Source organism: Akkermansia muciniphila (assembly GCF_018709685.1).
GTDB lineage: Bacteria > Verrucomicrobiota > Verrucomicrobiia > Verrucomicrobiales > Akkermansiaceae > Akkermansia > Akkermansia muciniphila_E.
Genome location: NZ_JABDHQ010000003.1, coordinates 1 through 115,343 on the forward strand (window position 1 = coordinate 1; position 115,343 = coordinate 115,343).

104 protein-coding genes, 1 tRNA gene and 1 pseudogene (1 of these 106 running past the window's edge) are annotated in these 115,343 nt (G+C 56.0%); 62 read left to right on the plus strand and 44 right to left on the minus strand.

What is annotated here, in order from left to right; translation table 11 throughout:
• Positions 1-126 precede the first annotated feature (126 nt).
• Both HHJ06_RS02725 and aroB read left to right on the plus strand, forming a co-directional pair.
• A complete protein-coding gene (locus tag HHJ06_RS02725; protein ID WP_215427364.1) occupies positions 127-690 on the plus strand; it encodes a hypothetical protein in 564 nt (187 codons plus the stop codon).
• Between the two features lie 74 nt (positions 691-764).
• The gene (gene aroB / locus HHJ06_RS02730) at positions 765-1,877 is read left to right on the plus strand and encodes a 3-dehydroquinate synthase (protein WP_215427366.1); all 1,113 of its coding nucleotides are present in this window, start codon (positions 765-767) and stop codon (positions 1,875-1,877) included.
• Between the two features lie 186 nt (positions 1,878-2,063).
• Here the strand turns inward: aroB and HHJ06_RS02735 are convergent, their stop codons facing one another.
• Complete coding sequence (locus HHJ06_RS02735; RefSeq protein WP_215427368.1) at positions 2,064-2,477, minus strand: hypothetical protein; 414 nt, start codon at positions 2,475-2,477, stop codon at positions 2,064-2,066.
• A gap of 304 nt (positions 2,478-2,781) precedes the next feature.
• On the opposite strand from HHJ06_RS02735, the gene HHJ06_RS02740 reads away from it, so the two are divergent.
• The 3 genes from HHJ06_RS02740 (at position 2,782) to HHJ06_RS02750 (ending at position 7,833) form a co-directional block, all read left to right on the plus strand.
• Positions 2,782-4,065, plus strand: a complete 1,284-nt coding sequence (locus HHJ06_RS02740; RefSeq protein WP_215427369.1) for a Gfo/Idh/MocA family protein — start codon at positions 2,782-2,784, stop codon at positions 4,063-4,065.
• A 32-nt stretch (positions 4,066-4,097) separates the two neighbouring features.
• The gene (locus HHJ06_RS02745) at positions 4,098-4,802 is read left to right on the plus strand and encodes a cytochrome c3 family protein (protein ID WP_215427371.1); all 705 of its coding nucleotides are present in this window, start codon (positions 4,098-4,100) and stop codon (positions 4,800-4,802) included.
• Between the two features lie 166 nt (positions 4,803-4,968).
• The gene (locus HHJ06_RS02750) at positions 4,969-7,833 is read left to right on the plus strand and encodes a 4Fe-4S dicluster domain-containing protein (protein WP_215427373.1); all 2,865 of its coding nucleotides are present in this window, start codon (positions 4,969-4,971) and stop codon (positions 7,831-7,833) included.
• A 103-nt stretch (positions 7,834-7,936) separates the two neighbouring features.
• On the opposite strand, the gene HHJ06_RS02755 is transcribed toward HHJ06_RS02750, so the two are convergent.
• The 3 genes from HHJ06_RS02755 to HHJ06_RS02765 all read right to left on the minus strand — a co-directional run bounded on the left by HHJ06_RS02755 (position 7,937) and on the right by HHJ06_RS02765 (position 11,306).
• Positions 7,937-8,380: a hypothetical protein gene (locus tag HHJ06_RS02755; protein WP_215427375.1), complete on the minus strand. Its 444-nt coding sequence runs from the start codon at positions 8,378-8,380 to the stop codon at positions 7,937-7,939.
• A gap of 138 nt (positions 8,381-8,518) precedes the next feature.
• Positions 8,519-10,585, minus strand: coding sequence for an ATP-dependent DNA helicase RecG (gene recG / locus HHJ06_RS02760; protein WP_215427376.1), 2,067 nt, complete (start codon positions 10,583-10,585; stop codon positions 8,519-8,521).
• 49 nt (positions 10,586-10,634) lie between these two features.
• Entirely contained in the window at positions 10,635-11,306 is a 672-nt protein-coding gene (locus tag HHJ06_RS02765; RefSeq protein WP_215427378.1) for a peptidoglycan recognition protein family protein, read from the minus strand.
• A 252-nt stretch (positions 11,307-11,558) separates the two neighbouring features.
• Here HHJ06_RS02765 and HHJ06_RS02770 point away from each other — a divergent pair, with 252 nt between their 5' ends.
• Positions 11,559-13,385: a phosphoenolpyruvate carboxykinase (GTP) gene (locus HHJ06_RS02770; RefSeq protein WP_215427380.1), complete on the plus strand. Its 1,827-nt coding sequence runs from the start codon at positions 11,559-11,561 to the stop codon at positions 13,383-13,385.
• 151 nt (positions 13,386-13,536) lie between these two features.
• On the opposite strand, the gene HHJ06_RS02775 is transcribed toward HHJ06_RS02770, so the two are convergent.
• Complete coding sequence (locus HHJ06_RS02775) at positions 13,537-13,788, minus strand: hypothetical protein (protein WP_215427382.1); 252 nt, start codon at positions 13,786-13,788, stop codon at positions 13,537-13,539.
• A gap of 321 nt (positions 13,789-14,109) precedes the next feature.
• Between HHJ06_RS02775 and HHJ06_RS02780 the strand changes: the two genes are divergently transcribed.
• Together HHJ06_RS02780 and HHJ06_RS02785 are read left to right on the plus strand one after the other, a co-directional pair.
• The gene (locus HHJ06_RS02780; RefSeq protein WP_215427384.1) at positions 14,110-17,517 is read left to right on the plus strand and encodes an alpha-amylase family protein; all 3,408 of its coding nucleotides are present in this window, start codon (positions 14,110-14,112) and stop codon (positions 17,515-17,517) included.
• Between the two features lie 2 nt (positions 17,518-17,519).
• On the plus strand, positions 17,520-18,590 hold the full coding sequence (locus tag HHJ06_RS02785) for a hypothetical protein (protein ID WP_215427386.1): 1,071 nt from the start codon (positions 17,520-17,522) through the stop codon (positions 18,588-18,590).
• Between the two features lie 137 nt (positions 18,591-18,727).
• Here the strand turns inward: HHJ06_RS02785 and acpS are convergent, their stop codons facing one another.
• The 3 genes from acpS to purH are packed head-to-tail and all read right to left on the minus strand — an operon-like array spanning position 18,728 to position 21,493.
• Positions 18,728-19,129: a holo-ACP synthase gene (acpS, locus tag HHJ06_RS02790; protein WP_215427388.1), complete on the minus strand. Its 402-nt coding sequence runs from the start codon at positions 19,127-19,129 to the stop codon at positions 18,728-18,730.
• Between the two features lie 36 nt (positions 19,130-19,165).
• Positions 19,166-19,906 (minus strand): pyridoxine 5'-phosphate synthase, encoded by a 741-nt coding sequence (locus HHJ06_RS02795; RefSeq protein WP_215427390.1) that lies wholly within the window; start codon positions 19,904-19,906, stop codon positions 19,166-19,168.
• A gap of 39 nt (positions 19,907-19,945) precedes the next feature.
• The gene (gene purH, locus HHJ06_RS02800; protein ID WP_215427392.1) at positions 19,946-21,493 is read right to left on the minus strand and encodes a bifunctional phosphoribosylaminoimidazolecarboxamide formyltransferase/IMP cyclohydrolase; all 1,548 of its coding nucleotides are present in this window, start codon (positions 21,491-21,493) and stop codon (positions 19,946-19,948) included.
• Positions 21,494-21,738: 245 nt separating this feature from the next.
• On the opposite strand from purH, the gene rplI reads away from it, so the two are divergent.
• From rplI to HHJ06_RS02820, 4 genes are all read left to right on the plus strand, one after another.
• A complete protein-coding gene (gene rplI, locus HHJ06_RS02805; RefSeq protein WP_215427394.1) occupies positions 21,739-22,194 on the plus strand; it encodes a 50S ribosomal protein L9 in 456 nt (151 codons plus the stop codon).
• A gap of 172 nt (positions 22,195-22,366) precedes the next feature.
• Positions 22,367-23,359, plus strand: a complete 993-nt coding sequence (locus HHJ06_RS02810) for a magnesium transporter CorA family protein (protein ID WP_215427396.1) — start codon at positions 22,367-22,369, stop codon at positions 23,357-23,359.
• A gap of 64 nt (positions 23,360-23,423) precedes the next feature.
• Positions 23,424-24,317: an acetylglutamate kinase gene (gene argB, locus HHJ06_RS02815; RefSeq protein ID WP_215427398.1), complete on the plus strand. Its 894-nt coding sequence runs from the start codon at positions 23,424-23,426 to the stop codon at positions 24,315-24,317.
• A gap of 10 nt (positions 24,318-24,327) precedes the next feature.
• Positions 24,328-24,693 (plus strand): lipocalin family protein, encoded by a 366-nt coding sequence (locus HHJ06_RS02820; RefSeq protein WP_215427400.1) that lies wholly within the window; start codon positions 24,328-24,330, stop codon positions 24,691-24,693.
• A gap of 14 nt (positions 24,694-24,707) precedes the next feature.
• Here HHJ06_RS02820 and HHJ06_RS02825 read toward each other — a convergent pair whose 3' ends face one another.
• Complete coding sequence (locus HHJ06_RS02825; protein WP_215427402.1) at positions 24,708-24,992, minus strand: hypothetical protein; 285 nt, start codon at positions 24,990-24,992, stop codon at positions 24,708-24,710.
• 290 nt (positions 24,993-25,282) lie between these two features.
• On the opposite strand from HHJ06_RS02825, the gene HHJ06_RS02830 reads away from it, so the two are divergent.
• Genes HHJ06_RS02830 through HHJ06_RS02840 form a run of 3 tightly spaced genes read left to right on the plus strand, consistent with a single transcriptional unit; the run spans position 25,283 to position 27,917 of the window.
• Positions 25,283-26,329, plus strand: a complete 1,047-nt coding sequence (locus tag HHJ06_RS02830; protein ID WP_215427404.1) for an energy-coupling factor ABC transporter permease — start codon at positions 25,283-25,285, stop codon at positions 26,327-26,329.
• 8 nt (positions 26,330-26,337) lie between these two features.
• Positions 26,338-27,150, plus strand: a complete 813-nt coding sequence (gene cbiQ, locus HHJ06_RS02835; protein WP_215427406.1) for a cobalt ECF transporter T component CbiQ — start codon at positions 26,338-26,340, stop codon at positions 27,148-27,150.
• Positions 27,147-27,917, plus strand: a complete 771-nt coding sequence (locus tag HHJ06_RS02840) for an energy-coupling factor ABC transporter ATP-binding protein (RefSeq protein WP_215427408.1) — start codon at positions 27,147-27,149, stop codon at positions 27,915-27,917. The genes cbiQ and HHJ06_RS02840 overlap by 4 nt, the downstream gene beginning before the upstream one ends.
• Positions 27,918-27,926: 9 nt before the next feature.
• Here the strand turns inward: HHJ06_RS02840 and HHJ06_RS02845 are convergent, their stop codons facing one another.
• The 3 genes from HHJ06_RS02845 to ispE all read right to left on the minus strand — a co-directional run bounded on the left by HHJ06_RS02845 (position 27,927) and on the right by ispE (position 31,406).
• Positions 27,927-29,912, minus strand: coding sequence for an ATP-dependent DNA helicase (locus tag HHJ06_RS02845; RefSeq protein WP_215427410.1), 1,986 nt, complete (start codon positions 29,910-29,912; stop codon positions 27,927-27,929).
• Between the two features lie 15 nt (positions 29,913-29,927).
• A complete protein-coding gene (locus HHJ06_RS02850) occupies positions 29,928-30,494 on the minus strand; it encodes a hypothetical protein (protein WP_215427411.1) in 567 nt (188 codons plus the stop codon).
• Between the two features lie 63 nt (positions 30,495-30,557).
• On the minus strand, positions 30,558-31,406 hold the full coding sequence (gene ispE / locus HHJ06_RS02855; protein WP_215427413.1) for a 4-(cytidine 5'-diphospho)-2-C-methyl-D-erythritol kinase: 849 nt from the start codon (positions 31,404-31,406) through the stop codon (positions 30,558-30,560).
• A 125-nt stretch (positions 31,407-31,531) separates the two neighbouring features.
• On the opposite strand from ispE, the gene HHJ06_RS02860 reads away from it, so the two are divergent.
• From HHJ06_RS02860 to ruvX, 4 genes are read left to right on the plus strand one after another with little or no spacing between them, the layout of a single operon-like run.
• On the plus strand, positions 31,532-33,373 hold the full coding sequence (locus HHJ06_RS02860) for a DNA topoisomerase IV subunit B (protein ID WP_215427415.1): 1,842 nt from the start codon (positions 31,532-31,534) through the stop codon (positions 33,371-33,373).
• A 22-nt stretch (positions 33,374-33,395) separates the two neighbouring features.
• The gene (locus tag HHJ06_RS02865; RefSeq protein WP_215427417.1) at positions 33,396-34,112 is read left to right on the plus strand and encodes an isoprenyl transferase; all 717 of its coding nucleotides are present in this window, start codon (positions 33,396-33,398) and stop codon (positions 34,110-34,112) included.
• A gap of 30 nt (positions 34,113-34,142) precedes the next feature.
• Positions 34,143-35,201 carry a mannose-1-phosphate guanylyltransferase gene (locus HHJ06_RS02870; RefSeq protein WP_215427419.1) on the plus strand — a complete coding sequence of 353 codons (1,059 nt, stop codon included), beginning with the start codon at positions 34,143-34,145 and terminating at the stop codon, positions 35,199-35,201.
• Positions 35,198-35,623 carry a Holliday junction resolvase RuvX gene (gene ruvX, locus HHJ06_RS02875; RefSeq protein WP_215427421.1) on the plus strand — a complete coding sequence of 142 codons (426 nt, stop codon included), beginning with the start codon at positions 35,198-35,200 and terminating at the stop codon, positions 35,621-35,623. Before HHJ06_RS02870 ends, ruvX begins: the two co-directional genes overlap by 4 nt.
• A gap of 39 nt (positions 35,624-35,662) precedes the next feature.
• On the opposite strand, the gene HHJ06_RS02880 is transcribed toward ruvX, so the two are convergent.
• Together HHJ06_RS02880 and HHJ06_RS02885 are read right to left on the minus strand one after the other, a co-directional pair.
• Positions 35,663-36,202, minus strand: a complete 540-nt coding sequence (locus HHJ06_RS02880; RefSeq protein ID WP_215427423.1) for a DUF3592 domain-containing protein — start codon at positions 36,200-36,202, stop codon at positions 35,663-35,665.
• Positions 36,202-37,203: an MDR family NADPH-dependent oxidoreductase gene (locus tag HHJ06_RS02885; protein ID WP_215427425.1), complete on the minus strand. Its 1,002-nt coding sequence runs from the start codon at positions 37,201-37,203 to the stop codon at positions 36,202-36,204. The genes HHJ06_RS02880 and HHJ06_RS02885 overlap by 1 nt, the downstream gene beginning before the upstream one ends.
• 365 nt (positions 37,204-37,568) lie before the next feature.
• On the opposite strand from HHJ06_RS02885, the gene rpmB reads away from it, so the two are divergent.
• A complete protein-coding gene (gene rpmB / locus HHJ06_RS02890; protein ID WP_012420229.1) occupies positions 37,569-37,832 on the plus strand; it encodes a 50S ribosomal protein L28 in 264 nt (87 codons plus the stop codon).
• Positions 37,833-38,029: 197 nt separating this feature from the next.
• On the plus strand, positions 38,030-38,254 hold the full coding sequence (locus tag HHJ06_RS02895; protein WP_012420228.1) for a hypothetical protein: 225 nt from the start codon (positions 38,030-38,032) through the stop codon (positions 38,252-38,254).
• 94 nt (positions 38,255-38,348) lie between these two features.
• On the opposite strand, the gene HHJ06_RS02900 is transcribed toward HHJ06_RS02895, so the two are convergent.
• A complete protein-coding gene (locus tag HHJ06_RS02900; protein ID WP_215427427.1) occupies positions 38,349-39,944 on the minus strand; it encodes a glycoside hydrolase family 27 protein in 1,596 nt (531 codons plus the stop codon).
• Positions 39,945-40,055: 111 nt separating this feature from the next.
• Positions 40,056-41,084 carry an FAD:protein FMN transferase gene (locus HHJ06_RS02905; RefSeq protein WP_215427429.1) on the minus strand — a complete coding sequence of 343 codons (1,029 nt, stop codon included), beginning with the start codon at positions 41,082-41,084 and terminating at the stop codon, positions 40,056-40,058.
• Between the two features lie 172 nt (positions 41,085-41,256).
• Between HHJ06_RS02905 and HHJ06_RS02910 the strand changes: the two genes are divergently transcribed.
• Entirely contained in the window at positions 41,257-44,631 is a 3,375-nt protein-coding gene (locus HHJ06_RS02910) for a DUF3472 domain-containing protein (RefSeq protein WP_215427431.1), read from the plus strand.
• Positions 44,632-45,032: 401 nt separating this feature from the next.
• Positions 45,033-47,462 (plus strand): autotransporter outer membrane beta-barrel domain-containing protein, encoded by a 2,430-nt coding sequence (locus HHJ06_RS11900; RefSeq protein ID WP_215427433.1) that lies wholly within the window; start codon positions 45,033-45,035, stop codon positions 47,460-47,462.
• 78 nt (positions 47,463-47,540) lie between these two features.
• Here HHJ06_RS11900 and HHJ06_RS02920 read toward each other — a convergent pair whose 3' ends face one another.
• Positions 47,541-48,782 (minus strand): LL-diaminopimelate aminotransferase, encoded by a 1,242-nt coding sequence (locus HHJ06_RS02920; RefSeq protein ID WP_215427435.1) that lies wholly within the window; start codon positions 48,780-48,782, stop codon positions 47,541-47,543.
• 139 nt (positions 48,783-48,921) lie between these two features.
• Positions 48,922-49,617 (minus strand): DNA alkylation repair protein, encoded by a 696-nt coding sequence (locus HHJ06_RS02925; RefSeq protein ID WP_215427437.1) that lies wholly within the window; start codon positions 49,615-49,617, stop codon positions 48,922-48,924.
• 184 nt (positions 49,618-49,801) lie between these two features.
• On the opposite strand from HHJ06_RS02925, the gene HHJ06_RS02930 reads away from it, so the two are divergent.
• From HHJ06_RS02930 to HHJ06_RS02940, 3 genes are all read left to right on the plus strand, one after another.
• Positions 49,802-50,458 carry a hypothetical protein gene (locus HHJ06_RS02930; protein WP_215427438.1) on the plus strand — a complete coding sequence of 219 codons (657 nt, stop codon included), beginning with the start codon at positions 49,802-49,804 and terminating at the stop codon, positions 50,456-50,458.
• 98 nt (positions 50,459-50,556) lie between these two features.
• The gene (gene eno / locus HHJ06_RS02935; protein WP_343206590.1) at positions 50,557-51,837 is read left to right on the plus strand and encodes a phosphopyruvate hydratase; all 1,281 of its coding nucleotides are present in this window, start codon (positions 50,557-50,559) and stop codon (positions 51,835-51,837) included.
• Between the two features lie 28 nt (positions 51,838-51,865).
• A complete protein-coding gene (locus HHJ06_RS02940) occupies positions 51,866-52,234 on the plus strand; it encodes a septum formation initiator family protein (RefSeq protein WP_215427441.1) in 369 nt (122 codons plus the stop codon).
• 111 nt (positions 52,235-52,345) lie between these two features.
• Here HHJ06_RS02940 and HHJ06_RS02945 read toward each other — a convergent pair whose 3' ends face one another.
• From HHJ06_RS02945 to HHJ06_RS02995, 11 genes are all read right to left on the minus strand, one after another.
• On the minus strand, positions 52,346-53,740 hold the full coding sequence (locus tag HHJ06_RS02945; protein ID WP_215427443.1) for a sulfatase-like hydrolase/transferase: 1,395 nt from the start codon (positions 53,738-53,740) through the stop codon (positions 52,346-52,348).
• Positions 53,741-53,907: 167 nt separating this feature from the next.
• The gene (locus HHJ06_RS02950; protein ID WP_215427445.1) at positions 53,908-54,570 is read right to left on the minus strand and encodes a hypothetical protein; all 663 of its coding nucleotides are present in this window, start codon (positions 54,568-54,570) and stop codon (positions 53,908-53,910) included.
• Positions 54,571-54,835: 265 nt separating this feature from the next.
• On the minus strand, positions 54,836-55,717 hold the full coding sequence (locus HHJ06_RS02955; protein ID WP_215427447.1) for a hypothetical protein: 882 nt from the start codon (positions 55,715-55,717) through the stop codon (positions 54,836-54,838).
• Positions 55,704-56,711, minus strand: coding sequence for a hypothetical protein (locus HHJ06_RS02960; RefSeq protein ID WP_215427449.1), 1,008 nt, complete (start codon positions 56,709-56,711; stop codon positions 55,704-55,706). Before HHJ06_RS02960 ends, HHJ06_RS02955 begins: the two co-directional genes overlap by 14 nt.
• A gap of 229 nt (positions 56,712-56,940) precedes the next feature.
• Positions 56,941-57,636: a FadR/GntR family transcriptional regulator gene (locus HHJ06_RS02965; protein WP_215427451.1), complete on the minus strand. Its 696-nt coding sequence runs from the start codon at positions 57,634-57,636 to the stop codon at positions 56,941-56,943.
• A gap of 6 nt (positions 57,637-57,642) precedes the next feature.
• The gene (locus HHJ06_RS02970; protein WP_215427453.1) at positions 57,643-58,440 is read right to left on the minus strand and encodes an ABC transporter ATP-binding protein; all 798 of its coding nucleotides are present in this window, start codon (positions 58,438-58,440) and stop codon (positions 57,643-57,645) included.
• Between the two features lie 99 nt (positions 58,441-58,539).
• Positions 58,540-59,520, minus strand: coding sequence for a ketol-acid reductoisomerase (gene ilvC, locus HHJ06_RS02975; protein WP_215427455.1), 981 nt, complete (start codon positions 59,518-59,520; stop codon positions 58,540-58,542).
• Between the two features lie 454 nt (positions 59,521-59,974).
• Positions 59,975-60,502: a lipocalin family protein gene (locus tag HHJ06_RS02980; protein WP_215427457.1), complete on the minus strand. Its 528-nt coding sequence runs from the start codon at positions 60,500-60,502 to the stop codon at positions 59,975-59,977.
• Positions 60,499-61,365 (minus strand): TIGR01777 family oxidoreductase, encoded by an 867-nt coding sequence (locus HHJ06_RS02985; RefSeq protein WP_215427458.1) that lies wholly within the window; start codon positions 61,363-61,365, stop codon positions 60,499-60,501. The genes HHJ06_RS02980 and HHJ06_RS02985 overlap by 4 nt, the downstream gene beginning before the upstream one ends.
• Positions 61,366-61,776: 411 nt before the next feature.
• On the minus strand, positions 61,777-62,454 hold the full coding sequence (locus tag HHJ06_RS02990) for a hypothetical protein (protein WP_215427460.1): 678 nt from the start codon (positions 62,452-62,454) through the stop codon (positions 61,777-61,779).
• A gap of 76 nt (positions 62,455-62,530) precedes the next feature.
• A complete protein-coding gene (locus tag HHJ06_RS02995) occupies positions 62,531-63,517 on the minus strand; it encodes a hypothetical protein (protein ID WP_215427462.1) in 987 nt (328 codons plus the stop codon).
• A 42-nt stretch (positions 63,518-63,559) separates the two neighbouring features.
• Here HHJ06_RS02995 and HHJ06_RS03000 point away from each other — a divergent pair, with 42 nt between their 5' ends.
• Positions 63,560-63,865, plus strand: a complete 306-nt coding sequence (locus tag HHJ06_RS03000) for a hypothetical protein (protein WP_215427464.1) — start codon at positions 63,560-63,562, stop codon at positions 63,863-63,865.
• A 31-nt stretch (positions 63,866-63,896) separates the two neighbouring features.
• Positions 63,897-64,391, plus strand: coding sequence for a YbhB/YbcL family Raf kinase inhibitor-like protein (locus HHJ06_RS03005; RefSeq protein WP_215427467.1), 495 nt, complete (start codon positions 63,897-63,899; stop codon positions 64,389-64,391).
• Between the two features lie 9 nt (positions 64,392-64,400).
• Here the strand turns inward: HHJ06_RS03005 and HHJ06_RS03010 are convergent, their stop codons facing one another.
• Entirely contained in the window at positions 64,401-65,585 is a 1,185-nt protein-coding gene (locus tag HHJ06_RS03010) for a DUF418 domain-containing protein (RefSeq protein ID WP_215427469.1), read from the minus strand.
• Between the two features lie 236 nt (positions 65,586-65,821).
• Between HHJ06_RS03010 and HHJ06_RS03015 the strand changes: the two are divergent.
• Positions 65,822-66,358 (plus strand): annotated as a pseudogene (locus tag HHJ06_RS03015) (AAA family ATPase); the annotation flags it as partial.
• On the opposite strand, the gene HHJ06_RS03020 reads toward HHJ06_RS03015, so the two are convergent.
• From HHJ06_RS03020 to HHJ06_RS03030, 3 genes are all read right to left on the minus strand, one after another.
• Positions 66,243-67,469: a hypothetical protein gene (locus tag HHJ06_RS03020; protein WP_215427686.1), complete on the minus strand. Its 1,227-nt coding sequence runs from the start codon at positions 67,467-67,469 to the stop codon at positions 66,243-66,245. The pseudogene HHJ06_RS03015 and the gene HHJ06_RS03020 overlap by 116 nt on opposite strands.
• A 114-nt stretch (positions 67,470-67,583) precedes the next feature.
• Complete coding sequence (locus tag HHJ06_RS03025; protein ID WP_215427471.1) at positions 67,584-68,621, minus strand: threonine aldolase family protein; 1,038 nt, start codon at positions 68,619-68,621, stop codon at positions 67,584-67,586.
• A 110-nt stretch (positions 68,622-68,731) separates the two neighbouring features.
• The gene (locus tag HHJ06_RS03030) at positions 68,732-69,778 is read right to left on the minus strand and encodes an L-dopachrome tautomerase-related protein (RefSeq protein WP_215427473.1); all 1,047 of its coding nucleotides are present in this window, start codon (positions 69,776-69,778) and stop codon (positions 68,732-68,734) included.
• Positions 69,779-70,117: 339 nt separating this feature from the next.
• Between HHJ06_RS03030 and HHJ06_RS03035 the strand changes: the two genes are divergently transcribed.
• The 7 genes from HHJ06_RS03035 (at position 70,118) to HHJ06_RS03065 (ending at position 76,640) form a co-directional block, all read left to right on the plus strand.
• Positions 70,118-70,567, plus strand: coding sequence for a hypothetical protein (locus HHJ06_RS03035; protein WP_215427475.1), 450 nt, complete (start codon positions 70,118-70,120; stop codon positions 70,565-70,567).
• A complete protein-coding gene (locus HHJ06_RS03040; protein ID WP_215427477.1) occupies positions 70,467-71,459 on the plus strand; it encodes a tyrosine-type recombinase/integrase in 993 nt (330 codons plus the stop codon). Before HHJ06_RS03035 ends, HHJ06_RS03040 begins: the two co-directional genes overlap by 101 nt.
• Before the next feature lie 45 nt (positions 71,460-71,504).
• Entirely contained in the window at positions 71,505-72,131 is a 627-nt protein-coding gene (locus tag HHJ06_RS03045) for a DUF6088 family protein (protein WP_215427478.1), read from the plus strand.
• A 115-nt stretch (positions 72,132-72,246) separates the two neighbouring features.
• Entirely contained in the window at positions 72,247-73,131 is an 885-nt protein-coding gene (locus HHJ06_RS03050; protein ID WP_343206591.1) for a nucleotidyl transferase AbiEii/AbiGii toxin family protein, read from the plus strand.
• Positions 73,132-73,249: 118 nt separating this feature from the next.
• Entirely contained in the window at positions 73,250-74,476 is a 1,227-nt protein-coding gene (locus tag HHJ06_RS03055; protein ID WP_215427480.1) for a hypothetical protein, read from the plus strand.
• 12 nt (positions 74,477-74,488) lie between these two features.
• The gene (locus HHJ06_RS03060; RefSeq protein ID WP_215427482.1) at positions 74,489-75,283 is read left to right on the plus strand and encodes a vWA domain-containing protein; all 795 of its coding nucleotides are present in this window, start codon (positions 74,489-74,491) and stop codon (positions 75,281-75,283) included.
• Between the two features lie 292 nt (positions 75,284-75,575).
• Complete coding sequence (locus tag HHJ06_RS03065) at positions 75,576-76,640, plus strand: virulence RhuM family protein (protein ID WP_215427484.1); 1,065 nt, start codon at positions 75,576-75,578, stop codon at positions 76,638-76,640.
• Positions 76,641-76,657: 17 nt separating this feature from the next.
• Here HHJ06_RS03065 and HHJ06_RS03070 read toward each other — a convergent pair whose 3' ends face one another.
• Both HHJ06_RS03070 and HHJ06_RS03075 read right to left on the minus strand, forming a co-directional pair.
• Complete coding sequence (locus HHJ06_RS03070; protein ID WP_215427487.1) at positions 76,658-78,814, minus strand: serine/threonine-protein kinase; 2,157 nt, start codon at positions 78,812-78,814, stop codon at positions 76,658-76,660.
• Positions 78,815-78,818: 4 nt separating this feature from the next.
• The gene (locus HHJ06_RS03075) at positions 78,819-79,175 is read right to left on the minus strand and encodes a hypothetical protein (protein ID WP_102730251.1); all 357 of its coding nucleotides are present in this window, start codon (positions 79,173-79,175) and stop codon (positions 78,819-78,821) included.
• Between the two features lie 190 nt (positions 79,176-79,365).
• Between HHJ06_RS03075 and HHJ06_RS03080 the strand changes: the two genes are divergently transcribed.
• The 18 genes from HHJ06_RS03080 (at position 79,366) to HHJ06_RS03165 (ending at position 100,503) form a co-directional block, all read left to right on the plus strand.
• Positions 79,366-79,845, plus strand: a complete 480-nt coding sequence (locus HHJ06_RS03080) for a hypothetical protein (protein WP_215427489.1) — start codon at positions 79,366-79,368, stop codon at positions 79,843-79,845.
• A gap of 4 nt (positions 79,846-79,849) precedes the next feature.
• A complete protein-coding gene (locus HHJ06_RS03085) occupies positions 79,850-80,302 on the plus strand; it encodes a hypothetical protein (RefSeq protein ID WP_215427492.1) in 453 nt (150 codons plus the stop codon).
• 109 nt (positions 80,303-80,411) lie between these two features.
• Positions 80,412-81,185: a hypothetical protein gene (locus HHJ06_RS03090; RefSeq protein WP_215427494.1), complete on the plus strand. Its 774-nt coding sequence runs from the start codon at positions 80,412-80,414 to the stop codon at positions 81,183-81,185.
• Between the two features lie 45 nt (positions 81,186-81,230).
• On the plus strand, positions 81,231-82,004 hold the full coding sequence (locus tag HHJ06_RS03095; RefSeq protein ID WP_215427496.1) for a DUF4339 domain-containing protein: 774 nt from the start codon (positions 81,231-81,233) through the stop codon (positions 82,002-82,004).
• Between the two features lie 147 nt (positions 82,005-82,151).
• Positions 82,152-84,062 carry an ankyrin repeat domain-containing protein gene (locus HHJ06_RS03100; RefSeq protein WP_215427498.1) on the plus strand — a complete coding sequence of 637 codons (1,911 nt, stop codon included), beginning with the start codon at positions 82,152-82,154 and terminating at the stop codon, positions 84,060-84,062.
• A gap of 254 nt (positions 84,063-84,316) precedes the next feature.
• Positions 84,317-84,871, plus strand: a complete 555-nt coding sequence (locus tag HHJ06_RS03105) for a hypothetical protein (RefSeq protein ID WP_215427500.1) — start codon at positions 84,317-84,319, stop codon at positions 84,869-84,871.
• A 256-nt stretch (positions 84,872-85,127) separates the two neighbouring features.
• Positions 85,128-85,352 (plus strand): helix-turn-helix domain-containing protein, encoded by a 225-nt coding sequence (locus HHJ06_RS03110; protein WP_251841393.1) that lies wholly within the window; start codon positions 85,128-85,130, stop codon positions 85,350-85,352.
• Positions 85,349-85,684, plus strand: coding sequence for a HipA N-terminal domain-containing protein (locus HHJ06_RS03115; protein WP_215427506.1), 336 nt, complete (start codon positions 85,349-85,351; stop codon positions 85,682-85,684). The genes HHJ06_RS03110 and HHJ06_RS03115 overlap by 4 nt, the downstream gene beginning before the upstream one ends.
• Positions 85,674-86,639, plus strand: coding sequence for a type II toxin-antitoxin system HipA family toxin (locus tag HHJ06_RS03120; protein WP_215427508.1), 966 nt, complete (start codon positions 85,674-85,676; stop codon positions 86,637-86,639). The genes HHJ06_RS03115 and HHJ06_RS03120 overlap by 11 nt, the downstream gene beginning before the upstream one ends.
• Positions 86,636-86,818 (plus strand): hypothetical protein, encoded by a 183-nt coding sequence (locus tag HHJ06_RS03125; RefSeq protein WP_215427510.1) that lies wholly within the window; start codon positions 86,636-86,638, stop codon positions 86,816-86,818. The genes HHJ06_RS03120 and HHJ06_RS03125 overlap by 4 nt, the downstream gene beginning before the upstream one ends.
• Positions 86,819-86,950: 132 nt before the next feature.
• A complete protein-coding gene (gene mads1, locus HHJ06_RS03130) occupies positions 86,951-87,142 on the plus strand; it encodes a methylation-associated defense system helix-turn-helix domain-containing protein MAD1 (protein WP_215427512.1) in 192 nt (63 codons plus the stop codon).
• On the plus strand, positions 87,139-87,930 hold the full coding sequence (locus HHJ06_RS03135) for a hypothetical protein (RefSeq protein WP_215427514.1): 792 nt from the start codon (positions 87,139-87,141) through the stop codon (positions 87,928-87,930). Before mads1 ends, HHJ06_RS03135 begins: the two co-directional genes overlap by 4 nt.
• The gene (locus HHJ06_RS03140) at positions 87,917-88,465 is read left to right on the plus strand and encodes a BREX protein BrxB domain-containing protein (protein WP_215427516.1); all 549 of its coding nucleotides are present in this window, start codon (positions 87,917-87,919) and stop codon (positions 88,463-88,465) included. The genes HHJ06_RS03135 and HHJ06_RS03140 overlap by 14 nt, the downstream gene beginning before the upstream one ends.
• Positions 88,466-88,476: 11 nt before the next feature.
• Complete coding sequence (gene brxC / locus HHJ06_RS03145) at positions 88,477-91,902, plus strand: BREX system P-loop protein BrxC (RefSeq protein ID WP_215427518.1); 3,426 nt, start codon at positions 88,477-88,479, stop codon at positions 91,900-91,902.
• Between the two features lie 17 nt (positions 91,903-91,919).
• Positions 91,920-95,402: an Eco57I restriction-modification methylase domain-containing protein gene (locus HHJ06_RS03150; RefSeq protein WP_215427520.1), complete on the plus strand. Its 3,483-nt coding sequence runs from the start codon at positions 91,920-91,922 to the stop codon at positions 95,400-95,402.
• On the plus strand, positions 95,399-97,711 hold the full coding sequence (pglZ, locus tag HHJ06_RS03155) for a BREX-1 system phosphatase PglZ type B (RefSeq protein WP_215427522.1): 2,313 nt from the start codon (positions 95,399-95,401) through the stop codon (positions 97,709-97,711). Before HHJ06_RS03150 ends, pglZ begins: the two co-directional genes overlap by 4 nt.
• A 3-nt stretch (positions 97,712-97,714) precedes the next feature.
• Positions 97,715-99,754, plus strand: coding sequence for a protease Lon-related BREX system protein BrxL (brxL, locus tag HHJ06_RS03160; RefSeq protein WP_215427524.1), 2,040 nt, complete (start codon positions 97,715-97,717; stop codon positions 99,752-99,754).
• Positions 99,751-100,503, plus strand: a complete 753-nt coding sequence (locus tag HHJ06_RS03165; protein WP_215427526.1) for an HNH endonuclease — start codon at positions 99,751-99,753, stop codon at positions 100,501-100,503. The genes brxL and HHJ06_RS03165 overlap by 4 nt, the downstream gene beginning before the upstream one ends.
• Before the next feature lie 9 nt (positions 100,504-100,512).
• On the opposite strand, the gene HHJ06_RS03170 is transcribed toward HHJ06_RS03165, so the two are convergent.
• Positions 100,513-102,582, minus strand: a complete 2,070-nt coding sequence (locus tag HHJ06_RS03170; protein ID WP_215427528.1) for a DUF262 and DUF1524 domain-containing protein — start codon at positions 102,580-102,582, stop codon at positions 100,513-100,515.
• 895 nt (positions 102,583-103,477) lie between these two features.
• Between HHJ06_RS03170 and HHJ06_RS03175 the strand changes: the two genes are divergently transcribed.
• From HHJ06_RS03175 to HHJ06_RS11825, 5 genes are read left to right on the plus strand one after another with little or no spacing between them, the layout of a single operon-like run.
• The gene (locus HHJ06_RS03175; protein WP_215427530.1) at positions 103,478-104,329 is read left to right on the plus strand and encodes a DUF932 domain-containing protein; all 852 of its coding nucleotides are present in this window, start codon (positions 103,478-103,480) and stop codon (positions 104,327-104,329) included.
• A 45-nt stretch (positions 104,330-104,374) separates the two neighbouring features.
• The gene (locus tag HHJ06_RS03180; RefSeq protein ID WP_215427531.1) at positions 104,375-104,674 is read left to right on the plus strand and encodes a hypothetical protein; all 300 of its coding nucleotides are present in this window, start codon (positions 104,375-104,377) and stop codon (positions 104,672-104,674) included.
• A gap of 9 nt (positions 104,675-104,683) precedes the next feature.
• Positions 104,684-104,842, plus strand: a complete 159-nt coding sequence (locus HHJ06_RS03185; protein ID WP_215427532.1) for a hypothetical protein — start codon at positions 104,684-104,686, stop codon at positions 104,840-104,842.
• 28 nt (positions 104,843-104,870) lie between these two features.
• Positions 104,871-105,341: a hypothetical protein gene (locus tag HHJ06_RS03190; RefSeq protein ID WP_215427533.1), complete on the plus strand. Its 471-nt coding sequence runs from the start codon at positions 104,871-104,873 to the stop codon at positions 105,339-105,341.
• Entirely contained in the window at positions 105,341-105,472 is a 132-nt protein-coding gene (locus HHJ06_RS11825; protein WP_286010580.1) for a hypothetical protein, read from the plus strand. The genes HHJ06_RS03190 and HHJ06_RS11825 overlap by 1 nt, the downstream gene beginning before the upstream one ends.
• Before the next feature lie 73 nt (positions 105,473-105,545).
• Here the strand turns inward: HHJ06_RS11825 and HHJ06_RS03195 are convergent, their stop codons facing one another.
• The 3 genes from HHJ06_RS03195 to HHJ06_RS03205 all read right to left on the minus strand — a co-directional run bounded on the left by HHJ06_RS03195 (position 105,546) and on the right by HHJ06_RS03205 (position 108,071).
• Complete coding sequence (locus tag HHJ06_RS03195; RefSeq protein ID WP_215427534.1) at positions 105,546-106,358, minus strand: TIGR02391 family protein; 813 nt, start codon at positions 106,356-106,358, stop codon at positions 105,546-105,548.
• Positions 106,359-106,491: 133 nt separating this feature from the next.
• Positions 106,492-107,757: a type II toxin-antitoxin system HipA family toxin gene (locus HHJ06_RS03200; RefSeq protein WP_215427535.1), complete on the minus strand. Its 1,266-nt coding sequence runs from the start codon at positions 107,755-107,757 to the stop codon at positions 106,492-106,494.
• Complete coding sequence (locus HHJ06_RS03205; RefSeq protein ID WP_215427536.1) at positions 107,754-108,071, minus strand: hypothetical protein; 318 nt, start codon at positions 108,069-108,071, stop codon at positions 107,754-107,756. Before HHJ06_RS03205 ends, HHJ06_RS03200 begins: the two co-directional genes overlap by 4 nt.
• Positions 108,072-108,214: 143 nt before the next feature.
• Here HHJ06_RS03205 and HHJ06_RS03210 point away from each other — a divergent pair, with 143 nt between their 5' ends.
• Complete coding sequence (locus tag HHJ06_RS03210) at positions 108,215-108,775, plus strand: hypothetical protein (protein WP_215427537.1); 561 nt, start codon at positions 108,215-108,217, stop codon at positions 108,773-108,775.
• A 252-nt stretch (positions 108,776-109,027) separates the two neighbouring features.
• Here the strand turns inward: HHJ06_RS03210 and HHJ06_RS03215 are convergent.
• Positions 109,028-109,114 (minus strand) — tRNA-Leu (locus HHJ06_RS03215).
• A gap of 228 nt (positions 109,115-109,342) precedes the next feature.
• Between HHJ06_RS03215 and HHJ06_RS03220 the strand changes: the two genes are divergently transcribed.
• A complete protein-coding gene (locus HHJ06_RS03220) occupies positions 109,343-111,115 on the plus strand; it encodes a TrkH family potassium uptake protein (protein WP_215427538.1) in 1,773 nt (590 codons plus the stop codon).
• 140 nt (positions 111,116-111,255) lie between these two features.
• Positions 111,256-112,593: an MATE family efflux transporter gene (locus HHJ06_RS03225; RefSeq protein ID WP_215427539.1), complete on the plus strand. Its 1,338-nt coding sequence runs from the start codon at positions 111,256-111,258 to the stop codon at positions 112,591-112,593.
• Positions 112,594-112,798: 205 nt separating this feature from the next.
• On the opposite strand, the gene HHJ06_RS03230 is transcribed toward HHJ06_RS03225, so the two are convergent.
• The 4 genes in view from HHJ06_RS03230 to rsmA are tightly spaced (at most 56 nt apart) and all read right to left on the minus strand, a layout consistent with a single transcriptional unit that may run on beyond the window.
• A complete protein-coding gene (locus tag HHJ06_RS03230; protein WP_215427540.1) occupies positions 112,799-113,617 on the minus strand; it encodes a hypothetical protein in 819 nt (272 codons plus the stop codon).
• 56 nt (positions 113,618-113,673) lie between these two features.
• Positions 113,674-113,937 (minus strand): hypothetical protein, encoded by a 264-nt coding sequence (locus tag HHJ06_RS03235; protein ID WP_215427541.1) that lies wholly within the window; start codon positions 113,935-113,937, stop codon positions 113,674-113,676.
• A gap of 21 nt (positions 113,938-113,958) precedes the next feature.
• Positions 113,959-114,420 (minus strand): hypothetical protein, encoded by a 462-nt coding sequence (locus tag HHJ06_RS03240; RefSeq protein ID WP_215427542.1) that lies wholly within the window; start codon positions 114,418-114,420, stop codon positions 113,959-113,961.
• A 14-nt stretch (positions 114,421-114,434) separates the two neighbouring features.
• A protein-coding gene (gene rsmA, locus HHJ06_RS03245) for a 16S rRNA (adenine(1518)-N(6)/adenine(1519)-N(6))-dimethyltransferase RsmA (protein ID WP_215427543.1) crosses the window boundary here: on the minus strand, positions 114,435-115,343 show its 3' portion. It continues 444 nt past the right edge of the window; 909 of the gene's 1,353 nt are visible here — the last part of the coding sequence; its start codon lies off the right edge, out of view — the gene reads right to left on this strand; its stop codon occupies positions 114,435-114,437.

A 115,343-nucleotide genomic window follows, 5' to 3' on the forward strand; every position in this document is an offset into this window, starting at 1 on the left:
CCAATCCTTTTCCTTTCATGAAAGGCCCCCTGCCAAGGCTCTTTTCACCGCGTCTTTCCCCTTTTAAACCCTTTTCCCGGCGCCCCTGCCGTGAACATTCCACCTCCGGATTTTGTCTAAACGCGCATGAAGAATCAGGAAATCCATTTGCCAACGCCCGATCCCGAGCATCCTTACGGAGCGGGAAACGGGCGTTACCGTTTTCCGGATATCAACGGCATGAACCTGCTGGGGGATAATGTCTCCCTGCCTCCCATTGTGCCGAAAAGCTTTCATATCATGCTGACCGTGTTTCATCCGGAAACCCTGTACAGCATGAAGAAGTGGCTTCCGTTCTGCGAGGATGTACGCAAGCAGTACAAGCATACCCCCACCCCGGTGGAGTACACCATTTTGCTGGTTTTGCAGCCTCCGCCCATTGAAGGGGACGTTCCGGCTTTCACCCAGGCCCTGGGGGATATTCCGGATTTCTACATGAAGACCAATTCCCTGATTTCCTATTACGACCAGTCTTTCGTACGCCGCAGGCTTTCCCTTCATAAGAAGGCGGAGACCGCGATCGTCCTTCTGGACGGCAACGGCAATATTATCTGGATGGATGAGGGAGCCTTCACGCCCGCACGCGCAGAACATTTAAAGGTCATTCTGGAGACGCTTTCCCCGCTCGCGCCCAAGACAAGGACGCATTAGGAAACGGCGCGCCTTCTTCGCCTCATCCGCACTTTCCGTTTGAGCTTCCTTCCGGAATGCCTCATACTGGCCGCATGCCTACCATTTCTCTTGCTCTCGGGGAACGTTCCTACGATATCCACGTGGAAAACGGCGCGCTGGACCGCGTGGGTGAGTTTGCCTACCGCGCCGGGCTGGACGGCAAGATCGCGATTATCACGGATACCTGCGTGGCTCCCCTTTATGCGGAACGCGTGATGAAGTCCCTGGAGAGCGCGGGCTTTATGCCCAGCCTGCATGTAGTGGAAGCCGGGGAAGCGTCCAAGAATATGCTTCAGGCGCAGGAATTGTGTTCCGAACTGGTACGGGCGGGCATTGACCGCACCGGATGCATCGCCGCCCTGGGCGGAGGCGTGGTGGGGGATTTGGCGGGTTTTGTAGCCTCCGTTTATTACCGGGGCATTCCTTTCATGCAGATTCCCACGACGGTGGTAGCCCAGGTGGACAGCTCCGTGGGCGGAAAGACAGCCGTCAATATTCCGGAGGGGAAAAACCTGGTGGGCGCTTTCCACCAGCCGTCTGTCGTGGTGATTGATCCCACCACGCTGGTGACGCTGGACCGCCGGACTCTGGCGGAAGGACTGGCGGAAGCCGTCAAGCACGCCGCCATCAGGGACGCTTCCATGCTTCATGATTTGAAACGGCTGGGGCCGGAGCTTTCCATCGGCTTTTCCCTGAATACCATTTCCAGGCTTCCGGAGCTGATTGCCCGGAACGTGGCGATCAAGGCCCGCATTGTGGAGAGCGACGAGCTGGAGACGCTTGATATCCGCGCCCTGCTCAATTTCGGCCACACCATCGGCCACGGCATTGAAGCCGCCGTCCCCTACGGCACCATCCTGCATGGAGAAGCCGTGGCGCTGGGCATGCGCGCCGCCCTGTTCCTGAGCGAACGGAAGGCCGGCTTGAGCCCTTCCGATTCCCGGAAGATTCTTTGCGCTCTTGAAGCGCTGGAACTGCCCCTGGTCCTTCCGGACGATATCGACACGGAACTGGTACTCAAGAAAACGGCCTCCGACAAAAAATTCCGGGCCGGGACCATCCGCTTCGTCCTTCTCTCCAAGGCGGGGGAAGCGGGCATTTCCAAGAAAATCACGCGGGAAGACATGGCGGAAGCCATTGAAGAATTGCGCCGCCCCCTGGCCTGATTTTCTCTCCGGAGTTTTCCCAATCCTCCGGAAAGGAGAATTCCAGGCCCCCGTTTCAAAGACAGCCTTTTTCCCGTTAAAGCGGGAAAACCGCTCTCACAAAAAATTGCGCCCTCCCTTCCCTGAAAAGCGGGGAGGGAAAGACGCCGATACAGTCCGCAACTGCCGGACGGAGGCAAACGATTTCTACGGTTCCTCCGGAGTAGGTTCAAACGCATCCACATCCAGAGGCACACTGCCGGTGTATTCTCCGGTGTCCAGGTTGATCCCTTTTAAGGCGTCTTCCAGGGGCAGGGAGCCGTAACATTCCCGGCTGCCCAGGCGCATCAGTTCATTGGCGATGTTCACGCCTTCTTCATTGGAAATATCCTTGGGAAGGGAGGCTGCCAGCTCTTTCACCTCCTCCGCATGGGCGTTTGCCGTCGCCTGGTCCTGGATCAGCACCAGAACGGCCAGCATTTTTTCTCCCGGCGTTTTAGGCACCTCCTGTTCGGAGGGAAGGGGAGTCTTCCCGGTCAGGTCCGGCTTTTTGCCGCTGTCGCAGGAAACAAGGGCCAATGCCGCCAAGGCCATTGTAAAAGGAATGAGATTTTGTTTCATAAAATAATGATCTATTGGTAAGCCGGAGGCCTCAGTGGATTCATCATGAACACAGGGGAATCCGGAGTCAAATCAGTTTTTTACTCCCGTGAAATGTTTTTTCAGACAAAATTTTCCGTCGCGCACGCTTTGTTTTCTGAACAGGGGGAGTATCCCTGTTCAACTAATAGCCAGAATATAGTGCATTCATTGGTTCCCTGCAGCAGACGCAATTTCCGGCAACGGGCGTTGCGTCTGCTTTTTTGCGTCACCACCCCAATACAGCGTTTGATTCCACCGCCTGACAACGTATAATTCCACCGAGATGGGCTCCCCTATTTGGAACAGACGCAGCTTTTTAAGAACCGCCGCGGGAACGGCCGGGTTCCTGGCGGCCATGCCCTATTTGAATGTAAACGCCGCCGGAGCCGTGCCGGACGCCAGGCCGCTGAAGGTTGGCCTGGTCGGCTGCGGAGGCCGCGGCCTGGGCGCCATGAAGAACGCGCTGGACGCGGACCCCGGAACAGTGGCCTGGGCGCTGGCGGACGTGTTTCAGGAACGGATTGATTTCGGCTCCAACCTGCTGGCGGAGGAGTACGGAAGCCGCGTGCAGGTGGATAAGAACCGCATGTTCGACGGCCTGGACGGCTACAAGAAGCTGCTGCAAACGGACATTGACGTGGTGCTGCTCTGCACGCCGCCCGCTTTCCGCCCGGAACATCTGGCGGCGGCCATTGACGCCAACAAGCATATTTATGCGGAAAAACCCGTGGCGGTGGACGTTCCCGGCGTGCTTTCCGTCCTGGAATCCGCACGGCTGGCCAAGCTCCGGAATCTGGTTATCCTGGACGGTTTCTGCTGGCGTTACGACAAGGCGAACGAAGCGGCCCACCACAAACTGTCTTCCGGCCAGCTGGGCCGCGTACTTTCCTTTGACGGCCTTTATTACACCACGCCGCCCAAGTCCCCTCTGGCGCTGGATTCCCGCCCCGCGTCCGATACGGACGTGGCCTGGGCCCTCCGCAACTGGACTGCCTGGAACTGGCTGAGCGGCGGCCAGTTCGTGGAACAGATCGTTCACACGATTGACGGCATGGTGTGGTCCATGAATGAGCAGCTTCCGCTGGCGGCTTTCGGCTCCGGCGGGCGTGCCCAGCGCCGGGACGATGGAGACGTATGGGACCATTACGACGTTTATTTTGAATATGACCACAACGTGGCCGCCCACATCTCATGCAGGCAGTGGGTAGGCTGCCACGGGGAGATCGTGGACCGGACGGTTTGTGAAAAAGGCATGCTGGTCACTCCGTACCGTCCCCACATCCAGGCGGATAAACGCTGGCGTTTCCGCGGAGAACGGGGCAATATGTACGCAGACACGCACGTGGCCTTTTACCGTTTCCTCCGCTCCGGCACCTGGACGCAGACGCTGGAAAGCGCGGCCAACAAGACCCTGGCGGCCATCATGGGACGTGAGGCAGCCCATACCGGGCAGCGCATCACCTGGGAACAGATTAAAAAGAATACCACGCGGCTGGTGCCTGAAGACCTGACGATGGATACGCCGCTGCCCCCGGCCCGCATTCCGCGGCCGGGCAGGACAGCCTGACGGCGGGTCCCGCCTTTTCTCTCTACCGGACCATGGCCAACATCTTTCCACCCAATACCAACAGGCGCTTTTACGGAGGCGTCGCGCTGATTGCGCTTGCCGCCGCACTGGCGCTGGGGGGCCTGTATTACGTCAATTTCCAGGTTCCGGAGTACGAACCCGTGCAACCCGTCCGTTTTTCCCATAAACTCCACGCCGGAGACTTGAACATGAGCTGTACGGCCTGCCACAGCGCAGCCCGCCGCTCGCCCAGGGCAGGCATTCCGGATACGAAGTCCTGCCTGGGCTGCCACCAGCATATTCTTCCCAACAGCCCGCTCATCGCTCCGCTGCGCCAGGCAGCCGATCCCCAATATCCCGGCTACACGGGTGAACCGGTCCGCTGGGTGATGGTCAACCGGCTGTCCGGCCACGCCTATTTCAACCACATGGCCCATCTGAACCGCGGCATCGGCTGCACTTCATGCCATGGCGACGTAGCGGGCATGGAACGCATCAGGGCCCCGCGGGATGCCCGCATGCAGTGGTGCCTGGACTGCCACCGCAACCCGGCGCCGCACCTGCGCCCGCTGGAGGAGACGGCCGCCTCCCATTATTCCGCCGCGGATTATCTCCGCACGCATTCCGTCCGGGATGCGGAAGGAAACCGCCTCCGGACTCCCCTCCAGTTGGGAGATTTCCTGAAACGCCAGTGGAAGATCCAGCCAAAACTGGATTGCTCCACATGCCACCACTAGCAGTACGGAAAGCCTCCGCAGCGCTTGATTTTCACGTTAAATTTTTCTAAAAACCTCCAACCCTCCCACTTTGTCCAGCCAGCAGCCAGCTCCCGGGAATGACGTTCCCCAGAACCATCCCGCTTTTCTTCCGGAAGAAGAGCGGGAGATGACGCGCCGTTCCTTTATGAAATGGATGGGAGCGGGCGCCGCCCTGGTGGGGGTGGGGCTGCCCGCCTGCCGCCGCGTGGAGAAGTACCTGGTTCCCTATAACGAAGGGCCGGAGTGGTCTGTTCCCGGCGTGGAGACGGCTTACGCCACCTGCCTGACCATGGGGGGAAGCGCCCGTCCCGTCCTGGCCGCCTGCTATGAAGGGCGCCCCGTCAAGCTGCTTCCCTCCCTGCCATATCCGGACGGTCCGGGCCTGTCAGCCACGGCCCAGGCCTCCATTCTGGACCTTTACGATCCGGGCCGCAGCAAGCACATCCTGTTCCATGGCAAGCCGGCCTCCGGGGACGAGTTCCGCGGCGCCTTTTCCTCCTGGTCCCGCAATCTTCGGGACGGCGGCAACATAGGCCTTCTTCTTCCCGGAACGGATTCCCCCCTGGTGCGCTCCATGCTGGAGGAAATCACCAGGAAAAACCCCGGCGTCCGGATTTACCATGATTCCCCCGTTCCCGCTCCCGGCTCCGCCATGCAGGCAGGCCTGCCGGAGGAAGTGCGGTTCCGCGTCCGGTTCACCCGCGCCAAGCGCATTCTTGCCCTGGACTGCGATTTTTTGCATGAAAATCCTTACGGCAACACCCGTGACTTCATCGCCGCCCGTTCTCCGGAGGGCCTCCATTACAAGGAGGAGAACCGGAACCGCACGCGCCTTTACGCCGCGGAGGGCCGCGTTTCCCTGACCGGGGCCCATGCCGACCACAGGCTGCCTGTTTCTCCCGCCCGCCTGGCGGTTTTTACGGAGGAGCTGTTCCACTACGTCGCCAGCAGAAAATTCTCCCCCCAGGGCGCCCCGCGTATCCCAGCTTCCCTGACGGAACGGGAATTCACGTGGCTCCGCCACTGCGGGGATGATTTATACAGCCATCCCGGAGAAAGCCTGATCCTGCTGGGGGATAACCATCCGGAGCTGTCCGGGTGGGTCTGGAAGCTCAACCGCCTCCTGGGCGCCATCGGAACCTGCATCCAGCTTTTGAAAGCTCCGGTCTCCGTGCCCCACGGCACGCTGGGGGATTTCATCCGGGACATCCGCCAGAAAAAGGTGGACATCGTTTTCCTGCTGGATTCGGGAAATCCCGTGCTGGATTCCGGGCATGGCCCCGCACTGGCGGAAGCCCTGAACGGAACGGAAAGCATCCACCTGGGCATGTATGAGGATGAAACTTCCCGCGCCTGCCGGTGGCACCTGCCGGCGGCCCACCCCCTGGAAGCCTGGGGAGTGGAGAGGGACCGCCGCGGAAGATTCTGCTACCGCCAGCCCGTCATCCTTCCCCTGTACGGCGGAATTTCCCCGGAGGAAGTGCTTTCCGGCCTGCTTTCCACCAAGGGGCAGCTCATCACGGCGGACAATTCACCCACCCATCTTTCCCCCGTTTACCACCGGGCGCGCAAATGCTTTGAACGTGCCGTGAATCCGGAGAACAAGACCGCCGCCTGGACAGAGGCACTCCAGCGCGGCTATTCGGAGGAAACGGCATACCCCCCCCTCTCCCCGCAGGAAGAATCCGCTTTCGCAGCCATCACGCCGGATGTGTCCGTTACGGAGGTCCGCCCCCATGCGGACGCGCCGGGGAGCGAACTGCTGGAACTGCAATTTTACCCGGATTACACCATCGGGGACGGCCGCTGGAAGCGCAACGCCTGGATGCAGGAATGCCCGGACCCCGTCACGGGCGTCAGCTGGGCGGCTTCCGCACAGGTTTCCCCCGCCACCTTCCGCCGGCTGGGCGGCGCGGGGTCCGGCCCCATGCTCTGCACCATCACGGCCCCCGCAGGGCGCATGGAAGTGATCCTGTGCCCCATCCCCGGAGTGGCGGAAAATCTGCTGGTACTGCCCCTGGGGTACGGCGGCATGAACCACGTGGCGGAAGGCCAGCGGAATTCCAACGGGTATGAACTCCGCACGCAGGTGAACCAGGCGCACGGCTGCGGAATTTCACCGGACCAAGTTGTCCTGCGCGGCCTTCCGGACCGTACGGAGGCCATTCAAAGTCCGGTGGTCCGGCCCTCCCCCTTCACGGCCGGGACGGCCCCGCCTTCAGCCCCGTTCACTTCTCCCGGCGCAGATACCGTTTATCAATGGAAAATGGCGATTGACACCTCGCGCTGCATCGCCTGCAACGCCTGCATGATTGCCTGCCGGGCGGAGAATAACATTCCCGTGGTGGGCCGTGACCAGATGGCGAAGGGCCGCGCGCTGGATTGGATACGCCTTGACAGGTATTTCACGGAGGAGGGGGCCCTTACCGCCATTCCCGTGGCCTGCCAGCAGTGCGGCAAGGCCCCGTGCGAGTCCGTATGCCCCGTAAACGCCACCGTCCACACCACGGAAGGGCTGAACGCCATGGTGTACGCACGGTGCTGGGGCACCCGGTACTGCGCCACCAACTGCCCGTACAAGGCGCGCCGCTTCAACTTTTTTGACTATGCGAAGGCGTCCGAGGAAGCCACCCGCCTCCAGCGCAACCCGAACGTAACTGTCCGTTCCCGCGGCGTCATGGAAAAATGCACCTACTGCGTCCAGATGGTGGAACGCGCCAAAATCCGGCATAAATCCCGCCTGATGAAGGAGCATCCGGGGCAGCCCTCCACCTCCGTCCGGGTGACGGAGAAGGACCTGCTCCTGCCGGACGGCGCGGCGCAGACCGCCTGCCAGCTGGCGTGCCCCATGGGCGCCATCACCTTTGGAAACGTGCTGGATACGTCCTCCGCCGTCTTCCGCGCCAAATCCCTGCCGCGCCATATGGACCTGCTGCCCACCCTGGGGACGGAACCCGGCACCGGCTACCTGGCCCCGGCGCGCAACCCGAACCCCGCCATGGAAGAGTAAGCCCCCGGAGGCGGATTCATCAAAACATCCGTCCCGCCAAAGAATAAGGCCGTCCTTTTCCAAGGACGGCCTTACCAGTCAAAGGTTTTTACAAACTGATCACTTAGTCTTCCACAATTTGTTCCACGGACGTAATCGTTTCCACCACTTCAATGTTGGCGGCGTCAGCGAAGTTGTTCACGGCCTTGAGCAGAGCGGGGGTCATGAGCTTGTCCTTCTGAATGCGTTCGCAGTTTTCCAGCATGTCCACGATGGTATCCTGGGCGTCGCCGTTCATCTTGGTGATTTTAATGGCCTGTTCGGAATTGAGCTTCATCTTTTCCATGGCCTTGTCCAGCTGCTTGGCCTGCTCGGTCAGGGCATTGATCTGCTTGATGGCGATGTCAACCGCCGCATTGTCCTTCACATCGTCCAGAACCTTGTTAGCGGACGAAATGAGGTCGATATTCTGCTTAACCATCTGCACGGGATCGGCAGCGTTCTGGGCAAGAGCGGAGGCGGAGCATACGATGGCCACCACAGGGAGTATTTGGTACGTTTGAATCATTGTTTTATCGGTGTTCGGGTTAAAGAAGAGTCATCCTCTTTGCCTCTTTAGATTCATTCCAAGACAGAAACCGTTGCACGCCGTATCTGTCATACATTCCCTACACGCTGATTGTCAGCACGCCACAGGCAGACAATATTATCCCGTCACACGCCTTTCCTCCCCGTTTTCCAGTAGAAAACGGAGCGGGCGGTACTTGGCGGATTCCAGATCGGGGTCTTCCGCCAGAATGGCCTCCGCCAGCTCCCTCCCGCGGTGGATCAGGCGCGCGTCCAGCAGCCATTCCTCAAAGCGCACGCCCTTCAGGCCGCTCTGGGAGGTTCCCAGCACGTCGCCGGGGCCGCGAAGCTTCAAATCCTGTTCCGCCAGGTCAAACCCGTTGGCCGTGGTTTCCACAATGCGCAGCTTGTCCCACTGTTCATCCTCCGGCAGGGCTTCCGTCATCAGGATGCAGTAGGACTTGTGCGCCCCGCGGCCAATGCGCCCGCGGAGCTGGTGCAGCTGGGAAAGGCCGAAGCTTTCCGCATTGTTGATGATCATCACCGTGGCGTTCGGCACATCCACCCCCACTTCCACCACCGTGGTGGCCACCAGCACGCTGATGCGGTTGGCGCGGAAATCCTTCATGACGGCCTCCTTCTCTTCAGAGGACATCCTCCCGTGCAGCAGTCCCACATCCACCTGGGGCAGAAGCGCCTTCCATTCATCCAGCTCCTTCGTCACGGCCTTCCCTTTCCGGGATTCCTCCCCGTCAATGAGGGGGGAAACCACGTAAATCTGCCTTCCCTCCTCCAGCTGGCTCCGGACGAACGCAACCACCTTCCCCTTATCCTTCTCCGTGCGGATGGCCGTCACCACAGGGCCGCGGCCCCCGGGAACGCCGTCCAGGATGGAGACGTCCAGCTCCCCGTAAAAAGTCAGTGTCAGCGTGCGGGGAATGGGGGTGGCGGTCATCACCAGCACGTCCGGGCGCTCTTCCCGGTCAATCAGCTTTTCCCGCTGGTTCACGCCGAATTTGTGCTGTTCGTCAATCACGACCAGCCCCACACGTTCCGGAACGTTTTTCCCGTACAGCAGCGCGTGCGTGCCCACGACAATTCCTCCCTGGTTCCCGAACGCCACGTGGGATTCCTCCTTCCTGTCCGCCGTCACCAGGGACACGGGAACGTCCAGCTTGTCCAGCATCTGGCGGAACTTCAAGTAGTGCTGCTCCGCCAGAATCTGGGTGGGGGCCATCATCACGGCGGAATATCCGTGCTCCACGGCCAGCAGCATCGCGCACAGGGCCACCAGCGTCTTTCCGGACCCCACATCCCCCTGGAGCAGGCGGTTCATGGAGTGCGGGGCCTTCATGTCCCGGTAAATCTCCCTTACGCAGCGCTTCTGGGCTTCCGTCAGCTCAAACGGCAGGGAATCTGCCAAATCCTTCACCAGATGGCTGGACCCTGCGGTCCGCATGCCGGGCACCGCCTCAGCGCGCCGTCTCCGGTAAGCCACGTTCAACTGCTGGGCCAGGCATTCCTCCAGCGCAAAGCGCCTTCTGGTCCGGTCCCGCGCCTCCACGGATTCCGGAAAATGAAGGTCCTTCAGCGCCGTCTTGCACGGGATGTCCGGAACAAACTCGTAAATCTCCGGTTCCGGTGCGGGGGAAAGACAGGACAGAGCCTCCCAGACGATTTCCCGCAGCCTGCGCACGGCAATCCCCATGCGGCCGCTGTATACGGGAACAATGCGGTTCAGGTGGATGGACTGGTCATCCCCCTCCCGGATGAGTTCAAAATCCGGATGGACGATGCTCAGCTTCTTCCCGTACAGCTTCATGCGTCCGTACACGATCATCTCCTGCCCGGCGCACAGCATCCTGGCCACGCCCGGCATGCTGAACCACAGGCAGGAAAAACGGGCACGCCCCAGGGACTGCTCATCCTCCAGCACGGCTTCCACATAACGCCCGCGGCCCTTGCCGCCCTTCCCTCCCCAGCCTTTCCAGCCCACGTCCACCACGCGCCCCCTCAGGCAGACGGGCGCGCCGGAAGACAGGGAATCATAGCGGTCAAACATGCGGCGGTCCTCATACCTGCGCGGCAGCGTGAACAGCAAATCCCGCACGGTGGCCATTCCCGCGGCCTGCATGGCCGCCAGCTCCCTGGGGCGGATGAAGGCGCACTCCTCCAGGGGAGATGTCAAAAGCAGCTCTCCGGCCATGGGTCCAGGCGTATTCCTCACAGATCGCATCATGATGCGCGCGCCTCCGTCAGAGCGCCGCGGCGGGACGGGTTTCCAGGCAGCGCCTGTAGTAATCCACGCGGGAAACGAACCAGCTCCACTTATGCCCCGGACGCCCGTTGGTCAGCAGCGGGGCCGGACAGTTCTTGCCCGTCCAGTAATAATGGGGCACCACATTGCGGAGGGGGATGTTGTACTGCTTCATCAGCACGGCCGTCAGCTTGGCGGAGCGGTTCCAGGTGACGATGGGGTTGTGGCTTCTTACCTCGCCCATTTCAATCCCGATGGAATACATGTCCCCGGGGCCGCCGCGGTCCGCATGCCGCCCCGTCTCATTCAGCGGAATATGCTGGATGGCCCGGTACTGGTCCACCGTAAAATGCCAGTTCAGGGAGCCCATCGCCCCTCTTTTCAGCGCCCGGGCGTGCGCCGCGGCGTCTCCCGTGGGATTGGCCGTGCTGTGGATGGTGATGAAGCGCGGACGCATGGACCGGGCCGCACGGCGCGGGCGGGAACGCGGAGACATGAAATCACGGCTGATATGCACCTCCCGGGACATCTGGGACATGGTGCGCGGCACGGGGGGAGCGTTCTGAATCTTGAAGCTGACGGCGGGCGGGCGCGAGGCATCCGAACACGCCGCCAGCAGGGCCGGCAGCACCAGAATCACCGCATTTGCCATCAACTTTCTAACATTCATGATTCTTCCCTAGACTATCACGCGCGAGCTGGCAAGCAGATTTCCAGTCAAAACGGCCTTTTTTCTGCTTGCGGGAACACGCCAACAGGGAAAAAACAGGGCCCCGGGAACGGTCCCGCCCGGAGCGCCCCGTATTCCGGGCAACGCCTTCCCCTGCACCGGATTTCCCCTCCCGGAGAAACAAAACGGCCCCGCAAAAAGCCGCACGGGAGACTTGCCAACGCCCATTTCCGTGCATACACTATTTGCACCATGAGTACCACTCACGAAGCAGCTAAGAAGTGGGTCGAAGAAATCGCCCAGCTTTGCCAACCCGACTCCATCTATTGGTGCAACGGCTCTCAGGAAGAAAATGATGAGCTTTGCAACATGATGGTTGAAAAGGGCACCTTTATCAAACTGAACCCCGAGAAGCGCCCCGGATGCTTCCTCGCCCGTTCCACCCCCTCCGATGTGGCCCGTGTGGAAGACCGCACGTTCATCTGCAGCGAGAAGGAAGAAGACGCCGGCCCGACCAACCACTGGGCCGACCCCGCCGAAATGAAGACCAAGCTGAAGGGCTTCTTCAAGGGCTGCATGAAGGGCCGTACCATGTACGTGATTCCCTTCTGCATGGGTCCCCTGGACTCCCCCCTGGCCAAGATCGGCATTGAAATCACGGACTCCCCCTACGTCGTGGTCAACATGCGCATCATGACCAAGATGGGCGCACAGGTTCTCAAGCGCCTGGAAGACGAAGTCAAGGGCGGCGGCAACCCGAAGCGCGACGGCTACGGAACCTTCGTTCCCTGCCTCCACACCGTGGGCGCCCCGCTTGCAGACGGCCAGATCGACGTGCCGTGGCCCTGCAATGAAGAAAAATACATCTGCCACTTCCCGGAAACGGAAGAAATCTGGTCCTTCGGTTCCGGTTACGGCGGCAACGCCCTGCTCGGCAAGAAGTGCCTGGCCCTGCGCATCGCCTCCGCCATCGCCCGCAAGAACAAGTGGATGGCTGAACACATGCTCCTCCTGGGCATTGAATCCCCGGACGGCACGAAGGCCTATGTCGGCGGCGCATTCCCGTCCGCCTGCGGCAAGACCAACCTGGCCATGCTCGTTCCCCCCGCCTCCTACCGCGAAGCCGGCTGGAAGACCTCCATCATCGGTGACGACATCGCCTGGATCTGGCCCCATGAAGACGGCACCTTCCACGCCATCAACCCGGAAAACGGCTACTTCGGCGTGGCTCCCGGCACGTCCTACAAGACGAACCCGATCGCCATGGACACCATCAAGGAAAACGTCATCTTCACCAACGTGGGCCTGACGGACGACGGCGACGTCTGGTGGGAAGGCATGGACGGCCCCGCTCCCGCCCACGCCATCGACTGGCAGGGCAATGACTGGACCCCGGACTGCGGCCGCAAGTGCGCTCACCCGAACGCCCGCTTCACCGCTCCCGCCGCCCAGTGCCCGACGATCGACCCCGAATGGCAGAACCCGGAAGGCGTTTCCCTCTCCGCGATCCTGTTCGGCGGCCGCCGCGCCACCACCATGCCCCTCGTCTTCCAGTCCCGCGACTGGACGCACGGCGTATACGTCGGCGCTACGATGGGCTCCGAAATGACCGCCGCCGCCTTCGGCAACATCGGCCAGGTCCGCCGCGACCCGATGGCCATGCTTCCCTTCATCGGCTACAACGTGGGCGACTACTGGCAGCACTGGCTGGACATGGGCAAAACCGTGGCCAATCCTCCGCTGATCTTCAACGTGAACTGGTTCCGCAAGGACAAGGACGGCAACTTCATCTGGCCGGGCTTTGGTGACAACATGCGCGTTCTCGACTGGATCCTCCGCCGCGCCAAGGGCAAGACGGAAGGCCAGAAGACCGTGCTGGGCGTCTCCCCGACCTACGCCGAACTGGACAAGACCGGCCTGGACTACAGCGAAGAACAGTTCAACGCCAACATGGCTCTCAACCCGAGCGAATGGCAAGCTGAACTGGAAAGCCAGACCGAACTGTTCGACAAGGTGGGCAAGAAGCTCCCGGCCGAACTGGAAGAACAGCGCCAGATCCTCATCAAGAGCTTCTCCTAAGCAGAGAAACTCCTGACTGAGCGTCAACTCAACAGCAGAGGCTGTCCCATGAACGGGACAGCCTCTTTTTCATTCCCCCTCATCTTCTCAACATGCACTTAGGGACCGCGGCAGGCCCGCTCACACGGCATGGTCAAAAAATCTCTGCCAGTTATCGGCTTCCCATTAAAAGATGGCAGGTAGCCATGTCTTTCCATCTATCGGGGCGGGGCGAATGAAAAGGCGTAAAGAGCTGCAATGAGATGATATGAACAGAAAAAATAAAATCGTTTTCCGCCTGAATATAATATTCAGCATTTTTTGGGTTTGCAGCTCTATTTGAACTTGAAACATTATCTTTATTTAGGGTTTTCTGAAAGAAAGAAATGGGAAAACGGGTATAGTAGGGAATAGGTTCAACCATGTGTTTCATGGTTTTTATGGCCGCGGCATATGTTGGGAAGCCATTCCCGGTATGATGCCGCGCCCACTTATCAACTCCGGATTTATCTGGGACGGCTTGAGGAATGCCTGGCTTAAGATGGATAACAATACAAATAGCCGGCGGCCTGCCCGCCAAAGCGGAAATGTCCGGTATCTGAATGCAACGTCCCGGAAAAAGAAAAAAACTACGGTTAGCGGATTAAGGCGCCTTTACATCCTGAAAGAACGCTGCCGGGCGCTCAAATGGAAAATTGCCCTGGGAAAAAGCCTGAATTAATTTAAAAAGAAAGATTACCAACTGATGAAACGGTTACCGCTATTGCTCTGCATCCTGCTGACGGGCCTTCTTACTCCCGTATTCGGCAAACTGGACGGCACTTACATGAATGAGGCCGGAATGACCCTGAAAACGCCCCATGCCGCATGGGATGAAAAAGGCGAGCTTCCCCATAAGAACGTACTTTTTATCATGCAGCAGACGGCCTCGCGCGAGGTCATTGAACTGGTCCAGCGTTTCCCGGGCTTTGAATATGAAGTGGTTCTCACAGCCAGCGAAAAGAGCATCGGAGCGGATGATATTTACAGCAATCCGATTGCGGGGCTGGGCACCGCCGACAAACATCAGGAGCTGGCCGCCAAGCTGGCGAAGGATTATGACCTGGTGGTCATGGCGAACGTCGATTTTGAAATCCTGCCGGACGAGCAGAAATTTCGCCTGATGACGATGGTGCGGAACGGAACCGGCCTGGTCCGGATTCAATCCCGCGAACCTTGGCTGGAACTTAGGAAACTGCCTTATAAAAAACCGTACGCCAAACCATTGTCCCGGCCGGAATGGATTGCCGGAAGCAACAGCCTTCCCGGAACCAGGCCGGAAAATTTTGAATCGCGTATCTTCAACGCCTGGCAGTTCGGCCATGGCCGGATCGTCGAAGTCGATTATGGCGCGGGCTACCGGGCAGGAGTGGGGCTGACGCCGTATTTTGACTACACCACGGACTGGTTCTTTCTCTATGAAACGTCGCAGGCTTTTCTGGCCCAGGTGCTCTATTACGCCAGCGGAGTGGAACTGCCGGCATTTTCAGTACGGCAGGACAGCGGCAAATTTGCCGTGGCCTCTCCGGAGAAAACCGTTGTGGAGGGCCGTATCCGGCAGACGAATAATTCCGTCATCCGGAACAGCCTTGATTTCACGAACCTTCCGGCGGCTAGATATACCGCAGACGTATTGGTCCGCCGGGATGGCGCGCTGGTCAACTTCGGCGCCTTTCCCTTTACGGTGGAATCCGCTTTCGGGGCCGTATCGGTGGAAGCGCCCAGGCTGGTGCAGGACCGCGGCCCCTTCTCCGGCACGCTGAAACTGGCTTCGCCCGCGCAGAACGGTTACTCCGTCAAAGTGGAGCTGATGGACGCTCCCTACCGCAATGTATGGTTCAGCAAAACATTTCCTTTGGAGGCCGGAAAGAAAGAGTTCCCATTTGACCTTGAAGATTACCGGATGCCGACCATCGGCGGTTATCTGCGCTGTACCGTTTACGATGCCCGGGGCCACGCGGCGCATGCGGAAAAACCGGTGATTTTCCCGGACTATTCTCTGGAGGATTACCTCCAGCTTACCTGGGGGCAGGTTGGCTGCACCTTCAACCCCGCCTTCGGGGAGAGGATTATCGACCGCCTCGGCTGGAACGTATCGCTGCAATTTTTCAGCAAGGGAGATATTGAAAACACCCTGCGGAACGAAAAACTGTGCCCGTATATTTGCCGGATCGGGATGGAAGCCGGACCAGACAATGAAACCAGGATATTGCGCAAGCTATGGTCCGAACAGAAAGAAAATATAGAGCAGCTGGAGACGTTGAACGGCGACGAATCGTTCTACCATCCATTGGTCCGGAAGCTTTGGGCCGACGATCTGCGGCGCCAGGCAGAATACCTGAAAGACCTGAGTCCTGTGCTGTACAACCTGGGCGACGAGAATTTTTACACCTACGACGCCGGATTCGGAGAGTCGGATAAACAGCCGTTCGCCGATTTCCTGCGGTGGAAGTACCAGACCATTGAAAACCTGAACCTTGAATACGGCGCCTCCTACGCCGGCTTCAGTGAAGTGCCCCACCTTCGGCTGGACGAGGCCAAAAAAGAAGGAAACCTGGTCGCCTACAACGACCACCGGGAATACATTGAAAAAATGTACGTGGACATGCATCACTTCCTGGCGGCGGAAATCAAAAAGGTTCATCCCGGAGCCCGGGTAGGCGCGGAAGGCTCGCCTCCCGGCAATCTTGAAGAAATGATTAAAGGGCTGGACTTCTGGGGCCCTTACAGCGGCATGCAGGAGAACGAGGCGCTGCGCGCATTCGGGGCGGACCGGGTCCGGACCATCTGGTGGGGCGGCTATTGCTTGGAACGTTCATCTTATCCGTACAAACTTTGGGAACACCTGCTCCAGGGAGCGATCAACGGCCACGCCTGGTTCCTGATCAACCCCGCCCTGGGAGAAACCAGCCATTCCGGCGACCTCTCCGAGGCGGCATACCTGCGCCAGTACATGCCCTACCTCGATGACCTGAATTACGGCCTCGCGCAGCTCCTGATCAAAACGCCGTTTCCGGATACCGGCATTCTCTTCTACTACAGCCACTCCTCCAAATCTGCCGCCCAGGCGGACAGCCGCTGCGTCAACCCGGACGCCAGCATGAATCCGCTGCTCCGGTATTGCTACCAGCGCGGACTGGGCTTCAATTTCGTCTCTCCCAACACCCTGGAACGCCTGAAGAACGCCCGGCTCCTCTTCCTTTGCGGAACGTCCTCCCTGAGCGACAAAGAGTGCGCGGCCATTCTGGATTTCGTCAAATCCGGCGGCACCGTACTGGCGGACGCCAATATCGCGCTCCTGAACGAAAACCTGAAAAAACGCCCCCGGAACCCCTTGAGCGAACTTTTCGGAGACCTGACGTTCGACCAGGCAAAAGAGCTCGAAATCCAACCCTATGAGAGCACAAGCGGCTCCCTGGCCCTGGCGGGAGAAAAGGCGCATGCAGTCCACGGCAATCCGGGCCTGCGGCTCCACAAGGCCGGCAAAGGAAATGCCATCCTGCTGAATGCCTCGCTCTCCGTTCTGGAAAATAATTCCCGGCCCGGCTCCTCTCTGAACGCGTTCCTTGACCAGGTGGTAAAGAGCGTGGGCATCCGTCCTCCGGCCGTGATTCCCGATTTCAGCGACACCCTGATGGTCCGTCCCCGGAAGGCCGGAGAATTCGAACTGCTGGGCGCCCTCGGCCAGGAAAAGGACCTCGGCAAATCATTCACCGCCAATTTGCCGAAAGAAAAATACATCTATGAATGCCGCAAGGGACTGGTCGGGAAATCAGACCGGCTTGCCTTTAAATTCTCTGAAGCGCCGTTCCGCTGCTTTGCCCTGTTTGACCGGGAGCAGCAGCCGCCCGTGGTAACCGCTCCGGCCCAGGCGGCAAAAGGAGCCCGTGCCCTGCTTAAAATTTCCGGACCGGCCAATCCCCGGGAGCGCGCGTACCGGATTACGGTAACGGCCCCGGACGGCAGGGAAATGCTGCACCGCAGCAAAACCATCTACGGCAAGACGGAATACCCGCTGGATTTCGCCTTCAACGACCTGCCCGGCATCTACCGCATCTCCATTGAAGATGCAGCTACAGGCTTGAACACTCAACACGAAATCGAGGTAAAATAATCATGCAGAAACTCGCCCTGACCGTACTGGCCGGATTGTGCAGCACACTGCTGTCCGCCGCCCCTTTCATTGAAAAGAAAGAAGAACAACTTGACCGCAAGGGAACTGCCCTCCTTGTGACCCGCCATACCGTCAACCTTGGCAATGGAAAGATCAATTACCACACCGTTACCAATCCCAATGACAACAAGCCCATTCAGCAGGAATGGGGGGATTTCAGATTCGGCATTGAATACTGGAGAAACCCTAATACTCCCGGGAGCTGGAGCCCCGTCAATTTCCTTGCCGTGATTGGCAGGGACGGCAAAACGCTGCTGGACCGGAAAGTAGCGGAAAAAATTGACACCGTGGAAACCGGCCGGATGGAAATGGCTGTCTTCACGTTCCGTCCGGAAAATAGTGTTCTGGACGTCAGGATAGCGCAGTTCAAGGACCGTCCGGACTGGCTGTTCGTCAAGGTCGCTTATCCCGGACAAATGGATGAAGTATGGGCATCGCCTGTTCACGGTTACGGAAAGCCGGAACTGGAGTCACAATACGCCCTGAAAGAAGGAGCCGGGGCAAAGCCATGCGGAAAGCCGGACTGGATTCTGACGAAAACGACCGGGGGAAACGGGGTGATGAACTTCAACCGTTATGCTTACAAGGAATTCGGCACTTTCATCGTTTTTGAAAAAGAATCCCTCCGGCAAATCCGGATTCATGGAGATGACATCAAATTTGAGCTGAAGCCGGAGTCGGACAGCTTCAGCTTTGCCATCAGTTATTTTAAAGACCGGAAACCGGAAGAGGTCCGTCCGGAATTCTTCAACGTGACGGTTCCGGAAGTGGAAAGCTTCCTGAAATCCATTGATTGGAACCCGGCCCCCGACCGGAAGGCGTTTTCCGAACTTGCGGATAAAACCCGGGAAAATATCTCCATCCTGAAAAGGGACGGCGGTCCCGTGGCGGACTACGAGAAGAAAATGAACGAGCTGGAAACCGATTTTGCCAAAGCGCCAAGCTTTGAAATTCTGGCCGCCCTTCGCAAACTGAATATGGAGATAATCAGGAAGAATCTTGAAAACCTGTAAGAACAAAGTGTCCGCCGGTGCCGCTGGCAAGGTATCCGGTAAAAATTTCCGGGCGCAGAACCGGATTATGTTCGGCCAGCTTTGGCGCAGGGAAAACGGTCCCGGATGCGGCAAAGGCTTGCAACGCTCCTGAAGCGTCAGGAAAATTCCAGAGCTTCCGCAAGGGAGATGACGGTGGCGGCGGCGCTGTGGGGGGAGTGGGTCATGGTCAGCAACCAGCCCGTGATGCCCTGCTCCCGGGCCGTCACCCCGGCAGTGCCGTGCAGCAGGAGGGAGGGAGCGCCCGCATCATTGCGCACCACTTCCACCTCCGTGAAAGAGCATTTTTCCCCAATGCCTGTACCCAGAGCCTTCGCCACGGCCTCCTTGGCCGCAAAACGGGCCGCCAGGCGCGGCACGGGGTCCGCATGCCTCCGGCAGTAGGCCCATTCATCCGGGGTGCAGATGCGCAGGGCAAAGGCCTCCCCGTTTTTCTGGAGGGCCTGGCGCACGCGGTCCAGGTCAACCAGGTCCATTCCCAATCCTGCAATGCGGCTCATGTTCCTGCAACCGGGGTTAGCGTTGAAACGGGAGCATCAGCTCAGGCGGTCGATCGCCTGGCGCATTTCCCTCACGGCCTGCTCCATCCCCACAAAGAGGGCGCGGGCTACGATCGTATGGCCGATGTTCAGCTCATGCAGGTAGGGCACGCCGGCCATCAACTGTTCCAGATTCTGGTAGTTGATGCCATGGCCCGCATTCACCTGGATTCCCAGGGAGTGGGCCTGTTCCGCGGCGCGTTTCAGCCGGGCCAGCTCCGCCGTGCGTTCCTTCCCGGCGTGGTTGGCGAAGCATCCGGTATGCAGCTCAATCATGGGCGCGCCCAGACGGGCGGCGGCGTCCACCTGGGCCAGCTCCGGATCAATGAACAGGCTCACCTGAATGCCGTTGTCCGCCATTCTTGCCATGGTCGGGGCCAGTTCCTTTTCATGAAAGACGGCGTCCAGCCCGCCTTCCGTAGTGATTTCCTCCCGCTTTTCCGGAACCATGCACACATAGTCCGGCTTTAACCGGAGGGCAAAGTCCACCATCTCCGGGGTATTCCCCATTTCCAGGTTCAGCGGAAGAGCCACGCTTTCCCGGACGCTCAGGGCGTCCGTGTCCTGCATGTGGCGGCGGTCGCCCCGGACGTGGAGGGTGATGGAATCCGCCCCGCCCCTTTGCGCCGCATAGGCGGCGTCCAAAACGCTCGGCTCCACGTTGAAGGAATCAAGCATGGTCGCATAGCGGGCCTGCCTCAGCGTGGCGATGTGGTCTATATTTACACCTAGCAACATATCGGTTTTAAGACAAGGGGACGGGGCCGATCATTCAAATTAATGGAGGAAATGGCGGTGGCCCGTGAACACCATGGCGATGCCCGCGGCGTCCGCGGCGGCGATCACTTCCTCGTCCCGGATGGAACCGCCGGGCTGGATGCAGGCGGTGGCTCCGGCGTCAATGGCTACCTGGAGGCCGTCCGCAAACGGGAACATGGCGTCTGACGCCACCACGCTGCCCTTCAGGTCCAGTCCGGCCTGTCCGGCCTTCCAGACGGCAATGCGGGCGGAATCCACGCGGCTCATCTGCCCGGCGCCGATGCCCAGCGTGCGGTCCGTGCCGCCAAAGACGATGGCGTTGGAGTGCACCTGCTTCACGACGCGCCAGTTGAAGCGCATGGCGGTAAGTTCTTCTTCCGTCGGGGGACGCTTGGTCACCACCTTGGCTTCCAGGTTGTCCAGGCCCATCACGTCCGTATCCCGCTTCATGGTCATGAAGCCGCCGGGAGCGGAGCGGATGATGGGTTCCAGGCGGGCCTTCATCCAGGCTTCCGTGTTCATGCGGATGATGCGGCAGTTCTTCTTTTTCTGAAGAATGGCGCGGGCTTCCGCGTCGTATTCCGGGGCGATGATCACATCCGTGAAAATGGCGCTCAGCACGCGGGCCAGGCCTTCCGTCATTGGGCGGTTGACCACGATCACGCCGCCGAAGGGGGCCTGCGTGTCCGTTTCAAAAGCCTTCTGCCAGGCGTTGCGCAGGTCTTCGTCGTCCTGGCCCACGCCGCAGGGGTTCGTGTGCTTCAGGATGCCCACCGTCGGGCGGCGGAACTGGGTAATCAGCTCGGCGGCGCCTTCAATGTCCAGCACGTTCGTGTAGGAAAGCTCCTTGCCCTGGAGCTGGTGGAAAATATCGCCGAAATTGCCGTACAGGCTGGATTCCTGGTGGGGGTTGTCCCCGTAGCGCAGTTCCTGGTACAGGGGGGCGCAGATGCAGAAGCTTCCCTTAGTGCTCTCCGCGCTCTGGTGGCCCAGGTAGTTGGTGATGGCGTTGTCGTAATTGGACGTGCGCATGAACACCTTCACCGCCAGGTTTTCACGGGTTTTCAGAGTCGTGTCTCCCTTGTGCGTCTGCATTTCATCCAGAATGCGGGGATAGTCCGCGGGATCGGAGACCACCGTAACGGAGGCGTAGTTCTTGGAGGCGGAGCGGAGCATGGACGGCCCGCCGATGTCAATCTTTTCAATAGCTTCCTCCAGCGTGACGCCGGGCTTGGCGACGGTTTCCTCAAAGGGGTACAGGTTCACGCAGACCAGGTCAATGGGCTTGATGCCGTTTTCCTTCGCCTGGCGCACATGCTCCTCATTGTCGCGGCGGTGCAGCAGGCCTCCGTGCACCATGGGATGGAGCGTCTTCAGGCGTCCCTCAAACAATTCCGGCTCTCCGGTATAGTCGGAAATTTCAATCACCGGAAGGCCCAGGCCTTTCAGGAAAGCGGCGGTGCCGCCGGTGGAAATAAGCTCTACTCCAAACTCGTGCAGGCCCTTGGCAAACTCCTCCAGGCCGGTCTTGTCGGAAACGGATATCAATGCGCGCTGAATAGCCATAAAATCAAATATCTGTAATGTATCCGCGGGCGGACCCTCCTCTCTGGGAGCGAACGCGATAAATGCGGTTCCTTTCCCTACATACTACCGCCGCGTGAAGCAAGCGCAATGTCACCTATCATGACAGCCGGGGGGATTTTTTACTCCCAAAACGTAAAAAAACGCCCTTTTTATCGCTCTTGTCTTGACATTCGGGCGAATACTTACTACTTCAACCGCTCACAAATAACCATTTCTTTTTAGCCATGGCAACGATGGAAGTAATTCTCGCAACAAAAATTGAAGGACTCGGCGCGGAAGCCGACCTGGTGACCGTTAAGGCTGGCTATGGCCGCAACTACCTCATTCCTCAGGGTCTGGCCCACGAAGCAACGGCCTCCAACCGCCGTTTCATCGCCAATCTTCAGGCCGCCCGCGCCAAGCGCGAAGCGGAAGAACTCAGCGCCGCCCAGGAAGTGGCCGCTAAGATCAACGGACTGACGGTGGACCTCGTCCTTGAAGTAGGCCAGGGCGGCAAGGCGTTCGGCGCCATCACCAACCAGAACATTCATGACGCCCTGACCGCTCAGGGAGTGGAAGTGGACCGCCGCGCGATTGAGCTTGAAAAGCCGATCAAGAGCGAAGGCGAACACGAAGTTGCCATCAAGGTGCATCCCCAGGTGGAAGCCACGCTCAAGGTGGTCGTCAAGGAAAACGCCTAAGCGGCGCACATCCCTTTTTTCCGGCAGGCCCGGTTCCCACCTTGGGAACCGGGCCTCTTTTTTGTCACCCTTTTTACTTTCCTTCCCTGTATAAACAAGGCATCATACCCGCGTTGGGTGTCACTCGACATCATGCACGGAATCGTTCCACCCCCTAACCGACATTAACGGCATGATTCGACTTTATCGTCAAACCCCGGAAGGCATTGAGCGCACCACCCAGGTGGATGCGGCGGAACAGAACTTGGACTCCGTCTTCTGGATTGACCTCCTTACCCCGGAACCGGCGGAAATCAAATTTGTGGAACGCCTCTGCGGGCTGGAAATGCCCACCTACGACGAGATGCGGGAAATTGAGGCCACCAGCCGCCTGTACACGGAGGACGGCGCCCGCTTCATGACCACTACGGTGCTCAGCCGCGTGGACACAGAATCCCCCTCCCTGTCGGAAATCACCTTCGTCCTCATGGGGGCCAAAATCATCACCATCCGCCATTCGGACTCCTACTCCTTCCGCGTCTTCTCCCACCAGCTCCTGCGCCAGAAGCAGATCAGCCGGGACCAGGTTTTCACCGGCCTGCTGGAAACCATCGTGGACCGCCAGGCGGACGTGCTGGAACGCTTCGGCGCGGAACTGGACCGCCTTTCCAAAAACATCTTCCGCAGGGACGAACCGGAAGGCAAGGGCGGCAAGCGCGCCCCCGTCTCCAGCGCCCTGCGCCTCATCCTCCAAGACCTGGGACGCGTGGGCGACCTGCTCACCCGCCAGCGGGACTGCCTGGTGAACCTTCTGCGCCTGCTCACGTACGCCAGCAATGAGGAAGCCCTGGACGACACCAACTCCACCCTGTACATCAAGCTCCGCCCGCTGAGCCGTGACGTCACCTCCCTTTCGGAATACGCCAACTTCCTTTCCAGCAACGTAAACTTCATGCTGGACGCCGTTCTGGGCCTCATCAATATTGAGCAGAACGAAATCGTGAAAATCTTCACCGTGGCGGCCGTGGTCTTCATGCCCCCCACCCTCATCGCCAGCATTTACGGGATGAACTTCTCCCACATGCCCGGCCTGGAAAACGAATACGGTTATTACATCTCCCTGGCGGTCATGCTCGTTTCCATCATTCTTCCCCTGGTTTATTTCAGGAACAGGCGCCTGCTTTGAACGGCCCCTCCCGCGGATTCCCACCCTCTTTCTCTCTTAACCATTCCTACGTTTCATTACTGACATGGACTCCAAAATCACCCGCCTGATTGAACAGGCCTCCGTCATCGTCGGCGCACTGCCCTACCTCCAGGCCTACCGGGACAAGACGTTTCTCATCAAATTCGGCGGCAGCGCCATGGATGACGCCCGCCTGGTCAAGAAGCTCATGCGGGACATCGTCCTGCTGGAAGCCCTGGGCTTCAATCCCGTGATTGTGCACGGCGGCGGCAAGGCCATCTCCAAGGCCATGGCGGAAGCCGGGCTGGAAGCCCGCTTCGTCAACGGGCTGCGCGTCACGACGCCGGAAGCCATCTCCATCGTGGAACGCACCCTCTCCGGAACCATCAATCCCGGCCTGGTCCAGATGTTCCGTGACTACGGCGGCAAGGGCGTGGGCATTCCCGGCACGGAAATCTTCGTGGGAGAGCGCATCCAGGAAAAGGACGAACAGGGCAGCCCCGTGGACATCGGGGAAGTGGGCAACGTCATCGGCTGCCTGACGGAACGCATCACGGAAGCCCTGAAACTCCAGATCACCCCCATCGTCTCCCCGCTGGCCAAGGAGCTGGGCACCCACAAGCCGCTCAACGTAAACGCGGACCTGGCTGCGGCGGCGCTCGCCAAGGAACTCAAGCCCGTCAAGCTCATCTACATTTCCGACGTGCCCGGCATCATGAAGGACCCCTCAGACCCTTCCACCCTCATTAAATCAGTTACCCGCACGGAAGCCCTGGACCTGATTGAAGACGGCACCGTTTCCGGCGGCATGATTCCCAAAATCCATTCCGCCATTGATGCCCTGAACGCGGGCGTGCGCAAGGTGCACTTCATTGACGGGCGCCTGCCCCACACCCTGCTGCTGGAAATCTTCACCCCGGACGGCATCGGCACGGAGGTCATCAGAGAACAGCGTTAACTGCCCGGCCATGCGCCTCTTCCTCCTTCTTCCGGCTCTTTCCCTGCTGGCGGCTTCCTGCTCCGTGAAGCCGTCCGCCGCCAGCCTTTCCGGCTGCTGGACCCAGCCCGTTCCCGGACAGCCGCAGCACATCCAGGGCATGGCGCTCATGCCGGACGGCCGCGCCAGCTCCATCAACATGCACACGCTCCTTTACACGGGCTGGCGCCTGGACGGCAACCGGCTGACCCTGACGGGGAAAAGCATAGGCAACGGAAATTCCTCCGTCTTCACCACGGCCTCCACCATTGACCGTCTCAGCAAAACCATGCTCATCCTGAACACGGACGGAAACCGGGAGGCCTATACGCGCACGTCCCGGTGCGTGGAGCAATAAGCGGCACGCCCCTCCTATTCCTCTTCCAGCAGGGATTTGTTGGCCGCCTTCGCCAGCTCGCAATTCGGGCATTTGTCAATCAGGCGGTCCATCAGGGCCTCAATGCGGGCGTCCTTCGCCATCAGCTGCTCATCCTTTTTCTTGAGCAGGTTCAACGTATAGTTCACGGCAATCGTCAAAACGCCCAGGCCGCCGATGGCTCCGGCGGAGGAAACAGCCCCATCCACGGAAATATTGCCCAGGATCGTCGAACATCCGCCTATGGAAAACAAGCACTTAGCTATGGAAAAATTCATCATGGGTCCCGTCTAGCAAATCACGGGCCGGACCGCATCACGCCCGATCCGTCCATGTTCCCGGCCCTGCCCCGGACGGAACACACTCCCCCTTCCCATGGAAAGCCGCCATTCCCGGGAATAACCCCCTCCCGTCCCGCCGCCGGAAAAGCCCGGGCGGGGCAGAAAAATACTTCTTCACGGAACGCATTTCCTTCTTCGGCCTGGCGGTGTTTATGCTAAAGTGGCGTCAATCCGCCCGGTCCGGGCCTTTACCAATACTTCACTTCATCCAATAGAAAGACACAAACATCATGCATATGGCGGACGGCTTCATCTCACCGGCGGTAGGCTGCACCATGTTGGCGGCTTCCGCGGCCATCACGGCGCTCTGCGCGCGCAAGGTCAGGCAGGAAAAGGAAGTGCGGCTCGTCCCGCTCATGGGCGTGCTGGGAGCCTTCATCTTTGCCTGCCAGATGCTGAACTTCACCATTCCCGGCACCGGGTCCAGCGGCCATCTGGGCGGCGGGCTCATTCTCGCGGTTCTGCTGGGGCCGTACGCCGGGTTCCTGGTCATGGCGGCCATCCTGGCGGTGCAGGCCCTTTTCTTTGCGGACGGCGGCCTGCTGGCCCTGGGCTGCAACATCTTCAACCTGGGCTTCTTCTCCTGCCTGGTGGCCTATCCCTTCATTTACAGGCCTCTGGCCGGGAAAACTCCCGGCACGGGGCGCATCACGCTCGCCAGCATCACCGCCGCCGTCATCGGTCTTCTGCTGGGCGCCTTCTCCGTAGTCCTGGAAACGACGGCCTCCGGCATTTCCGCGCTGCCCTTCGCCCAGTTCGTGGAACTGATGCTGCCCATCCATCTGGCGATCGGCATTGTGGAAGGGCTTGCCACGGCGGCCATCGTCATCTTCATCAGCAAGGCCCAGCCCTCCCTGCTGCGCCCGGCGGACCTGGAAACGGGCCCGGTTAAAAAAGCCTCCTTCACCGTCCTGGGCATCTTTGCGGTAGCGGCCCTGCTCTGCGGGGCGGCCCTCTCCTGGTTCGCCTCCGCCTATCCGGACGGCCTGGAATGGTCCGTGGCCGGCGTCACCGGATCGGAGGAAACCACTCTGGCGGAACCTTCCTCCCTCCACCGCAGCCTGGAATCCGTGCAGGAATCCACCGCCATCATGCCGGATTACGCCCTTCCCGCCGCGGAGCAAACGACCTCCGCCGGGGAAACGGAGGAACCCTCCTCCATCGTCAACCCTGAAACGAGCCTGGCCGGCGTTCTGGGGAGCGTCATCATTGCGGCCGTCATCTTTGGCGCCGGCTTCCTGTTCGGCAGAAAACCGCACGGCCACTGCCCCCGCTGACCCTCCCCATGGCCCTGTTCACGGACGCCGCGCGGCACTTCCGCCAGATGGACCGGTTTTCCTGCGGAAACACCGGCTTCCACCGTCTGGACGCCCGCATCAAAATCGGGGCCTTCCTCGTCTTTCAAATCTGCGTGCTCTCCTGGCCTCCGCAGGAAATCACGGGGCTGCTGCCCTTCTTCCTGTTCCCGGTCTGCGTCATCCGCATGGCGGGGCTCCCCCTGGGATACCTGCTGAAACGCACCCTGTGGCTGCTGCCCGTCGCCATCATGATAGGCATCTTCAATCCGTTGGTGGACAGGACGCCTGCAGGGGAATGGTTCGGCATTCCCGTCACCCGGGGCATGATCTCCTTCATCTCCATCATCCTGCGGTGCATGCTCACCATCCTGGGGGCCTTCACGCTGCTGGCCGCCACGGGCTTCGCCCCGCTGTGCCGCGGCTTAAGGCAGCTTGGCGTGCCGCGCATCCTGATCACGCTGCTGGCCTTCCTGTACCGGTACGCCTTCATCCTGATGGATGAATTCCAGAACATGCTGATGGCGTTCCGTTCCCGGCGGGGCGGCTCCGGTTCCGTCCCCCTCTCCACCTGGGGGGCCATGACCGGCCAGCTCCTGCTGCGCACCTTCGGGCGCGCGGAACGCATCTACCAGGCCGTCCTGTGCCGGGGCGGGGAAGACCCGCAATTCGTCAGCGCCCCCGGTGTCATCACCTGGCGCGGCATAGCGGGCGGCCTCCTCTTCTGCACGCTCGTCATCCTCTTCCGCTGTTTTAACGTCACCATGCTGGCGGGCCAGTGCGCCCGCGGCCTCCTCTCATGAGCCACCACCTTGTAGAAACCATTGACCTGTGCTTCAGCTACCCGGATTCCCCACCGGCGCTGAACCGCGTCTCCCTGCGCATCACCCACGGGGAATCCGTTGCCGTCGTGGGCGGGAACGGAGCGGGAAAATCCACCCTGCTCCTGCATCTCAACGGCCTGCTGGAGCCCTCCTCCGGCCAGGTGCGGGTGGGAGACATACCCGTAACGCCCAGGACCGCCGCCCGCGTCCGGGAGAGCGTGGGGATGGTGTTCCAGCAGGCGGACGACCAGCTTTTCATGCCCACGGTCCGGGAAGACGTGGCCTTCGGCCCCCTCAATATGGGCCTTCCCCCGGAAGAAGTGGACCGCCGCGTGCGGCAGGCCCTGCGGGACGTCCATGCGGAAGCTCTGGCGGATAAAATGACCCATCATCTTTCCGGCGGGGAAAAGCGCGCCGTCTCCATCGCCACCGTCCTTTCCATGAGTCCGGACATCCTGGTGCTGGACGAGCCCAGCGCGAACCTGGACCCCGCCTCCCGCCGCACGCTCATCAGCCTGCTGCGCCAGTTCTCCCATACCAAGATCATCGCCACCCATGACCTGGACATGGTCATGGACCTGTGCACGCGCTGCATCGTGATGAAGGACGGCGCCATTCTGGCGGACGCCCCCGTTCCGGACATCTTTGCGGACTGCGCCCTGCTGGAGGAGGCGCGCCTGGAACAGCCCCTCAGCTACCGCCTGATGCAGTACGGCAGGGAGCGGGAAAACTCCGGCCAGCTTTAAGGAAAAGCCTTACACGAATTCCAGCCGGGCATCCGGCAGGGACTTGATGAACCGCGCCCCGTACCTCTTGGTGGCTACGCGGGGGTCCAGGATCACCACCATGCCGGAATCGCTTTTCGTGCGGATCAGGCGCCCCACCCCCTGCCGCAGCTTCAGAATGGCCACGGGCACGGAATACTCGTAAAACGGGTTGCCCCCCCGCGCCCTGATGCTCTCAAAGCGGGATTCCACCAGCGGGTGGTCCGGCACCTCAAACGGCAGGCGCGTCACGATCACGTTGGAAAGAGCCTCTCCCGGCACGTCCACCCCGGTCCAGAAACTGTCCGTGCCGAAGAGCACGCTGTTCACATCCTTCCGGAACGCCTCCAGCATGGCGTGCCGCTGCATGTCCTGCCCCTGCACGTACAGCGTCCACCCCTGTTCCTCACAGAACGGGCGCACCTTCTCCGCCACCTGCACCATCAGGCGGTAGCTGGTGAACAGCACGAAGGCCCTGCCGCGGGACTCCGCCAGATACCTTTTAATCCACTCCGGCAGCACTTCCGCGTACTCCGGCTGGTCCGGCTCCGGCATGGAGCGGGCCACAATCAGGCGCATCTGCTCCCGGTAATTGAACGGGCTGCCTATCTGGAGCTTCCGGACGCTTTCCGCCCCCACGCGCCCCGCAAAGTAACTCATGTCCGCATCCCCCGTCCCCAGCGTGGCGGAGGTCAGAATGGCGGAACGCCCGGCGGAAAACAAGCGCTCCCTCAGAATATCCCCCACCTCCACGGGAGCGGAGCACACGCTCATGTTCCTGCCTTCCGGGCCGGACCGCTCCGCCCAGTACACGTGCCCCTCCTCCGTCATGTCCATCAGCACCTTCAGGGAGGCCTGCGCCTCCTCCATCCGGGCGGCCATGTCCGCCAGTTCATCCTTCACGGCCGTGTTCTCCTCCTGCTTTGCGGCTTCCCGCTTCAGTTCCCCCACCAGCTCCGCCAGAGGGAGGGAAAGAATGTCCTGGGACCACTCCGGCTGGAGAATGCGGACAATCTTTCCGGAACCCGCAAATCCCAGGTCATCCCGCGCGTTCTGGAAGAACAGGTCCGACGCGTCAATCACCTCCTGCACGCACTGGAACAGGGCCGCATTATTCAGCGGTTTCAGCAGCCCTTTGCGCGTGCGCGGATTAAACATGCGCAGCAGTTCATAATTCAAATGCGGCTGGGACAACTGCACGCCCAACTGCCTGGCGGCGATGTTCTCAATCATGTGGGCCTCATCCAGAACCACGAAATCACCGGGAAAAACGAACCCCGCCTCCTCGGAATCCTCCGCCTGGGCCATCAGGCCGAAAAACAGGGTATGGTTCAGCACCACCACCTTGGCCTCCAGCACCCTCTTGCGGGCCACCTGGTACGGGCAGGAGGGGCCGCAATGGCGCATGCTGCACGCATGCGGCTCACTGCACACCATGGCCCACACCTTGGGGGAGGGGCGGAACGTCATGTCGCTCAGGGTGCCGTCCTGCGTTCTCAGCGCCCAGTCCTGGATCCGCGTCAGCTCCGCGGCCTCTCCCTGCGTAAACAGGGAATCCATCTGGGACAGTGCGCGCCGCAGGCGCGTGTGGCACAGGTAATTCTGCCTGCCCTTCAGCAGGGCGGCGGAAAAATCAATCCCCAAGGCAGCCCGGAGCAAAGGAATATCCTTATTGAACAACTGCTCCTGAAGGTTGATCGTGTGTGTGGAAATGACCGCTTTCCGGTCAAAATCCAGCGCAAACTTCACCGCAGGCAGCAGGTAGCCCAGGGACTTGCCCACGCCCGTGCCGGCTTCCACCAGCAGCGGGGCGTCCACCTGGAGCGCCCTGGCCACGGCCAGGGCCATGCTCTGCTGCTCCGCCCGGTATTCAAAATCCCTGGCGCGGGAAAACAGGCCGTCCGGGGCAAATGCCCGGTGGACATAAGCCTCAAAGGCGCTAACGCCTTCCCCTTCATCTGCCCCGGCGCCATTCATACGGGAATGCGTTCCCTACTGGCCCACGGGAAGCTGGCGGGAGGAAACCGGAGGCAGGTTCACCTTTTCCGGCAGGTCATAAAACATGGAACGCAGGGCATTCGCATTCATCCTGGAGGCGTCGATGAACGTCCAGGGGCCCTTGTCCTTCAAATCCTTCACCAGCACCAGAACGCCGGTATTCTCCATCTTCACGGGCATCCCGTCCGGGCGCTTCATGGAAATGACCATCCGGGTGGGGAGCACCACCAGCACCTCGTCCCCGTTCTTCACCAGGTGTTCCGCCGTGGGATTGCCGATTTCATACGTCTCCACCACCATGCCGCGCTCTTTCATCACGGCGGCGGCGGCCTGCATCTTTTCCCTCATGGTCGTCATGAAAGCGGCCTCTCCGCCGGGGAAGGAAGAAACGAGCTGCTTCTTCATGGGCGCATACATCTTCTCAATCATCCACATCATGTCGCCCGTCTTCACCGCTCCGGAAAGCTCGCGGGCGGCCTGGACCGCGCTGGCTCCATATTCCCCGGCCTGGACGGCGCACGCAGCCACGAGGGCCACGCCTGCAAACAAACTCTTCATCATGGCAGGAGTGTAACGGCATGCCTCCCCCGCCGTCAAGGCAACGCCGCCTGCGGCAACATGTTTTTACCGGGTGCCCCGCTGCATCACGCGGCCGGACCACATCCACAGGGTGGGGTCCAGCTCCCGGGCGGCATCCTCCATCAGCCTGCGGGCCGCTTCCGCGTCCTCCGCCACGGCGAACATGGTGGAGCCGGAGCCGGACATCATGGCGCCGCGCACGCCGGGCCTTTCCAGCAGCCAGCTCTTCATTTCCGCCAGAAACAGATGCTTCTCAAACACGGGCCTTTCCAGATCGTTCACCAGCACATGGCCGTCCACCCGCTGCTCCCCGTAAGGTATGCCCGGCAGTTCCCTTGAACCTGTCCAGCGGCGGTAAGCGTCCGGTGTGGAAACGCCGAAGGACGGTTTCAGCAGCACTACCTGGGGCCGCCATTCCCCCCATTCCGGCAGGGGTTCCACCTTCTCCCCGCGCCCGGTGCAGCGGCACGCCGCGCCGTAAATGAAAAATCCCACGTCGGAACCGATCTCCCCGGCCAGTTCCGCCAGGCGTTCCGGCGGCAAGCCTCCGTGTTCCAGCTCATTCAGGGCGCGCAGCACGCATGCGGCGTCACTGCTGCCGCCGCCCAGCCCCGCGCCATGGGGCACGTTCTTGACCAGATGCACATGCCACGGCATGGGCCGCCCCAGCTCCCGCTCCATCAGGCGCCCCGCCTTCATGACCAGGTTGCTTTCATCCAGCGGAACGCCCGGAGCGTCGCAGCTCATTTCCAGGGCGTCTGCCGGGGAAAACTCCAGCACGTCGCACAATTCCAGGGGAACCATCACGGTATCCACTTCATGGAAGCCGTCCGGCCTCTTTCCCAGAACGCGGAGGGAAACGTTCACCTTGCACGGAGCGCTGCGACTGATCATACGTCATGGATTCCACCAAGGGACGGCCTCCGGGTCAAGCCCCCATTGGGCGCAAATGGGCGGACACGCATTTTTTCTTCGCAAATTCCGGGGGCTCCGCTATAATAAGTGCGACCCCGCTGCACATGGCTTACGACGAAAACAGCATTAAAACCCTGGACTGGAGGGAGCATATCCGCATGCGTCCGGGGATGTACATCGGCAAACTGGGCGACGGCACCTCTCCGGACGACGGCATTTACGTCCTGCTGAAGGAAGTCATCGACAACTCGATTGACGAATTCGTCATGGGCTACGGCAAAAAGATCACCATTGACGTGACTCCGGACGGCCTGTGCGAGGTGCGCGACTTCGGCCGCGGCATTCCCCTGGGCAAACTGCTGGACTGCGCCGCCAAGATCAATACCGGCGCCAAGTACGACAGCGACGCCTTCAAAAAATCCGTGGGTCTCAACGGCGTGGGCATCAAGGCGGTCAACGCCCTTTCCGACTTCTTTGAAATTCAGGCCTACCGGGACGGGGAAACCCGCTCCTACCAGTTCTGCCGCGGGAAGGAAATCCCCAAGGGGCGGAAGGACGGCGCCACGGAGGAACCCAACGGCACGCGCACGGCGTTCCATGCGGACGCGGACATTTTCCCGGTAAACACGCAGTTCCGGCCGGAATACATTGAAAAAATGTGCCGGTACTACTCCTACCTCAACAAGGGGCTGGCCCTGCACTACAACGGCCGCCGCTATGTCTCCAAAAACGGCCTGCTGGACCTGCTCACGGAGGCCATGAGCGAGGAACCGCTGTACCCCATCATCCACCTGGAAGGGCATGACATCGAGGTGGCCTTCACCCATGGCGGCCAGTACGGGGAAGAGCACTACTCCTTTGTCAACGGGCAGCACACCACGCAGGGGGGCACGCACCAGGCGGCCTTCCGGGAGGCCATCGTCAAAACCCTGAGGGACTTTTACAAAAAGAACTATGAGGCCGGGGACATCCGCTCCTCCCTCGTGGCCGCCATCTCCATCAAGGTGAAGGAACCCGTCTTTGAATCCCAGACCAAGACCAAGCTGGGGTCCAACACCATCAGCCCGGAGGGGGAAACCATCCGCACCTTCGTAGGCAACTTCATTGCCAAGGAGCTGGACAACTACCTGCACAAGAATCCGGAAACGGCCAAGGCGCTGGAAGCCAAGATCAAGGACTCCGAACGTGACCGCAAGGAGCTCTCCGGCATCCAGAAGCTGGCGCGTGAAAACGCCCGCAAGGCAAAAATCCACAACAAGAACCTCCGGGACTGCCGCGTGCACTACAACTCCAAACACGCCCGCGCCGGGGAAACCACCCTGTTCATTACGGAAGGCATCTCCGCCTCCGGCTCCATCACCACGGCGCGCGACGCGGAAATCCAGGCGGTCTTCTCCCTGCGGGGCAAGCCCCTGAACTCCTTCGGCATGAGCCGCAAGGTCGTCTATGAAAACGAGGAATTCAACTTCCTCCAGCATGCCCTGAACATTGAAAACGGGCTGGAAGACCTGCGCTATGACAAGGTGGTCATCGCCACGGACGCCGATGACGACGGCATGCACATCCGCATCCTGCTGATGACCTTCTTCATCCAGTTCTTCCCGGAACTGATCCGGGAGGGGCACCTCTTCATCCTCCAGACGCCCCTCTTCCGCGTACGCAACAAGCAGCAGACCATTTACTGCTACTCGGACGCGGAGCGGGAAGCAGCCATCGCCCTGCTGGGCAAAAACCCGGAAATTACCCGTTTCAAGGGCCTTGGGGAAATTTCCCCCCAGGAATTCAAAGCCTTCATTGGGGACGGAATCCGCCTGGACCGCGTGCGCCTGGAAGATTCCCACAAGGTGAAAGACCTCCTTTCCTTCTACATGGGGAAAAATACGCGGGAAAGACAGGAATACATCCTGAAAAACTTGCGTGTTGAACTGGACCCGGTCATGGACTAGAGTAGCGGAGCCACATCTATCTATGCTTACCATTCCCAAGGAAAAACTGCCGGTCCATATCGCCTGCATCATGGACGGCAACGGGCGCTGGGCTCACAGCCGCCATCTGCCCCGCCAGGCGGGGCACCGTGCGGGAGCGGATACTGTGGAACACTGCGTGGACTTCTGCATTGACCACGGCATCCCCTGGCTGACCCTGTACGCATTCTCCTCGGAAAACTGGAACCGCCCGAAAATGGAAGTTCACGCCCTGATGGTCCTCCTGCATGAGTTCCTGAAAAAACGCCTCGGCCAGATGCAGGAAAAAGGCGTGCGCCTCCGCGCCATCGGAGACATTTCCCGCCTCCCCAAACGCACCCAGAAGCTGCTTCAATCCAGCATGGAGGCCACCCGGGAAAACACCCGGCTCAACCTGGTCCTGGCCCTCTCCTACGGTAGCCGGGCGGAAATCACCGCCGCCGCCAGGAAAATTGCGGAAAAGGCCGCCCGGGGGGAAATCCACCCGGACCAAGTCACGGAAGACCTCTTCAACCAGCACCTGGACACCGCCGGCATGCCGGAACCGGACCTGCTCATCCGCACTTCCGGTGAAATGCGCGTCTCCAACTTCCTGCTCTGGCAGATCAGCTATTCGGAACTCTATGTGACGGACACGCTGTGGCCGGACTTCAGCGACCGGGACATGGAAGCCGCCCTGCTGGACTATTCCCGCAGAAAGCGCCGCTTCGGCGCGCTCTGACCACTTTAAAACCATCCTTACGGAATCGCCATGAACCAATACGCTCTCATTCTGGCAGGCGGAAGCGGCACCCGTTTCTGGCCGCTTTCACGGGACCACCGCCCCAAGCAGCTCCTGAACATGTTCGGAGAAGGAACCCTGCTCCGCCAGGCCATCGACAGGCTGGACGGCCTGGTGCCCCGGCAGAACATCTTCATCCTGACCAACCACCTTCAGGAAGCGGAAGTGCGCAGGCAGGCCCCGGACGTTCCCGCAAGCAACATCATCTCCGAGCCCGTGCGCCGGGACACCGCCCCCGCCATCGCCCTGGGCATCGGCCTCATCAAGGCGGCGGACCCGCACGGGGTCATGCTCGTCATCCCCTCGGACCAGCTCATTCAGGACCAGGAGGCCTTCCGCTCCCTGATGAAAGCCGCCATGGACACGGCGGCCCGGGAAAAGGCACTCGTCACCGTGGGCATCAAGCCCACCTGGCCGTGCCCTTCCTACGGCTACATTGAACGCGGGGAGGAAATCGCCTCCGCCCCGGGATGCTCCTGCCGGGAAGTCGTCCAGTTCCGGGAAAAGCCGGACACGGCTACGGCCGCCGCCTACCTGGACCGGGGAAACTTCTGCTGGAATGCCGGTATGTTCGTCTGGAGCATTCCCACCGTGTGCGAACAGCTTGACAAGCACTGCCCGGAGCTGGCCTCCTTCGTGGAGCACATCGCGGAATCCCCGGACAAGCAGGAAACCCTCCGGGAGGAATTTCCGGAACTCACGCCCATCTCCATTGACTTCGCGCTGATGGAAAACGCGGACCGGGTGCTGAACTTTGAAGCCACCTTTGACTGGGATGACGTAGGCTCATGGATCTCCGTCTCCAACTACCTGGAAGACCACAGCCGGAACACCGCCAACACGGACCTCACCGTGCAGGACGCCTCCGGAAACATCGTCTTCTCCCAGCGGGGGGACAAGCACGTGGCCCTGCTGGGCGTAGAAAACCTGATCGTGGTGGAGACGGCGGACGCCATCCTCATTGCGGATAAAAACAAGGCGGACGAAATTAAAAAAATCGTCAACCAGCTCCCGGACGAACTCAGATGACCCCCCAGCATCCGGCCCTGGGCATTGACTACGGAGAAGCCCGCATCGGCATAGCCGCCACGGACCCCGTGGGCATCATGGCCCACCCCGTGGAAACCATCCACAGGCACAAGACGGACGGTGTCACCCGCATCGTCCAGCTCGTCCAGGAGCGGGGAATCCGCACCCTGGTGCTGGGCATCCCCGTGCGCATGGACGGCACGGAAGGAACCGCCGCCGCCAAGGTGCGCGCCTTCGGCAAGGAACTGGCTGCCGCACTTCCCGGCCTGCCGATGATATTCATGGATGAATGCCTCACGACCGTCATCGCCCAGGAAAAACTGCACGCCGCCGGGAAAAAGCAAAAAAGCTTCCGCCCCATCATTGACCAGGTGGCCGCCGTGGAAATCCTCAGCACATGGCTTGACTCCACGCTGGGCTGAAACGGCAAACGGCGCGCACGCCGCGGCGCAATTCCCGCTCTATGCGCCGACGGAGCTCCGCACCTCTCTCTTCCTCAGCAGGACCGTTCCCCCGGCAAGCAGAAACGCCGTCAGCCACAGGGCCCGGCGCGTTTCCGGCCACCAGATGAAGCTGTCCGCCACACGGGCGTCCTGCGGATGTCCCGGCTGATAGCAGACCTTCACCGCATCCCCTCTGGCATACGCGGACCAGAAAAGGAAGGCAGGAGACTGGAACGTGACTTCCCCTTCCCCGGTCTGCGTCAGGAACCACACCTCCGGGGCCCAGACAGGCAGAGAGGAGCTGGAGACAGACCGCGAACGGGGCCAAAGCCTCACCTTATCCTCCGTAATTTTCCGAACCTCCCCTGTTGTGCACAGCCCCTCCCGTGCAAACAGGTTCTTTTCCAGGAAAAAATTACAGGCCTGCCAGATGGAATAGAGGCTCAGAACCGCCATGACCCATGCCAGCAACCAGTACCACCCGAACCACGGAACGCTGAAAAAATCCCTCCAGCGCTCCGCAGTACGGGAAAACAACCGTTCTTCCGCTCCGGTCATCAGGCGTTGTCCATGCTCAGCACCACCTTGCCGCTGCGGAACTCCTCCTGGGCCTTTTCCACGGCCTGGCGCACGTCGCTCAGCGGATAAACGGTATCCACGGCCTGCTTCAGCCTGCCGTCCGCCATCAGCCGCGCCAGCTTGTCGTAAGCGGCCTCAATCTCCGGAACGGGGGCATTCTTGAGCCACTGCGTCACCCACAGGCCTTCCAGCCTGATTCCCTTGAAAATCAGGAACCCGTTAGGTACCTTGATGCTCTTCCTGCTCATGGCGCCGTACGTCACCATGCTGCCGCCGGGGGCCAGCATGTCCATCAGGCGCAGGGCGCTTTCCCCGCCTACGGCGTTGGAAGCCAGCACGGGCCTCTTCCCGTCCAGACGGGCCAGCGTTTTTTTCACCACGTCCTCGTCATCCTCTCCCACCACCAGGTCGGCGCCCAGGGCGGTCAGCTCATCCCTCAATTCATCCGGTCTTCTCACAAAATTCACCGTCCTCACGCCCATCTCGCGCGCCAGCTGGATAATGCACCTGCCCACGCCGGAATTGGCGGCATTCTGCACCACCCAATCCCCCGGCACCAGGGAAACGAACCCCTCCAGCATGCGCAGGGCCGTCAGGGGATTCACCTTCAGCATGGCGGCCTGGACCGGATCCACCTTCACGGGAAGCTTCATCACATTCACGGCGGGAACCGCCACATACTCGCTCCAGGAACCCACGCCCCTCAGCAGAATCACCTCATCCCCCTTGCGGAAACCCTCCGCACGGGACTCTTCCACCACTCCGCAGCCTTCCAGCCCGGCGCGTGAATGGGGCAGCACGGGCTTCACGCCGTACACGCCCTGCACAAAGTTGATGTCCGCCGGATTAATGGGAGCGGCCTTCATCCGGACCAGCACCTCCCCTTCCGCCGGAACCGGCATGGGACCGGAAACGTACTCCAGCACATCCTGGGGCTTCATGCTGCACTCGGAAAACTCTGCATAATGATTTTCATTCATGGTCATAATCTCTCACGGAGCATCCCTCCGTGCAAGCGCGGGATACGTTTTACGCAGCCATACCGCTTCCGGGGCAACCAGGGCCATCCCAGGATTCCTCCTTCGGCAGAAGGCCGGAAGGCTCTGACTGAAATGATGTTCCAGGAGGACATTTTAACATCGCGGGAACGCGCCCGGCCGCCGGATTCCGCCCCCAAATTACCTCCCTGCCCCGGTCCCTGCCGCTCTCCGGGAGCCGGATGCGTTCTCCGGCCTTCTTCCGAACGCCGCCCAAACAAATTCCGAGTCTTTTATCCGGTTATTCTTGACCTTAGGCGAAAATACGCTAGACTATCTCTCTCGTATTAACAATAACTTCGATTGCCATGTCCCGAATTTGCATCATCCGAGGCACCATGCCTCACAAAGGTCGTCGTATCCATCGCTCCGGTCTTGCCAAGAAAAAGGGCGGTATTGGTCGTCACGTCACTAAGACTGTCAATCGTACCGTTTTCCCCAATCTCCAGGAAAAACGCATCTGGGTTCCTGAACTGGGCCAGTTCGTTAAAATGAAGATTTCCGCCAAGGCGCTGCGTACGATTAACAAGAACGGTGCTTACAATACTCTTAAAAAGGTAGGTCTCCTGTAAAAAGATTCTTTTTTTGAACGTTGTTACACCACTTGAACTCTAAGGCTTCAACGAGGTGAGCAACTGAAAGAAAAGATGTCCAAAAAGACAAGGGATCATCTGCTTAAGTGAGGCACCTCCAAGTTGAAGGTTTTATTGAAATATTAATATACCAAAGGACGTAGATAAAGAGTCCACTACTGGAAAAGATCACACAGATGAAAGCCCAAACCAAAATCGCTCTGAGAATTAATGATGACAACCCCAACCACCACCTGTGGAACAACAGGGGGGTATGGTGGTGCCACGTTACGGTTCACAAGCCTGACTCAACGGCTGAACGCCTGAGATTCTCCCTGAAGACCCGTGACATCGAAAAAGCCCGCGCCCGCCGCGACAAGATTTTCGCCTCCATTCAGCAGCACTTCGGCATTGCCGCGTAAGTCCGCCAGGAGGTAAAGGCAAGTCACATCAACTCCTTTTAAAAACCGTTCCGGTCATCCCGGAACGGTTCTTTTTTTATCCTGATCCCGCTCATCAGTTCTTTTTGATGAACCGGAACATGGCGGCTCCGTGGCTGTTGAGCTCCACGGACATTTTTCCCTTCACCGTGCCCTGGTCGGCGCGTTTCCACAGGTCGCGTACCTCATACGTATCCGGCAGGCCAAGTTCCCCCAGGTTCACGCTCAGAACGCCCCTGGCGCCTCCCGTATTGAAAAAGGCCGCCGCCACGGAGCCGTCGGACAGCTCCTTCGTCCAAACCTGGAAATCCCCCCGGTGCCATGCCTTGCGGGACGGACGGGCCGCCGGATCCTGGTCCACGGCAATCACCTCGTCATTCGTAAGAAGGCCCATCGTGAACGAATCAATGTTCTCCAAATCGCAGGAAATAATCAGCGGAGCGGACAGCAATGCCCACAGGGTCACGTGCGTATACTGCTCATCCGGAGAAAGCCGCGTCTGCACAAACGTGGTATTGGCATTGTTGGGCTTGCCCAGCTTCCCGATCTGAAGAATATCCGGATCATTCCAGTGCCCGGGGCGCATGTGCTTCTGCCAGCGTTCCTGGGAAAAACCTATCCTGCTGACGCTGCCCCAGTGGTCCTCGATATCACCTGTAGTCCGCCACAGGTTGGCCAGCTTGGCCAGCCCTTCCACGTGCTCATACGGAGCGGCGTTGGACAGGCTCAGCACGATGTCCCGTCCGCTTGCGTCCAGCGCCTTGCGGATGCGTTCCGTCGTAGGCACGTCGTTGGGGTTCCAGTCCACCTTTACATAATCAAAGCCCCAGTCAGCCCATTGCCTGGCGTCCCGGTCAAAGAACCACACGGGCCCCGTGCGGTCCGCCTTCCTCCGATGCACTCCGGGATAACCGCCATACACCTGGTTCTCCTGCTTGCGGTCCTTTTCCGGAATGGTCAGTTCCGTATAATCCCCTTTCTTGTTGGGCGCGCTGCCGCCGATGAATCCGGCATACGTCCCCATCCACGGGCTTGAATAAATGCCCGCCTTCATTCCCATGGCATGGATGGCGCTGCACATGGCCTTCATGTCCGGAAAACGCTTGTTGGGCTGGATGGCGCCATTCTTTCCTCCGCGCTCCCCCTGCCAGCAATCGTCAATATTAATGTAGCTCCAGCCATGGTTGGTCAATCCGAGTTCCACAAACAGCCGGGCCGTCTTGAGCACGTTGTCCTGCCCCACGGCCTCACTGTAGGAATACCAGCTGCTCCACCCCATGGGAGGCGTCAGGCAAAGATCGTCCCCCACCTTCAGCACCCATTCCCCGGAATCCTTCCCATGGCTGTTGGCGGCCTTCAGCGCGACCTTGTATTCCCCCCTCTTTGCCGGGGCCTTCCCCGTAATCAGGCCTTCCGGGGTCATCTTCAATCCCGGAGGAAGGCCGGACGCCTGAATCTTCATGGGCCTCTCTCCGGAAACCGGAACCTGGAACAACACGCTGGAACCGGGCCTGGCGCCGAACACGCGCGCTCCGTTGATGGAGGGCGCGGGAGACGTTTCAGGCGTCAGGCGCACTCCGGATTCCGCCGCCGGGTAGGGATTTGGAAATTCCGCGCCAAAAGCGGCGGAGACGGCGGTGCCCATAAGGACGGAAATAAATAACGGGGACATTTTCATCAGTGTGACAGGAGTGTCTACTAACAACGCCGCATCCGCCCTTCTTCTTTCATCTGAATTCTTCCGCGGAAACCATGTGCGCCATCCCCGTCTCCCGGCGGAGAACTAGGGGTTCACGAAAGAGCTCAGCAGAAAGACTCCGGGCAGGCACTCCGCCAGGGAACGGAAATCCTCTTCACTCATCACGCAGGCAGCCGTCGCCAGCGCATCCGCCATGGCTGCGCTGGGCGCCTGCACGCTTGCCTGGCGCCCTTCGGTAACGCCCAGCCCCGTATTCGGGTCCAGCACGTGGGAATACTCCACTCCGCCAATCTTCACCATCTGGCGGGCGTTCCCGGAGGTGGAAACGGCGGCATGGCTCAACAGCAGCGTTCTTCCTTCCCCGTGCCCGGCCTCCACCCGCAGCCGCCATCCCTTCTCCCCGGGCGGGGGAGCTCCCGCCAGCACGTCGCTGGTACTGTCAATGAAGAAAGAAAGCACCCCTTTTTCCTTTAAAAGCTCCGCCATCCGGTCCACGGCAAACCCCTTGCCGATGCCTCCCAGGTCCAACCTCATTCCGGGAACCTTCTTGAGCGCCCCTCTCTTCCCCACGCACAGCTTTTCCCAACCGGAAGCCCGGCGTGCGCATTCCAACTCCTCATGGGACGGGAGAACGTCCCGGCGGCGGCTCTTCTTCCACAGGCGGATGCAGGGCCCCAGCGTGAGATCAAACGCGCCGTCCGTCAGCCGGGAATATTTCATGGCCAGCAGCAGAACCTCTTTCAGTTCCACAGGTATGGGCACGACAACGCCGCTTTCCGCCGCGTTAAATGCGGCCAGGGAGCTTTCCGCATCCATGGCGGACATCACCTTCTCCCAGTGAACGGCGCAGGCCAGCGCCTCCGTACAGGCTTTTTCCGTCTCCGCCGCGTCCATGCCCTTCCCGGGATAGGCGCGTACCGTAAACACCGTCCCCATGGCTGCGCCGCGGACCGTCACCCTGCCGTCCGCGGCATGCACGCAGGAAAGCGGGTTCAGCGGCGCGCCCTCCTTTTCCGCCCCGTGCGCACAATCCATTCCCACGGCGATCAACAGGCATAGCATCATAACAACGGACTGCCGGGAAAAAGAGATCATGCGCAACTGAGTAATCATGTTTTAAAATTTACTCTGTACGAACAAACAGGGGCAAGGCCTGAATGCGTCCATACCTGCCGCTGACAGAACAGGAACGCCATTCCTGCATTTGACGCTGGAACACCCTCCCCTTTTTATGATAAATGGAACGGTTCCACGTTTTTGCAAATTTCAACATCTCCCTGCCGTCATGACCAGACTTCTTCTTTCCCTGTGGCTCCTGTTAACGCTTCCCGTCTCCGCCAGCTGGTATGGTGACGAAGTGAAGCCCGGTTCCGACATCATCATGGTGGACCTGCTCTATCCCTATTGGCCGGAATCCACCTACTTCTCCTGCTGGAACCTGGACATGTTCCCCAAGGGCGGCTACTTTTATGCTGGGGTGGCGGCCAACGTCAACGACAACACGAACCTGGAGACCTACCGCCCGTCCACCGTGTGGTCTTTCTGGCCCGCCCCGGTCTACGAAGGGCGCCAGGTGCGCAACGTGTACGTGAACCCGCACGTCTACGCCCAGCAATACGTGGGTGAAGGAGCTTCCGGCAAGGCCGGCGGGCGCGACGTCCCGTGGATCAAGACCAAGCAGTGGTACACCATGCTCATGCGCACATGGGGCGCGGACGAAGCCAACAAGGAATGCTACGCCGGCTGGTGGATGAAGGACCAGGCCGGCAATCGGTGGCACCACATCGCCACCTTCCGCATTCCCTACGCGGCCACCGGGTTCAAGGGGAACGGCGGCTTTCTGGAGGACTTCGGGCACGGGGGCCGCAAGCAGCGGGAACTGTGGCGCGGCAAGGGCTTTTACCGGAACAGCGGCGCCTGGGAAAAATGTGATACCGTTTCCATTAACGTGCCCAAGGAAGGAGGCATGAAGTACAGCGGCTGGACGGTGCACCAAACGGAAAACGACTCCGTCCTGACCATGTCCTACACGGAAAACAGGCAGTTCCCCAGAAACCTGGAACCGGGCCGCAAGCACACCTTCAAGCTGAACCAGCCGGACAAGCCCGTGATGGACGCCATCACGGCGGAAGGCAAGGCGCGCCATGACGGGAGCCAGGTGATCGTGGACTGGACGCTGGCGGAAACCTCCTCCCCCCAGTTCGGTTACAAAATAGAAGTCTTTGACAACCCGCAATACTCCGGCGCCCCCGTCTACACGGTGGAGGAACAAATCCCGCACGTGCGCACCAAGTCCGTTGCTCTGCCCAGGGACATTCCCCAATGCTTCGTGAAGCTCACCATCACGGACATCTTTGACCAGCAGAAAACCCTGAAGCTTGCCCGCGCCGCAGCGGAAGCTCCTCTGAAAGGGCTGCCCGGCAAAAAAGACCTCTCCAGCGGCCTGGAATACAAATACCTGGAAAACAAGGACGGATGGTCCAAACTGGCGGAACTGGACTTCTCCAAACCGTTGAGGACCGGCGTCTCCCACGGATTTGACACGGCCCTGCGCGGAGCCAGGGAAGGACGCTTCGCCTTTGAATATGAAGGCTTCCTGGTCGTCCCCCAGACGGGAGCCTATACCTTCGCCCTCCAAACCTGCGACGGAAGCCGCCTGGACGTCGGCGGGAAAACCGTCATTGACAACGACGGGCTGCACAGCACGTCGGAAAAGCGCGCCTCCGTCTTCCTGGAAAAAGGCGTCACGCCCGTCAAGCTGACCTACTTCAAGAAAAAACCGGAACACGAATTCACCGTGGCGTGGGTGGGCTGGCAGTACGGCAACCGCCCCATGGAGGAAATACCGCTCGCCAGCCTCATGCGCCCCAAACGGGCGGACATTCCGGAAGCCAGGCTGGAAGTGGGCGGCAAGGGACCGGAACGCGTATTGAAAACAGCGGTCTCTTCCGGACGGGTGAACAAGGTGGAATACTATAACGGCGCCAAGCTGGTCGCCGCCGCGGACGCCGCCCCCTTCACCGCTCCCCTGATGCTCTTTGACGGAGAAAACAAACTATGGGCGCGCGTCTTCTATAACGGCTCCCGCACGGTGGACACCCCCGCGGTCTCCATCCATTCCCAAAGCCGCCTCTCCCCGGGCTGGGAAGCCATGCTGCGCGGGGAACCGGGGCTGCCCCACTCCATCAGCGGTACGGGAAACTCCTTCCGCTTCGTGGGAGAAGGGGAATACCTGGTCAACAGAAAGGTCAAGGGAGACTTCATGCTCACGGCCCATATCAGTTCCATCAGCGACAAGGCGCTGGACACCGGGGACGACTGCTGGGCGGGCATCATGGTGCGCAAGGACGCCGGGGACACCAACTACGATGATGAAATCGCCGTTTTCCGGACGGTGGGCCGCGGCCTCCGGTGCAGTGCGGACTTCAGCGACTACGGAACGGGCCGCCAGTCCACCTTCACCCTGAACAAGGACCACTCCTGGGTGCGCATCATGCGGCGCGGCAATGAATTCACCTGCTTCACCTCTCCGGACATGAAAAAATGGGAAATGGGCATGCAGCGCATCATCCCGATGAAGGAGGAGGCCATCGCCGGCATCACGTTCAGGACCATTCCGGGCAAGGGCAAGGGCATCTTCTCCGCCGCCATGGACGGAATCTCCATCAAACCCGTCAAACTCCAGCCGCACAAAATAACCGCCGCGATGCCTGCCGGAAAAATCATCGGCTACTCCCTGCTCTCCCCGGATCTGGCCGTGGTGCGCTACCGTTCCGGCGCGGACCTGCTGGAACGCAAAAACGGAACCTACGTTCGCAAGCCGTTCACGCTGCCCAAGGGCGTCAAAACCATCCGTTCCATGGCCCTTGCCGGGGATAAAATGTTCCTGCTGGCCCCCACCTCCCAGGGAGGAGCCCTGTTCAGCAGCAAGGACATGGGTAAAACGTGGACGGTAGCCAGCCCGGACGTCAAAGTGGACCCGTCCCCCCTCTCCTTCATCGCCGGGGAACTCATCTCCGTCAATCCCCGGAACCCTCGTGAAATCATCGTGGGCTCGGACCGCGCAGGGCTGTTCATGAGCACGGATGGCGGAGAAACCTGGACCAACGCGGGCCTGGTGGGGGAACCCGTTACCAACGTCGGTTTCCATACCACCGCGCAGGGCCGGATTGGAGCCGTGACGGCGGACCGCAAGACCAACACCAGCAAAGTCTTCATCTCCACCAACAACGGGAAGAAATGGACCCAGAAAAATGAAGTTCAGGGGGCGGGCTTCCTGAAGCTGGTTTACGACACCCGCGCCGCAGACCAGCTCTATGTCTTCTCCACCCAGGGCGTGTACACCTCCTTCAATGACTGCCGCACCATGAACCGCGTGCTACAAGGCCTGCCCGTCACGCAGCCCACGCTGGCGATCGACAGGCGCCGCCTGGACGATACTTTCATGCTCGCCGTCCCGCTGGACGGCAAGGGCGTGTATTCCAGCGAACGCAACGCCAGAAACTGGCAGAAGCGGTCGGACAAGGAAGACTGGGGAGCCGCCTTCAACCTGCTGATTGACACAGCCAACAACAAGCACATCACCCTGTACGCGGAAAAAGGCATCTATGAAAGCATGGATGAAGGGAAAACCTGGAAACAGGTTTTCCCCAGCCATTGATCCTAAAATATTCATACAACTTTTTCCAGAGCTCTCCGGATTATCAATCCGGAGTCAAGAGCGAATTCTAAGAGTCAGGAATTTGTGCGGAACAGCTACTGTATCATGAAGCATTCCCCCGCATTAACTTCCCCGGATTCGCCCCACACGTTCCGGGAGCGCCGCATGTCCATGCGGCGTCTGCACTAGATGTGTCCGTCAGGACGTACTGCCTTTCCGAGAATACAGTTCGCTGCCGCTCAGTTCCATATTCAGGTGCCACGACGCTCCTTGCAGAGGCAGGTATTTATGTGCTGTTTTAATGCATACCGGATTGATAATCCGCAATTATCATTAGGATGAAAACGATATTGCCATTTAAACCAGTAATATCCCGGCTCTTTTGCATCGCCGGCATTACAGTGGCCGGAAGTTTCCTGGCGGAAGGCGCAGGTGTGGAACTCACCTATCCCGGAGCCCCACTGGACGAAAACGGCCTCCTGTTCCCGCAGGACAGCCTATCGGACAACACGGTCTCCATCACGGGAGGCTCCATTCCCGGAAACGCCTATGGAGCCAAAACAACAGACGGAGACACTGTCCGTAACCGGATTTCCATGACCGGAGGTTCTGTCCTCCATCTTCTCGGAGCTTATTCCGCGACGGGAACCGTGGAATATAATTCCGTCATTCTTGGGGGCGGGACGGTCGCCCGCAACGTTTATGGCGGAGAAAGCGGCAGCGGAAACGCTCAATATAATTCCATCACAATGACGGGGGGAAGCGCTCAATGGGTGCAGGGGGCCTACAGTGATTCCGGCAATGTCACGGGGAACGAAGTCCTTATTTCCGGCGGTACGTTAAGCGGCGGCGTCAATGGAGGCCAAACAGCCGGCGGAGACGCTATCTCCAACAGCGTGCGGCTTGGCAATGCCACGGCAACTTGGCTCAACGGCGGCTATTCCTCTACAGGGAATGCCTCCGGCAACCGGGTAATCATCACCAGCGGCGGCGTCAACAACAATGCCTTCGGAGGTTTTGTGGAATCCGGCCGGGGGAACGCCTGCAACAACCTGTTCATCATGCATGGAGGAGAAGTGGGGCTCAACGGAGAAATACCCGGCGTAGGCCATGGAATCATGGGAGGGAGGGCCAGTGAAGGAAACGCCTCCGGCAACCGGGTAATCTTCCTCGGTGGCCATACAGGATTCATTGACGGGGGGACTTCCTCCAACGGAGGGGCCGCTTCCGGCAACCATGTTCTTATTCTGGGAGGGAACATTGACGGCTCCGTCACGGGTGGAATGAGTTTCCAGGGATCTTCCAGCGGCAATGTGGTGGAAATCCGGGGAGGCACGGTAGGGGGATATATCTACGGAGGCAGAGCGGACAAAGGAACGGCCAGCAACAATACCGTTATTCTGGAAGGCAACTTCAACCTTAACGGTGTTTTCGGCGGATGGGACGCCTATGCCTCCAGTCCAGGAGCCACGGCTATGGATGTAACAACGGGCAACATGCTCATTCTGGAAAACTTTCAGGGAAGCGCAACGAACGTGGGCAATTTTGAGCACTACGTTTTCCGCCTGTCGTCCTGGAACGAAAACGGCGCTCCCATGCTCACCATCTCCAACGGAACTTCTTCCACCGCTCCCTCGGCTACGGACCTTTCCGGCTCCACCATCCGGGTGGAAATCACCGGTGTTTCTCCGGGAAGCCCCGGCCCTGCTGTGGGAGACACCATTTCCCTCATCCGCAACAACATGGGGCTCATCACCAACGGCATGATCCTGAAAACCCCTTTCGTCTCCTTCAAACGCGGCATCGCCATGCTCTATGACGCCGCCGTCTCCGTGGGAAACACCAGCATTGACGCTACCGTCACTTCCAGCCGCCTGAATCCCCAGCTGAAATCCCTTTCCGAAGGCCGCGCCGCCGCCATGGCCCTGAACAACCAGGGCGGGGACCTCGCCGCCGGGCTGGGAATCAGCCGCGCCGCCATGGCCACCATGCGGGGGGGCTCCCCTTCCGGCATGGAAACATTCCTCGCCATGGAAGGCTCTCATTCCAACTACGCCACCGGCTCCCGTGTGGAACAGGACGGCTACGCCATTCTGGCAGGCGTTTCCGCCGGATTTTCCAAAAACCGTTCTGTAGTGCTGGGCGGTTTCATGGAAAGCGGCTGGGGCAGCTACACGGCCCACAACGCCTTTGCAGACGCCCCCTTTGTACGGGCTTCCGGGGACACCTCCTATTACGGCGGCGGCCTTCTGGCCCGCTGGGACCTCACGGATAACGGCCTCAGAGGAATCGCACTGGAGGCTTCCTTCCGCGCGGGACGGCTGGACTCGGACTACCGCAGCGGAGACCTAGTGGACGGGGCGGGCAATCCCTCCGCCTATAACCTTTCCTCTCCTTACTACGGCGGCCACGCTGGAGCGGCGTTGACAAGGGAGCTGGGCCGGAAAGTGAACATGGAGGCCTACGGGCGCTTCCTGTGGACGCGCCAGGACGGTGACCACGCCACGGTCTCCGGGGACCATATCCGGTTCCGGGACATGAACTCCAGTCGGCTCCAGGGCGGTGCGCGCTTCCACTACGAGATGACGCAAGCCATCCGCCCGTACGCGGGAGCGGCGTATGAATGGCAGTGCAATGGAACGGCCCGCGCCTCCGCCTACGGCCAGGACATCGCCGCGCCCACCTTGCGCGGCGGCACGGGCATGGCGGAACTGGGCGTGATCTTCCAGCCCGTAGCCGGCAAACCCATGTTCGTTGATCTTGGAGTGAAAGGATACGCGGGCAAACGCGAGGGGGTGAGCGGAAACCTCCAATTCCGGGCGGCTTTCTAATTCCCCGGACAGCCGTTCAAAACAACAGGCCGCGGCGTTCTGCCGCCGCGGCCTGTTTTCATTTACCGTGCCGCCTGCCTATCTGGCGAACAGGGAGTGAATGCGGCGGCAAACCTCATCCACGTTCTCCCGTGAATTGAACGCGGAAATGCGGAAAAACCCTTCCCCTCTGGAACCGAAGCCGGAACCGGGCGTAATGACCACATTCGCCTCATACAGCATCTTGTCAAACATCTGCCAGCTATCCAGGCCGTCCGGGCACTGCACCCAGACGTACGGGGCGTTTTCCCCGCCCCACACGCGCATTCCCGCCTGGCGGCAGGCATTCAGCAGCAGAGCGGCGTTCCCCAGGTAATGGCTGATCAGCACGGCAGTCTGCGCCATGCCTTCCAGAGTGAACAGGGCCGCGGCGCCCCGCTGGACGATGTAGGAAGCGCCGTTGAACTTCGTACTGGTGCGCCGGCTCCAGAGCTGGCTGATCAGCACCTTGTTCCCCCGTGAATCATGGCCGTGCAGGTCTTTGGGAATTACCACGTAGCCGCAGCGCACCCCCGTAAAGCCTCCCTGCTTGGAAAAGGAGCGGAACTCAATGGCGCAGTCGCGCGCGCCGGGAATCTCAAAAATGGACCTGGGAACGGCAGAATCCTGAATAAAGGCCTCATACGCGGAATCATACAGGATAATGGCATGGTTCGCCCGCGCATACTCCACCCACTTCAACAGTTCATTCCGGTTGGCGACGGCTCCGGTAGGATTGTTCGGGAAGCACAGGTAAATCAAATCCACGTGTTCATCCGGCAATTCCGGCACAAAATTATTCTCCGGCGTGCAGGGAAGGTACACCAGCCCTTCATAGGAGCCGTCCGCACCGGCCTCACCGGTATTGCCGGCCATCACATTGGTATCCACGTATACGGGATAAACCGGGTCCGGCACAGCAATCTTGTTCCCCGGGCCGAAAATGTCCAGAATGTTGCCCGTATCACACTTGGCGCCGTCGGACACGTAAATCTCATCCACCTCCACATGCACGCCATGGGCCTGGTAGGCTTTTTTGGCAATCGCCTCCCGCAGCCAGAAATACCCCTGTTCCGGCCCGTAGCCGTGAAAACGCTCATGGCAGGCCAGATCGTCCACCGCCTCATGCATGGCCTCAATGGCCGCCATGGGCAGAGGCTCCGTCACGTCTCCAATGCCGCAGCGGATCAGCCTTTTAGCCGCCTCCGGGTGGGACTCCATGAACGCATTCACGCGGCGCCCTATTTCCGGGAACAAATATCCCGCCTGCAGCTTGAGGAAGTTATCGTTAATATTAGGCATGGTTTTAATAGTAAGTGTACCCATTCCATACCTTGCACGGAACGGAATCAAGGCCCGGTTCCGGCATCCCCCGCCTCCCTGCGTCACAATCCCGCGCGGGCCTCTCCGCCTCCCCGCATGCGCAGGGAGGGCCCGCGGCCTATTTGCGCTTCATGCTCCGCATCAGTTCCTTGTCTTCCCGGCTCACCCGCAGGGATTCAATGATCTTCTGCAATGCCTTGTTGTAAGTGAAATCGGACAGGGAGGAATTACGCAAATATTCCAGCGTCAGCGCCGGGAACTTCACATAACAGACGGAAACCGCCCAGGCTACGGCCATGCCCACGTAGTAATCCTCATGCCGCACCCCGTCCAGCAGGGAAAGCACCCGCTCCACGTAATCCTCCGTAATGAAGTGGGCCAGCATCATCACCACGGCAAAGCGGACATCATACACACGGGTGGAATTCAAATACGGCTGAATGAACTCCCACACCAGGGACGGATGCTTTTTGCTGAACTTCAGCCCGGAGCAGAAGGTATCGCAAACGGCCCAGTTATCCATGCGGGGCACAAAGCGCGCGACGTGTTCCAGGCGTTCCTCCGGCTCCATGCGCGCCAGCGCTATCAGCATGCCGTCCAGCATCACTTCCTCCGCATACGGATCCCCGGCGGGGTTCTCCAGTAGCTCCCGCCAATTCCCCCTCAACTCCTCACGGGCAAGATTCCGGAGTACGGGCAGGCGGACGCCCAGCAGGCGGCTGACGCCGGGAATCAGGGCAGCGGAAAACTTCTGGAACTCCGGTTCCGCCAATGCCTCAATCTTTTCCCTCAGCTTCCGCCTGCGCTCAATCATGGGCGCCATCCTACATGGAGGCCATGTGCCGCACAAGGGGGAATTCCCGTGTGAGAGGCGGTGGAATCCATGCGGAATCCTCCTTCGGAAACGCTCTTCCTGCCCTTCCGGAGGCGCACCTAAAAAGAAATGGCGGCTTCCCGCCTTCTGTGGTAGCCTGCGGACAGGCAGCAAGCCGTCCCCTATGTCTTCCAGCCTTCAACAATTGAAATGCCCCGGATGCGGCACTCCGTTTTCCGCGGCGGATGTGGACAACCGCCGGGATACGGTCACCTGCGGAAGCTGCGGACTTTCCACCCCCTGGACGTCCCTGGTCCGGGAGCATGAATTCCATGATGTGCCTGCTGCCCCTTCCAGGCATCTGACGGTAACATCCGCCAAGGGAAAGGTCACACTCACCTACAGGCATTCCCTTTCCAAAATACTTCTTTATACGGGGCTGGCCGTGGTTTGGGGGCTGGTTACCCTGGTGCTCGTCCTCATCTCCTTCGGACCGGGGAAAACGGACTTCGCGCTGCCCGTCTTCACCACTTTCTTTGCCATCACGGAAGCCTTCATCATCTTTCTCTGCGTTGACATGATGCTGGGAAAAGCCGTTCTCCGGGTGGAACCGGGTAAAGCGTCCCTTTTCCGGGGCATAGGCCCGGTGGGGAGCACATGGACTTTTCTTCTTCCCGCGCAGGCCCCGATCATGATGGAGCGCAAGGGAGGGGAAAAAACGGACTACTGCCGCATCTCCGTGCCCCAGCCCACCGGAAGGCCGTTTTACTTTTCCGGCGGCATTTCAGACCCGGAGACTCTTGAATACATTGCCGCCGTTCTGCGTCAGTTCCGCGCCTGAAGCCGGAATTTTCACGGTCATGACATGTTTCCCTGGAACAGGCGGAGCCGTTCCATGGTCCAAAAAAGACAATAAAAAATCTTATGATCATGAACGAACTGGAAATCATCGACGTCCGCGGCCGTGAAATCATCGATTCACGGGGCAATCCCACCGTAGAAGTGGACGTGGCCCTGGCCGGCGGCGCCATCGGGCGCGCATCCGTCCCCAGCGGCGCCTCCACCGGGGAGCATGAAGCCTGGGAACTCCGGGACGGGGACGCCAAGCGTTACGGCGGCAAGGGCGTTCTCAAGGCCGTGGATAATATCAACAATATTATTGCTCCGGAAGTGTCCGGGCATGATGCCACCCTCCAGCCGTCCATTGACAAGATCATGATTGACCTGGACGGCACCCCCAACAAGTCCCGCCTGGGCGCCAACGCCATCCTGGGCGTCTCCCTGGCCGTGGCCAAAGCCGCCGCCATCCAGCTTAACCTCCCCCTCTTCAAATACCTGGGCGGCCCGAACGCCAAAGTGCTGCCCGTCCCGATGATGAACATCATCAACGGCGGCGCCCATTCGGATTCTCCCATTGACTTTCAGGAATTCATGATTATGCCCAAGGGCGCCCCCACCTTCCGGGAGGCCCTGCGCTACGGCGCGGAAGTCTTCCATGCGCTCAAGGACGTGCTGCACGACCGCGGCCTGTCCACCGCCGTGGGGGATGAAGGCGGCTTTGCCCCTTCCCTGAAATCCGCGGACGACGCCCTGGAATGCATCGCCCAGGCCGTGAAACGCGCAGGCTACACCCTGGGCACGGACATCTTCATTGCCTTGGACGTGGCTTCCTCCGAATTCTACGATCCTTCCCAGAACCTGTATGTCTTCAAGAAATCCGACGGCCGCGGTAGAACGGCGGCGGAACTGACGGCCTATTATCAGGAGCTCCAGAAAAAATATCCCATCATCTCCATTGAAGACGGCTGCGCGGAAAATGACTGGGAGGGCTGGGAACAGCTCACCAGGGCCATGGGGCACAATACCCAGCTGGTGGGGGATGACCTGTTCGTGACGAACGTGGAATTCCTGAACCAGGGCATTTCCCGCCATGTGGCGAACGCCGTTCTAGTGAAAGTCAACCAGATCGGCTCCCTGACGGAAACGCTGGATACGGTGGAACTGGCCAAGGACAACAAATACTCCGCCATCATCTCCCACCGTTCCGGAGAAACGGAAGACGCCACCATCGCGGACATTGCCGTGGCGACCAATGCCGGGCAGATCAAAACCGGCTCCCTGAGCCGCTCTGACCGCATGGCCAAATACAACCAGCTCCTTAGAATTGAAGAGGAACTGGGGGATGACGCAGTTTATGGTGGCAAAATCCACATTCTATGATCAAAAATATGTTGTTTAACTGCAAAGAATGCTCTGGAGACGCCGCTATTACCATCGTTTTACCTTGGCGGAACTTGAAATCCGCCGGGAGAAACGTGCCCTGATCGTCCAGAGGGCCCTGCGCCTCTTTGCCATCGTCCTGGCCCTGTGCCTCACCATGCTGCTTTCCCTGGTGTGTTTTAAGCCGTGGAAGGACCTGCGCTCCCTGGAGCATGAGCGTTCCTTCCTCCAGGCGCATCTGGAAAAATCCAGGAGGCAGATGGAACAGGCCAAGAATGAATTCATCTGGATTTCCCAGGACCCCCATTACTTTGAAATGATCGCGCGGGACAAGGGCAACCTGGCCCTTCCTGGTGAGCATATCCTCCGCATCGCGGAACCAAAGCGCCTTAAATAAGGCGCTTTTTTAATGGAAAAGCGGGACCATGAATACCATGATCCCGTACGGAGCGCGGGCCAGCGCCCTGCGCGTGCCCTGGACCGGGCGCGGGCAACCCCGACCCATGGCTCATTCAGGCTGCTTATCCGGCGTAGTCTTGTCATACTCCCGCATGAGCTTGGCGGACCAGCTGATGCTGTCCGGGAAGCGGCACGCGGGCGTAGTGGTCAGGTAGGTTCCCAGCTTTTTGGCGAGGGGATCCGCATCCTGATGCTTGGAAAAATATAAATCCTTCTGCTCCTGGGGATCATCCGTAACGCTGTAAAACTGCGGCGCGCGGTCCGCCACCAGCAGGTACTTCAAATCCCCGTCCAGCACAGCGGAGGTGTAATCCGTGCACCAGAAGAACGTGCGCGGGACGGAAGCCTTCTTATTGCCTACCAGCTCCAGAATATCCATGCCGTCCAGCTTCTTCGGAATCTGGTGGCCGTTTGCCTTCAGCAACGCGGGAAGCAGGTCCACCGTGGAAACGGGCTGCCTGCAAACGCTCCCTGCCGCCAGCCTCTTGTCCGCAGGATACCTGATGATGAACGGCACGCGCACCCCCCCTTCAAAATGCTGTCTCTTGGCTCCACGGAAAGGGGCGTTGCAGGAAGGAGCTTCCGGAGCGCCGCCGTTGTCCGACAGGAACACGACAATCGTGTCCCTTTCCAGGCCGTCCTTCTTCAAGGCGTCCAGAATGCGCCCCACGCCCTTGTCCATGGCATACACCATGGCGCAGTAAATCCTGCGGTCCCGGTTCTGCACGTTCTTGAATTTGGCAATATCCTCCGGCTTGGCCTGGTAGGGCCAGTGGGGGGCATTGTAGGAAACGAACATGAAAAACGGCTTTTTGTCCTTTCCGGCTTCCTGCAGGAACTCCACCGCCCGGTCCGTAATGTCGTCCGTCAGGTAGGTAATATCCTTCTTATCCGTGAAATTGGACTCAATGGCGGAGGGGCTCAGGCCTTCAGCCTCCTTCTTGACGGGGAAATAAGGCCGTGAACCCCCCAGGAACCCCCACCAGTGCGTGAAACCGCGTTCCGGCGGCGTGTACCCCTTCGTGTGGCCCAGATGCCACTTGCCGAACACGGCACTCCGGTAGCCGTAAGGCTTCAAATATTCCGGAATCAGCTTCTCCGTCTGGGGCAGTCCGTAATGGGACTCCGGAAGGTAATCCACCTTCACATTGGGATTCGTGGTAATGCCGTAGCGCTTCGGGAAACGGCCCGTCAGCAGTCCCATGCGGGAAGGTGAACACATCGGCGCCGTTACGTACGCCCGGGAACAGAACACGCCCTCCTTCGCCAGCCGGTCCAGGGAAGGAGTCTTGATCTGTTTGGACCCTGTGCAGCCCAGATCTCCGTACCCCAGGTCATCCGCCAGAATAACGATCATGTTCGGCGGCGTGGAAGGACGGCTCTGCGCCCCCGCCACCCCGCAAAGCAGGCCGAACAGAATCAACAACAAATGCGCTCTCTTCATAGTCTGCTAAATCTACACGGTTCTCCGTTCCTATCAATCAAAAAACCGTCCCGGCTTCTTCCGGAGAATCCCATGGCCCGCACATTTCAAATGCGGTCACGGCAGTCCCTGCCCCTCCCTTTTCTCCCGCCTTTCTTCAAAACCAGCGCCCTGCCGGAACTGCGGCCCTACCCCCTCATCTGCCGCAGAAGGGCCGCTACATACTGCTGGGCTTCCTTTTCCGCGATACCCGTGCCGAACTCGAACGGCTTGCCGTCCGGCTGATCCACCACAATCTTGTTCAGCACTTTATGATTCTGCTGCATGTTGCTCGCCTCAATGGAAACGCGGGCATCCTTCGCCAGAAGAAACTGCTGGCGGCGGCCCAGGCTCCCCACTCCGCGGAACAGCTCTCCCCTGCCCGGCGTCAGAGTCAGCGTCATGCGGCCGAACAGCACATAAACGGCGCCCAGCAACGTGCCGAATCCAACCAGGACGAAAGGAATCAGGAACAATTGCCCGAATAAACCCTCATGGGTCATTTTCCCCATCATCGCAAACAGGATGCTATACGTAATGGCATTCCATATCACGGAAAACAGCAAAAAGAAAAATCCGGCGCCCTTCGGCTTCTTATAAGTCACTTCCAGTCCCCGCGCCGTTTTTACCACGCTCATGCGCCGGGGAATAGAATCAAGGATTTCCTCATCCCGTTCCTCCTGCACAAGGTCTGAAAACCTGCTTATCTTATTGCAGGCGCGGCATAAAGCCATATCCGTGGCCATATTCACATCTTCCATCGCCAGCAGGGCGCCGCACTTCGGGCACTTCAATTCAACAGGGGTAGTCATGCCCGGAACTCTAACAAACTTTCATACCCTGCAAAGCATAAAAATCATCCTGTTACCATCTATTTCACCGCCACCCTTTCACCGGAATCGCCTCTTTCAAGGGGGATGAAACAACGCTGCCATTCGTCCGGAAAAAGAACAAGCCAACCTTTCCCATGAATGGCTTTTGCTTATACGGAAGGCGCTCCCCAGAGACAGCTATGCTCTTCACTCCATCAGCTCTCTTACCTTCAAAGGCTGCCCGCGGAGGGGGGCATATTGATATTCACGGTTTTGCCTTTTGTACATCCTTCGGCATTCCTTTGTATAAAAATTCCGTAGCCGGGGTCCGCCCCAATGTCCGGTTGATCAAGTCCGGAATTTCCTTGTCCGCGTACCCCGCCATCCGGAGGTAGTTCTTTACCGCCCCACTTTGTCCAGGAAACAGATTCACCAGCATTTCCACAAACTCCTCCATCCAGCAATCGGAAAGATAATGCTCCAGCCTTCTATTCCGGGTATCGTTTACTCCCAGCTTGTTGAGGAAGACATGGTACTGGGGGTTGACCAGACTGCCGATCTCCTTCTTCTTGAACTCTTCTTCCACGTACTTCCGGTTCAACGGAATAAACGACTTCTTCAGGGCCTCATGCTTCGCCTCCAAATCCGGATCATAATGGCTCCGGAACTGCGCATAGGTAGCAGCAGCGTACGTGGCCAGCAAGTCGGACAGCGTCTTGCCCCGCAGATGCAGGCGGCGCGCCATCGGCGCAGCGTCTCGGCTCATCACGTAGAGGAAGGACAGCATGTAATGTTTGATATCCTGGTCCTTATTGTCAAAAATGCTCTCCGGCGTGGCCTTATCGTAGTCCGCGGGATACAGGGGCGCGGAGGCAATGTCATGGAACAGCCAGAGCTGCAGCGCCAGCTCCTCCCTCGTGATCTGTTTATTGTCAACGGATTCACATCGGCCCAGCAGGGCGTGCGTCCCGGCATAAAACTCCCTCAGCTTCCCCTGCTTCAGCTTTTCCCGCAAGCCGGACAGCTCCGCAGGAGGAGATTTAAACGGGTCCATGCATGCCGGTGCAGGAATGGCATGCCCCAGCGCAGCCGCGCAGAACAACACGGCAACGCAGACAAACAGGTTCATCAGATTATTTCCAGACATATTCATAATTCATTTGGTGATTGTATAAATCATAGGAGATGGCGCGCCCGAATTTCCTGATGGCAATCTGGACTTCTTTAATCTCGCCATCTATTGCCTCAAATTTCATATATTCAACTTTGAATCTCTGCTCCACGGTCCCTACTTTGAAAATATCGTCGTTGGCAGACTCCTTGCCTCCATCTCCATCATGCACTTTCCAATCACAGGTCCAGAACCATTCCTGCGGCAGTTTAGCGCCCCATACTGTGTTATAATACGCCGCATAAGCCACCTGATCAATCAACGAATTATTTAGTTCAATGATCCTGGCGTCATCGCATCCATGACCCGTATGCGGTACGCCCAACTTTATTTCACCTTTCTGGGGATCGGGAGGCGGGTCCGGCATGACATAGGTCAACCCTCCATCGCGCTCAATTAGTTTGATGTTTTTAAAACTCACCTCCGTAGGCTCTACCGTCAGTTTGACATCCGCCGCCACAACAACGATATTGGGATCACTCGGAAGACTGGATTTAACGGGAACGGCTGCCGTCAGTTTGGTTGGCACAAGAATCTCAAAGGCAATGGTTTTTTCCAGGCCTTCACTTGTGGTGACGGTGACTTCCACCTCTCCCTTCTTTTGTATCCGCTTATTCACCGTCAATACCACCTTCGTCTTCCCTTCCGTTTTGTCAAAAAAAGAGGCCAATTCTTTCCCCTTGGTAACCTTCCACTGCAGTTGGGAAATATCCCCCTTGGGTTTTCCGGCCAAGGTCAACACTACATCTTCACCCATGCCCAGTTTTTTCCGCTCCTTATCCGTCTTTTCATCCACATCCTTCCCCTGTTCCCTGGCAATATAGAAATCGGCAGAACACAGCGTCGTTTCCGACTTGATTTCCAGCGCCTGTACCTCATCAGGCATATCTTCCACAGCTTGTGCAAAAACGCCAAACCAGTGGACCATCAACATCAGGGAAACCGAACGTATTTGAAACAGAGACAACATGGTAGAGGCATCTGGCAAGTTGTTGTCCTATCCAGGTAATTTATTTGTTTGCGGATGTAAAGAAAAAGTTAAAAATCTTAATCACCCTTAATAAATTACGAGCACTCTTCCCTCCCTTTCCGGAGTGGTGTCCGCTTCCCGCAAAAACGGCGTCCTCCATCACGCGGAAGACGCCCGGACTTCCTGGCGCCGAATCAACTGCCGGATCAAGCGGCAAAGCACACAGCCATCAGGCGCGGAACTGGCCGCTTATGCTGACAGTGTCAAATTCCACGATCTTCACAATGATGTTTTCCGCGGTGTCCGCCTCCCGCTTCCGGATGGCATCCAGCAGGTCGTCATGCAGCTTCATGGCGCCGGTGTCATATTGCTTCTCCTCCAGCAGCCCTTCCAGATTCTCCTGCACATGGCGGACAACCACGTTGTACAATTCCGCCAGCACCGGGTTATGCGTGGCGCGGGCCACGGCGGCATGGAACAGCATGTCGTCCTCAATGCCCGGCCTTACCCTGGCATGGCAATCCCTCAGGGAGCTTTCCAGCTCCTTCAAATCCTCCTCCGTCCTTTTAACGGCGGCCAGCCGCGCAATCTCCTTTTCCAGCGCCAGGCGGGCCTCCAGAATCTGGGGCAGTTCCGATTCCTTCAGGCGGTTGCTTACCGCTACGGCAAACCGGTCCGACGCCATCACGTAGGTGCCGTCTCCGGGCCGCGCTTCCAGCATTCCCATGTGAATCAGGGATTGCAGGGCTTCCCGGATGGTATTATGGCTGACGGAGAAGGCCCGCGCCAGTTCCGGCTCTGCGGGAATGCGGTCCCCCACCTTCCACTTGCCGGAGCGTATCATGGATTCCATGGCGGTGAGCACTTGGCGGGACAGAGACACCCTTACAGGCTTCTTCAACTCCATTTTCTTGGCTTTCTTCATGAAAAGTTAACGGATAACGGTCCAGAGGCGCCCCTTTTCCGTCTTGATCAGCTGGATATCCAGCTCAAAGGCGTCTTTCAGGTTTTCCTCCGTCAGCACCTCGTCCCGGCTTCCGTGCGCCACAATCTCGCCGGACTTTAAAATCATGCCCCGGTTGAAGACGGGCAGAATGTCCTCAATGCGCTGGGTGATGAACACGATGGTCAGATCAGGCCGCGTCTCCGCCAGCTCCTCAATGGTGTTCAGCAAGAATTCCCGCCCGGCCAGGTCCAGGTAAACGCTGGGCTCGTCCAGGATCATCAGCTCCGGGTTCGTCATCAGGGCGCGTGCAATCAGCACCTTCACCTGCTCCCCGGAAGACATGGCCACCACAGGCCTGTCCATCAGATGCTCCGCCTTCAGGGATTGCATGATCCCGGCGGCTTTTTCCTCCTCTTCCGGCGTAGGCTCTCTCAGCAGGCCGATCGTCCCGTCGGGGCCGGAAAGCACCATGTCGCGCCCGCTCCAGGCTCCGTCCTCCAGCCATTTGTGCATGAACGGACTCACCCATGCAATGGATTTGCGCAGTTCCAGCAGGTTCACCTGCCCGAAGGTCTTGCCCAGCACCTGGACCTTGGCGCCGAAGAGAGGCCAGGCAAACCCCATCAGCACCTTGACCAGCGTCGTTTTCCCGGCGCCGTTCGCGCCCAGGATGAAGCAGCGTTCTCCGCGCTGCACCTGCCAGGAAATATTGTGCAGGATTTCATGTCCGCCCAGAAACACTCTGGCGTTCTCCACATTGACGGCCGGGAGGGAATTGTCCATAAACTGAAAGATGGCGGGCTTCCGGGGGAAGTCCGGGTTGTATGCGGGCCGTTCCTCCGGAATACGGCGGAACGGCCCGTGAAAGAGTCAAAAGAAACCTTAGTTCCTTTCAAACAGGCTGCGAATCTTGGCGCCCACGATTTCCACCGGGTGCTGGCCCAGGGCTTCGCGCTTGGCCTTGAGGTTGGGCGCGCCCTTGGCGGCTTCTTCCAGCCAGTCCTTGGCGAACTTGCCGGATTCAATGCGCTTGAGGGATTCCTTCATGCGTTCCTTCACATCGGCGGGCAGGATCTGCGGGCCGTTGTAGTATTCACCGAATTCAGCGGTGTTGGAAATCACGGAATTCATCTTCTGGATGCCGCCCGTGTAAATCAGGTCCACGATCAGCTTGGCTTCATGCACGCATTCAAAGTAAGCCATTTCCGGCGGATACCCGGCTTCCGTCAGGGTTTCAAAGCCGTACTTCATCAGGTCCACAATGCCGCCGCACAGCACGTTCTGTTCACCGAAGAGGTCTTCATACGTTTCCTGGGCCATGGTGCATTCTAGCACGCCGCCGCGGGTCAGGCCTTCAGCCTTCGCCATGGCAAGGGCCACGTTGCGGGCATTGCCGGAGGGGTTCTGGTGCACGGCGATCAGGCCGGGGCAGCCGAAGCCTTCTTCAAACACGCGGCGCACTTCCGTGCCCGGGCCCTTGGGGGCCACCATGATCACATCCACGTCCGCGGGAGGAACGATGGTGTTGAACACGTAGGCAAAGCCGTGGGAGCAGCAAAGCGTCTTGCCGGCCTTCAGATAGGGCTTGATTTCAGCTTCATACACGGCGCCGTGGCTTTCATCAGGCAGCAGAATGTGGATGATGTCCGCCTTGTCGGCGGCTTCAGCTACGGTCATCACCTGGAAACCGTCCTGGGTGGCGGCGTCAAAAGACTTGCCGGGGCGAACGCCGATAATCACGTTCACACCGGAGTCACGCATGCAAAGAGCCTGGGCGCGGCCCTGGGCGCCATATCCGATCACGGCAACGGTCTTGCCGTTCAAAGCGCTGAGATCAGCGGCGTTATCATGAATAATATCCATTGTTACTCCTTCTTTAAGTAGAATTCATCCAAACATCCAATGTTTGGATGAATGACAACATAGCCGTCCGCGGGACGATTGCAAGCGCTTTTAACCGGATAGCCGCGTTTTTTAAAAGATGTGGACGGAGAAGAGGCAACAGGGAAAAAGTTTGAAAGGCCAATGAATCACCCCCCGGTTCCCGGCAGAGCAACCATCAGAGGACGCGGCGGAAGGACTGTTTTCCCACGGTTTGAACAAAACACGGCCAACTGGGAGAAGGTTTGATTCGTTCATCTTCCAGATTCCCCGGCACCGCGGGCTTCATGCTTCGCATTCCGTCCAACCGGGCACGCCCGGCTTCCCGGCCTTCACAGTTGTATTTCCCCGGAACGGAGCGAAGGCGTTTTTCCCATAACGGAACACAGCTTTTCCATCAAGCTGCCGCTTCTTCCCGGTTCACGGACTGCAACCCTCACAAATCCCGCCCCACGGCATGCTCCTGGGAAGACGGGGAATTGCTGTAAATCAACTGGGAGGTATCGTACCCCAGTTCCTCCGCGCAATGAAGCATGGGCTGAAGTTCGCCGTCATCAAGCTGCGGCCTCCGGGCCAGCAGCCACAGGTAATTGAGGGAGCCGCCGGAAACCACGGCGCGGCTGTAATCCTCATCCAGAAAAGCCACTTCATACCGTCCGTACACCAGGGGCACGAAGTATACTTTCAAATGGTTGGGGGCATCCGCCACCACGGCCCGCGCATGAGCCTCCTTCCGCTCCCCGGTGCGGACGTCATAGCCGCTGTTGGTAACGGAAACGGTGCCGTTTTCTCCGTGGTCGTACCGGGCCGTCACCTTGCGCAGCCCGCGCTCAAACCAGTTTTCCAGACGGGCAATTTCATGCCAGTCCCCCAGGTAACGTTCCAGGTTGAAATCCGGCATGGGAGCCGTCTTGACGGAATGGCCGGGAAACAGTGAAGTGAAGATGGTTTGGATGATGCTCATGATTTGTCGGGGAATGCCTTGTTGAAAAAAGTGCGGATATCCGGATATTGAAATTCAAATCCCTCCCGCAGCAGCGTTTCCGGCACGGCGCACTGCCCGCGGGTAATCACCTGGGAAGCCTCCCCCATCAGCAGGCGCAGAACGGCGTCCGGCACATGGATGGACAGGCGGGTGTGGAAATGCTCCGCGGCGGCCTTGTAGAATTCGCGGTTGGTGGTGCGTTCCGGGGCCGTCACATTGACCGGGCCGGAGATGTCTCCCTTCCCCATGATGAAGATCAGGGCGTCCACCAGGTCCTCCAGGGCCACCCAGGAGAAGGAATGGTCCGGGTCCCCTACGGAAGCCGTGATGCCGAACCGGGCGGGCCTCACCATTCTGGGCAGGACTCCGCCATCCGGGGAAAGAACCACGCCAAACCGGGTGCGGACCAGCCGCACGGAGCCGTTCACCAGCTCAGCCTCCTTTTCCCAGGCCAGGCATAATTCCGCCAGAAAGGAATCCGCCGTTGGGTCATCCTTCTCACCATGGCACCCGGACGGGCTGTAGTACCCCACGGCGGAAGTGGAAATCATCACTTCCGGCGGCTCATGCAGGCGGTTGACCGCTTCCACCAGCTTGCGGGTGGTCATGATTCTGCTTTCCACCAGCTCCTTCTTGTAATCATCCGTCCAGCGCCGGTCGATGGGCGCCCCGGCCAGATTGATGACGGCATTGCACCCCGCCAGGGCTTCTGCCAGGCAGTCCACGCTGTCCTGCGTGAAGAGGTAGCGCCACAAGGGCGTGACCTGGTGCCCCAGCACCGCCAGGCGGCTGGATAAATGGCTGCCGATAAATCCGCTGGATCCCGTAATGGCTACATTCATGACCTTGAATTCAGATAACGTCCATTTCCGCCGCCGCATTCCGGCATACTGCCGGAAACATCCTGCACGGAAACGGACAACCTTTAACGGATAAGACATTTCTTCCGCGCCCCTCCGTTCAGCGGAGGACGTACTTTGACAGTCCACCGCCTCCGCAACGTCTCCCAGCACCGGATTCCGCACGCGGCCCGGGAAAAGGGAACCTGGTTTCCGCCCACCTCATTTATGCAGGGAAACGCCCCTGCAACCACTTTCTCAAGAACAAACCATCATCCTTCACCACTCCCGCAGTGACCGTCATTGGTGCGGGGCCGCAGGTCCCTACCCTCTGCAATTTCATCCGCAGCCTTTCGCACTGTCGTGCGCGCAATTGAGCAAGCGTCCCCCCGGCACGCCGGAACGGGGGCGGCCTCAAGCCGGGCCGGAGATGGAAAAGTCGTCTTCTTCCCCTTCTTCGGCAAATTCATGTTTGAGCATGAAGAGGCCGCACACGTTCATCAGCACGCAGGTGACGTAGAGCTTCACGGGGGCCATGACAAAATCCAGCAGCAGACCGGAAGGAAGGTTCAGGATCACCCATCCTCCTGCGCCAATGGCGGCAAGCACCCCGGCATAGGCCAGGGGCGCCCTCCGGACCAGCATCCACCAGCCCACGGGTGAAAGCCCGGAAAAACTTTCCAGAACGGCTGTTCTCATGAACGCTCCCGGGAAGTACACCGCCCCCGCCGCAATGAAAAGCCAGGCCAGGGGGCCGTCCAAATCCCAGTCCGCCACGTTCAGGTAAATAACCAGAGGCAGGGAAGACACCACCATGCACGCCACCAGTTGAATGAAAGGCATCATCATGCTGTCCAGCCAGTCCTCCAGCTCCGGGAAAAGGCAGATTTCCTCCTCACCCATGGCGGACTGCTGCACCATCTTCATGAAAAAGACGCCCATGAAGGGCAGCAGGAAGCAGAAATTGGCAATCAGGCCAATGAGGGAAGCCCATGAAGCCAAATACATGGCCCATATAATAAGCACTCCAAAAATAAACACCATGGGGCGCCCCCGGAAAGGGTAGCCCAAAGAAGAGAGGTAGTCGGACATGCGGAAATGTTAGATAAGCTACCCCACACCGTCAACGCCTTATTCCATCTCTAACAAAAAAGTTTATTCCTCCCTTTCAGGAATAAAACGCCTCCACCGCCCGCGCCATGCGCTCCATGTCCTGCGGACCGCAGCGCTGGTCCACGGGCAGCGGCAGCAGATGCAGCGCCAGCTTCCATTCCAGGCTGTCCGCCGGAGCCCGTTCCAGTACCTCCGGCCACAGCAGGGGAACCAGGATGCGTTCATCAATCAGAGCGTTTCTCAATTCCGGAAAAGCCGTCCAAAACGGATAGCAGAAAGGCCCGGACACGGAATCAAGGTCCACGGACAGCCGGTTCAACGGCCCCAGCCTTTCGTGCAGAAACCGGAAGTTCTCCATGCGCCGGAGCCTTGCCCGCTCATAGTCAATGCCGCCAATCAAACGTTCCGTCAAACGGGACATCCTGCGCAAGGGGGCGTTCCGCAAACGCTCCTCGTTGCGCCCGCAGGCCGCAGACGCCCCCTCCGGCCCATGTTCCAGCCATTCCAGCAGGAAGGCGGCGTCCGGCAGGGATTCATCCCGTTCCTCCGGCTCCGGCAGCGGATCCCCGGCCCCCATGACGGCAATACCCCCGTCCGGCAGCCCGGAAAATTTGCGCGGGCTGTACAGGGCGCACGCCCCGGAACGCGGCGGGGAATACAGGGCCAGCGCATTGTCCACAATCAGCCTCCCTCCATACCGGGAGGCCAGCAGGTCCACATACTTCTCCTTGATGCCGAAGTAATTTGCGTACAGCAGGTATTCCCCCTCCTCCAGTTCCGGCAGCTTCTCCAGCTCCAGGCGTTCGTCCAGGCGGTAAAAGACGGCGGGCACCCGGAGCCGTTCCATCGGTTCCAGCGCCGCCGGGCACGTATACAGGGGAACATGGACGCGCCGCACATCTCCCAGACGGCGTAGGATATGCTCCAGTGCGCGCCTGCCGGAATTCACGGCTACGCTCCGGCCAGGATGCCATTGCGGGAAATTGCCGTATTCCGGCAGTTCCAGACCGAAAAAGCCGCCTATGTCCGTCCGCCCTTCCATGCGCCATGCATACTACATCCGCCTCTTAAAAGAAAGCGCCATGTGGAACGGCCCCGTGCCCGCCATGGCGGAACAGCGCGGGAACGGTTGAAAACGGAGCGGCCTCCCATCGGCTTCATGCTCCCGGAACACTGGAACAAGGGCAAGATACAGCGTTCCCCTCAATCCCTCCCCGCCCTTCCCGGCGGTTTGAGAAGGGATGCGCCCGCTCCCGCACCGGGGGGAGTGGCAGAACACGGCCGGGAAGAAAAAATCAAAGGGGAATGGATCGCAGGCATGCGGGAAAAGACGCCGGGCGCCCAGGCATCAGGCTACCTCCGCAACGCCTCTCAAACCGTCGCATTTTGAACGGATGCCCCGGGAATGGACTCCAGACCTTATGCCTTCATCATTCACACTTCACAGCAAGGACCTGGGCGGCGTCGCCACGCCTGTCAACCGGCACACCAGCATTGGAGGAGCCAATCAGTCCCCCCAGCTCTTCTGGACCAATCCGCCGGAAGAAACAAAGAGCTTTGCCGTCACCATCCATGACCGTGACGCGCCCACCGGAAGCGGCTTCTGGCACTGGCTGGCCGTCAACATTCCCGCCTCCGTCCGGGAACTGCACGCGGATGCCGGAAACCCGGCCACCCGCCTGATGCCGGAACAGGTTGTCCAGATCCGCAATGACGCCGGATTCACAGGCTACAGCGGCAGTTTCCCGCCCCCGGGCCACGGCTGGCACCTGTACCTGGTCACCGTTTACGCGCTGGATACGGCTTCCCTGCCGGTAACGCCGGATACGCCTGCCGCCCAGGTGGGGTTTCACCTCTGGCAGCACACGCTGGAAAAAGCGTCCCTTGTCTTTTACGATCAGGTTCCGGCCAAATAGTCCGCGCTTTTACCGGGCTTCCCGTTTGGCGGCCTTTCCGGCATCCATCCAGGTGGCCCGGTGCCACCATCCTTCCAGCACCCCGTAGCGGTGGCGTTCCAGCCACCAGCGGCAGAACCATATCTGCGCCGCCATGGCGGCGCAGCCGATCACAAAACTGGCCAGGTACCCGCAATAGGGGGCCAGCCCCAGCGCATACGGGAAGAAGATCAGGGAGCCGATCATGGACTGGGAAACGTAGTTGGTCAGGCTCATGCGCCCGTAGGTCAGCAGCGGCACCGTCACTTTCCGGAAATATTCCAGCCGGTACAGCAGGACGAATCCGGCCACCCACAGGCCGGTAAAGCAGACGTTGTGCCACATGCTGAACACGGTATGCAGCGGAGCAGGCAGCCCGGGAAGGGACATCACCACGTAAAACGCTACGGCCCCGGCCAGGGAAAGAAGCAACCCGCGGGTCCAGAACACGGCATTTCCGTCATTCTGCAAAAAGAAATCCTGCCTTCCCAGCACAAAGCCCAGCAGGAACAGGCCCGGGGCCTGCATCAGGCGCCCGGCTTCAATGCCCCACGCCAGGCTGGCCCACTGGCCCACGGTCAGGTTCTCCCTGGCCATCACCCAGAAGTTGCCCGTATCCACCGCGGCTTTCAGGGAGGCGTATGATTCCGCCACGGACAGGGAGGGCGGCGCCCAGCCCGGATTTACCCACTGCGCTGCCGCATACGCCCATTCCAGGGGCTGCGCCAGGAAGAACAGGGACAGGAGCACCAGCGCGGAGGTTTTCAAGCGGCGGCACGGCACCAGCAGAAGCCCCGCAATGGCGAAGGTCAGCAGCACGTCCCCTCCCGGAAAGAACATCGCGTTCAGGCAGGCGAACACCACCAGCAGGCACATGCGCCAAACGAACCTGCCCGCAAAGTCCCGTCCCTTCCGCGCCTGGTTGCGGTACTGGATGGCAAAGGTGAACCCGAACAACAGCGCGAATATGGTGTAGGACTTTCCGGCGAACAGGAAGAAGAAGACCTCCTTGAACTGCTGGTTGGCCGCCTCCATCACCGGGGAGGAAGCCACGGGGTAGGAATTGTAGATGAAATGCTCCAGGAAATGCAGCAGCATGATCGCCATCACGGCAAAGCCGCGCAGGGCGTCCACCACATAAATACGTTTGTTGTCCGGAGAGAGTACGGGATCCATGGCAGTGATATTACAGCGCGGGAAGCGCCTTTGTTTCAACAGAAGCAACGTTACACCACGGCAAAGCCGTTTACAGCAAAATCCGCGCCGGACTTCTTTTCCTTCATATTCCTGAAAATTAACAGGTCCCGCCTTTTCTGCTTGCGGATTACCGGACGCATGGAGTAAGTTCACGCAAAACTCTAACAACTCCCCGGGCTTTTTTCCAAAAAGCCGCGGTCATCCGGCAGTTCCCCATGAATACCCTCCCCTCTCTCTCCCAGGAAGAACTCGGCCATGCCGTAAGAAAGCTTGACGCCCTGGCCGCCGCCATGAACCAGGTGCTGTTCGGCAAGGAAGACCTCATTGAACTCGTCCTCATCGGCGTGCTGGCGCGCGGCCACATCCTGCTGGAAGGGCTGCCCGGCCTGGGCAAGACGGAACTGGTCAAGGGGCTCTCCAGGGCGCTGGCCCTCACGGCGCGCCGCGTCCAGTTCACGCCGGACCTGCTGCCCGGGGACATCACGGGCACTCCCGTCCTCCAGGAAATGAACGGGGCAAAAACCTTCGTCTTCCAGGAAGGTCCGGTCTTCGCCAACATCATGCTGGCGGATGAAATCAACCGCGCTTCCCCCAAGACCCAGTCCGCCCTGCTGGAAGCCATGCAGGAGCGCCGCGTCACCGTGATGGGGGAAACCCATGCCCTGCCGCATCCCTTTTTCGTCCTCGCCACCCAGAACCCCATTGAACTGGAGGGCACCTTTCCCCTGCCGGAAGCGCAGCTGGACCGCTTCCAACCATATCAAGCTGCTTGCGCTCCTCCATGCCAAAAGTCAGGGGAGCGTCTCCGCGCCCGCGGCTCACGCCTCCGGAGCCCGGTTCAGTTCCATCCCCCTCTCCGTTCCCGGACTTCACCACGGAATTCTCATCCGGAGACGCCATCAGGGACATGCCGCACTGCCCGGACATGCTCCGCAGCTGCTGGGCGGCGCGTTCCAGCTGCTCCTTCAGGCGGCGGGCCGTCTCCGGGTCAATCTGCCGGGAAGGCAGGGAGGCCTGCAGCTCCTGAAGCTGGCGGCTCATGATGCCGCCCGGCTGAAGCGGGAGAGACTCCATCCCCTTCAAGGCCTCCTGGAGGGACTGCATCGCCTCCGGGCTGGACGCGCCATTCCTGCTGTCCAGCAGGGACAGCGCGGAATCCGCCTGGTACATCTGGTTGGACAACCCGGCAACGGCCGCCGCCGTCTTCCCCTTCAGGGCGTCCGCCGCTTCCAGCCCCGCGTGGGAATACAACTCATTCCGGGACATCTGCTTCAAATCCTCCAACTGCTCCCGGAAAGGCTCCAGGCTCTTCCCGTCCACACTCTCCATCTCCGCCATGCGGTCCAGGGCTTCCTCCACCTGGGCCAGGACGGGCGGCAGATCCGGAAGCTGCTGCACAACCTGCTGAACGGGCAGCGGCAGAAGAGCCCCGCAGGCCATCAGCGCCGCGCCTCCCGCCAGCCAGCCCAGGCACCGCACGGAGCGCACACGGAGCACGGGCTTCCTCCTTACGGCTTCTCCGGAACTCTCTACGGAATTCCCCCATTCCTCTCCGGCGCTCAACGCCGCGTGCAGTCCCATCTGTTCATCCAGAAAAGCCGCCGCATCACGCCTGCTGAAAAAACGTCCCCGGAGCCGCATCCAGCCCCATGCCGCCAGAAATAAAACAGCGGCGGAAAGGGAAATTCCCGCCAGCCAGCCCCAGTCCTCCCCCAGCCTGCGGCCGCCGTACCACGCCATCCCCACCACCGCCCCGGCGGCAAAAAAGGGGATGCAGAGGCACTCCACCGTTATCACGGCATTCAGCAGCCACTGCAAGCGGGAAATCCGCCCCTGCCATTCCTGTCGCACTGTTAAGGACATAGACGCATCATGACTTATCCTTTGCGCCCCGGAAAGACAAAAAATACTTCTCTGCAAACGGACGCGGAAAAGCCCCTCCCCGTACCTTCCGGCATCTCCGGCAGGAGGGGAATTTCAGCACAGGCGGGCGATATCCTCCATCAACTCCCGCACGTCTTCCTCCCGTGTGGCCCAGCTGGTGCAGAAACGCACCGTGCTGTGGGTTTCATCCACCCGGCGGAGGTAGGCAAAGCCGTACTTCTTCCTCAATTCATCCAGAACGGAATCGGGCATCGTGACAAACTGCTGGTTCGTTCCGCTGGCAACGGGAAGCACAAGCCCTCTGGAACGGCAGAAATCCCGCAGCATCACGGCCAGGCGGTCCGCATGGGCGGCCAGCCGGAAATAAAGGCCGTCCCGGAACAGCTCCAGAAACTGGATGCCCAGCAGCCTCCCTTTCGCAAGGCGGCCGCCCTTCTGCTTCATGATGTAGCGGAAATCCTCCTTCAGGGCATCATGGCGCAGGACCAGGGCTTCCCCGAACAGGGCGCCGACCTTGGTGCCGCCAATGTAAAAGGCGTCGCAGAGGGAGGCAATCCCCGGCAAATCCAGATCATTGTCTTCATCACACAGGCCGTAGCCCAGGCGCGCGCCGTCCATGTACAGGTACAGTCCCCTGCGGCGGCAGACATCGGAAATCTCTTCAAGCTCTCTCCGGGAATAAATGGTCCCCAGCTCCGTCGGCTGGGAAATATAAACCATCCGGGGCTGCGGCATGTGCTCATGGGTCTCGTCGTCCCAATGGGCATGCCATGCCTCCTCAATCTGCCGGGCCGTGAGCTTTCCGTCCGGGGTGGGAATGGCGGAAACCTTGTGGCCGCAAGCCTCCACGGCGCCGGATTCATGAACGTTGATATGGCCCGCATCCGCACACAGCACGCACTGATGGGGGCGCAGCGCGGCCGCAATCACCGTGAAATTGGTCTGGGTTCCGCCGATGAGGAAATGAATATCCAGGTCCGTCCTGCCGCACAACCCGGCAATCAGTTCCCTGGCCTGCGCGCAATAGGGGTCCTCCCCATACCCGGCGGTCTGTTCCATATTCGTTTCCGCCAGTCTGCGGAGAATATCCGCATGGGCGCCCTCACTGTAATCACAGTTGAAAAGAATCATTGCCTTCCTGAAAAACGCGGGGACCATAGCCCCGGCGCCCGTTCATGTAAAGGAATATGAACCGCACCCGCCAACCCGGTCCGGACAATCCCGGGGGCGATAAAAACCGTTCATTCCGGCAATTTCACCCTTTTCAGCGTGAACTCCATATTGGAAATATCCCCCGTGGCCTCCTGGATGCGGGAATTGGTGAAGTAAAGATAGCCGTCATGGATGCTGAACGTATCAGGCCAGCTGATGCCGTCCCCGGACGCCAGCACCTTGATCTCCCTGCGGTCCGGAGTGACGTAAACGATGCGGCTCTTCTCCAGGTCCCCCATGTACAAATTGCCCCGGTCATCCATGATCATCCCATCCGGGAAAGGCGTCTTCATGGATGAAATCTTCCCTTCATCCACATGACGGCCAATGAGCTGGCTTGTCGGAATCCCGTACAAGGTCTTACCCGTCAGGGCGTGGAAATAAAGAATGCCGTTCTTCCGGTCCAGGGCAATCCCGTCTGAATGGACTTTCCCGTCATGCCTCCTGCCGCCGACGGTGATGTGGTCCTGTTCCGCTGTGGTGTAAGGGTGACGGTCCAGCATGCGGTAATTCTCTCCGCTCTCCATATCCAGCACGATCAGGCCCGGATCATTGGAATCCGTAAAATAAATTTTGCCATGTCCGCGGTCCACGCGCAGGTCATTCACATAAGAGCCCGGCCTGGTGGACTCCGCGAGGAGGTACTTCCTGACAAGCTTGTCCGTATGGAGGTCATACACGTACAGCGTGGGAACGGCGACGGTCTTGCCGATCATGGGATTCTTGGTATCAATCACGTAAAGCCTGTCCCCGTCCGCAACCACGGACTGCACGCACACAAACGCATCCCCGGCCCCGGGCATCCCCTTTTCCCACCGGTTGGTCTTTTCATCCGGATAAGGGGTGTAGCTGCCGTCTTTTCCTACCTCCGCCACCGAACATGGAATATGCTCCCGCCAGCGGGGGAAATTGACAAAAATCCGGCCCTTGTCCGTCACCGTCACTCCGGTCACCTGCGCTCCCTTGAACGAGGCGACGTCTTCAATCTTCGCCTCCGCATCACCGGATGAAGCGAAAGCGCATGCAAGGAATAAAACAAGGGAGGCGGAAAAGATAAAACGTTTAACGGGGAACATGGGATGAAAGCTTCCTATGGACTACAAGACAAATCCGGCGCCCTCCGCGTTCATTCCACTGCCTGCAAAACCAGCCTTCACCAAGCCGTTTCAATCTTCCGGCACCCACGCAATAAAAACCAACATGCTCTTCCCCAAAAAACCAGTAAGGCCCTGCAAGCAGTTAACTTGCAGGGCCTTGTTTGGTGCGCCCGAAAGGACTCGAACCTTCACGGGGGAACCCCCACTAGAACCTGAATCTAGACAATTTTATTCATTGTAAACAATTTACGAATATGTCCCCCAGTTTGTCCCCTAATTCGTCTTGAAGCTTTTTCTGTAAACCATTACTCTCGTTACATGAAGAGGAAGCATGCCAAAGGCCGATATGGCAGCAAAGTCAAACTCACTGAAGTGAAGAAGAAAGGTCGCCCTTCAGTCTGGCGGCTCCGCTTTGTTGACAAGGACACGGGAGAATGGAAAGAGCGCACCTTTCGCGATTACGACGAAGCCCGGGCTCTCTACGATATGTATGACAAGGGGCATATCGACGATGCCCTGGCAATATTCAATATGGTTGCAGAGGGAGAATCCGTGGTCGAAATGTTCGTTATCCGCTTGTGGAGAAAATTTGGAAAGAACAACAACCTTCTGCAACATACGCTTCAATATTTGTACCAGCATGAAGATCCGGAAGAGGTGAAGGCATTTGCAACTGATCCTCCTTTCGTGGTGGAAAGATGCTCTCACGGATACCAAAGAGCAGGAAATCAAGGATTTACTCGGATCACAATTAAGCGTCATTGCTGATCATGTTGACATTACTGCCCCGAAACCACCCCCGGCGGGTATATCTCTGGATGACGCCATGGCTCAGTATCGAAAGGAGAGGCAGCTGATGTTGGATCGGGGCCAATGCCAGCCGGCCCACCATAAGAACGTCCTTCATGAACTCGATAAATGGCAGCAAGGCTGGACCAACCGGGAGTTGTCATCAATCACCGCCGCCGAAATCAATGACAAACTGGATTCGTTCCGGTATCAGGGAAAGTCCCTCTCGAATACCAGCAAATACAGGTACCGCGGTACGCTGAATGCCTTTTTCCTCTGGGCCATTCAGCACGATCTGATTCAGAAAAACCCGGTCTCCTTGACCGTCGCTCCTTCCAGGGATCACATCTCCATCGGGATTCTTACCCCGGACGAATTCCGGAAATTGCTTGAGGCGGCATTAAAATATGACCGCCCCATGCTTTCCCGTATTGTCCTACAGGGATTGTGCGGGCTAAGACGTTCAGAGGTTGTTCAATACAAGGACAAACCGGATGGACATGACGATATCTTTGTTTCGCGTGAGATCGCGAAGGGACCCAAGGGGAAAACGAAGGATCGTTACATACCCACCTCCCCGCAAATCAAGGCATGGCTGGCCGTAGGCGAATGGGAGCCAATGACCCGGGATGACGAACTCAGATATGGCTATCGCCTGGACCAGCTGGCAGCCAAAGCCGGCATCACGATACCAAAGAATGCGTTGCGACACTCATTCGCTTCCTATCAGGCAGCTCTCCATCCCTTGCCGGATGTTGCCCGCTGGATGGGACATAGTGGAACGCAGATGACCGAATCCCACTACAGGCAGGGTGTTTCCCGTAAGGATGCTGAAGCATACCTTTCTATCATCCCGGATGCGGTTAGTTGATCTTTGCCCCAGTCATTTTAGTCAGATAAACAATACTTTTTAATCATGAAGGGGAGCATCAAGAGCCAGCTGAGGGAAAAAATATTTTCCGAGAAGGCAAAAGGAGAGATTATTACTTCTTCCGATTTTCTTGCGTTCTGGCCCAGGACAGCAGTAGATCAAGCGCTTTCTCGCATGGCAAGGGATGGCGAGCTCAAGCGTATCCTTCCAGGTATTTATGAGATCCTGGCGACCAACAAGAGATTTAATCTGCCTGTACCAACTGACCCGGAACAGGTAGCGAAAGCCTGGGCAAGGAAAAATGAAGCTCGTCTTTTACCTAATGGAATCCATGCCGCTAACGCTTTGTGGCTTTCCGACCAAATGGCCGGGCGGTACGAGTATTTGACGGATCGACCTTCTGCAACGGTTCACGTAGGTGGATGGAAACTCCGCTTCAAGAAGACATCTCCGAAACTGATGCGCCTGTCGGGGAGTATTACGGGATTGGCCGTTCAAGCGTTGCGCTCGCTGGGCAGGAAGTCGATAGATCGTGATTTTGTTGTCACTCAATTAACCAAGCGGCTTTCCGATACGGAAAAGGAACAATTATCTCGTGATATGGATCTTGTTCCTGTATGGATGCGCCCCATTCTACAACAAGTCATAGCGCCCCCTGTCTCTCATGAGTGATTTCCTTGGTCTCCCATCCGAAGATCGAATATTCCTGTGCCGCTACATTGGCGAGTAGCTAGGTATCATTCCTTCTATTGTTGAAAAGGATTTCTGGGTATGCCGGGCTCTGAATATTCTTTTTCAGGAAGACTTCTTGAATCCTTATCTATGCTTCAAAGGCGGAACGTCCCTCTCCAAAGCGTACAAGATCATACGCCGTTTCTCTGAGGATATCGATGTTGCGTTATCTCCTTGTTTCTTCGCTGAACTGGGTGAAGAAGATAAGCCGGCAGCGTTTCAATCGGCCAGCCAGAGGGATGCTAAATTGCGTAAGATTCGCCCCCACTACCGGAGGATAATGGAGCATGTTCTCCAGCCTCTCATGGAGGAGAGGATGAAAGAAATGGGAATCAAGAATGTGCATATCGAGTTGGAAGATCTGTCCACGGCCCGTGATCCATTTGTCCTCTTAATCCATTATCCATCCTTGTTCGGACAGAATGAAAGCCTCTACATTCGTCCTTTTGTCAAAATCGAATTGAGCGGGAGAGCTCAGACGGAACCATCCGAAGCCAGGATGGTCGATTCTTACATTGGGGAAGGATTTCCGGAGTTTTCAGATTCGACTGAAGTACGAACGATTAGCCCTTTCCGAACATTCTGGGAGAAGTGTTTCATTCTCCATGAGAATAATACCCGTCCGCATGAAGGATGGAATATCAAGACCAGGCTGGCACGCCACTATTATGATGCGGCAGCCCTTATCCGAGCGGGATATGTTGATAAGGAGCTATTCTTCGATGTAAGGGACAAACGCAAGCTCTACCATTGGCAGACATGGGTCGATTACGATACATTGCTTCCCTCGGATTTGAAACTGATCCCGGATGCTCTTGAATTGCGAGAAAAATGGCAAAGGGACTACGAACAGACTTCAGCCATGCTCTTTGATGAACCGGAGCCTTTTGATTCATTGATGAGCACGATCAATGGCATCATGAATCAAGACATAGGATGAATGTCCTAATATGATTGATAAAATGTTTCCATATCCATTTTTTATCAATCATAATTGAAAAATTTATCCCCTCCGCGTCATCTATATGTGACGGCTTATTACCTGCCGCCATGTACCCATGACTCCATTCTATGCACTCCGCCATCAAGTAAGGCGGCTGGATGAAACGCTTTGCGGCAATGGCGGGAAGTACTCGACCGGGGATGTTCTGTTCTCAGACCGTGGGAAGCGAATCGTTCTGGGAAAACCCATTGCGGGAGGAGGTGAAGGTTCCGTCTTCACTGCCCATGCCGTATCGGCATCACCACTCGTTGCCAAGCTCTACCATCCAACGAAACGGATGCGTTGGCGTGAGCAGAAGCTTAGGCTGATGTGTTCCCGCCCCATTCGTTCCCCGTGCGTGGCGTGGCCGCGCGAGATCCTGTACGACGAACTGAAGCGCTTTGTCGGCGTGCTGATGTCCCGGGTGGACGGTGTTCCGCTCGGGGCGTTTGCGTTTCATGCGGAGCTGCTGAAGAAACAGTACCCTTCATGGAACCGTTACGATCTGACCAGGCTGTGCCTGAACTTGTCGGCATCCGTCCATACGCTGCACCGTTGCGGTGTCGTCCTAGGCGATCTGCATCCCGGCAATGTGATGGTTTCTTCTGATGGCTCAGCTTGTTGGGTAGACGTCGATAGTTTCCAAATCGAAGACTATCCCTGTTCCGTCGGCACGGAACGGTTCCGGGCACCGGAACTTCACGGCAACTTCGGAGACTTCCTCCGCACCCGCAGCCACGATGCCTACGCCCTGTCCGTCCTGCTCTTCATGACGCTGACGCTCGGCCTGTCTCCCTTCGCCCGGCAAGGGGGAGAAGGAGACATGCGGGAAGCCGCCGGAAAGGGCATACTGCCATATCCGTTTGCTTCGTACAGACCGCCAGCGGGATTCTACCCGCCCGATACCCCCGGATGCTATGTCTGGTCGTATCTCCCCCGCAAGCTCCGCGATGCTCTCGGTCACAATCTTACCTGTATCCAGCATCGCGATTTGCGTCCACGCGCCATGCCGGGGTATCTGGCGCGTTGTTTGCTGCAATACCTCAGGGATATGGAGCCGGGAGGCGGAAGGGGTCATCCCATGTACCGGGATCTTCTGTACGACCGTCCCTGCCCACCCCGAAGTCTGCTGGTACAGATGACACCCAACATCTGTACGGACTGCGGGATTCTCTTCCGGGAGGCTTCTGACGATGTCGCACGGCGTTTACGGCAATCTCATACCCGCCCCCTGTGCAGGCTCTGCATACGGCGTCGTAGCGCATTGAATCAGGCAACCCGGAATCCAACCACCAACCATTAACTTGAATAAACCATGTCTATATCATCATCGACACAACCAAACAAACAGGAACAGCTCGCCGCCATGCGCGAGTTCGGCAACAACGCCAACGCCCGGCTTCCTGTTCTCTTTCTGCTGGATGCCAGCAGCAGTATGAACGGCATTATCCGGGGCGACAACCAACACATCCTCCGTCAGGAGCACTCCGACGGGATCAACTGGAATATCGTCACGGGAGACAATATCGTCACCCGGATGGACGAGCTCAACGTCGGGCTTCAGCGGTTCGTCAGCGACATTCTCGCCGATCCTCTGGCGAAGCTGGCCGCCGATGTAGCAGTGATGACTTTCGCCCGGACGGTAGCAACAGTAAAGGAGTTCGGTCCGATCCGGGAATCTGACTCAGAGCTGAAAATCACCACATCCCAGGAAAACGAAACGCTCCTTGGTGAAGCCGTTGAATTGGCTCTATCTGAACTCGACAGCCGCAAGCGTACCTACCGGGCACACGGGGTGGAATTCTACCAGCCCTGGCTTGTCGTGATGACGGACGGGGTTCCGACCAGCGCCCGGCACCGGGAGCTGGAGGGACGATTGAAGGATCTCTCAACTTCCCGCAAACTCAGTGTGTTCGTTTTCGGTATTGGCCGCGCTGACCTGTCGGAGCTTTCCTGCATCAGCCCGGGACGCCCGCCTATGCATGTCAATGAGCAGAAGTTCCCGGAACTGTTCGCATGGCTGAGCCGGAGTGTCCGCATGGTCAGTATGTCCGTACCGGGCGACGGGGTATCGTTGACTCCTCCCCCGGAGGATGTGTGGCAGGTGTAGGACTGGCAACATCAGGAAGTCTCTCTTATGAGGGGCTTTCTTTTAGATAGCCCACAACATGAATGGTGTTATCTCCACTATTTCAAGTTTATGCGTTTTCCTAAAATAGCGGCTGTAGTTATTTCGAGAAATGTTCCCATGGGAGCGATGCCTTTTGATGAAAGTCGTCGGATGATGTGAGCTTTGAGCTTTGCATGCATGCCGGTTTTGCTATGCTCCATTGGGCTTGTTGTTCCAGAATGACTGCCGTTATTCGGGTTGCAATATGGATTGATCGAAAAGAAGACAAGGTATGACCCATCTGCCGACAGAAGACGAAACCCCGGTTCCCGGAGAGCTGTTATTGTATACTTCTCCGGATGGCAACATCCGTCTGGATCTTCGCATCCATGATGAGACATTGTGGATGACCCAGCAGATGATGGCCGAACTGTTTCAGACATCCGTGCAAAACATCATCATGCACGTGAAGAATATCTACGAAGATGCTGAGCTTGAAAGGGAAGGAACTTGTAAGGATTTCTTACAAGTTCGTCAGGAGGGTATGCGTCAGGTTAGACGTTCCATCACGTTTTACAACCTTGATATGATCATTTCCGTCGGTTACCGGGTGAATAGCATACGGGGCACTCAATTTCGCATATGGGCGACCCAGCGCCTGAAGGAATACATGATCAAGGGATTTGTCATTGATGACGAACGCTTGAAGAACCCGCCGATTCCCGGAACGACACCGTTGCCGGACTATTTTGATGAATTGCTCGAGCGTATTCGGGACATTCGTGCCAGCGAACGGCGCATGTACCTGCGCATCAAGGATGTTTTTGCCATGGCGGCTGACTATATGCCGTCCGGAAAGAAAACGACGGAGTTTTTCAGCTCGATTCAGAACAAACTGCACTATGCCATTACCGGACACAGTGCTGCGGAATTGATGATGATGCGGGCAGACGCATCAGCGCCCAACATGGGGTTGACCAGCTGGGTTGGAGACCGAATCCATGCCAGTGATATCACTGTTGCAAAGAACTACCTTAACGAGGAAGAAATCAGCGATTTCAATCGTTTGACCTCCCTGTGTCTGGACTTTGTCGAGGATCAGGCAAAGAACCGCCGTGAGATATTTCTGCATGAGTGGGAAGACAAGCTTAACGAACTGCTTCGTCTCATGGGAAGGCGTGTACTAAAAGGCAAGGGAAACCGGTCAATGAAACAGGCTCGGGAACATGTCCGGGAACAATACCGCTTCTATGAAGAACACCGCAGGTTATTGGCCGAACACCAGGCGGAACAGGACTATGTGAAAGAACTGGAGCAGGATATCAAAAAGCTGGAGAACAGGAAGGGCCGCAAGTAATTTTCAATTCCAGGCTGTTAAAAACTTTTGGAAGCATGACGAATCTTTCGCCAAAGGTAATTGTTGGCATCCTGCTCCCATCCTTTAAGCCCTTTTGTAGGCCGGTTGACAAGGGCAGAAAGTTCATTTGCAAAGTTGCCTATCCAACCGACTTCGTTGGCAGGAACAAGTGTTTTGACGCGATCAAATGAGTTGAAATAATCTCCTGCCTTTTCACGGTAATTCTGCTCCATTTCAGCGATCCGGTCATATTCCTTATCCAGCGCCTTCCCTTCTTGTTCCAGTTGTCGGATTTCGTTTCCCTCAGACCATTCTCGTAATTCCTGACGGGTCTTGAATGAAGAAATTATGTTGTCCACCTTCTCGAAAAAAAGTTTCTTCTTATCAATTTGCTCTGCTGCTTGTTGAATGATTTTCTGTTTAGATTGTCCTATCTCGCCGAGAATAGCATCTATTTCATACTTTTCACGAGCCTGCCATTCTTCCGTTACAATCGGTTGATCATAATAGTTCTTGCCTATTTCATAGGCATAATCTCTGATTTCCTTCTCTGATGTCTTTAGGTAATCACTGACAGAGTCCTCCAGTTTATTTAGATTGGTGCGTTCCATGAGCAATTTCCGCTTTTCATGTGATGCGATTTCTTGCACAAACTCTTTTTCCCGGATGGAGGTAGAAGGGTAAAGTTCCTGCCATTGGGCTGTTTTTGCAATCATGTCACTCAGGCTGTTAGCGACATGTTGCCATGAGTCCCGGCAAGATTTCAGTAGAACGGAGTCATACCATACGGGAGAATAATATTTTCGCTGGCTATCGACGATCACTTCTTCCATGATACACGGAGGAAACTTCAATTGGTCAATATATTGCTTTCTTGTCGCAACCTCTTGTCGAATAAACTCTTTGAATTTCTTATCGTCCTGCGATGCCTTATTGATTTGGCCTCTAAGCCTTTTTTCTTGTTCCTCCCATTGGAAATAATCCAGCACCTTGGGTAATATTGCTGAAGCGTCCTTGCTTAATGGAGGAATACCCATGGCAGGGCTTTTTATTTTCTGGACAGAAGAATCTGATGTTCCTTGATCAATTTCAGGCGTGGAAGGTGGAGTAGATGGTATGCCGTTACCTCCTGTTTTTTCTGACACAAGTTGATCAGGAGGCTCGGCCTTATCGGCGGATAATCGGTTTACCGTCCATATTCCGAGTATGATGATAACCACCAGTAAACCGAGGGAAGCAACGATCAGAGTATTTTCCCGTGAATTTCCTTTGTGTAGCTTTTCTGGTTTCCCCTGTTGCAGCCATTCCTTCCACTGTCCGGCTGTCTGGCAACGCTCTTCAGGACTGAGCCGCAGGTTCCTGTCAATGGATGCCAGCAATTCCCGGGGCCATGGCTGGGAAAGAGCCATGCCCGAGAGCGGGGCGACATCATCCCGCATCAGCCTCCTGTCGGCCGGTTCGACGGAAATTCCTGAGATCAACTCGTACCAGGTAGCGGCCAATGCATAGAAATCCGTCCATGGGCCGATTGCTCCTTTCCCGGTGATTTGTTCCGGGGAGGCATAGGCATACGAGAACTCTCCCTGAGTAATCGTACAGGTCACTTCCGGCTTGTTGAGCGCCGCCCCGAAGTCGATCAGCACAGGCAACCCCCGTTCATCAAAGAGGATGTTGCCGGGCTTGATGTCGCGATGATAAATCCCCTTGCCATGCAGATAGTCCAGCCCATCCCGCAGGAGCAGAAGCCACTCGGCGGCTTGCTTCGGGGTGATCGTGCTCTTCCCGGAAACGGCTTCGTCCATGCGTTCCCGCAGCGAACCGCCCTCCAGCCACGGCATCACATAGAAGATGCTGCCATGGGACTCGAAGACATCGTAGACCCGGACGATGCGTTCATGGTTCAGGGAAGCCAGCGTCTGCGCTTCCTTGCGGAGTGAATCCATGGCCGTCCGGTAAGCCTGCCGGGACGTATGAGGCAACGGGATGATCTCTCCCGTATTCGAATCCCGGCTGCACAATCCCAGAGGAAAGCATTCCTTGAGAACAATGTTGCGCCTGAGCTGGCTGTCCCAGGCGATGTAGGTGATGCCGAAGCCTCCCTGGGCCAGCGCCTTGAGCAACTTGTAATTGCCCAGCAGAGATCCCGGAGGCAATGAGAAGCCGGAGGCGTCCATACAATCAGGCAAGCGGGGGATTGCCGAGCCTCGGCACTTCGTCGGCCAGGAACTCTTTCAGGGTTTTTCCCTGGGCAAAGGCTTTTTTCTCAAGAACCTTGCGGGTATCCGGGTCGAGCTTCAGGGTAATCAGCGTCTCCTCTTCCACCTGCACCCGGCTCGGAAGGGTCAACGGGAGCTGCTTGATGAGTTCCCGGATGATGTGTTCCTTGGCGGCGGGAATGGGCTTTTTCGCCATCCAGTTGCGGACGGTCGCTTCCGTCACGAAACATCGTTCGGCGAGCCATGCGTAGTCGAAACCGTTGGCCTTGAGCCACAGCTTGACATTCATTTTCAGCTCATCCTGATTCACTCCCGCCATGTTTCGGAATGTAGCACTATCGCTCAGGAATGGCAATACGGTTATATAACATCCCTATTTTTGAGATTAAAATGAGATTTTCAGGTTGACTAAAATCGTAAAAAAGAGATATACAGGCAATGTAAACGAGATGCCGGTAATGAAAAGTATCATCCAGTTCACCTGTCCCCGATGTGGAGGCCATCAACTGATGCTCGTCGAACGGGCCATGCACCGTTATGTCGTCCAGAATCTGGAGGCCGACCGGCAGGGCGGGCTGGCTGTCGGACACAAGGTTCTGGTGGACGATTTATGCGGGGAGCCGCTGGGGTACCGCTGCGCGGACTGCCGTCATCCGGATTGCCATGGGAATGATTCATCGGAAGGGTTTCAATGGCATTCCCTGAAGGAGGTGCAAAGCGCCGGAGTCATTACCTGGCCGGACGGAATGGAAACGGTAGAACACCGGTGCATGGTTTGTTTCCCCGACGGGAAGATGACGCCTGTGATCGTCGAGGTCGTTCATCCCGGTACTCTCACCGAGAAGGAACGCCGCACCGTTCTGGAACGGGAGCAGGCAGTGCATGGCATCCTGATCAGCCAGTCGGATTCCGGGATTCGAACGCTGGCCTGCCGCAACTGGAAGCGGGTTAAGAGGCATATTCTGCAATCAATAACCAACGACATGTAATCACATGAAGAGAAATGAAATACATAAAATCGGGTTAGCGACAGGACTGGCCATTGTGACCACCTCCCTATTGTCCTCCTGCACCATCCTTGTCGGGAAGAGCGCTCGGGAACTTAGCAAAACAGAACCCGGCAGGGAGATTCTGTTTACGTTGATTTGCTCCGGATTGTTTGGTTATTCGATCTTCCTGGCGCTCTACTGGTTGTCCGAGCATAAAGAACCGGCTGCAATCAAGGACTTCAAGACGATTGCCATTGTATTCGCCGTGGTCGATCTCATCCTTACCGTGATAGACTCAGGTTTTCTTGCTTTGCTGGAACTGGCGGCTATTGTCCTGGTTGCTCATAAAGTTCTGAATATCACACTGGGTAAATCATTCGGGGTATTAGGCATCAGTATGGGAATTTCTCTTGTCGGGGGAATTCTGGCAGCAGTGATTTTGGGTGTAGAGATATAGAAACATTCGTACGTCACTCTTTGTGGTATTTTGGCTCTAACTCTTTTCACATCTTATCATGCAGGCAAAATCCTGTCCGGATGGAATTAACACAAATACAAACATAACAATGAATACAGTACGTCAAAGACAAAGACTTGGGATAAAAAGAAGCATTCTTACTGCTCTGTTGATGGGATTTTGCTGCCTTTTTTATGCCCCTGAGGCGTTCTCTCAAGATGAGCCCGGTTCTCCTCCGCAGAGAACCGCAATGGATGATGACTTCGACAAGTCTATGGCGCAGGCAAGGCAACAATATGGTAATCGCTTGTACCAGCAGTATATGGGAGGAGCCACTACAGCCAAGGAACGTGCTATAGGAGCCCTACGGATGGAGAATGCTATTGCTGAAGCTGAGGGAAAGGGTGATTCGACCCAGGCTAATTATTTGCGTCAACAGCTTGCTATGGCTCAGCGTACCAATGAGTGGGCTAACGGTAAGTTGCAACAGAAAGCAAATGCCGGGGATACGAGAGCACAGAGAGAACTGGATGAATACTATGCATTCATGAAAACCGTGAAAGGATCTTCTTCTGCGGATTTGTTTCCATTCCTCATCAGCATCATCTCCGGTCTATTGTTGTACGGGTATATTGTGCTGCTTTCTCCCAAGGATGCTACAATAAACCGGAAAACATTGATCCCGTGGTGCGTTGGTCTGGCCATCTTCGATATGCTTGGCAACTGGGTGAATCAGTCATGGCTCTTTCTCTTCGTTGAAATTCTGGTCATCCTTGTAGTCGCCCGGAATTTCCAATGCTCATGGAAACGCTCCTTTGCCATCCTGGGCCTCATGCTTGTCTCAATACTCATTCTGGGAGGACTGTTGCCATTATTCCTCTGATGCGTTTCTTCTCGTTCAGTTCATGAATCTACGCCTCTAATGCTTATGATTTCCTATTACCTTGCCCGACCGGGTAGCACACAGGAAGGTCCTTTTTCTGAAGACGAGCTAAAAGGCCTTTATCATCAGCGGACTCTGCCTCCCGGGTCTTATGTCTGGACAGAAGGATGGGATCAATGGCGTTCCTGTGAAGACGCTTTTGAATGGTTTATTTCCAGCGCCAAGCTGCCGCCTCTTCCTCCACATCCCGGTTCAGAAGATACGGCATCCCATTCGAACACATCGTCTGCTCATGCGGAACAACATGAGAAAGCCTTTTCTCCAGATGAAATGAAGGCATCGACGGTAAAGGAATACAGAACCTTGTCAGATTGGATCCAGAATCATGAAGTACTGAATCAGATCCATCGATGGGGATTAAAGAAACTGAATATAGGTTATAAATCATGGAAATTGAGCTATTATACTGCAATAGGAATGGGCTTGTTTTTTCTGATTTTAATAGGAATGCTGAATCATAAGGAAAACAATGATGATATAGTATCCTGGGAAAACGCTAGAACACAAAGACAAATTTCGAATGAGCTCCAAGATCAAAGATTACGCCAAATGGCACAACAAGCGATAATGTACAATAACAGAATTCAGGCAGAACGTGAAGCCAATAAAATTGAGACCTGCAACAGATGCCGAGGAGCTGGAACATGTACTGCGGGGGCAGGTGGATACAATATGAACCGGCCAATTATTGTGTGCCCAACCTGTGGCGGAACAGGACAAGTAAGACGTTCAAATAATCCAAGTCCATGGGCGCTTTAAAATTATGAAAAATATATTACACTTTTTTTACTTTTTTCATTATTTCTGTCGTCTTGTGATAAGTTAACATCCTCAGATAAGCAAGAAATAGATAGGCAAGTTGCCCGACTATCTCCTGAAAAAGAAGCAGATTTTGTTCTAGGTAAAATGTTGTTAACGATCAAAAACGGAGGAGATATTAACGATTGTGAGACGAGGTATCCTTATATAGGAGGATCATGCGAATATCCCACGGCCTTGCATATTGCTGTTTATCAGAGAAAACCTCAAATTGCTGAGCTTCTGTTGAAACTTGGAGCAGATCCGAATGCTCATATCTCTAAAAATGAAATATCCGCATTGCATAACGCTGTCTTTACGGATCAGTATGATCTTGTTAAATCATTGCTGGATCGAGGAGCCAATCCCGATGAAGTAGGAAAACATACCTCTTCACTATTGGGAGACGCCTGCTCTCGATATCGAGAAAGTCCCCAAATAGCAATAGAGTTAATTCAAAGACACGCCAATGTCCGAATCACAGGAGTTGATGGTGCAACCCCACTTCACGATTTAGTGAAGCGTTCAGACTCCGATTATACCTCAGAATGGGGAACTGTCTTTGATCTTCTTATTCGAAATGGAGCTGAAGTCAATTGTCGTGATGCGAAAGGGAAAACGCCCTTACATGAGGTAGACAACTTACACATGGCTAAATTACTTATTGCTAATGGGGCTGATATTAACAGCAAGGACAACTTGGGAAGAACCCCATTATTTTACATCAAAAACAAAGATATTATTCAATATCTTATAGAGAATGGAGCTATTCTTGATATAAAGGATAAAAACGGAGCAACTATTCTTCATTATATATTATCGCAAGACTTTGGAGAACTTGAATATTTTAGAGGGCTTAAATTCGAGGCCGATCGAATTAAATTTATTACAGAAAGAGGTATTGACGTAAACATTCAGGATATTGATGGAAATACGCCATTACATTTAATAATGAGAGAACCTTATTGTGAGTATATTTCTGAATGGGGTACTTATGACAAGTTCGGAGCGAATGATGTATTTCCACTGCTAGTTACAAACCAAACTGATGTAACGATCAAGAATAAGAAAAACAAAACAAGTTTAGAACTGGCATATTCAATTTCTAAAGAAACTGGAGATCGGTTAAAGGAAATATTAAGAGAAAAGAATAAGAGCGGAAATACCGCACCTATGGATGTTGCCAACAAAGGAGATGCGATACAAGTGACATATGGAGACAAGGAACCACTTAGCAGAGAACAAATCAACGCAAATGCACTTAGAGAAGAGATTGCCAGACGTGATGCTTCTTTCGAAAATTCTCCAGCAAGACGTATGGAATGGATGCGAAGTTCAGAACGTCAAAACATGCTAAATGAACTCGCACGACTTGAGACTGCAAAAGCGGATGTTAACGCGAAAGATAAGGATGGGGAAACGGCTCTTACGTTGGCTGCTAATGAGCGACATACGGACTGCGTCAAAGCATTACGGGAAGCCGTAGCAAACGCGAAAAGCAAGGATGAAGGGAAAAGAAAAGATTCCCTTTCCCCCGAGGAGGCTGAAAAACCAGTGGTTTTGCAAGACATATCGTCCGGCAACCTTAATGCAGGAAAAATGTCCATTGCCAACATTAAACGGGCTCTGAAGGACGCAAAAGAGGATGATCAACTACTACTTAACGATCTCGCTTCCGTCGTTACCGACCTTTATAGGTCAAAGCAAGAGATATCCCTGGTTCGTAAACAGAACATCAAAGATGAAAAGCAAATATCCAACCTTGAATCATGGGCTGTCTCATGCATGACCCCCAACGCTCTTACTGGCCGTACCAATCCGGCAGGGGCAGAAAACGCCAGGCGTAAAGCCCGGATACTTGAGGGAGCGATTCAACAAAGGAATACCAGGATTCGAAACAAGTTGAATGTCATCGCCGACAGATCCCGGGAATTGGAGTCAAAGTTGAGAGAAAATGGCAGAGCAGAAGATGCCGACATGCTGAGGAAAAGCGCTCGTTATTTTCTACAAGATCTTTGAGTTATCTAGTACTGCCTCCAAATGATACCTTGCCCTCTCCCATTGGCTTATCCATCTCATAACAATCATGGCAACATGAACGTTACGGAAGATAGGGGCCAGAGAGTCATGTTGAAATAATACCTCCCTCACCGTCATATATACCAGACACAGGTTCTTACCTGCCTGTCATCCTTCATAAAGTCGCCATGTTCCCATACCGGGGCATGGCGGCTTTACTATATCTACCCATCAACAACGAAAGAACAACCATCATGGCTATCAAACTCATCGCCAACTACAGCAAGCGCCTCGGCCTGCCGGGGTATTCCTCCCATCAGTTTGAAGTCTCCATCGAAACGGAGATCGGAAATACGTCAGAACTCGATTTTGCCGCAGAACGTCTCTACAGCTCGCTCCAGTCCGCTGTAGATACCCAGATCCGGCGGGTCGGATTTGTCCCTGATGCCTCCTATGGATCGGGAAACATATCCGGCGCTCCGCTTCCTGCCATGCGTCAGGTTTCACGGCTGCCTGAACCGCCGTCTTCGAATCCTCAGACATCTCACCCCGAAGAACCGGCGTGGAGCTGTTCGGAAAAACAGAGGCAGGTTATCCTATTGCTGGCACGTAAAAACGGGATCAACAATTCCGAACTTCATGATCTGGCCGTACTCTGCTTTGGCAAGGGAGCCTCACAGTTGAACAAGCTGGAGGCATCTTCCCTGATCAACGAACTGATAGAAAAATCAGGAGGAACATGCCGCAAGGCTCCTTCCTTCGGAAGCTGTGCTCGACTTCAGGAGGCAGCTGCACCTGAAATGCGGTAAACATCTGCATATCCCTGTTGCCGGAGCCTTTCCATGGAGGGCTCCGGCAACGGAGTCTTGTTTTATCTGCCGTATCCAGAAATTCCTGAGCCGGGAAGTTCTCCGGCTCTAATCACCAAAACACTTCTTTTCAAAGCAAGCTCTTGTTCAGTAGTAGATATCTTTCGTTCCTAAAAATCACATCATATTGTGATTTTACCAGAAAACAGAGTAGACAGAACATTCAAAACATGATATTTCACATTGTATTGTGAATTTGAGTGATATCGGAACATACATTCGAGAACGACGCCGGATACTGGGCATTACCCTGAAGGATTTGTCCGAACTTTCCGGCATAGGGATCAATACGCTCAATAAAATCGAACTTGGGCAGGCCAACCCGACATTCAGAATCCTGATGGGATTGTTCGATGTATTAGGACTGGAAATGTCGTTGAGCCCCAAAAGAACCGATGTGATGAAAGGGCCTGAATCATGAGAAACGCCCTTGTATTGTTGCGGAATATCCCTGCCGGAACGTTGACAGAAGAATCCCCTTCCAGCTATGTATTCCGGTATCTGGATTCCTACCTGATGAGAGAAGAGCTTCCTCCCGTCAGCCTGACAATGCCTAAAACTTCCGAAGAGTACCGTTCCCCCCATCTATTTCCCGTTTTCTTCAACATGCTCTCGGAAGGCGTCAACAAGGAAATTCAGTGCCGTCATTTCCATCTGGATGAAAAGGATTATTTCGGACTGCTCCTTGCAACAGGTCATGATGATACGATTGGAGCATTAACAGTACAGCCTTATACCAACGATGAACATTGACCGTTGCCCCTCGACGCTGGTTCCCGGATTCACCTCCTACAGCCCGACCGGATTGCGGAAGCTGTTCGACGGTAAAAAAGTGTCTCCAATTCTTCCCTATGACGCCCCCGGCCTTCATAACGAACCGCAAGAGTTTCTGGAAAACCGAGAGCACATTTCCATCTCAGGGGTTCAGGAAAAACTCTCTGTTCTTGTTGACCGGGGAACAATCCGTCTGACCAGGTCGGGAGAACAGGGAACGCATCTTCTGAAACCCATCTCATCACGCCTCGTCCGGACTTCCGATATGCCGGCCAATGAACACGTGACCATGCAAATTGCCGCTCAGCTGTTCGGCATTTCAACGGCTCCCAACGGACTATGCTTTTTCCGGACCGGGGAACCGGCCTATATCACCCGGCGATTTGACATCACTCAGGAGGGCGGTAAACTACGCAAGGAAGACTTCGCCTCACTGGCCGGGAAAACATCCGCCCAGGGCGGTTCCAACTTTAAATATGATTACTCCTATCTGGAAATGGGAGAGCTCATCCGCCGTTATGTCCCCGCATGGAGAATTGAAATGGAACGCTTCTTTCGTCTGGTGTTGTTCAATTATCTGTTTTCGAACGGCGACGCGCATTTGAAGAATTTTTCCGTACTGGAAACTCCTCAGGGAGATGTGACCTTGTCCCCCGCGTACGATCTGCTCAACACAAGCCTGCACATTCAGGACAGCGATTTCGCCCTGTCCGGCGGCTTGTTTCGAGGCGCATCCACGCACACGAATCGCAACCTGTTTGAAGAGTTCGGACGGCAACTGGGGATGCAGGACAAACGCATTAGGACAGTCATCGACCATTTGATGAAATCCAGAGAAGAAGTAGAGACCCTAGTGAAGTGCTCATTCCTCTCTCCCCCGGCCAAACGGTCCTATATGCTTTTCTACAGGACACGTTACAATACCCTTCGATGAAATACTTCGACGTTTTTCTGATAAAAATTATGGAATCTTATGACCCTCTTTCAGCTGCTGCAAGCCATTTGCAATATCATCGTTTAGCGGTGAGAGGAAACTTCCAAGACCAATCGTCTGAGGAAGGAGCTCAAGAGGATGTTCCAACAGACTCCTCTTTTTTAGCTATGCTTTCGTGAAAACACCATCACATTGTAATTTACAGGGAGAAACAGGCATAAAACGAGGATTGGTTCTTGCAAGTGGAGTCATTTTTTATAGACTGTTTTTCCATTGCATGAACAGTTTTCACCCCATGCAAAGTGATTACCATGGAAGACCGTTGGCTATCTGTTGAAGAAATTGCGGAATATCTCGGAGTTAAACGGGATACTGTTTATACATGGGTAAAGGAAAAGAACATGCCTGCCCATAAAATGGGGCGTTTATGGAAATTCAAAATAGAAGAGGTCGATCAATGGGTGCGCAAGGGGCATGCTTCCTCTGAACTCAAAAAAGCATGAAAGCGTATCTTGAGTATTTCGGCTTTTCTCTAAAAAAGTCATCAACTCATGCTTCCAGAACGATGATGTGCCGGGAGATGGAGATGCTCATTCCTTTTTTTGTCGAAAATCCCGGAATGGAGTGGCGGTCCATTCGTCACATTATCTTGGAAAATAATATTTTAAGAAAAAAAACGGGTAAATCGGCCTCCATTTGTTTTGATAAGTTAAGGGCATTCTACGGATTGGACGAGGCTCTTCCTCTTTTCCGGATCCTGTGCAAGCTTTATACTCACGAACCCGAGTCCCTAAAACAACTTTTATTACTGCTGGCCTTTGTAAGAGATTCCGTTTTCGCTGCATGTACGCCGTTTATTCTTAAATTACCTCAAAATCACGAACTTGGGCCAAGTCAGATATATGATTGTATTATACAGCAATTTCCGAATAAATATCATGAAAGCACGATCAAGTCTATTTCGCGTAATCTCTTGTCTTCATGGACACAAGTCGGCCTGGTTACCAAGCAAACGAATACTTTGAGAATTCGTCAATATATTAGCCCGTCTGTTGCAGCTATGGCTTATGCCCTTCTTCTGGCGCATTTAACTGGCCACAGAGGACTCAATATGTTTTTTTCAGACTACGTGCGCCTTCTCGACTGCAGTGAAAAACATGCTATGGAATTAGCCTATCAGGCCTCTTCAAAAGGATTAATCTCTTTTAAGTGCATAGGTGATGTGGCAGAGGTGCAATTCCCGAGGCTTCTCACTGAAAAGGAAAATAAGTTGATCTATGAGCAGAATTGATGATTTGAGGGATAAATACATCCGTTTTATTTCCGTTCCATGGCCAACGGATATTGCACCGGATCAGCGTGTTATATTTTGCGTCTATGACCCCGTGGACGAACTTAAAATGCGCCGACAGTATTCCCGGTTCGATCTCGAAACCCGCAATGTGGGGCATGAGTGGATCGCTTATGATTTTACCGATTCTTTTTCCCGCTGGATGCTGCAACTCGATTATGCCGAAGAGTATTTTGAAGATCCGAGCGCATTGAACGAATGTCTCGGTGATTTTTCAAAAAAACTAGTTTCTGATTTCAAAGCATTTATCGATACCCGGCAGGAAGATATGAGCTCTACGGTCGTGGCGCTGACCGGTATTGGTTCCCTGTTCGGATTTCAAACGATAAATGGTCTCGTATCTCAATTGGCGCCCATGATATCGGGCCGTCTGCTTGTCTTTTTTCCCGGTGCTTACGAAAACAACAATTACCGTTTGCTTGATGGATACGACGGATGGAATTATCGTTCCGTTCCCATTACAGCCACTTTTTAATCCTTTCCTCTATGAAGAATCGCGATATTTATCTTAAGGATCCAGCTGCAACAAAACTGGCCAATGAGGGCGTTGCCGATGTGGATAACATCAATGACGAAATCCTTCGTTATGAACTGGAAACCTTTGTCTGTGATGGACAGTATGCCAAGGGGCTGACCTCTATCCTTCAAACCTTTTTAACGAACATGGGGAGGGGGCAGCAACCCGCTTTCTGGGTGAGCGGATTCTTCGGTTCAGGCAAATCCCATCTTCTTAAAATGCTCGGTGTTCTTTGGGAAAACAGGGAATTGGAGGGGTATGGAAAACCGAGAGAGATAGCGTCCCAGCTCCCGCAAGAGATCAAGGATGCCTTTCAGGAAATAGATATTAAAAGCCGGCGGAAAAACCTCCATGTTGTCATGGGGACTCTTACTGGAGAAGCAAGGGGAAGCGTTCGCCTCGCCTTTTTAAAACTTGTTCTGAAATCCAAAGGGCTTCCGGCAGACTATTCCAAGGCACGCTTTACTCTTTTTCTGAAACAGGAAGGTTGGTACGAGGATATTTGTAATAGTTTGGCTTCCCAAAGCACAAGTTTTGAAAAGGAAATCGAACATTTGCGGGTATCAACCAAACTGCATGAAGCCCTGTCTGTTTGCGCCGGAGGAAAACTGGGATCCCACAAAGAATGTCGTGAACTGATCAAGGAGGAATACAAGGAAAAGGAGGATGTCAATAACGATGAGATGATTGACATGATCCGAACCGTGCTTTCTTCAGAAACGGGAATACCGCTTACACTGTTCATTTTAGACGAGGTTCAGCAATTTATCGGTGATCATGCAGATCGCGGTATGGTCGTTCAGGAAATTGTGGAGGAATGTGCTGCGAAGCTGGGATCGGATATTATGTTCATCTGCAGCGGACAAACGGCCATTACCGGCACACCCAACCTGCAAAAGCTAGCCGGTCGCTTTCCCAATCGCATAGAATTGTCGGATGCTGATGCTGATGCCGTTATCCGGAAAGTCATTTTACAGAAGAAACCGGATGCGGTTCCCATGATTCGCCAGACTCTTAATGAATCTCGCGGTGAAATTTCTAGGCACCTCTCCGGCTCATCTCTGGCTGCCCGTCATGAGGACGAAAGTATTGCCGTCGAGGATTATCCCATGTTGCCTACACGGCGGCGCTTGTGGGACTATTTGATCCGGACTTTGGATCAAACAGGCGCCCAGGGACAGCTTCGCAACCAACTCAAGCTTGTGTTCAAGGCTCTGCGAAGTAATTTGGATGAGAAACTGGGCCAGGTTGTCCCTGCGGATTTTCTTTTCTTTGATATGGCCCCGGATTTGATGAATGCCCAGGCCATTTCGCGGGATCTGTATGAATTTATCATGAAGGAAAAAGACGATCCGGATTCTTCCCGTCGTCTTATGGCGAGGGCCTGCGCCATCGTCTATCTGATTAACAAGCTTCCTCCGGAACTTCATGTGCGGGCGAATGTCAATGCCATCGCGGATTTGCTGGTTTCCGATCTGGCTGAGGGTTCTTCCGCCATTCGCAAGGAGTTGCCGGACTTGCTGAATGGCTGTCCCTGGATCTTGAAAATGGGAGACGAATACCGCATCCAGACAAAAGCAAGCCTGGAGTGGCGGGAAGTTTTTACGCAACAGCGCCAGCAAATAGCCAATGATGCGGCTCGTATTCAGAATGAACGGAGCATTCGTCTTGAACAATACCTCCAAGATCTGTCGCTGCCCCCCCTGAAACAGGGGGAATCCCAATGCCCGCGTTCCTTCGAGTATTGTTTTCAGTCCAAGCTCCCCCGTGATGCTGCAGACAAAATCTATATCATGGTCAGGGACGGGTGGACATCCAGGCAGGAAGCCGTCTTGCAGGAGGCCCGGGCGGCACGTCCGGATCTTTCCTCTATTTATGTTTTTCTGCCGGAAATATCACGGGATAAATTAAACAATGCCATCCGCGATTTCATGGCGGCACGGGACACCTTGAACATACGTACCGATTCGGCAGACCCTGAAGCACAGGAGGCCAGAAATGCCATGCGATCCCTCAAGGCGGAATCCGAACAGACGATCAAAACGCTTCTTCAGCAGTCTCTGGACCGTGCCGACGTCTATCTGGCCGGAGGAGAAATCATGAACGCATCGTCTCTCCGTGAGGCATTGGTCGCGGCCTTGAAAATTGCTCTGGACCGGCTTTATCCCCATTTTGGTCTTGCGGACTCCAGAGGCTGGGACAAAGTCTTTGAAAAAGCGAAAAAGGGCGATCAGGACGCGCTGCAAATTGTCGGTTTTAGAAAGGAAGTGGACAAACATCCCGTATGCGAAGCCATCTTGAGATGGCTCTCTCAGGAGCGTAGTGGCCACGACGTGAGAAAATACTTTGAAGCTTCCCCGTTCGGTTGGCCGCGGGATGCTGTTGACTCCGCTCTTGTTCTTCTCTTTCTGGCAGGAAAAATTCGGGCCAGGGCCGTATCAGGGCGTTCCTGGGAAGCCGTCAGAGAAATGGACCGGCGGGAAATGGGGCAGGCATCGTTCAAAAGTGAATCCATCACCATCACGACTTTACAAAAAATGGAGATTTCCGCCTTGTGGAAATCCCTGGGCATGGAAAATCTCGATCCGCAAAAACTCCTGGAACGGGCAGACGAATTCAAAGCCGCTCTGAATGAGCTTGTCCGTACCTCAGGTGGGGAACCTCCTTGCCCGGAAGTGCTTCAACATCCTTTTCTGAGAACTGTTTCCGCTTCTTATGGCAATGAACTTCTTTCCTGTTTACTGGACCATAAATCGGAATTGAGGGAATGTATTGCCCAATGTCAGCAACGCAGAGAAGAAATACGGAAGGCAGAACCGGCATGGAAAACCCTTCAATCTCTTTTGAAACACGCATCCAGCCTGCCTGGCAGCCAGGAAATCGCTAACCAATGCACCACGATGGTGCAAGAGCGCAGTCTGCTCCTTCACTCGGAGGCGGTGCGTTCCTATTCCCTGGAACTTACACGGCTTTTGTCTTCTGAAATCGGGAAGTATTTTGCTGCTTATTCAGAGGCGATTGAGCAGGGGGAAGAGAGCCTTGCCCTGGATGAAACATGGCAGGGGCTTTCTGAAGAAAAGCGGGGGAGCCTGCTTGCCCGCCAGGGTTTGACTCAGAAGGGAAGTCTGTCTTTGCCGGATGTGCCCAATACTCCAGAACAAGTGTTATCCGTATTGGAGGAATCCGATTTGTCTGATTGGGATAACCGGGTTCGTGCTTTGCCGGAAAGGTATAAGGCCGTACTGCTGGAGGCAGCGCGGTTGCTGGCGCCCCAGGCCCATCCGCTTTCTCTTCCTCACAAAATCATTTCTTCCCCTGAAGACGCGGAACAGTGGTTGAATGAAGCCAGGGCCATCATCTTATCTTCCCTCGCGACAGGGCCTGTTCGTCTTTAACGGATGATTATTATTTTATGTCTTTTCTTTCTAATACGCAACGGTCTCTTCTGGAGAAAACGGTCCGCCAGGGGCGCGCTCTGGTTGAGCAGGCTGTCCGGATTGTGCTGGAGCGGCTCGCCGTTTCCGCAGCCAACGCGCCGGATTATCTGACTGCCGCAGAAAAAAATTGCAGGATTCACCTGCGCAAGCATGCACGCTTGCTGGGAAGCTCCCTGGAAGGAAAATTCCAGCCGGTCGACCGCTTGCTGGACGAACTGGCTTACCATCACTGGCATCGAATGTTGTTTTCCCGGTTCCTTTTGGAAAACAATTTGCTGGTTTATACCCATGAAGGCTGTTCCCTCCCCGTCTCATGGGAAACCTGCAAGGAATTGGCTCAGGAATTGGACGAACCGGATGCATGGGCCCTTGCCGGAAAATTGGCATCCCACATGTTGCCGCAAATTTTTGGGACAGATGACTTGGAAATCAAGCTCCCGCCTGACAAGCAGAAGGCGCTGGAAGATTTAGTGTTGCAGTTGCCAGCGGACATATTCCGGACAACTGATGCCCTGGGCTGGGTGTACCAGTTCTGGCAAACGGATCAAAAAGAAACGGTCAACCAATCCGAAAAGCCCATCGGCGCCAAGGAACTTTCTCCGGTGACCCAGCTTTTTACGGAGCCGTACATGGTTCAGTTCCTGTTGGACAACTCACTGGGAGCCTGGTTCGCTCTTCGCCGTCTGACGGAAAAGGACTGGCGGGAGGCCGTCTCGGAAGAAGAACTGAGAAGCAAAGCGGCGGCTCCCGGTTTGCCGTTGACCTATTTGCGCTTCATTCGCACGGAGGAGGGAATGTGGGAACCGATGAATGGGAAACTGGAAGGTTGGGGGAAGGAAATCGGCGAATTGCGCATCATGGATCCGTGTTGCGGCTCCGGCCACTTTCTGGCGGCAGCTTTGCACATGATCGCCTCCATGCGAATCGCTCTGAATGGAGAACCCGCAACATGGGCCATTGACCGGACTCTCGAGGAAAACATCTATGGCCTCGAACTGGATCGGCGTTGCGTAGAAATTGCGGCATTTGCTTTGGCTTTCGCCGCCTGGACATTTCCCCCGGCTCCTGGTTTCCGCTCTCTGCCGGAGCTTCATCTGGCCTGCTGCGGGCAAAAACCTCCGGTAGACGAACAGTCATGGATGCAATTGGCCGACCAGATGGCGGTGTCCGCTTTTGGAGGTTCGGAGCTCCTTGTCGATAGGGGAGGAGATACCCCCCTCCTGCGTTCCAACGTCGCCCGAACCATGCGCAAATTGTACGGACTGTTCGAACAGGCGGATTTGCTGGGAAGCCTCCTGGATCCCAGAAATCTGGAACGAGATTTGTTCCATGAAGATTTTGACTATGTCGCCCAATTACTGCAAACCGTACTGAATCGCACGTACTCGGAGGAGGGACGGGAAACCGCGATCCGTGCCAAATCCATGGCCAGTGCGGCGAAAATGCTGGGGGAGCAATATGACCTTGTCATCACCAATGTCCCTTATCTCGCCGCCGGCAAGCAGGATCGAGCTTTGTCTGAGTGGTGTGCGAAGCATTACCCGGAAGCCCGGGCGGATCTGGCCACCGTCTTTTTGGAGCGTTGTCTGAAATGGACTTCTTCCGAAGGAGGAATGGCGTGCATCGTGCTCCCGCAGAACTGGCTTTTCCTGAAAAGTTACAAGAAGTTTCGACAGAAACTGCTCCAGCATTATGCCTTGAACAGCGTAGCGAAATTGGGACCGGGGGCTTTCCAAACAATCAGTGGAGAAGTTGTCCAAGCCATTCTTATTTCACTTTCAAGTCCTCATGATGGAACAGCATCCCTGAAAGAACAACCGCTTCGCGGTATGGACGCCTCACTTGGGAAAAAAGCGGCAGACAAGGATGCAATGCTTCAGCTCCTCCCCATTCAGAGCGTCTTGCAGCAGACACAACTGGATAATCCGGATTCTCGGGTAACAATGGAAGTGATGGGAAATTTGCCGTTATTGGAACAATATGCCCAAGGATTGGCTGGAATATTAAATGGAGATTCGCCCCGTTTTTTAAAAGTATTTTGGGAAATTATAGATCGAAATGATTTATGGTCATTTCAACAAACTACAGTAAATAGTTCTTCTTTCTTTGGAGGTCTCCAAAATTTAGTATTTTATGATGAAAAAGAAGGTCATTTGAGGGAAGATGAATGGATTCGGAAAGAAAGACTCCACAATTCCGATCAAAGAGGACAAGCTGCACTAGGAAAAAAAGGAATATCTTTATCATCCATGGGATCCTTGCCTGCAACCCTTTTTTGGGGAACTCGTTTTGATTCTAATGTTGCAACTGTTTTGCCACAACAAGATGAACATCTTCCAGCCATCTGGTGCTATTGCTCTTCCCCTGAATATAACGAAAATGTTCGAAAGATAGATCAGGCTCTTAAAGTGACGAATGCCACCCTGGTGAAAGTTCCCTTCGATCTGGAGCGTTGGCAAAAGGTCGCGGAAGAAAAGTACCCGCATGGCCTCCCTCTTCCGTTTTCCGATGATCCAACACAATGGATTTTTCACGGTCATCCCTGTGATTCCGTAATTTGGGATGAGGATTCGAAAAGAACGGCATTTGGTCCTAAACGTCATGACGCTACCGTTTTGCATGTGGCCGTTGCCCGTTTGTTGGGGTACCGGTGGCCTGCCGAGCAGGACGACACGATGGAATTGTGCGAAGAAAGCCGGGAAGTGATCAGGCAGGTTCGACCCTTGGACCGGTTTGCCGATCATGACGGCATCGTCCCCATTCCTTCCATGGTGGGTGAATTGCCGGCGGCGCAGCGGCTCTACAACCTGATTCAAGCCGCCTATGGAGAGGCGTGGACGGGTGAAACGGTTCGCTCCCTGATTGCCGCAACCGGATCCAAAGCCCTGACTCTGGAAGACTGGTTGCGGGACAGTTTTTTTATCCAGCACGGCAAGCTTTTTGGAGACCGCCCGTTCCTGTGGCACATTTGGGATGGATTGAAAGACGGCTTTTCCGTCATCGTCAACTACCACAAGCTGGACAACCGCCTTTTGCAGTCTCTCATTTACACCTATCTGGGGAATTGGATGGATCAGCAAAAAACGGAAAAATCCCGGGGAGTAGATGGCGCCGAGGAAAAGCTGGAGGCGGCCGTTCGCTTGAAAGGCCGACTGGAACTCATTCTGGAAGGAGAAGCCCCCTATGACATTTTTGTGCGTTGGAAACCGTTGAACCAGCAACCGATGGGCTGGAATCCCGACCTGAACGACGGAGTGCGTCTCAATATCCGCCCCTGGCTCTCGGTGGACAGTGTCGGCAAAAAGGGAGCCGGAGTCCTGCGGGACAAGCCCAACATCAAATGGGACAAGGACAGAGGCAAGGATGTGCCTACTGCGCCCTGGTTTTGTCTGCACCAGGGGGATCGTATCAATGATCACCATCTGACTCTGGATGAGAAACGAAGATCACAAGCATGAATAAAGCCATGACGTTCCGAAAAGCTTTCATTTCTTCGCTCCGCAAGGCGGGGCAGTACAACTCCGAGATACAGGAAGCCCCCTGTTGCATCCTGTGGACGGATGAAGAACGTCAGTGGGAACCGATCATCCCCTCTCTTCTGGCAAGCATTCCGGAATTGTTTGTACTGGGTGATTATGAGCCGGATGGCAGGCAGGGCCCCGCCATTTGGTTGAGATGCGCCCTTCAAGGGCACCATGAAGGAAGAAAGGAACACATACCCGTTCTGTATCTTCCCGGCGTGTCCCGCTCGTCCCTGCGTGCAGTGGAGAATTGCCCCCGCCTCCTGCAGCCTTTGGCTGAGCTCCAGTACCGGGGTGTCTTTTGGAGCCAGGAAAGCGCAAAAGACTGGACGTTGCTAGCCTGGATGACCACAGCCAGAAGGGGGCTCAACCTTCAAGTTGATCGAAGCAATGCGACGCGCCAGGCCCTCAAGTCGGCATTGCCCGTTCTGCTGGACAAGGATGTGCAGGAAATACAGGGTTTCATCCTTGATGCCGAATGGTTGAACAGGCAAATCATAGGAGGGGATCCCGTTCGTGAAATGCTCCAATGGCTTAACGACGGCGAAAATGCCCTGAAAAATAAAGGTGAGGCTCATTGGAAATCTTTTCTGGAATTGTGCAAGGGAACTTACCGGTTTGACCCGGAAGAACGGGGAATGCTGGAAGCCGCAGCGCACTTGCAGGCACAGGATTCGGATATATGGAGGCAGACGTGGGAAAGGTTTATGGAAAATCCTTCCCGGTATGGCAATATTCCCTCCCTGCTCCGCCGGACGGAATTGCCCGAATTCGGTTTGTTTGATCCGGTGGAAACAAAATTTTGCTGGCTTGCGTGGAATGACCATGAGGAAAAGGGCCTGAAGGAAGCTCTGGCGGCCATGAAAAACATGACAGCCGGAGAAATGCAAAAGCTCATCCGGTCCGAATATGAAAGACACTCTTGCAGAATGGTTTCTCCGTGGACCGCCGCTGGAGAATGCCCATGGGTGCGTCTGTTGGAACAACTCTACCATCTGGTTCTGGCAACGGAGAAAAGCGGCTCCGCTGCCAATTGGGACTCACTGAGACACCATTATGAGCAAGAGGGCTGGAAAGCGGACAAGGCGGCCCTTGCCGTCATGCAAATGGTGTGTGAATTACAGGAATTGAATGAACCCGTGCATACTGTGCTCAGGGTGTTGTATTTGCCCTGGCTGGACACGGCTGCGCGGCGGATGCAAAAGCTGGCTTCGGAATCTCCCTATCCGGAAACCATTTGTACCGAACTGGTTTCGTTCCCGGAAGAATGCAGGATTTTTGTAGATGGGCTCCGGTACGATATCGCTCGAGAAGTATTCGGGAAGCTGCAGGAACGAGGATTGGACGTCGCTCTTACTTCCGTCTACAGCGCATTGCCCAGCCTCACGGCTACGGGCAAGCCTGCCGTATCTCCAGTTGCCTCCCAGCTGGAAGGAGACGCGGATGAAAAGGACTTCTGCCCCAGAATTCAGAAAACGGGACAATCTCTTAAGGGGGGTGTATTGAACAGGATTCTTGAACAAGCGCAGGAAACCACTTTGTGCAGATGGATGGAGTTGGGCAATATCGACCACGAAGGCCATGCCAAGGGAATCCGTCTTGCCAAGCACTTGCCGGGTATCATTGATGAAATGGTGGATGATATTCTCACGCTATCCCGGAAATATTCTGTTATCAGAGTAGTGACGGATCACGGCTGGCTGTTGATACCGGGGGGATTTCCCAAGGTAGAACTCCCCGCCTGCCTGGTAGAGGGGAAATGGGGGCGGTGCGCCTTGCCGAAAGAATCCGCCATATGGGGTGACCATCAAAGCTATTCCTGGTTCTGGAATGGTCAATGCCGGTTTACGATTGCGGCGGGAGTGGCCTGTTACCGGGCCGGCATGGAATATTGCCACGGGGGGATGAGCCTTCAGGAATGCATTATTCCCGTGCTTACAGTGAAAAATGCGCAAGCCTCCCGCGCAACGGTAAACCACGTTTCCATTCAGGGCATCGTTTGGAAAGGGCTGCGCTGTGTCATTGACATAGAGGGTGGAGACACTTCCATGATCGTTGATATTCGACGTTCTCCCGCAAAGAACACAACGAGCCTGGCTGTTTCTCCAAAACAACTGGCTCCGGATCAGCCTCAAAAATTATTGATTGAAAATGAAGATACTCTGGGGGAGGAAGCTTATATCGTTATTTTGGACCAGAATGGGAATTTGCTATTGCAGGCATCAACACGTATTGGAGAAAGATAACAGATGAATATGGATGCATTGGATAAGAAGGCGGCGGCTGTTCTGGACGGAAGCATTGTCAGAAAAGATCTGGTCAGGACATTCAGTCGGCAATTTCCCGTACCCACCTATGTCGTGGAATTCCTGTTGGGGCGTTATTGTGCCAGTACGGATCAGAAAGAGATTGAAGAAGGGCTGGCTATCGTACAAAGACAGTTGAAAGACAGGACAGTCAAGGCCGGGGAGGAAGAACTTTTCAAACACCGCGCCAAGGAGGCCGGACAGATCAAATTGCTGGATATAATCAAAGCCCGGCTGGTTAATGATGAATACCTGGCGGAACTGCCAAGCGTAGGGTTGAATTCTGTACGCATATCCGGCGAATTGGTCGGGAAACATGAACGCATGCTGACCGGAGGCTTTTATGCGGAAATAACGCTGGAATACGATGCCTTCATCGCGCAGGAACGGGGAGGGAAGCCTTTTGGCGTTGTGGATTTGCGGCCGGTTCAGCTTTCCCAGAGGGATGTGCTTAAAGTTCTCGCCCAAGCCAGAGAAGCCTTCAATTCTGAAGAATGGAAGGATTTCATGCTTCGCTCCATCGGTATGGAACCGACATTCCTGAATGAAAGACAGAAGAACGCCTTTTTCTTGCGGATGATTCCTTTTGTGGAGCGCAATTACAATATGGTGGAACTGGGACCGAGGGGAACAGGCAAGAGCCATCTTTTCCAACAGACTTCTCCCTATTCCCATCTGGTCTCCGGAGGCAAGACGACTGTAGCCAAAATGTTCGTCAATAACTCGAATGGGGCCAAAGGGCTTGTTTGTCAGTATGACGTCGTGTGTTTTGATGAAGTTTCCGGTGTCTCCTTCGACCAAAAGGAAGGCGTCAACATGATGAAAGGATACATGGAATCCGGAGAATTTAGCCGAGGCAAGGAAAGTATCCGGGCCGAAGGGAGCATTGTGTTGGTGGGCAATTTTGATGTCGATGTCGAACATCAACAGCGGGTAGGCCATTTATTTGGTCCGCTGCCTCCCGAGATGCGCGACGACACGGCGTTCATGGATCGTATTCACTGTTATTTGCCGGGCTGGGACGTCCCCAAAATTAAAAAAGAATTGTTGACCGACCACTTTGGATTGGTATGCGATTTTCTTTCGGAATGCTGGAATCAACTTCGTATGCAAAGCCGTGTGAATGTGTTGCAGGGAAGAATGCAGTTTGGCGGCGCCCTTTCCGGACGGGATACGACAGCCGTCCACAAGACAGTGAGTGGCTTATTGAAGCTGATGTATCCCGATCCTTCTACCCCAGTGTCGGATGAAGACCTGGAATGGGCTGTTCGCCTTGCGTTGGAATCCAGGCGACGGGTGAAGGAACAGCAGAAAAAAATAGGCGCTGCGGAATTCAGGAACACGCATTTCAGCTATACACTGGGTAATGACGGAGTGGAACAATTCGTAGGTACTCCCGAATTGCATAGTGAAAATCGCATCGGAACGGATCCATTGGAACCAGGCCAGGTTTGGACTTTGTCTCCCGGTGGACAGGATGAAAATTGTGGCCTTTATAGGGTGGAAATTAATGAAGGACCTGGGAGTCATGTAAAAATTCTGAATACTCCGGCACCACCTGCCTTTAAAGAAAGCGTTCGGTATGCGCAACAAAACCTTTACGCGCGGGCCATGCAGCTTGTCGGCGACCGGGATCCTCGTGAGCACGAATTCAGCATTCAGCTTCGGGCTTTTGACGCTTCACGCGCAGGAGCCAAATTGGGCGTCTCCGTTTTGATCGGCATGGTCAGTACTCTGCTGAAAAAGAGCATTAAGGGAGGCCTTGTTATTGTAGGAGAAATAAATTTGGGTGGATCCATTGAAGAAATATTCAATCCTGTGACAGTTGTAGAAATGGCTGTTGAGAAAGGAGCAGCATCTATTCTGATGCCAGTTTCATGCCGAAGACAGCTATTTGACTTGTCGGATGATATGGCGACCAAGGTAGATATTCAGTTTTATGCGGATGCCCGTGATGCTGTGTTGAAGTCTATTGTGGAATGATCATAAAGCATAAGGCAATGAAAGAAGAAAATAGTAAGAAAGACAATTTGCTCAACTGGAAGAATTCCTTGGGGTCTGAAAAACCAGGAATAGCCGCATTAATATTGGATGCGTTTATTTCCTATGTAGGCATGGATGGAACTTTGACCAAGGAAGATTTTAAGGTTCATTTTTGCTCACGAGAAGGAATTGAAACCGCAAAGGATTTTGATGACAGCATCGGGCAAATGTCAAATGAACTTACTTCAGATAAAGAGGGAAAATCTCATTCTGTGCGCCCTTTTAAGCCTCTGGATGGAAAGTGGTCACGAAAGCAGAGGTATGCTTTGCACGATGATATAAAGGAAATTTTGCGTGAAATACAATGGACGTCTACCGAAAGGGGTCAGATAGAAGAAAAAATAAGCCCCGAAATGGAAGTAGAAATGGCCGTTCTGGAGGGGGGAAAGAAAGAAAAGAAAACTCTGGTCAGTGAGCGAAATTATAAACTGGCTCAGCAGGCAAAAGAAAGGGATCACCATACTTGTCGATCGTGTGGGTTCCATTATCATAATAAGATCGTGGAAGCGCATCATCTAGAGCCACTCTCGGATTATGAAAAAGAAGAGATAAATACACTTGACGATCTTGTTACTCTATGCCCGAATTGCCACAAAATAGCTCACCATTTTCTTAAGGAAGATGGTGATTGCAAAAGATGCGATCTTTTACTTTCTAAACTGGAATCTACAAGAAAAAATTTCTATTGATATACAATTTTAATTTTCTATTTGTCTATTCAAGGCTTGCTGAATAACCTCCATAATGTTCTCAAGGCGGGAAGTATCCTTCATCATTATTTCTACTTCTCCATTGCCCCATCGTCCCAGATCCTTGACATTTCGGCAGATTCCCTCCGGGTCAACGACTTCATCAAAGGGAAGATTGATGGAGAGTCTTAGAGAACGCTTTTGGGGAATGATGTCAACAAAGTTGGTCTGAACTTTATAGGCGACATAAAGCTTGAGGAATACTTCCCTGACGGAAGGATCAAGATTAAGGATCCTCTTTCTTACAACATGAAACAGCTCCAGCATGTCCGGACTCCAATCATAGGTTTCCATACTATACAGGGAAGGCTCTGAAGATGATTTTTTCTTATAGGAGTCGAGGATTTCCTGTGGGAGGTAGGGGCGTGTCCAGATTTGACAAGCTTTTTGAGCCAAGAGTTGTGCTCGAGTCTCAATTTCTTCTGCCCCCCAACTATTTGCCTGGCGTGGGTATTCATTAAGGCGCAAAGGAGAATCATTGAATCCTCCCGTCATTTTCTTCTTTTCGCTGAAAGAGCGATTGCTCAGTTCGGAGTTGTAGCCAGTCAATGTCAGGTTACCCAGATTGTGAAGATATTTTTCATGAAGTTCCTGCCATTGGTCTCCCAGCATGGTTTGCCACTCAGAAGAAAGATTGGCGCTTTGGGGCATAATATGCTCGATCGTATAATCCCCAATATGGATCTGTTCCTTTCTGTCTTTATTTTCGAGTATGGTCAGTAAATAATTTCGTCTCGGGAAATTGTAAACGTCTTTAGACGTCAGGGCAGCCATGAATTCCCGGTCTGTGGGGAAACGTTTATAATTGTCCGCAAGAATAAGAGCTGCATCCAGACTTTCCATGTAATTTTCGGGATTGATCTGGTGGTAAAGTAACATGAACGTCTTGTTCAGGCTGTTTGTAGGGATACCACACACAGCACGGCGGAAAACATAGCTTTCTACTCGATAGACGATAGAGAGAAAATCATCAGCAGATATGGTTTGGTGCGCATAATCTCGGTAGACAGGAAGCAGGAAAGGATGACATACATCCACTTTCAGCTGGGAAAGACGAAAGAAAGCTTCATTCAGCTTTTTGTCTGTCTCTTTATGAAGAGTCATCTTGCAGTAATAAGACGAGAATTCAAAAATATCAGCAATGATTTCTTCTATACTCAGCCCTCGTGTATGGACATAATTTTTGAATGCTTCATATACGCCATCCTTACGGGGAATTTCCTTTTGTTTGAAAGTCAAATAATCACGCATGAAACTGTTGAACAGAAGCTCATATTCGTTTCCGTAACTCTGTTCCATCGGGAACCAATACTTTTCATACAATCTGGTTTGCTGGTCAACAGGTAGCCTCATCAAGACATAGTTACGGATCAAATCCGTCTGGGACAAGGCCAACCCAGTACTGTTCATACTTTCGAAAATCAACTGGGGATCATCTTTTTCCCGTTCTAAAGCAACATCGACGACAAAAAGTCTCATCATTCCATCATAAATGTCCCTGACGTTTTCATGTGTTATTTTCCCTTGGAAAAACTTGTAATTTTCTACGATTCTACTGAGAGCATTCTCAGGCAATTGGGTGCCTCCGACCAAAGAACAAAAAGCCGTCTTGTCTCCCTGAGTCAGCAGTAATTTGAAACGTTTTTCTCCTGTCTCCTCATTATTGAGAAGATAGTAATTTCGCAGTTTTATAGGTGTTGTATCAATTTCCAAGCCAGGAGTGTGTTCCAAAAATTCGGAAAGAGCGAGAACCAGCAATGAAATTGTTGTCAAACGTTGTTGCCCATCGATAACAAGAAGTTCCGGTACATCGCAGATTGTTGTGATACTATGCTGAAAATGGACGACAGAGCCGATGAAGTGACCATTCACAGAATCATCCTTGCTAATTCTCAAGATATCCTGAAGTAATTGCTGACACTGTGCAATAGTCCAACAGTAAGTTCTCTGGTAAATTGGAATGACAAATTGCCTAGGGCCTTTCAGGAGAGACAATAGATTTTCGGCATTGGCCTTCATGGAGTGCAGTCTTGCATAAATGAAGGAGTAGCACAAGGTACTTGCCTTTGAAGAATACCACTTTTCGACCTTTTTTATAGCAATAATGTAACCGAGCGGTTGGAAGCCCGAAAGTCGCATACATGTCCTAATAGCTCATCTCTAGTACAGTGTGAGAGATAGACATCGTTTCAACTTTAAAAGTAGAAAGGAACAAGGAAAATAGCCAAAGGAAGAGAAAAATGGATTGAGATCTACGAACAAAGGGGCCATGCAGGATGGCATGGACTTGTTTTTCAGATTTGCAAGAACGGAAATAGAGATATCATTCATTACAAACAGATTTCTATCAATTTTTTGACTATTTTTTGACACGCACAAGTTCGGGATATTCCAGCAACTTGGCGATGTTCTTTTCCGAACCGGGGAGGTAGTCATGAATAGATTTATTGAATATTTCCTTATACATCTTCAGGATTGGTCCATTGATAATAATCTGTGCAGATATTTTCGATATAGTCATCACCAATTAGTTACTGACGCCTCCAATAGGAGATTTTCTCGGTGGCCATCTGCTTGGTTCTCATTCCGCCGTACTGATCAAAGATTTGTTTGCAATCCATTACATCATACTTCTGTCTTGTTCCATTATAGGACTTTTATACGTTGAATTAATATCAGTTTTTACCATTTCAAGTGTTAGAGCGGATTTTTTTATAATTACATACATTTGGCTCATTAATCGAATCAATCTATTCCATTAATTTTAAAGCTAGGATGTGTGTCTGGAAATTTTCTCTCTCCCCGCGTCATATATCCATGAGGAAGTAGATTCTCTGCTTCCTGCCAGTGCTCGCCTCCCGGCTTTGTTCCGGGAGGCGGGCTTTTTGTTGCAACAAACCAATCATCAATGAACATGAATACTCATACATCCACACGCGAACTCTATCGCAACCGCGACAACAGCCCGCTGGACAGAAACCAGGTCCGGCGTGTCGCACCCTCCGTCTTTGCCGACCGTGAAGATGACAGCCGTTCGAAGAAATACCGCTTCGTTTCCTCCGACTCCCTGCTCGACCAGATGGAAGAAGCCGGGTTCCTCGTCGTTGGAGCCCAGGAACAACGCACCCGGAAACCTGACGGCACTCCCACCCGCAAGCACCTGATTCGCTTCGCTCACCGGGATGTGCTGGAACACAACCGTGAGCAGCGCATCGAAGTGGTCATGATCAACAGTCACAACGGCAGCTGCTCCTACCAGCTCATGGCAGGCATCTTCCGGCTGGTCTGTACCAACGGTCTGATTGTCGGGGCACGTATTGCCGCGATCAACATCCGCCATATGGGCCATACCGGAGACGAGGTGATTGCGGCCAGTCTTCAGTTGGCCTCCGAAACGCCCCGTATCATGGACGACATTCGCCGCATGCAGGGAGTGGAACTCCCCTACAGGCGACAGGTGAACTTTGTTCATGAAGCGGCCCGGCTGCGCCTGGGAGACGACTACGAAGACAGGATACGTCCTGAAGCCCTTCTGTCGCCCCGGCGTTGGAACGACATCGGCTTTACAGCGGGAGGACCGGCTACCGTCTGGCAGTGCTTCAACCGGGTTCAGGAAAGCCTGATCCGGGGAGGCGTTCCCTTGAAGCCCCAGAAGGAAGGTGCTTATCGCCGCCGTTCCCTGCGGGCTCTCAACGGTATTGACGGCAATACGCGCCTGAACCGGGAGCTCTGGGATCTGGCCGACAGCTACGCCCTGAACAACTGACCTGAGACGACCATGAAAAGAAAACATCATCTGAGCTTGAAACGTATGGGACGGACTCCATCGCTGACCGGGCTGGAACTGTCCATTCTCCTGTACCTTCACGGCGACTTTGAACGCAGTGACGAGGAAATCATGGCGGAATGTCGTGGCATTGAGCAGGAGAGCGTCAGGCATGCCGTCCGTGGTTTGGCCGGGAGGGAGTTCATCATCCGTACGAAGGAAGAGGAATTCCTGCTTCGTCCCGACTGCTGGCTGATTACCTATGCCGGACGGCAGGCGCTCAGGCAATGGGTGTCCGCTGCCGCTCCGGTTCGTCGATCATCCCGGACAAGAGTTCCCGCATGAGGCACGGCCATGAACATGAAAGTCATCATGATCGCCCTGGTAGTGCTCGTACTGCTGTGTCTGTTGGGGCCTGTCGTCGTCGGCATCCTGTCGGCTCTGGTGGCCGTAGCTCCGTACCTGCTCGCCGTGCTGTTGATCCTGGGCGTCATCGCCTTCTTCCACAAGTAACTCTGACAGGAAAGGAAGAAAACGAGACATGAAGACGATGCCCATCATCGCGCAACTGCGCTCCACGAGCGGATACGATACGGACGCTCCGTACGTGTATCTGGCACTGGACGAGGAGCTACTGGCCCGGATCGAGAAGGTGGTGTCGCTTTACAGCAGACATCAGCATGATCCTTCGCTGAGGTTGAACAAGCTGACGATTCACGGGCCGTCCATGACGGCTCTGGCGAATCTCCCGGAACTGACGGAAGAACAGCAGAAGTCTCTGGACGACGACGAAAGCACCCTGCTGGATTCGCCGATTCCGGAGACGGAACTGGATACACTGGAAAGCTGCATCCGGCTCTGTGGTGAAGGCATCGACATCCTTGATGCCCGGTGCCTGTATGTCATAGCCTGCAACAAGCACACACGGGACATGTATGAAGCCAATATCGGGGCCGTACTGAGACATCTGCTCAAGTCCCGCCATCATCCCGGAAAGGAGGACTTTGCCTGATGCTGACGATTGAAAAGTACAAGGGTACCCGCTTCTGGGCCGTCTTCCGCGACGGAGAGCTGTTGGCCGTGACCGTGTACAAGCGAGGTGCTCTTGCTATCGTCAGAGCACTGGAAGGCAACTGTAAATGAATGCCTTCATTTAGCAGCTCTCCTTCATCATGAAGTCGGGCTGTTTTTTAGCTGCCATATGAAGATTCCGGATTTACGAGATGGAGGCAAAACATGTTTTCTGTGCCTCATCTAGTCTCCTATGAACAAAAGAAATCGTGCTCAGAATATCGAGAGCATCTGTTTCGCTTGTCGCCCATTTAATTTTTGCCGCATGGGCAAAAGGGTTTCTGAATGTTCCGTAGATTTCCTTTAAAAGGGTAGCAAAGCCTTTATGCTCGGATTTTTCGCTATCTGTACATAATCCATTGATCACAAGAAGAGGGCGATCAATGCTAAATACAGTGTCTATAAGCTTCGCTCCATCTTGTTCTAATCCTGTCAATTCGCGTAAGCGGTCAAAAATGCTTTTGGCTGCTTCAAAAATTGAATGAAAATAGTTTTCTTCAAGAAGCTCCGCACGGCAATACTTGAATACATTGTCATGAGCCCCACGTTGAACCAGTTTTTCATGGAGTCTTTTTTCTCGTCTCTGTGCTTCTGTCAATGTTGCTACCTTTGGCCTTGGCGATAGCCTTCCTTCCAAAGAAAGCATGAGCCCTTCAAAGGCTAATACAACATTAATTGCTTTTTGGTATTCCTCGAAATTATCCTGTCTGGATACAAAGCGTATTGGACTCAAAATATTCTCAATACAGCTGCAAATAGCCGAGGCATTTTGTAAGGAAATCTGACTTCCAAGAAAACTGGCATTTAACCTGCGCCACTTGGTCGTACTCAAGCAATTAATCTCTGTAATGTTACTTTCCCGAAGAAACCGGGCAATTTCTCCTCCCGTCAAAGCTTCGCCCAATATTTTGGCGATCTCTTCAATTGTATTGGACGAAAATTTATCCGTAATTAGCATACTTATTTTTACAATATCCTTGCCAACCTGAGAAGGACAATCTGTTAACTATCGCAACGAAATCTACGCCGAAATTCTGGTACATCTTGATACTACATTCACGGGGGCAGGGACAATTATACTGACAAGATTCCTACGTTAATACCGCAGCATAACCATCTTTATGTTCGAAGGCTGATACCATGCGATCTTGTTCCTGTTTGCTGATACCGAATAATTCTGCCGCATGTCGCCACTGGCTGACTGCCCGGGCAATCGGTTCCAACAGGTCATTCGTTTCAGAGGTCTTGATTCCGCATTCGGGAGCAATACTGCGGAGGACATCCAGAGAGGCGGATGTATCTTCCCAGTCGATAGCCGTATTGAGGTAGCGAGGGCGTATATCCATGGGAGTGGGGTTTACGTCAAACAGTGGCGATAGAGACCACCCTGTTCCCCCGGTCTGAAGGAATCCGTGATTCCGAAGATGGTCATCCGTGTTGGAAATCATGATGCTGAAGGCGATCCGCTGCCATAATTGGCGCAAGTCTTGCCTGGGCGCAGCGCCGTACTGGCGTATGGCATCCACGATTTCAAGATAACTGTGCTGCTCGTTATCCCTGGCTCCCAACATGCTCATGGCCGACAGGTAGGAGATTCGTCGCTGTTCCCGGGTGCGATCAAAACGCCAGACGATCAGAACATCCTTGTCGGCTATTTTTTCCAGTTCGAAGCGCGGGACTTGAAGCCCGGCTTTGGAAGCCAGAGTCAAAGCGACGGCTTCCCATGCAACGACGTTGTATTCATCATCGTGCCGGGGAAACTTGGCAATGCAGAGGTTCCCCTTCTTGTCTTTTACCGATGCCTTCGGACGAGCTCCACCAAGGGAAGAACCGGGAGCGAGGAGCAACCGCAGGTCTTCGGCATTTTCATCGTCCCGGCAGAAATGATCAGCGGCATGCAGCAGACGGGACAGGTTGACCAGAGGCGGGATTGGCGTCGCACCCGGAGGGGCGCAGAACGATTGTCCTCCATCCTGTGAAAAGCGCAACGCTCCCTGCCTTGCCTCGTCATTCACCCTGAGCAGGTAGTCCAGTTCGGAGAGCGTATGGGGGCTTTCATTGGCTGTTCGTGCTCGTGCCAGTTCAGCCCGCCGCATCAGAATACGCCCCCATCTGTCAGGTGTGGAGTCGCCAATCGCACCGAATACGCTTTGACCGGGAGTGGTATGAAAGGTGCCGTCAGCCAGAGGCAGGAGTGGTTCCAGCGCAAATCTGTACGGATTTGCAAGCCATTCCCTGTTGTACTCGAAAGAGGCTGATTCCCGGCCCTTGCGAAAGTGCGACCACAGCCTGCCTGCTTGTACAGGCCCCGGGGAGTAAGGCAGGTCAATGAATACGTCGATGGGAGTATAACTCATGGGTTCTTGGGAAGGTGGATACGTTTGGGCAAGCGTTCTTCTTCAAGAGCTCGGCCCACGGGGTCATTATTGGCATCGACGAGGTTTTTGAGCCTATCGGTCAGCCCCAGTACGAACAGGACGGCGGCATAGTTGCCCAAGGCTACGCCGGGGTCGCCCTTTTCGACACGCCCCAGTGTTGAACGAGAAATGAATGCCCGTTCAGCCATCAGTGTCGTAGGAATACGCCGCCTCTTACGGGCATCGCTGATGTCCGCCCCCAATTTCTTGAGCGCCGCTTTCACTGGCCCCGGCAATGGGGATGTGGTTTTCATGAGAAAAATATGTATCATATAGTAAGCAAAAACAAGAAATATGTATTATATATGAGTCATTATGAGAAATACAGGGTTCATTCCAATCCAAAATAATTTTTCTCCCCTTACCAAGTAGTGCGCTGTATCATACGCGTAGCGTTATGATACAGCGCACTACTTGGGCCACTTCTATAGACAAGGCCAATTCATTAGCAGCCTCCAACTCCAGAAATCTCAACATCCTGCTTGGCCTGCTGGGAGCCGGCGCCCTCGCAACGGGAGCCGTTGCCACCGCCAAATACCTCACCCGCAAAGATCCGAAGTCCGAGATGGGCAAAATCAAGCTCAAGCTGCCCGGCTCCAGGAAAGACCCGAACACGGCCGCAGAGGTCGAACTGCCCATCGACATGCCCGGAATGAGCCCCACCCTCATCGAAGGTCTCAACCGGGGCGTACGCCTTCAGGCCAGGAAGAACGTACGAGCCAATTCGTTCAAGCGCGATCCGCAGACAGGCAAGCTTGTTCCGTACGAGGAATGGAAGGCACAGCAGGCTCAGAAGGAGCAACAACCAGACAATGTTATCGAGTTCTCGAAGGCGGCATCCTCATCGCCCGGTTTTGCGGGTTATTCCTGCATTAAAGCACGGATTGATTTCGTCTTTTGTTCCGGAAATACATGGAACCATGCTTCGCCTTCGGCAGCACGAATGCCTTCCCGGTAGTGCTTTTCCGTCATGTTGGTTCCCGAGTGTCCAAGCCACATGGATACCCGGGGTATGTCATGTGTTCGAGAGGGCTACATTAGTGTAGACTTCCATCTAGAAGAAAGAGCATTTTCTTCTTATTTTACAATGCTTTTCGATAACAAGGATGTCCCCTGAATGTCCCCCAGTTCGTCAAAAAATAAGATTTTTGGCTTCTCTCTCCTAAAAACAAGTAACCCCTTCCAAGCTGTTAACTTAAAAGGGGTTATATGGTGCGCCCGAAAGGACTCGAACCTTCACAGAGTTGCCTCCACTAGAACCTGAATCTAGCGCGTCTACCAATTCCGCCACGAGCGCACATGGTTTGGTAAGAACGGGGCTTATTATGCACAGCGGCGGCGGATTGGCAACTATTTTCCTGCACATGAAAGAAAATATTTTCCGGGGCCTCCGCCTCCCTGCCGTTCCGCGCGGCATGGCAACGATATAAGGGCTTCTCAAATCCTCCGGTATGCAGTAGTCTCGCTCCAGAGTCAGAGGCACCACCATTTCAGGCTTGTGAATGAGACGAGGGAAAAACCGCTATTGAACCGTTTTGAGGTCATGGAAATGGGGTTCGGCCTGTGTACGCTGGCTGCCCTGATGTGGCTGCTGTGGTGGAACGGCTTCGGCGAGGTTCATGAGGACCAGCTTTCCCTGCGTTATTTCCGGGAAATCCTGTCCCTGCTGGTGCTCGGCCAGCTTACCGGGGTGCTCGGCATTCTGCGGGAGAAGTGGCTTTCCAAATCCATCCGGAACCCGCGTTGGATGGAACTGGGGCTGGGCATCGTCATTCTGGTGATGCTGGCCGGGAATTTTTTCAATTCCACTTTTATTTCCAGAATAGAGCTTCAGAACATTTTCCGCGTCCTCTGCCTCTGTTACGGGGCGGCCCCCCTGCTGAACCTGAAGGAGTATTTTTTCCGCGTGGCCCGCAGGAAACGGGGGTTTCACATACCGCGCATCCGCCCGGCCCTGCTTTTCCTGCTTACGCTGGTGGTCTTCATCACGCTGGGGGGCACCCTGCTCATGTCTCCGGGAGCCACCAAGGAAGGCATTGTGCTTTCCCCCACGGATGCCTATTTCATCAGCACCAGCGCCGTGTGCGTCACAGGGCTGGTGCCCCTGAACGTCCACGAGCATTTCACCAATTACGGCCAGACCATCCTGCTGGTGCTTTTCCAGGTGGGCGCCTTCGGCATCATGACGTTCACTTATTTCGTCTCCCTGATGGTGGGCCAGGGCCTGAGCCTGCGCTCCAAGGTCACCATCAGCAACCTGCTGGACGAGGAAGGAATCGCCCAGGTGGACCGGTTTATTAAAAACATCATTGCCGTCACATTCGGGGTAGAGGCGCTGGGGGCGGTGGCCCTTTATTTTTCCTGGAGGAACGTGCCCGGGCTGGAGGGTGACACCCTCTGGTGGTACGCCGTGTTCCATTCCGTTTCCGGCTTCTGCAATGCAGGGTTCAGCCTGTTTGCGGACAACCTGGCTACGCCGGAGGTAGCTTATAACATGGGGGGCCAGATTACCATCATGGTCATGGTGCTCTGCGGGAGCCTGGGTTTTGCCATGTACCTGGAAATCGTCCGCAGGGCGCGGGTGGCCCTGGGCTGGGACAGCCGGAACACCATCAGCCGCCACTGGTCCACGTACAGCTGGCTGGTCGTGCGCATGACGGCGGCGCTGGTGCTGGGCGGGGGGCTGATCCTGTTCCTGACCAAGATGATTGACGGCAGCCTGTTCACCTCGGCCGATCCCTGGTACTGGATTCTGTGGGAGAGCCTGTTCAATGCCACGGCGCGCACCGCCGGCTTCAATATTTCAGACATGGCGCTTAACAGCATCCCGTATGCGCTGTTCCTGGCGGCGCTCATGTTCATCGGCGGCAATCCCGGCTCCACCACGGGCGGCGTCCACACCACCACGTTTGCCGTTTCCTGCGGGGAGGTGGCGCGCATTTTGCAGGGCAAGCAAGACGTGGTGATGCATAAGCGGAGAATTGCCCGCAGCGTGGTGGAACGCGCCGTCATCACCGTCATCCTGGCCGGGGCCTGGGTGGGCATGATCACCACGGTCATGTGCTTTGCGGAACCGGGTCTCAGCCTGGAACGCCTGTTTTTTGAGGTGGTGAGCTCCTTCGCCACGGTGGGGTTCTCTTGGAACGTCACGCCGGAACTCAGCGACGTAGGCAAATGGATCATCGTGTTCAACATGATCGTGGGCCGCGTGGGAATGGTGGCCTTTGTTCTGGCTTTCATGAAACAGCCTACCAAGTCTCCGCTCCGGTATCCGGAGACCCGGCTGCCTCTCAGCTGACCCGCGTTCTTTCCTTCTGTTTTTCATGACATACATGGAAAACAAACGCATTTCTTTCTTGCATGAATCCGGTTTGCGTCAAGAATGCCGGACCTTTAGCGTCTGCTCCCGGCAGAACAAGCCCGCAGGGCGCCCTTGTTATGAATAATCCTTCCTCTATTTCCTATCAAAAGATATGGCTGATGTCCTATCCCCTCATGATCAGCCTGATCATTGAGCACATGATCGGCCTGACGGACGCCGTTTTCCTGGGGCGCGTGGGGGACGTGGCTTTAGGCGCTTGCGCCCTGGGCGGCGTGTATTACATGGCCATGTTCATGCTGGCCTTCGGCTTCGGCTTCGGGGCGCAGATCATCATCGCGCGCCGCAACGGGGAACGGCGGTACAACCGCATCGGGCCCACCCTGGTCCAGGGCTGTTACTTCATGCTGGCCATGGCGGTGGCCCTTTTTACCGCCTCCCAATATTTTTCCCCCGCCATCCTGCGGGACATCATTGAATCCCCCCAAGTATACGGAGCCACGGTGGATTACATCCACTGGCGCACCTACGGCGTCTTTTTCTCCTTCCTTTGCGTGATGTTCCGCGCGTATTACGTGGGGATTACCCAGACCAAGATTCTCACGGTCAACTCCGTCGTGATGCTCCTGAGCAACGTGGTGCTTAATTACTGCCTCATCTTCGGCAAAGGCGGCTTCCCCGTCATGGGCATCGCCGGGGCGGCCATCGCTTCCAGCGTGTCGGAAGCCGTTTCCCTCCTCTTCTTCATCCTTTACACGGGCGTCAAGGCGGACAAGAGGAAGTACGGCTTCCGCCGGGCGTTTACATTCCGCCCCCATTTGCTGAAAGGCATGCTGGCCATTTCCGGGTGGACCATGGTGCAATCCTTCATTTCCGTCTCCATCTGGTTCATCTTTTTCCTGGCGATCGAACACCTTGGGGAACGCCCCCTGGCCGTCACCAACATCGTGCGCAACATTTCCGCCATGCTCATCATGGTGATCAGCGCCTTCGCCACCACGGCGGGAGCCCTCGTCAGCAACCAGATCGGCGCCGGGGAACAACGCTACGTGTTCCGGACCTGCGGCATGACGGTCAACCTGACATACGCCATCCTGGTTCCCCTGCTCGTCGTCCTGTGCCTGTTTCCGGAGCCCGTCCTCCGGGTTTTCACGGATAACCCGTCCCTGATTGCCGCCAGCGTGGATTCGGTGTACGTGATGGCCACCTCCACCCTGGTCATGGCTCCGGCGTTTATCCTGTTCAATGCCGTATCCGGCACGGGCAATACGAAGGCAGGCTTCATCATGGAGATGATGTCCCTGGCCGTTTACACCGCCGCCGTTTATTTCATCGTCATCAGGCTCAAGCCGGACGTGGCCCTCTGCTGGTTTTCCGAGCACGTTTACGGCTTCTCCCTGATCATCCTGGCATGGTGGTACCTCAAGAGCGGAAAATGGCGCGGTAAAAAGGTTTAAGAGAATAAGGGCGGAGCTTCCGCCCCCCCTCCCGCCGACAAGCGGAACAAGGGAAGCCCTGCCCTTCTCAACTCCCGTGCGGACAGGTCCGGCGTAATGGAGAATTCCACTCCGGCGCTGCAGGCCGCGCCTTTCCCGTCATTTCCAGGAGCATAAAAAAAGCCCCGCGGCAAAAGCCGCAGGGCAACAACGGAACAGGGAGTAATTATTCCTCGCCGGATTCTTCTTCGGAATCACGTTCTTCCTCCGGGGAAGAAGCTTTTTCCTGCTGCTGGGGGACGGCCTTCTGGGACTGCTTGCGGCGGGATTCCTCCATCATGAAGAATTCCGCACAGCGGAAGGCGCGGCGGGCGGCTTCGCGCGCCGTCTGGTCATCCATCAGGGCAAGCCCTTCTTCAGACACTTCCGCCAGGAACATTTTCCAGGCGCGGGCGGCCACTTTCTTGCCGTCCAGATGCTTGAAGGAAGCGGATTCCTGCATGGGCTGGCGGTCTTCGGAGCCGTTGCCCTTTTTATTGCGGCGGCGGCGCTTGCGCTTGTTGAAGGTGCCTTCGGACGCTCCGCCCACGGTTTCCGGCTGGGCAAAGTAGTCTCCGCCGTGCTGTTCATGGCGTTCCTGCTGTTCAGAGTTTCGGTTGGGGCGGAATGATTCACGCTTGACCTTGACCGGAGCGGCGGCCTGCGGCTTCTGGGAAGCCTCGGGAGCGGCGGTCTTTTCAACGGGGGCGGCGGGAGCCGGGGTCGCGGAAGGAGCAGCCGCTTCAGCGGCGGGAGCCTTCTTGTCAACCGCCTTTTTGGCGGTTTTCACGGTTTTTACCTTGGCCGCGGTTTTCGTGGCGGACTTGACCGTTTTGATTTTGGTTTTGGGTGCTTCTACGGAAGCGGCGTCAGCAGCGGGCTTCTTTTCAGCCGCGGCAGCCTTCTTGGTCGTAGACGCCGTCTTTTTGGCAGCCGTCTTGCGTGCAGCCGTTTTCTTGGCTGCGGACGCTTCCGGAGCACCTGTTTCTAATGGTTTTTTTGCCATAAAATTTCAAGTGAAAGGAAGGATTATGAATCAATTCCGGAGATTGTCGAGATTTATCACGGAGCCTCATCCGGAAGGGCCGGCAAATCTTTCAAAAGCGCCTTGTACCTTCCCGAATCAAAGGGGCGTCCGCCCACTACCATTTCATTAATGGTGATGGCGAGGGCCTGCGCCATCAGTTCCAGTGCTTCCTGCTCCTCCAGCTTTTCCCGACCCGTCAGGCGCTCCAGGCAGTCCTTGACATAGGCCGTGTCCGGCGCCTCCAGCTGTTCCCGCACGGCAGGCACCAGCGTTTCAATCATTTCATCCGGTATTTCCATAAGATTTCCCTTCTGCCGGTTTTACATGGCGCCCATGCGGCTGCGGATGACGGATTGCAGTTCCGTTTCAAATTCCCTCAGGTCATCTGCCGTGGGTTCTCCGAGCGTAGCGTCCCAGTTGATGCGGCCCGTGCGGTCGATGTCCCAGACGCCCTGCGCCCCGCTCCTGAACAGAACCTTACCCGCCATCAGAGCATGGGGAGGCGTTATTTCATCCACGGTTACCTGGGTTTTACCCAGCAGAGAGGCCGGGGGAGTTGTTGCTCCGGGAGCGTCTTGCGGCTGCTCGGCCTGGGGTTCCGGTTCCGGCTGCCTGATGTGGATGTCCAGGTCCTGAAGCAGGAACCTGGTATCCATGAACGTCAGCTTGATGCCCAGGTCCTCATGCAGTTTTTTCTGGATGGCGTTTAAATCCAGCCCTTCTTCCGCCCAGTCCCGGATGGACTGGACCTGCTCCGGAGATAATTGATCAGGGGTAATCATGATATGTATTTGAGTTAGGATGATGCCTTTTTGTTCGCGGCCAGCCATGCATTCCAGCACGGGATGAACGCGGGGGAAAAGTCCTGCGGGCGGCGCTCCACCCATGCCTGGATTTGTTCCGGCGTAAACCACTGCACGCTGTCCACTTCCGCCGCTGGAAAACGGACCTTCCCGGAATAGCTTCCTTCATACAGGGCAATGAATTCCCAGCCGTTGTTTTCACTCGCGTCAAAGTCCGCGATTTTCCTCAGGCCGCAGCCGGAAACGCCCAGTTCCTCCTTCAGCTCCCGCACGGCGGCTTGCTCATAGCTTTCCCCGGCGTCCAGGTGACCCGCAGCGGAAGAATCCCACTTGCCCGGCTGCCTGTCCTTCCACATGGACCTTTTCTGGAGGAGTACGGCCCCATGCTTGTTTACCAGGAACATGTGCACGGCACGGTGGAGAAGGCCCCCCTCATGGATTTCCCGGCGCGTTCCCTGCCCGGTCATCTGGTTGAGCCCGTCCACCACGTCAAACAATTCATCCCCGCTCTGCGCCACATCCTTGAGGGGGTTGGCGTCATAGGCGCGCGACAACTGCACCCACTGGGACAAATTCAGTTCCTCCGCCCTGGCGGAGGGGGAGAGCCCTAGGGATGAGGCCACTTCCTCCCACGGAGGGGAGGCGGGAAGCTGTTTTTTCAACTGCTTGCGCCGCTGGGAAAAAGCCTTGCGCATCAGTTCGTCCATCAGACGGTCGTCATACGGCGGCAGATCGCGGACGGGGCGCGGTGTGAGCAGCATCACCGTGGAGTCAATCCTGGGGCGGGGATGGAATGCTTCCGGGGGAATGGTCTTGAGGGCGCGGGGAACCCAGTTTTTCTGAATGCGGAGGGACAGCAGCCCGAAGGCGTCGTCATCCGGGGTAGCCAGAATGCGGTCAAT

Excerpts from the sequence above, each read along its gene's own strand:
- HHJ06_RS02725 (WP_215427364.1), top strand. The coding sequence starts at position 127 with ATGAAGAATCAGGAAATCCATTTGCCAACGCCCGATCCCGAGCATCCT.
- aroB (WP_215427366.1), top strand. The coding sequence starts at position 765 with ATGCCTACCATTTCTCTTGCTCTCGGGGAACGTTCCTACGATATCCAC.
- HHJ06_RS02735 (WP_215427368.1), bottom strand. The coding sequence starts at position 2,477 with ATGAAACAAAATCTCATTCCTTTTACAATGGCCTTGGCGGCATTGGCC.
- HHJ06_RS02740 (WP_215427369.1), top strand. The coding sequence starts at position 2,782 with ATGGGCTCCCCTATTTGGAACAGACGCAGCTTTTTAAGAACCGCCGCG.
- HHJ06_RS02745 (WP_215427371.1), top strand. The coding sequence starts at position 4,098 with ATGGCCAACATCTTTCCACCCAATACCAACAGGCGCTTTTACGGAGGC.
- HHJ06_RS02750 (WP_215427373.1), top strand. The coding sequence starts at position 4,969 with ATGAAATGGATGGGAGCGGGCGCCGCCCTGGTGGGGGTGGGGCTGCCC.
- HHJ06_RS02755 (WP_215427375.1), bottom strand. The coding sequence starts at position 8,380 with ATGATTCAAACGTACCAAATACTCCCTGTGGTGGCCATCGTATGCTCC.
- recG (WP_215427376.1), bottom strand. The coding sequence starts at position 10,585 with ATGGCCGGAGAGCTGCTTTTGACATCTCCCCTGGAGGAGTGCGCCTTC.
- HHJ06_RS02765 (WP_215427378.1), bottom strand. The coding sequence starts at position 11,306 with ATGAATGTTAGAAAGTTGATGGCAAATGCGGTGATTCTGGTGCTGCCG.
- HHJ06_RS02770 (WP_215427380.1), top strand. The coding sequence starts at position 11,559 with ATGAGTACCACTCACGAAGCAGCTAAGAAGTGGGTCGAAGAAATCGCC.
- HHJ06_RS02775 (WP_215427382.1), bottom strand. The coding sequence starts at position 13,788 with ATGGTTGAACCTATTCCCTACTATACCCGTTTTCCCATTTCTTTCTTT.
- HHJ06_RS02780 (WP_215427384.1), top strand. The coding sequence starts at position 14,110 with ATGAAACGGTTACCGCTATTGCTCTGCATCCTGCTGACGGGCCTTCTT.
- HHJ06_RS02785 (WP_215427386.1), top strand. The coding sequence starts at position 17,520 with ATGCAGAAACTCGCCCTGACCGTACTGGCCGGATTGTGCAGCACACTG.
- acpS (WP_215427388.1), bottom strand. The coding sequence starts at position 19,129 with ATGAGCCGCATTGCAGGATTGGGAATGGACCTGGTTGACCTGGACCGC.
- HHJ06_RS02795 (WP_215427390.1), bottom strand. The coding sequence starts at position 19,906 with ATGTTGCTAGGTGTAAATATAGACCACATCGCCACGCTGAGGCAGGCC.
- purH (WP_215427392.1), bottom strand. The coding sequence starts at position 21,493 with ATGGCTATTCAGCGCGCATTGATATCCGTTTCCGACAAGACCGGCCTG.
- rplI (WP_215427394.1), top strand. The coding sequence starts at position 21,739 with ATGGCAACGATGGAAGTAATTCTCGCAACAAAAATTGAAGGACTCGGC.
- HHJ06_RS02810 (WP_215427396.1), top strand. The coding sequence starts at position 22,367 with ATGATTCGACTTTATCGTCAAACCCCGGAAGGCATTGAGCGCACCACC.
- argB (WP_215427398.1), top strand. The coding sequence starts at position 23,424 with ATGGACTCCAAAATCACCCGCCTGATTGAACAGGCCTCCGTCATCGTC.
- HHJ06_RS02820 (WP_215427400.1), top strand. The coding sequence starts at position 24,328 with ATGCGCCTCTTCCTCCTTCTTCCGGCTCTTTCCCTGCTGGCGGCTTCC.
- HHJ06_RS02825 (WP_215427402.1), bottom strand. The coding sequence starts at position 24,992 with ATGATGAATTTTTCCATAGCTAAGTGCTTGTTTTCCATAGGCGGATGT.
- HHJ06_RS02830 (WP_215427404.1), top strand. The coding sequence starts at position 25,283 with ATGCATATGGCGGACGGCTTCATCTCACCGGCGGTAGGCTGCACCATG.
- cbiQ (WP_215427406.1), top strand. The coding sequence starts at position 26,338 with ATGGCCCTGTTCACGGACGCCGCGCGGCACTTCCGCCAGATGGACCGG.
- HHJ06_RS02840 (WP_215427408.1), top strand. The coding sequence starts at position 27,147 with ATGAGCCACCACCTTGTAGAAACCATTGACCTGTGCTTCAGCTACCCG.
- HHJ06_RS02845 (WP_215427410.1), bottom strand. The coding sequence starts at position 29,912 with ATGAATGGCGCCGGGGCAGATGAAGGGGAAGGCGTTAGCGCCTTTGAG.
- HHJ06_RS02850 (WP_215427411.1), bottom strand. The coding sequence starts at position 30,494 with ATGATGAAGAGTTTGTTTGCAGGCGTGGCCCTCGTGGCTGCGTGCGCC.
- ispE (WP_215427413.1), bottom strand. The coding sequence starts at position 31,406 with ATGATCAGTCGCAGCGCTCCGTGCAAGGTGAACGTTTCCCTCCGCGTT.
- HHJ06_RS02860 (WP_215427415.1), top strand. The coding sequence starts at position 31,532 with ATGGCTTACGACGAAAACAGCATTAAAACCCTGGACTGGAGGGAGCAT.
- HHJ06_RS02865 (WP_215427417.1), top strand. The coding sequence starts at position 33,396 with ATGCTTACCATTCCCAAGGAAAAACTGCCGGTCCATATCGCCTGCATC.
- HHJ06_RS02870 (WP_215427419.1), top strand. The coding sequence starts at position 34,143 with ATGAACCAATACGCTCTCATTCTGGCAGGCGGAAGCGGCACCCGTTTC.
- ruvX (WP_215427421.1), top strand. The coding sequence starts at position 35,198 with ATGACCCCCCAGCATCCGGCCCTGGGCATTGACTACGGAGAAGCCCGC.
- HHJ06_RS02880 (WP_215427423.1), bottom strand. The coding sequence starts at position 36,202 with ATGACCGGAGCGGAAGAACGGTTGTTTTCCCGTACTGCGGAGCGCTGG.
- HHJ06_RS02885 (WP_215427425.1), bottom strand. The coding sequence starts at position 37,203 with ATGAATGAAAATCATTATGCAGAGTTTTCCGAGTGCAGCATGAAGCCC.
- rpmB (WP_012420229.1), top strand. The coding sequence starts at position 37,569 with ATGTCCCGAATTTGCATCATCCGAGGCACCATGCCTCACAAAGGTCGT.
- HHJ06_RS02895 (WP_012420228.1), top strand. The coding sequence starts at position 38,030 with ATGAAAGCCCAAACCAAAATCGCTCTGAGAATTAATGATGACAACCCC.
- HHJ06_RS02900 (WP_215427427.1), bottom strand. The coding sequence starts at position 39,944 with ATGTCCCCGTTATTTATTTCCGTCCTTATGGGCACCGCCGTCTCCGCC.
- HHJ06_RS02905 (WP_215427429.1), bottom strand. The coding sequence starts at position 41,084 with ATGATTACTCAGTTGCGCATGATCTCTTTTTCCCGGCAGTCCGTTGTT.
- HHJ06_RS02910 (WP_215427431.1), top strand. The coding sequence starts at position 41,257 with ATGACCAGACTTCTTCTTTCCCTGTGGCTCCTGTTAACGCTTCCCGTC.
- HHJ06_RS02920 (WP_215427435.1), bottom strand. The coding sequence starts at position 48,782 with ATGCCTAATATTAACGATAACTTCCTCAAGCTGCAGGCGGGATATTTG.
- HHJ06_RS02925 (WP_215427437.1), bottom strand. The coding sequence starts at position 49,617 with ATGATTGAGCGCAGGCGGAAGCTGAGGGAAAAGATTGAGGCATTGGCG.
- HHJ06_RS02930 (WP_215427438.1), top strand. The coding sequence starts at position 49,802 with ATGTCTTCCAGCCTTCAACAATTGAAATGCCCCGGATGCGGCACTCCG.
- HHJ06_RS02940 (WP_215427441.1), top strand. The coding sequence starts at position 51,866 with ATGCTCTGGAGACGCCGCTATTACCATCGTTTTACCTTGGCGGAACTT.
- HHJ06_RS02945 (WP_215427443.1), bottom strand. The coding sequence starts at position 53,740 with ATGAAGAGAGCGCATTTGTTGTTGATTCTGTTCGGCCTGCTTTGCGGG.
- HHJ06_RS02950 (WP_215427445.1), bottom strand. The coding sequence starts at position 54,570 with ATGACTACCCCTGTTGAATTGAAGTGCCCGAAGTGCGGCGCCCTGCTG.
- HHJ06_RS02955 (WP_215427447.1), bottom strand. The coding sequence starts at position 55,717 with ATGTCTGGAAATAATCTGATGAACCTGTTTGTCTGCGTTGCCGTGTTG.
- HHJ06_RS02960 (WP_215427449.1), bottom strand. The coding sequence starts at position 56,711 with ATGTTGTCTCTGTTTCAAATACGTTCGGTTTCCCTGATGTTGATGGTC.
- HHJ06_RS02965 (WP_215427451.1), bottom strand. The coding sequence starts at position 57,636 with ATGAAGAAAGCCAAGAAAATGGAGTTGAAGAAGCCTGTAAGGGTGTCT.
- HHJ06_RS02970 (WP_215427453.1), bottom strand. The coding sequence starts at position 58,440 with ATGGACAATTCCCTCCCGGCCGTCAATGTGGAGAACGCCAGAGTGTTT.
- ilvC (WP_215427455.1), bottom strand. The coding sequence starts at position 59,520 with ATGGATATTATTCATGATAACGCCGCTGATCTCAGCGCTTTGAACGGC.
- HHJ06_RS02980 (WP_215427457.1), bottom strand. The coding sequence starts at position 60,502 with ATGAGCATCATCCAAACCATCTTCACTTCACTGTTTCCCGGCCATTCC.
- HHJ06_RS02985 (WP_215427458.1), bottom strand. The coding sequence starts at position 61,365 with ATGAATGTAGCCATTACGGGATCCAGCGGATTTATCGGCAGCCATTTA.
- HHJ06_RS02990 (WP_215427460.1), bottom strand. The coding sequence starts at position 62,454 with ATGTCCGACTACCTCTCTTCTTTGGGCTACCCTTTCCGGGGGCGCCCC.
- HHJ06_RS02995 (WP_215427462.1), bottom strand. The coding sequence starts at position 63,517 with ATGGAAGGGCGGACGGACATAGGCGGCTTTTTCGGTCTGGAACTGCCG.
- HHJ06_RS03005 (WP_215427467.1), top strand. The coding sequence starts at position 63,897 with ATGCCTTCATCATTCACACTTCACAGCAAGGACCTGGGCGGCGTCGCC.
- HHJ06_RS03010 (WP_215427469.1), bottom strand. The coding sequence starts at position 65,585 with ATGGATCCCGTACTCTCTCCGGACAACAAACGTATTTATGTGGTGGAC.
- HHJ06_RS03020 (WP_215427686.1), bottom strand. The coding sequence starts at position 67,469 with ATGTCCTTAACAGTGCGACAGGAATGGCAGGGGCGGATTTCCCGCTTG.
- HHJ06_RS03025 (WP_215427471.1), bottom strand. The coding sequence starts at position 68,621 with ATGATTCTTTTCAACTGTGATTACAGTGAGGGCGCCCATGCGGATATT.
- HHJ06_RS03030 (WP_215427473.1), bottom strand. The coding sequence starts at position 69,778 with ATGTTCCCCGTTAAACGTTTTATCTTTTCCGCCTCCCTTGTTTTATTC.
- HHJ06_RS03035 (WP_215427475.1), top strand. The coding sequence starts at position 70,118 with ATGAAGAGGAAGCATGCCAAAGGCCGATATGGCAGCAAAGTCAAACTC.
- HHJ06_RS03045 (WP_215427478.1), top strand. The coding sequence starts at position 71,505 with ATGAAGGGGAGCATCAAGAGCCAGCTGAGGGAAAAAATATTTTCCGAG.
- HHJ06_RS03055 (WP_215427480.1), top strand. The coding sequence starts at position 73,250 with ATGACTCCATTCTATGCACTCCGCCATCAAGTAAGGCGGCTGGATGAA.
- HHJ06_RS03060 (WP_215427482.1), top strand. The coding sequence starts at position 74,489 with ATGTCTATATCATCATCGACACAACCAAACAAACAGGAACAGCTCGCC.
- HHJ06_RS03065 (WP_215427484.1), top strand. The coding sequence starts at position 75,576 with ATGACCCATCTGCCGACAGAAGACGAAACCCCGGTTCCCGGAGAGCTG.
- HHJ06_RS03070 (WP_215427487.1), bottom strand. The coding sequence starts at position 78,814 with ATGGACGCCTCCGGCTTCTCATTGCCTCCGGGATCTCTGCTGGGCAAT.
- HHJ06_RS03075 (WP_102730251.1), bottom strand. The coding sequence starts at position 79,175 with ATGGCGGGAGTGAATCAGGATGAGCTGAAAATGAATGTCAAGCTGTGG.
- HHJ06_RS03080 (WP_215427489.1), top strand. The coding sequence starts at position 79,366 with ATGCTCGTCGAACGGGCCATGCACCGTTATGTCGTCCAGAATCTGGAG.
- HHJ06_RS03085 (WP_215427492.1), top strand. The coding sequence starts at position 79,850 with ATGAAGAGAAATGAAATACATAAAATCGGGTTAGCGACAGGACTGGCC.
- HHJ06_RS03090 (WP_215427494.1), top strand. The coding sequence starts at position 80,412 with ATGAATACAGTACGTCAAAGACAAAGACTTGGGATAAAAAGAAGCATT.
- HHJ06_RS03095 (WP_215427496.1), top strand. The coding sequence starts at position 81,231 with ATGATTTCCTATTACCTTGCCCGACCGGGTAGCACACAGGAAGGTCCT.
- HHJ06_RS03100 (WP_215427498.1), top strand. The coding sequence starts at position 82,152 with ATGTTGTTAACGATCAAAAACGGAGGAGATATTAACGATTGTGAGACG.
- HHJ06_RS03105 (WP_215427500.1), top strand. The coding sequence starts at position 84,317 with ATGGCTATCAAACTCATCGCCAACTACAGCAAGCGCCTCGGCCTGCCG.
- HHJ06_RS03115 (WP_215427506.1), top strand. The coding sequence starts at position 85,349 with ATGAGAAACGCCCTTGTATTGTTGCGGAATATCCCTGCCGGAACGTTG.
- HHJ06_RS03120 (WP_215427508.1), top strand. The coding sequence starts at position 85,674 with ATGAACATTGACCGTTGCCCCTCGACGCTGGTTCCCGGATTCACCTCC.
- HHJ06_RS03125 (WP_215427510.1), top strand. The coding sequence starts at position 86,636 with ATGAAATACTTCGACGTTTTTCTGATAAAAATTATGGAATCTTATGAC.
- mads1 (WP_215427512.1), top strand. The coding sequence starts at position 86,951 with ATGGAAGACCGTTGGCTATCTGTTGAAGAAATTGCGGAATATCTCGGA.
- HHJ06_RS03135 (WP_215427514.1), top strand. The coding sequence starts at position 87,139 with ATGAAAGCGTATCTTGAGTATTTCGGCTTTTCTCTAAAAAAGTCATCA.
- HHJ06_RS03140 (WP_215427516.1), top strand. The coding sequence starts at position 87,917 with ATGAGCAGAATTGATGATTTGAGGGATAAATACATCCGTTTTATTTCC.
- brxC (WP_215427518.1), top strand. The coding sequence starts at position 88,477 with ATGAAGAATCGCGATATTTATCTTAAGGATCCAGCTGCAACAAAACTG.
- HHJ06_RS03150 (WP_215427520.1), top strand. The coding sequence starts at position 91,920 with ATGTCTTTTCTTTCTAATACGCAACGGTCTCTTCTGGAGAAAACGGTC.
- pglZ (WP_215427522.1), top strand. The coding sequence starts at position 95,399 with ATGAATAAAGCCATGACGTTCCGAAAAGCTTTCATTTCTTCGCTCCGC.
- brxL (WP_215427524.1), top strand. The coding sequence starts at position 97,715 with ATGAATATGGATGCATTGGATAAGAAGGCGGCGGCTGTTCTGGACGGA.
- HHJ06_RS03165 (WP_215427526.1), top strand. The coding sequence starts at position 99,751 with ATGATCATAAAGCATAAGGCAATGAAAGAAGAAAATAGTAAGAAAGAC.
- HHJ06_RS03170 (WP_215427528.1), bottom strand. The coding sequence starts at position 102,582 with ATGAAGGCCAATGCCGAAAATCTATTGTCTCTCCTGAAAGGCCCTAGG.
- HHJ06_RS03175 (WP_215427530.1), top strand. The coding sequence starts at position 103,478 with ATGAATACTCATACATCCACACGCGAACTCTATCGCAACCGCGACAAC.
- HHJ06_RS03180 (WP_215427531.1), top strand. The coding sequence starts at position 104,375 with ATGGGACGGACTCCATCGCTGACCGGGCTGGAACTGTCCATTCTCCTG.
- HHJ06_RS03185 (WP_215427532.1), top strand. The coding sequence starts at position 104,684 with ATGAACATGAAAGTCATCATGATCGCCCTGGTAGTGCTCGTACTGCTG.
- HHJ06_RS03190 (WP_215427533.1), top strand. The coding sequence starts at position 104,871 with ATGAAGACGATGCCCATCATCGCGCAACTGCGCTCCACGAGCGGATAC.
- HHJ06_RS11825 (WP_286010580.1), top strand. The coding sequence starts at position 105,341 with ATGCTGACGATTGAAAAGTACAAGGGTACCCGCTTCTGGGCCGTCTTC.
- HHJ06_RS03195 (WP_215427534.1), bottom strand. The coding sequence starts at position 106,358 with ATGCTAATTACGGATAAATTTTCGTCCAATACAATTGAAGAGATCGCC.
- HHJ06_RS03200 (WP_215427535.1), bottom strand. The coding sequence starts at position 107,757 with ATGAGTTATACTCCCATCGACGTATTCATTGACCTGCCTTACTCCCCG.
- HHJ06_RS03205 (WP_215427536.1), bottom strand. The coding sequence starts at position 108,071 with ATGAAAACCACATCCCCATTGCCGGGGCCAGTGAAAGCGGCGCTCAAG.
- HHJ06_RS03210 (WP_215427537.1), top strand. The coding sequence starts at position 108,215 with ATGATACAGCGCACTACTTGGGCCACTTCTATAGACAAGGCCAATTCA.
- HHJ06_RS03225 (WP_215427539.1), top strand. The coding sequence starts at position 111,256 with ATGAATAATCCTTCCTCTATTTCCTATCAAAAGATATGGCTGATGTCC.
- HHJ06_RS03230 (WP_215427540.1), bottom strand. The coding sequence starts at position 113,617 with ATGGCAAAAAAACCATTAGAAACAGGTGCTCCGGAAGCGTCCGCAGCC.
- HHJ06_RS03235 (WP_215427541.1), bottom strand. The coding sequence starts at position 113,937 with ATGGAAATACCGGATGAAATGATTGAAACGCTGGTGCCTGCCGTGCGG.
- HHJ06_RS03240 (WP_215427542.1), bottom strand. The coding sequence starts at position 114,420 with ATGATTACCCCTGATCAATTATCTCCGGAGCAGGTCCAGTCCATCCGG.